This window comes from Streptosporangium sp. NPDC020072 (genome assembly GCF_040631445.1).
In the GTDB taxonomy this organism is placed as follows: Bacteria; Actinomycetota; Actinomycetes; order Streptosporangiales; family Streptosporangiaceae; genus Streptosporangium.
This window is the reverse complement of the sequence record NZ_JBEYAB010000004.1, coordinates 77375-191049: the sequence shown is the minus strand read 5'-3', so window position 1 is coordinate 191049 and position 113675 is coordinate 77375. Positions and strand designations below refer to the sequence as shown.

The following is a 113675-nucleotide window of genomic DNA, read 5'->3' as shown; positions in this document are numbered from 1 at the left end:
GGCCGTCGGCGCCTCAAGCCGTACGGCGATCGCGGACGAGAGCCCGTACACCAGTCCGGACGTGAGGCCGAACAGAAGGCCGATGGCGAGCCCGAACAGCGCCGTGGCCAGGATCGGGGCACCGGAGGCGGAGCCGTATCCGAGCCCGACGGCCACCCCGAGCACGAATCCGACCGCGGCCCCTCTGAACGTCCCGCCCCTGCGGCGCCCGCCGCGAGGCCGGGTCCCGCCGGACAGGGAGCCCGGTGTCTCCCGACACCATTTTTTGATCTTGAACGCGCACACGATCCCGAACAGCAACCCGAACCAGACGCCGGACAGGAACCACCCCCGGCCGTTGTAGGTCAGCCAGTTCGGCTCCCCGGACGCGACGCCGTAGACCAACCGGCCGAGGAACCCGATCACCACCCAGGCGACCGTCGAGGTCACGACCCCGGCCAGGAAGCCCGTACGGAGCCGTCCGGCGCCGGTGTGCCGGGCGAGCTGCCACCAGGCCAGGTCACGGGTGTCGGCGGCGGTCATCAACCGGGCCAGGTAGGCCAGGTGGGCGCGCATCCGTTCGGCCTCCCAGGCCCTGCGGGGACGGAAGTGCTCGGCCGGGTCGCGACTGGTCAGCCGGGAGGCGACGGCGGCGGGGATCAGCCGGTCCAGCAGGTGCGCCCGCAGGCGGTCGGGGTCCTGGGCGAGGTCGCCGGTGAGCGGAGCGGGGTCGGCGGCGGGGGCGACGTAGCCCGCGCGGACCAGCCACAGGCCGAGCGCGGTCGAGGCGACCTCCGTCAGGCCCGGCGCCGTGCCCTCGGCCAGCGCGGTGAAGACCGGGGACCAGCTGTGCCGGGGACGCGGCGGCAGACAGGCGCGTAGGTACCCGGCGACGACGGAGGGGGAGAGCGGCAGGGGAGCGATGACGGCCGCGGCGGTGAGCACGTCCCCGGCCTCCGCCACGGCCTCGGCCAGCTCGTCGGCCCGGCTGGTCAGCACGAACCCGTCCCGGTCGGCCAGTGAGGCGTTCAACGCCCTGATCACCGCGCCCCGGTGCTCCCCGGTCAGCTCGTCCAGACCGTCCAGGACGGGCAGCACGTGTCCCTGTCCGGCCAGCGCCCCGGTGACGCCGCCGCCGAACGCCGAGGTCAGCGTGGGGTAGTCCCGTGCCAGCCGTACGGCGAGCCAGTCATGCAGCCGGGGACGCTCGGCGGGGTCCCAGCCGGTGAGGGTCACCAGCACCGGCACCGGCTCCCCGGGAGCGGCGGAGTCGAGCAGCTCCAGCAGCAGCCGCACGGCCAGGGTGGTCTTGCCGCTGCCCGGCCCGCCGGTGATGACCAGCCGCCGCCGGTGCAGTTTCCTGAAGGCCTGGGCCAGATCGGCCCCCTGACCGCTGGAGACGGTGAACCTCAGCGGCTCCGGCCCGACCAGGTGCGGATGGTCCATCAACCCGGCGTCCTCGGTCAGCCGCCAGCGGACGGGGATCGGGTGCGGGTCGCTCAGCGAGCGGACCCGTGACTCCTCGCGCCACTGCTCGGCGACCAGCAGCCCGAGCGCCTCCCTGGCCGCCCGGACGGTCTCCCCGGTGACCAGCGAGGACGCCGGGGTACGGCGGTCGCGGAGCGTTCCGTGGACCGTCAGGGCGAGACCGGCCACGGCGACGAACAGACCGAGCACGCTGGCCCGCTGGTCGGCCGTCTCCAGGTCGGTCCGCCAGAAGTAGAGGAGCATGCCCGCCATGGCGCCGACGAACAGGGCGAGGCCCGCCTGGGTGAGGACGCGTCTCCGCATGCCCTCATCGTCATGCCCCGGCAGGATCGACGAGAGGAAGTTCGGCGAGTCTGTGACCTGCGGATGTAACCCTTCTTCTCGATTCTCACCAAGCAGGGACGAATCGACGAAGGGAGCATGACCGGTGCTTCGCAAACAGGCGAAGATCGCCACAGATCCTGTGGCGTTCGACGCCTTCTATCGGCGACATGTCGATGCGGTCACCCGCTTCCTCGCCCGTCGCGTCGACGACCCGCACACCGTGGCCGATCTCGTGGCCGAGGTGTTCGTGGCCGTCCTCGACTCGGCCCACACCTACCGGGCCGACCTGGGTTCCGAGATCGCCTGGCTGTACGGGGTGGCCCGCAAGACGATCTCAGCCGAACGACGCCGGGCGTACAGGCAGCACCAGCTGACGGACCGGGTCGGCGGACGTCGTCATCTGGACACCGACGACGTCGCCGCGCTGGAGGAGCGCATAGACGCCGAGCGGGAGGCCAGGCGGATGTTCACGGCCATGGCCGAGTTGCCGAAGGGGGAGCGCGCGGTACTGGAACTGGTCGTCGTCGACCAGCTCACGGTCACGGAGGCCGCGCTCGCCCTCGGCATCCGGCAGAGCACCGCCAAGGTGCGCCTGCACCGAGCCCGCCGGACACTGCGGAACCTGCCCTTCGTCATGAGTGGAGCATCAGGATGAGATACGAGGAGCAGCTGCTTATGGACCTCAAGGCCGAGATCATGGACCGCGCCGAACGGCGCCGCCGCCTCACCCGCCGGTTGTTCGCCGGTGGCGCGGCGGTTCTCGTCGCCGGAGCGGCGGCGGTCGCGATCCCCGTGCTGACCGGGACGGGAACACCCGCCTACGCCGTGAACAAGAAGGCCGACGGCACGGTCAACGTGCAGATCCACGAGTTCAAGGACGTCGACCAGCTGGAGCGGGACCTGAACGAGGCCGGTGTCCGGGCCGACGTCAGCTACCTGCCCCCGGGCAAGCAGTGCGAGAAGGGCAGGGGCAAGGTCGGCGGCAAGGCCATGGGGCCGGGTGCCGACGCGGCCGCCCGCATCGTCAAGGGCGGCCTGGACATCAACCCCCTGCTCATCGGCCAGGGCCAGACCCTGGTGCTGGAGTTCACCGGCGACCAGGAGGAGACGGCCGAGACGAAGAAGTACGAGATGCTGTGGCGCCTGACCGCGTCCCTGATCACCGGCCAGGTCGGACCGTGCGTCCCGGTCGACGACCCCACCTGGAAGGGTCGCGTCGCGAACTGACGCACCCGCGATCGTCAGGCCGTCGCGGATCCCTGTACGGCGAGGCGGGTCGTGAGGCTGTCCCATGCTCTGACCGGTTCACGCTTCGCGGTGGTCCGTATCCGATCCGTGTTCTTCGGGTACGGACCACCGTTGACCCACCCCGGCGCCACGTGGTCATCGAATACGAACCACCGGCCCACCACGACGCGAGCAGTCAGCCGTGCGGCGTCGGCGGCCCGTGGTCATCGGATGCTGACCACCCCGTCGGCCCGCTGACCGGCAGGCGTTAGAGTCACCGTCATGTACTTGATCGTCTCCCCGCCGCCCGCCCACTAGCGGGCGGCGTCTCCACACCCGGCTGATCACACCCGGGTGTCTCTTCGCTGTCCGCGACCGAGGATTCCGTCGAGACAGCGATCCCTGGAGATGATCGTGCTTCACTCAGGTCCTCTGCCGATCGGCAGAGCCGTGTTCTACATCGCCGTGGCGGCCGTCGCGTGGGGAACGGGCGGCGTCGTCGCCGCCGTGCTCCACTCGACCAGCGGGCTCGACCCGCTGACGGTGTCGTTCTGGCGCTTCTTCGGCGGCACCGCCGCGCTCGCCCTGGCCTGGCCGCTGACGCGCCCCCCGGGTGTCCCCTCCCTCGTCGGCCGGTTGAGGTCAGGCCTGTGGCGGTTCGCCGTGACCGGCACCGGAATGGCCGTCTACCAGACGGCCTACTTCGCCTCCGTGAACTTCGCCGGTGTCGCCGTCGCCACCGTGGTGACCCTGGGATTCGGACCGGTTCTCGTCGCCCTGGGCGCCCGGCTGTGGCTGGCCGAGCGCCTCGGCGGCCGAAAGGTCCTGGTCATCGCCGTGGCGCTGGCCGGCCTGACGGCGCTGGTGTTCGGAGGGGATCCGGCCACCGGCTCGACCGCCCGCGCCCCTCTCCTCGGCGTGGGGCTGGCACTGCTGTCCGCCGTCGGATACGCGGGCACCACACTGCTCAGCCAGGTGATCGGATCCGAGGAGGGCGGCGACGACCCTGTAGGTAACGCGCTGATCGGATTCGCCATCGGGTCGGTGTGCCTGCTGCCCTTCGCGCTGGCCCTGGGGATCCTGCCCGAGCGGGGCGCGCCCATGACGGTCGGCGCCCTCCTGGCCTACCTGGGACTGTTCCCCAGCGCCCTGGCGTACGGGTTGTTCTTCACGGGGCTGCGGACGGTGCCCGCGACCACGGCCTCGATCGTCACGCTTGTGGAGCCGCTGGCGGCGGCCGTCATCGCGGTGTGCCTCCTCGGCGAGCGCCTCACGGCCCTGGCCCTGCTCGGCGGGGCCGTACTGCTCTCGACGGTGGTCGTCCTGGCCGTCACGAGACAGGATCGTCCCGACGAGGCAGGACCCCGGCGGACCCCCTGACAGGGACCTGAACCGACAGGTGACCATCGCTCACACGGGATGACTCCAACCCTCCGAACCTGGAGTTTTCGTGCTGCTACGAGGACATCGACCGGTTCGTCCTCCGACTGACCGCCGGCGGAATCCGGCTCACGGCGAGGGCCGGGACGCCGAATCTTCTTCGAGAGGTTCAGGATTTCCGGTCCTTCCGCGGTCACCGCTGTCGCGGTAGGTCCACATCTCGACGAGCTTGCCGTCGTGCGTCCGGACAAGCCAGATCAGCCCGGGTGCGACCCCGTCGACGCCTCCAACGGCGGCGACGAGGTCGCCCTCGCCGAGAACGGCGTCGATCTGGAACCTCAGGTCGGGCTGTGCCGTGCGGATCCGCTCGATCGCCTCGCGCACTCCCTGGACGCCGACCACCTCCGGATGGGCGTGGTCGATCCAGTCGGGGCTCAGGATCTCGGCGGCCATCGAGGAATCACCGGTGTTCCACATCTCGAAGTATCGGCTCACGGCCTGTCGGGCCCGCATGGTGACGTCGCTGTTCAAAGGTGCTCTCTTTCTTCCTGGCCAACAGGCCTTGGTGGTCAGTCCGTGACAAGGGGTGGACGATGCCCGATCGTGGCTCGCATCCGTACCCGAGGCGCCTGCCTCAGTGCTCGCGCCAGAGGCGGTGGTTTTCGAGTCCGTCGAAGAGCTCCTGGAGCACTTTCGGCGAGCCGGTGGCGAAGAACGCGCGTTCCATGATCGCCGCAGGTGTCGGCCCGGTGATCCAGTCGGTCAGGAGCGTGTACCACTCGGCGTCGTGGCCGACGCTGCTGTTGAGGCCATGCATGAGCCACGCCATGTGGCGGGCCGCGGCCTCGGTGCTGTCTGACTCCCACTCGGCCAGGTACGGAGCCAGGTCCAATCCCAGATGATAGGCGATGATTTCGATCATCGTCGTGACGTCGACGCCGCGCGGATAGTGGTTCAGGGTGTGACGCCACCATGCGTCGCAGACGGCGACGATCGCCTCCCGCTCCGGCCGCTTCCAGCTTTTCCACGCGTTGCCGATTCTCATCATCGTGATGTCCGCGTACAGGAAGCCGTTGAGTTCTTCCATGATGAGCAACTCAAGGAGCCGAGGGAGGAAGTGCTTGAACTCGCCTTCCTCACCCAGGTGGACATGGCGTTGTTGGCGTACGGTCCCAACCTGCTCGGCTACGACCCGGGCACGGTCCACCGCTGGATCGACCGGTTCAATCGCCGCAGTGTGGCGAGCCTGGCCGACCTGCCTCGCTCGGGTCGCCCGCGCCCGGGCAGCCGACGGCTGACCGGCCGCATCACGGCTCTGCCGGCACACCCGGGACCGTGGACGATCCCGCGGCTGTGGCGGTTGCTGAACCGGCCCCGCATTAGCAGGCGCACCCTGTAGATGAAAAGGCTCACTCCGAGCGGGACCGTACCATTTGGGGTTTGTGTCCAGGTTAGAAGTCGCTGTACTGGCTAACCGAGAGGCTGGGCGCCGACCAGAACTGGATGCGGAACTCCTCCAAACCCTCCGGGTAACCACCGTCGTCATCATCCTCGTCGTCATACGTTTCATCCGATGAGGAGTAGACAACGACCTGGCTCGCCTTCTTGATCCGCTGGGCGCGGACCGACCACAGGGCTGCCGGCTCTCCTAGGTCAAGGACCGGACCTCCGTTGCCCACGGAGTTGCCCGCCCGAACCTGGCCTGAACTGCTGCGCATCGGCTCAGCGGCGGTCTCGGCCTGACCCTCCGGGTCGGCAGGCGGTTCGCCGTCCCACAGTTCGAGCGCGACATCCGCTATGTGGTGGTAACCCTGAAGGCTGCGCACGATTGCCATGTTCTCCGTGACAGCGAACCAGGGGTTGCCCTGCCTCACCAGCTCGTACAGCTCTTCCGGGGCGAGTGCGGCGGTTGAGAAGGAGAGCCCGTCGACGTCCATGACGGTGAATGAGCCGTACATCACCAGGAATGGACCCGCGACGCGGGCGATGAGCTTTGACATGGTTCTCCGTTACCCCACCCCGGGCGTAAGCGGCTCGATGACCGCAAGGCGCTGTGCGGGATTTTGTTCGTGCTCTACACCGCGATCCCATGGGAATTCCTGCCCCAGGAGCTCGGGTTCGGTTCGGGCATGACGTGCTGGCGCCGGTTACGCGACTGGCAGCAGGCCGGGGTCTGGCCGACCCTTCCATCCCTCTGATCTCGCAGCCGGTCGCGACGCGGGCGCCGGAGACTCACCTGTGCGGCCACAGGCCGGCGAGGCGGGCGATGCGGAGGCCGGCGTGCAGTTCCAGGCGGGTCGCCCCGTCCGTGATGTCGCAGCCGATGATCTCGCGGATGCGGTCAAGCCGGTAGTAGAGCGTGCTGCGGTGGATGCGCAGACGCCGCGCCGTACCCTGGATCTCGCCGCCGCTGTCGAGGTAGCCCTCCAGGATCGTCGCGAGTTCGGCACCCTGGGGCGCGCCCAGCAGGCGTCGCACTCCGGCGGGGAGCTGGCTCGCTGTCAGCCGGTCGAGCGGCAGTTGCAGGAACAGACGGTCGATGCCGAGGTCCTCCCAGAAGACTCGCCTGCCGTAACGACGCCTGTCCAGCCGGGAGGCGCGGAGGGCGAGCCGGGCCTCGTGGTAGGAGTCGACCGCCTCCGGCAACGACGGTTTCACGCTGCCCACACCTGCCACGACCTCCTCCAGATCGTGGTCGGCGAGGGCGCGTTCGAGCCTGTCGTGGTTGACCGGACGCGGAAAGAGAACGATTCCCTCGGCTCCGAGAACGGCACCGACGATCTTCACGGTCGTCGATCTCATGGTGAATTCGAGGGTCGCCTCGACGGCAAGTCTCGTCACCGACCTTGAGGACGACTCAGGGGCCTGGAGGACGAGAACCGAGTAATTCTCGACGTCATCGATGAGGTTTTCCCGCACGAGGGTCTCCGCCGCCGCCGAACGGGCCTCCGGCGATTCTCCGAGCAATGCCGCAAGCAGGTTCTTCGAATTCTCCTTGTCGTGCCTCCGCTCGGAGATCCGCAGTGAGAGCAGCGCCCCCATTTCCGGCGCGGCGGATTCCAGTACTTCGAGATCGTCGACGCGCGGCGCCTCCCGATCCTCGACGTAGTAGACGTAGCCGAGCAGCTGCTGCTCATGACGCAGCGGAAGGACGACCAGTTCCCCGTCGGCCTGAGGCACCCGCACACCGTGCTTCACGTAGCGTAGCCGATGCCCTTCCACCAGCGAATTCGTCACCGGCGCCGTCGAGCCCGCGAGCAACCGGGCGAGCCGGGCCAGCCGGGCGTCGGTGTCGTGGACGCTGAACGCCGCGATCTTCAGGTCGTGGTCGAGCACCACCAGCGCCACGCCGAGACGGTCAGCCAGGTCCTGGACGGCGTCATCAAGGCTCACAGGGGTTGCTCCTCTCCTGCGACACAACGTCGGATCAACACCGACAACTAACGACACATCGTACGAAGCGCATCAACGTGGTGTCTGTCTACGGTGGTGCGACAACGCACAAGCTAGCAATACCAGGGGCGAAAGAGGCAAGTCCCGCCGTCGCCTGGCAGGCCCGATCCCGGCCGTTCACCGATCAACGCACCATCCTGAGCAATGCCCGTGCGTGACAGGAAGGAGCCCATTCCAGTGACCGAGCGCACCGTCGAAACCAATGGCTATTCCACTTTCTTCTTGGAAAGCGGGGAGGAGAGCCACGAGACCGTAATTCTTCTGCACGGCGGCGGCCCCGGCGCCAACGCGGGGTCGAACTGGAGCAGCTTCATCCCCGCGCTGAGCGACGACTATCACGTGGTCGCCCCCGACCTCGTCGGCTACGGCCGCACCGACCACCCCGAGGACATGCCGGGCAGCCTGACCGGATGGATGCGCATGCGGGTCGAGCAGGTGCTCGCCCTGATGGACGTCCTCGGTGTCGAGCGGGCGCACCTGGTCGGCAACTCGATGGGCGGCGCCCTCGCCATGCACCTGGTGATGACGGCACCGGACCGTTTCGCCCGGATCTCCCTGATGGGCAGCGCGGGCGGGCACTCGCAGCCGACGCCTGAGGTCATGCGGATGGTGTCCTTCTACAAGGACCCGACGATCAGCGCGCTGGAGAACCTCACCAGGTGGTTCGTCTACGACGAGGACGCCCTGGGCACGTCGATCTCGGAGATCACCGAGACGCGTTACAAGGAGGTCATGCGGCCCGAGGTGCGGCGTTCCTTCGAGCGCTTCTTCTCCTCCTCCCCCGCCGAGATGGCCGTACCGCCGTCCGCGCTGCGCCGGATGCCGCATCCGTTCCTCATCGTGCACGGCCGTGAGGACCGCTTCGTCACCCCCGACTCCAGCGTCTTCCTGCAGCAGCACCTGCCCAACGCGCAGCTGCACGTCTTCCCGAAGTGCGGTCACTGGGTGCAGATCGAGCGCACCGCCCAGTACGCGGCGCTGCTGCGCGGCTTCCTCACCGACGCGTTCTGACCCCGTACGACTAGGAGAGCACAGCATGGACATCAAGCAGCTCGGCTACCTTGGCCTGTCCGCGCGTGAGCCGGACGCCTTCACCACCTACGCCACCGACATCCTCGGCATGCAACGGGTCGAGGGAGAGGACGGCGCCACCCACTTCCGCATCGACGACATGCACCACCGCATCACCGTCGAGGCCGGAGAGCAGGACGGCGGCGCCTACTACGGCTGGGAGGTCGCCGACGGCGACGCGTTGAGCGCCGCGCTCAACGAGCTGAGCGACCACGGCGTCGTGGCCCACGAGGCGACGCAGCGGGAGCTGGAGATCCGGCGCGTGGCCGGTATGGCGCACTTCCTCGACCCCGCGGGCAACCGGGTCGAGCTGTTCCACGGGGCCTCGCTGGGCGAGGGGCGGTTCACCTCGGCACGGGACATCGAACGGTTCGTCACGGGTGACCTCGGCCTGGGCCATGTCGTACTCGCCAGCCCGGACGTGGCGGCCCAGCAGCGGTTCTACACCGACGTCCTGGGCTTCAAGATCAGCGACACGATGCGGGTGCCGTTCCAGGCGACGTTCCTGCACACGAACCCGCGCCACCACAGCATCGCCTTCGTGGACGGCCCGTTCTTCGGCATCGACCACCCGTTCCTGCACCACTTCATGCTTGAGGTCCCCGACATGGACCAGGTGGGCCGGACCTACGACCTCGTGCTCGACCGCGACGTCCCGGTCACCATGACGCTCGGACGGCACAGCAACGACCAGATGTTCTCCTTCTACGCCGAGTCCCCCGTCGGTGTGCACACCGAGTTCGGCAGCGGCGGCGTCCTCATCGACGACGAGACCTGGCAGGTCACCGAGATCCCCGGCCCCGACCTCTGGGGCCACCGGCACTGACCGCACCTTTTTGGAGCCATGACATGGATACCCTCACCCCCGTCGTGGAGACGGACGTACTGATCGTCGGGTCCGGTCCGGCGGGAGCCACCGCCGCGGCGCTGCTCTCGACGTACGGCATCCCCAACGTGGTGCTCAACAAGTACCCCGGGGTCTCGAACACGCCCCGCGCGCACATCACCAACCAGCGCGGCGTCGAGGTGCTGCGTGACCTCGGGCTGGAAGGGGAGGTGGTCAAGAACGCGACTCCGCAGCACCTGATGGGCGAGCACGTGTACGCCACGAGCCTCGCCGGGCGGGAGCTCGGCCGTCTGCGCACGTGGTACACCCATCCCCACTTCAAGGCCGAGCACGACCTCGCCAGCCCGTGCTCCGTGTGCGACCTGCCACAGCACGTGCTGGAGCCCATCCTGGTCAACGCCGCCGCCTCCCGGGGGTCGTCCGTCCGCTTCAACACCGAGCTGCTGACGTTCACACAGGACGACGAAGGCGTGACCGCCCTGGTCAGGGACAGGCTGACCGGCCAGGAGTACGGCATCCGCAGCAAGTACCTGATCGGCGCGGACGGCGGCAACTCGACGGTCGCCGCGCAGGCGGGCCTGCCCCTGGTCGGCAAGATGGGGCTCGGAGGCTCGATCAACGTGGTGTTCGAGGCGGACCTCACCCGCTTCGTCGAGCACCGTCCGGGTGACATGTACTGGTTCGTTCAGCCGGGTGTCGGCCACGACGGCAACGGCATCGGCGTGCTGCGCATGGTGCGCCCGTGGACCAAGTGGATCGGCGTGTGGGGTTACGACGTCAACGCCGGGCACCCCTCGCTCACCGAGGAGGACGGCGTCCGCATCGCGCACCAGCTGATCGGCGACGACCAGGTGCCGGTGAAGATCGAGTCGATCTCCACCTGGGCGGTCAACGACGTCTACGCGACCGACAACATGGCCGGCCGGGTCATCTGCGTCGGCGACGCCGTACACCGGCACTCGCCCATGAACGGCCTCGGTTCGAACACCTCCATCCAGGACAGCTACAACCTGTGCTGGAAGCTCGCGATGGTGTTGCGCGGCGAAGCCGCACCCACGCTGCTCGACAGTTACCGGGACGAGCGGCTGCCGGTCGCCAAGCAGATCGTCCAGCGCGCCAAGCGCAGCGACGGGCTGATGCCGCAGATCTTCATGGCGCTGCGTCTGCCGCCCGCCTCCGGCGCGCAGGAACTGCACGACGCCCTCGACGCCCTGCTGCAGCCGACGGCCGAGGGCGGCCGACTGCGGCAGGAGTTCGACACCGCGCTGCAGAACACGATCATGGGCTTCAACACGCACGGCGTCGAGACCAACCAGCACTACGCGTCCGCCGCGATCGTGCCCGACGGCACCCCCGAACAGCCCGCGCCGCGTGACGAGGAGATCTACTACTTCGCCTCGACCCGTCCGGGACGCCACCTGCCGCACGTGTGGCTGACCAGGGACCAGCGGCGCGTCTCCACCTTCGACCTGTGCGGCCGGGGACGGTTCACCCTGCTCACCGGCATCAACGGCGCCGCCTGGCGGGAGGCGGCCGAGCGCGTCGCCAAGCGCCTGGGGGTGCCCATCCGGGTCTGGTCGATCGGCCGCGGCTGCGACTACGAGGACGGCTACGGCGACTACCGCACCCTTTCCGGGGTCGCGGAGGACGGGGTTCTCCTGGTCCGCCCGGACCACATGGTCGCCTGGCGGTCCGCCTCCGCGGTGGACGATCCGGAGGCGGCGCTGGGCGCCGTGTTCGGCCAGATCCTCGGCCGCACGACCAAGGAGTAGAGGGCCATGCGCATCGCGGTGGTCGGCGGCGGCCCCGGCGGGTTGTTCTTCGCCGCACTGATCCGGCAGGCGGACCCGTCGTACGAGGTGACCGTTTTCGAGCGCAACCGCGCCGACGACACCTTCGGCTTCGGGGTGGTCTTCTCCGACCGGACCCTGGAGGCGATCCACGAGGCGGACCCCGTGCTGCGCGAGGCCCTGGCCGAGCACGGCAGGCACTGGGAGGACATCGAGGTCCGGCTGAAGGGCGAGCGGATCAGGTGCGGCGGCAACGGCATGGCCGCGGTCGTCCGGCGCACGCTGCTCCTGATCCTGCAGGAACGCGCCCGCTCCGTCCGGGCAGACCTCCGCTTCTCCACCGAGGTGACGTTGGACGACCTGGCGGGCTACGACCTGGTGGTCGCCGCCGACGGAGCCTCCTCGCGGATCCGCGAAGCGCTCGGTCCCGGCCTCGGCTCACAGGTGGAGACCGCCTCGGCCAAGTTCATCTGGTTCGGCACCGACCACCTCTTCGACGGGCTCACCTTCGTCCACGAACGCGGCCCTGACGGCGTCTTCGCGGTGCACGGATATCCCATCTCCGACACCATGTCGACGTTCATCGTGGAGACCGACGAGGCCTCCTGGCGGCGTGCCGGTCTCGACGCGTTCGACGTGAACCAACCCCCCGGGGCGAGCGACCTGCGCTCCAAGGAGTATCTGGAGAAACTGTTCGCCGAGCAGATCGAGGGCGGACGGCTGCTCACCAACAACTCCCGATGGGGCAACTTCCGCACGCGCCGTACCCGCCACTGGTACGCGCTGGCCCCACGGCCCGTCGTCCTGCTCGGCGACGCCGTACACACCGCGCACTTCTCCGTGGGTTCCGGCACCAAGATGGCCATGGAGGACGCCGTCGCGCTCTCGCGGGCGCTGGTCGGGAACCCGGGCGACCTCGCGGCCGCCCTCGCGAGCTACGAACGGACGGCCAAGCCACCGGTTCTGCGCATCCAGGACTCGGCGCGGCCAAGTCTCGCCTGGTGGGAGAACTTCGGCGACTACCACGACGCCCTTGAGCCGTGGCAGTTCGCCTACCACTTCATGTCCCGCAGCATCTCCGACGCACGGCTGGCCAGGCGTGCGCCGCGGTTCACCGACTCGGCCCACCGCCGGTGGCGGGACCTGCACGGCGCCGACCCGCTGGAGACGCGCTTCGAGGTGACCGGCTGGTCGACGTCCGGCCGGCTGCTCGACGTCGTGGCCGGAGCGGACGGTGCCCCCACGGCCGTCCGGGGGGAGAGTGATCTGCCGCTCTCCGCGGTTCCGCTGCCCGGCGCGTGGGGCGCCCTGCTGGAGGCGCCGGACGACGAGGCCGACCTGCCCCACCTGTCCGGCCTCACCACCGGCGCGGTGCTGGTCGCCGTACACGGTGGCACGGCTCTGACCCGCACCCGGCTGTGCGAGGAGGTACGGATGCGCACAGGACTTCCCGCGCTGCTGATCGAGCGGGATCACGACCGGGACCGGGCACTGACCACGGTGCTCTCCGGCCGCGCTGACCTGGTCGGAGTGCTCACGTGAACGATTCCGGCCCGCTGGGCCCGCTGTTCGCCCCCCGGGGCATCGCGGTCGTCGGCGCCTCCCGCGACCCGGGCAAACTCGGCGCCGCCATGGCTCGTTCGCTGTCCGGCTTCGACGGATTCCTGGCACGGGTGAACGCGCGCGACGACACCATGTACCCGTCCGTCGGCGCCGCCGCCGCAGCGGGACCCGTCGACCTCGCCCTGCTCTGTGTCCCCGCCGCGGCCTGCGCCGACGTGCTCGCGGAGGCGGCCGCCGCGGGCGTGCGAGCCGCCGTCGTGTGCGGCGGGGGGTTCGCCGAGGCGGGCGGCGCCGGAGTCGGGCACCAGCGACGGCTCGGCGCCATCGCCCGGGACTCGGGCCTCCGGCTCCTCGGCCCGAACACCAGCGGCTTCCTCGCTCCCCACGCGCGGGTGACCGCCAGCTTCGTCCCCGGCGCCCACCGGGTGGCACCTGGCGCCGTCGCCGTCGTCGCCGCCAGCGGGGGTGTCAACCACGCCCTGGCGTTCGCGCTGACCGAGGCGGGGCACGGCGTCAGCCTCGCCGTCGGCCTCGGGAACGGGGCCGACGTCACGGCTCCCGACGTCCTCGACCACCTCGCCGACGATCCCCGCACCGCCGCCGTCGCACTGCACGTGGAGTCGGTGGCGGACGGTCCCCGGCTGGTCGCGAGCGTGCGCCGCCTCACCGCGACCCGGCCGGTCGTCGCCCTGGTCGTCGGCCGTCACGACGTCGGGGCCTTCGCCGAGTCCCACACCGGGGCGCTCGCGACCTCGTGGCGCACGACGCGCGCGGCCCTGGCCCAGGCGGGCGCGGTCCTCGTCGACGACGAACGCGAACTCGTCGACGCCGTCGGCGCACTCGCGGTGACCCGGGGCCGTCCCCACGCCGCCCCGGGGGTCGGCGTCGTCACCGCCCAGGCGGGTCCCGGCCTGCTGCTCCTCGACGACCTGCGAGGACGCGGGATCCGGGTGCCCGAGCTCACCCCCGGCACCCGCGAGACCCTGGCCGGACTGCTGCCGCCGCTGACCTTCCAGCGCAACCCGGTCGACACCGGCCGTCCCGGACCCGAGCTGGGAGCGGTGTTCGCCGCCGTCGGCGCCGATCCCGGCGTCGACGTCCTCGCGGGCTACGTCCTGCACGAACCGGACGCGGTCGACGTCGTCGCCGCGCTCACCAACGGCATGACCGCGGACGTCCCCGTCGTCCTCGGCCTGGCGGGTGTGGGCGAGGAGGTCGTCCGCGACCGCCGAGCCCTGCGCGAGTCGGGCGTCGCCGTGGTCGACGACGCCCGTGGCGTCGCCGCGGCCACCGCCGCGCTGCTGGCCGACGCCCGAGCGCGTACGGCCCGCCCCGCCGTCTCCACCCCGTGGGCGGCGCCGACCGGCCTGGCCGCCCGATATGACGAAAACACGGGCAAGGACCTGCTCGAACAGCTGGGTGTGGCGACCATGCCACGCCACGCCTGCGCCGACCGGGCCGCGGCCCACGCCGCGTTCGACCTCGTCGGGGCTCCGGTGGCCGTGAAACTGCTGGACGCGGACGTCCTGCACAAGACCGAGATCGGAGGCGTACACCTGGGCGTGTCCTCCCACGCCGACCTGGACGCCGCACTCGACGAGTTGGACGCGGCGGGCGCGCGGCGCTACCTGGTCGAGGCCATGGCGCCCGCCGGGATCGACCTGATGGTCGGCGCCCGACGCGACGTCGTCTTCGGACCCGTGGTGCTCGTGGGGCTGGGCGGCACCGTGGCCGAAGCCCTGGCCGACGTCGCCATCAGGCTCGCCCCGGTCTCCCCCGGCGAGGCAGCCGGCATGCCGTCCGAACTGGCCGGGTGGGCCCTGCTCTCCGGGTGGCGCGGCGGCCCCGTCCTCGACTCCGACGCCCTCGGCACGATCGTCTCCAGGCTCGGCGACCTGCTCGTCGCCAATCCGCTCATGGAGGAGATCGAGGTCAATCCGCTACGGCTCACGCCACAAGGTCTCATCGCGCTTGACGCCGTCATCCTCACCAGGAAGGCCGACGATGCCCACACCGATCACTGAGCACACCGTGCCCTGGCCCGAGGCCGACGTCACCCGCTTCACCGAGGAGGGCCTCTGGGCCGGGGTCGCGATCGGCACCCTGCTGCGGGAGGTCGCCGACCGCGCCCCGGACGCCACGGCGCTGACCGACGGCACCGGGCTCCGCCTCACCTACGGCGAGCTGGCCGACCGCGCCGACGCCGCCGCCGTACGCCTGCGTGGCCTCGGCATCGCCCGGGGCGAGCGGATCGTCATGCAGCTGGGCAACTCGTGGGAGTTCGTCGTCCTCCTCCTGGCATGCCTGCGCGCGGGCGTCGTGCCCGTGATGGCGCTGCCCGCCCACCGCCGGGCCGAACTCACCTATCTGGCCGTCCATTCCGAGGCCGTGGCGATCGCCGTCCCCGACCGGACCAAGGACTTCGACAACCAACGGCTCGCCCACGACCTCGCGGCCGACGTACGCGCCGCCACCAGGGCCGGATGGCGGGTGCTGGTCGCCGGGGACGACATCGAACCCGGAAGTGTGGACCTGCGGAGCCTGTGCGGCCCGCCGACCGACCGGACCGGCTTCGACATGCCCTCTCCCTCCTCCCGGGACGTGGCCCTCTTCCTCCTTTCCGGGGGCACGACCGGCATGCCCAAGCTCATCGCCCGCACCCACGACGACTACGCCTACAACGCCCGGGCCAGCGCCGAGGTCGCCGGGGTCACCTCGGAGTCGGTCTACCTGGTCAGCCTGCCCGCCGGGCACAACTTCCCGCTCGCCTGCCCGGGGATCCTGGGTGTACTGCTCGCCGGAGGGCGGGTGGTCATGCTGCCCTCGCCCGAGCCGGTACGGGCCTTCGCCACGATCGCGGCGGAAGGCGTCACGCACACCGCGGTGGTGCCCGCGGTCGCCGGCCGCTGGCTGGAGCGGGCGGCCGAACACGGTGCCGGACAACTCGCCAGTCTGCGGGTCATCCAGGTGGGCGGCGCCCGCCTCGCGGACGAGCTGGCGTACAAGGTGAAGCCCGTGCTCGGGGCGACGCTGCAGCAGGTGTTCGGCATGGCGGAGGGGCTGCTCAACTTCACCCGCCTTGACGACCCCGTCGAGACGGTGTGCACCACGCAGGGCCGTCCCCTGTCGCCTTTTGACGAGATCAGGATCGTGGACGAGCAGGACCGGGACCTGCCGGACGGTCAGGCCGGGCTCCTGCTCACCCGCGGGCCGTACACGCCTCGCGGGTACTACCGGGCGGCGGAGCACAACGCCCGCTCCTTCACCGACGACGGCTGGTTCCGTACGGGTGACATCTGCCTGCGCACGCCCGAGGGCGACCTCGTGGTGGCCGGCCGCGACAAGGACATGATCAACCGTGGCGGGGAGAAGATCTCCGCCGAGGAGATCGAGAACCTCGTGTACCAGCTCCCCTCGGTGAGCCAGGTCGCCGCCGTGGCCATGCCTGACCCCCTGCTGGGGGAACGCGTGTGCCTGTACGTCGTGCCGCGGGCCGGGGAGACGGTCACTCTGGAGGAGATCCGCGGGCAGATGGAGAGCGCGGAGGTTGCCCGCTTCAAGTTTCCGGAACGGCTCGTCGTCGTCGAGGAACTCGCCTGGACCAAGGTCGGGAAGATCGACAAGAAGGCCCTGAGAGCCGACATCGCCGACCGCCTCAAGGCGGAGCTTCCGGGCGGCTTCTGAGCGTCGGCCGCCTCCGGGGCTTCTCCGTAACCCCTGAGCGTCCGGCCGCCTCCGGAGCTACTCCGTAACCTCTGAGCGTCCGGCCATCTCCGGAGCTTCTCCGCAACCCCTGAGCGTCCGGCCGTCTCCGGAGTGCGGAACCCGGTCCGTGACGACGCGGTCCGAGGCCGGTTCGGCTTGTCAGGCGCGGTCGTGGAGGGTGACGTGGTAACCGTCGGGGTCCGCGAAGGTGAACGTCCGGCCGAAGGGGCCGTCGATCGGCGCGGAGACGACGGTGTGACCGTCGGCGACGAGAGCGTCGTGGATGGCCTGGACGTCGGTGGCGTGGAGCCAGATCGCGGCGCCGATGCCGGGCCGGGCGACGGACGCGAGATCGGTGCCGGGAACGACGTCGCGGAGCGCGAACGCGATCGGCTTCGTCTCGAAGACGACGGCGTGCGGCGGCCCGGCCTGCGAGCGGACGAGGCCGAGGTACCGCTCGTAGAACGCCCGTGAAGCGTCGAGGTCGCGCGCCTGGAGCGAGATGAAGTCGGGGCCGGTGACGGGCATGGTGGTACTCCTTCTCTCCGTGTCAGATTCCTGACACGGAGCAATGTATGTCAGAATTCTGACATGAGTCAAAACGGCCCCGGCGTTGACCTGGACAAATCACTGGGCTACCTGCTGAAAGAGGCTTCGAGCGCCCTGCGCGTGGCCATGGAGGAGGTGCTGCGGCCACTCGGGATGAGCGTGACGCACTACTCCTGCCTCGAACTGCTGGCCCAACGGCCGGGCCTGTCGAACTCCGAGCTCGCGCGGGGCGCGTTCGTGACACGGCAGTCGATGAACGTGCTACTCCAGGCCCTGGAACGGGACGGCTACGTGACCAGGCCCGCGGAGGCTCCCGTCGGGAAGGTCCTTCCCACACGGCTCACCCCTCGCGGCCGGCGGAGCCTGGAGAAGGCGACCGTGGCGGTCCGGGCCGTCGAGGTCAGAATGCTGGCCGGCCTGACCGAGACCGAGCAGTCAGCCGCGTTCCTGATCCTGCGGAGCATGATCCACTCCCTACGCGACGGCGACGTAGGTTGCGCCGACGGACGTGGTGCATGAGTTTCCCCGGCCAGATGACATGGCGCCGCGAATGAGGACGGCCATCGCATGATCCTTCGGGATGGCGCGCCTCGATGTGAGCGCACGCCGGGAAGGGGTCGGCTCGCGGGCGGGTTCTCCTTCACCACATGAACGGACGGGCGACACGGCACGGAGGCGTCGACGTCAGTCGCTCCTTCCCGGCCCCGGCCTCGTTGATCATTCTCGACCGAGGCCGGGCCGCGCCCCCCTCAGGAGCAGAAGGCGGAGTCGATCATCTTGCTGAAGGCGGCCATGTCGGCCGGGGACTGCTTCTGGTTGACGGAGAGGGCCATCTTCGTGCGGCCGTCCAGGGTGGTGAAGGCGCTCGTGAGATAGCCCGGAATGCCTCCGTTGTGACCGATGATCTTCTGCCCGCACGAGGTGGACATGGAGATCAGGCCGAGGCCGTACTCCCCCGGCTGGATCTTGATGGGAACGGTCTTCCTCATCTCGGTGAACTGGGCGGGCTTGAGGAGCTTGCCGGTGACCAGGCCGTTGAGGAAGGTCGTCAGGTCCGCCGTGGTCGTGATCATCGCTCCCCCGGCGCCGGCGATGCTCGGGTTGAGCCGGGTCACGTCCACGTACTCGCCGTCGCTCTTGTTGAGGTATCCGTGGGCGTGTGGCCCGGGGATGGTCGTGGAGTACGTCGGCGCCGAGGTGCCGCGCAGCCCCAGCGGCTTGATGACGCGCTCGGTGACCTCACTCTGCCAGCTGTGGCCGGTCACCGCCTTGATCAGCATCCCGACCACCACATAGCCGGTGTTGGAGTAGGAGAACTTCGTGCCGGGCTCGAAGTCCAGCGGCCTGGTCAGCGCGGTCCTCACGATGCCCTCGTCGGTGAACCGGTTGAAGCGCAGCTTCAGGTAGGCGTCACCCGACGTCGGGAACTCCTTCATGCTGGTGTAGTCGGGTATCCCGGCGGTGTGCTGGAGGACCATCCGTACGGTGATGTCGTTCTCACGCGGCAACAGGCCGGGCAGATACTTGCCGATGGGGTCGTCCAGTCCGATCCGGCCTTCGCCGACCAGCTGCAGCACGGTCACCGAGGCGAAGGCCTTGGTGACGCTGCCCATACGGAACGACCCGTTGGTCGGTACGGGACTCCCGCCGGCGACCGTGGCCGTTCCCGAGCGCAGGGCCCTCTGCCGGTCTCCCTCGCTGAGCCTGGCCTGCACTCCGACCGCGGTACCGGTACGCACCATCGCGTCCATCGACCTCTGGAGCGAGGCCGTGGTGCTCGGGGCGGGCTTCTGCCCGGCGTGCGCCGGGACGGAGAAGAGAGCCAGACCCGTGGTGGCGAGGGCGAGAGCGGCGGCGGCTTTGGACGGGGTGGTGCGCATGAGGAGGTTCTCCCGGTAGGTTCTCGCGCCACGTCGGCGCTGGTCACAACGCTAGGAGGGCAGACCTCGGCGAACGATCCCGCCAGGGAGACAGTAAGGGGGGAGGCGGACCGGCGGAGCCAGCGCGCCCCGCGGACCGGCAGGGGTGGGGCGGCCTTCTCACCGCCGCGTTCGCCGACCAGACCGCCCACGCCTCGTACGAGATCGCTCAGTGCGCGGTGCCGTACACCCATGGCCATCACTGTGGCGGCATCTCTGTCGATCCCAGTAAGGCGAGGCCCTCGCTTTCTCCTGTCCTTGGGCTGGTCACTCCGGTTTCCGCCGATGGCTGAGTCATCGGCGTCGGCCGTACGGACTCCGAGGATCCAATCTTCACGGTCCCGGCCAGTCCGGTGCGCCGGGAGATGCTGCGACTGCCGCGCGATGAGGGACCCAGCCGGTCCAGCGACTCGCCGGCCGGTCCGACATGGCCCGGCCCGGCTTCTCGGAGATCGCCCTCAGGCCGTTCCAGACGGTTCAACGCAGGTCAGATGGCATGTGTGGTCCCCTGAACGGCTCTGAACACCCTGTACTGCGATCCGAAATACTGGTGACCATTGATTCCCTGATGCAGCGTGAAGATCAGCGGATGCGTGTCGAACGCCGACCGAGGATTGTGCTCCGGCCGGCGAAAAGGATGACGTCAGAGGTCACCGGATATTCAACGGCGATGGGTGAAATCTCGCTTGCCGGGATCTGCGAGGCGGGAGACGCTGCGGCATGCATCCCTACGAGCAGGACGATGAGCTCGACCAGGCCGTCGAGGAGTTGAGCGTCCGCGTCTACACGGCGTTGCGCGACGGTGGTCTCGACGCCGGGCCTCTCGTCGAGCTGGCCCGCCTGGTGGAGGAGTGGGACGTGCCCACTTCCGTCACCCGGGAGCTCCTCGAACGTCCCGCCACCAAGCTGACGGACGCCGACCTGGCTCGGCTGGGCAAGGCTTTCCTCGACGACATCGGCTTCGCGCCGACCTTCGCCCTGGAACCGGACCTGCTGGTGCCGCTGGAGGAGGCGCTGAAGGTCGTGGAGCGCGACGTCCGCGCCGCGGGGATCACCGGGACGCTTCGGATGGTCGTTCCCGACCGGGACGCCATGGGTCTGGCACGGGTGGAGTTCCGGGGCATCTGCCATGGCAGCGGCCTCGGGCCCGGCGGGGACGCCCAACAGGTGCTCCAGTCTGTGGCCGACGCCACCCAGGACGTGGTCGTGGAGGCGACGTGGAAGATGTGGCCCGCCTGCCCGGTGCACGATCGATGCCTGCTCGCCGAGTTGGAGAACGAGATCGCCGTGTGGCGCTGCACGAGCGGCGGAACGCACACCGCCGCACCGGTGGGCGAACTACCGCCCCAACGCCGTTGACGGCCCGCTGATTCGCTGGCTTTTCCCAACAAAGCATCCCCGTCATCGCTTGCGGCCGTCGGCGTCGTGAGAGCAGACTGGTGGCTCAGCAGCCTGAGAGGGCTCGCAGTCAACCACCCCTCGCAGCCCGGCCCCTATTCTCATCACCCCTGAGGGTTCGTGACATGTCGACCGGGGACAGCAGCACCAGTGTTGCGTTGAGGTCCTTATCACCCTTACGAGGGTTCGCAACTAGGCGAACGCAAGCATCTACGCCACCGGGTTGCGTCCTCATCGCCCCAGAAAGGGGCCGCAACCCGGCAGGCGGGGCACCGCCCAGACAGACCCGCCGAGGCCTCATCACCCTGCGAGGGGTCGCAACCTGGTGCGACCACGATGCCGCTCGCCGCCGACGTCTCCATCAAGGTCATCCCCGATGATCCTCGGCCACGCGACCGCAGCCTTCACGAGCGATGTCCACCCCTCAGCGGCCGAGAAACGCAGGAACAGGCGACGAGGGCGAACGCTGCGTTCGTGCCATCAATGTGGCCGGAGGCCAGTGGTGATCTCTGAAATGACGAAGGGAGTCCGTGATCTCTCACGAACTCCCTTGTCACAGCGGAGGCTCGGGGATTTGAACCCCGGATGGGCGGTAAACTCAAACCGCATTAGCAGCTCTGATCTTGGCCGTTCATATCGGTTCAGCCTGGACCAACGGGCGCGACCGGTCCGCCCGGAACGGCATGGGACGACGTTGGATTGCAACTAGAACTGCAACTAAGGGCGGGATCAGTGCTCTAACCGCGTCTGTGGGCACGCTCACGCAACAGGGACATGATGAAGCTCCAAGGTCTGAGGAAGGGCATGTGGTTCACCCACCAGTGGCGGACGCGCTGGCCGAACCCCCTCGGCGTCTTATGCTGAAGCAAGACAACCTCCGCCCGGCCCGCCTCCTCGATCAACTCCTCTCCTACGCGGCGGAGCCACCAGCGCCGGTGGTACCAATTCAAGAACACAGCAGCGGGCGCCATGACGATTGCAAGCGCCAACCCGACCGTTATCCAGATCCACATTCTGTCGCCAGCACGGGAGATCATTATCTTGAGAGACCAGCCAAAGGCGGGTAAATCGACGATGAGTGTCCCAAGTGCGATCATGCGAATCAAACTGCCATCGGGCCACCCGCACATGGGCAGCGTCGCAGATCGCTGCATGAGGCGTTCACCCACTCGCCGCGCCCGTCGACTGTAGGTGAGTGCCACCTGAAGGTCGAGAACCTCGCTGGGCCGACCAACATAGTGACTAAGCTTGCACCGCATCCGATCGATTCCGCTCACATCGTTCGCAACTCGCCGCAGCATTGCCCGTCCGCCGATGGCACTTGCGACTAGAGACGCGATCATAAAAACAATGCCAAATGAGGCATCTAAATCCGGACCAGGCTCTTTCCACTCCGTGTATAGGTTAACGCCGACCCCCGCCACCATGGCCATCGATCCCGACAACAGAGGGGCGTACACTAGAGGAACGACCGCCTGTGGGTGCACTCGGCCGATGTCACGAGTCCACCGGTACAAGGGACCGGCTACCATTCTCAGGATGAGCCCACCGGCAAAGCTCATATACATCAGCACTGTTATTGACCACACGAGAATAATTAGAGCGTTAATGATCGAGTCGATGATCGGACCTCCTAGCGCCAGACCTTGCCCTACCATCGATTAAACGTTTGATATCTCACGTGGTATCCCGGTTCGCGAAGAACCGGGCCATCTCATCATGTGCATACTTACGCCACCATCAGTTGAGCAACAACTAGCCGGGGAGCCATCACCCAAGCGGGACCTTCTGGTCCGTAGGTCCCCAAGCGTGCTCCAAGGCTTCAGACCCGTTCGCGGCGCAGATCAGGGAAGGACCTTCCGTTCAGATCAATCCGGCTCGGTTCAGAGTCGTCTGAGCTGGCGGCTCCCCAGGTAGCTCCTAGAGTGGGAGGGTCGACGGTTTTACAACCCGTGACCGTTTCGCTGGTGGTACCGCCCCTGACCTGGCGCGCAGCACGTTCACGGCTCCTCCGCCGCCATGATCATTGCACACATATTGCACGTCACGGCAGACGTGGCCGGAGATCCATCCAGCGATCGACCTGTGCCCTCACTGGCCCATCCGCCAGCCGATCAATGATCAGTTCCGTAGAGGCGAGGATGTTCCTGCAGATGCGCAGGGCCAGGTCTCATCGCGAGGATGAACCATCAATCCTCCACCCAGCCGACCGCCTGCTCGAAGCTCAACGGCAAGGTCTCCAAGACATCCAAAGCCAGCTGAGCTGGATTCCACTACCGGCCACCACAGAAACCAAGATCGATGATCAGTGAGGTCCGCAGCTTGAAGCGGTTCGCGTCTGCGTCTCGCACAGAGTAACCGACCTGCTCGGCACCGTCGAGAACCGAACACTTGATATAGCGGGCATAGCTCTGCCCATGCAGCAATACTCAGCAATTCTGGTGAGCCCCAGATTCACCCCTAAATAGCCTAAACGGCTCACAATTTTTCCATAACTATAGAGATTGCATTAGACAATGAATAATCTCAGCTATTCAGTGGCCTTTCACAGCAGCGCTTATATTTCCTATTCGACCCACAGGGACAAGAGGAGTTGCGCCCAATGTCGCCATGCAGGAGTCGCCGCTTGTTCTTAAGTATGTGATCACGCAACTCAAAACTTTCAAGTGTGTCGGGGTGGTTCTCGCCTAGCACCTTGATCTGTCCATCTAGAGCGCGCACTATTTCCAGCTCCGCTGAGTCTATATGCCCCAGCCGACACATTATCAAAGAGAGATTTGAGCGCGCCTTCAAAGTTAGCGGAGAGATTTCACCCAATGTATTTGAGAGTTCTGCGCATACTTCTATAAGTTCGCGCTCAGCTTCCTCAAACATTCCACGCCTGGCAAGCATGACAGCATGGTTATTTCTGCTCCTCAACGTATCAGGGTGCATAGCCCCTAACGCTGCTGATTTAATCCTTATTGTCTCTTCAATCTCTGCTATAGCTTCAGCGATTCTCCCTGTTTCCTCTAGCAGATTAGCTAGATTACTACGACTCGTGAGAGTTTCAGAATGCTCCTCACCTAAAGAAATCGCCGTAAGAGCTATAGCCTTGCGACAATTTCTCTCTGCTTCCTCATACTCGCCCAGCTCACGTAGAACACTAGCAAGATTACTTAAAGTGGTTAAAGTGTCAGAATGCGATTCTCCGAGCACTTCAATACGTAGTTTTAAGATTTTTCTAAATTCTTCCTTTGCTTCTAGCGTTAAACCTTTAATCAGCAACATGCTAGCTAGGGTGTCGCGAACTTTTAGTGTTCTTGGATGTTCTTCTCCGAAAATTTTAGAAGTCTGTTCGTAGGTCTTTCGTAACTCATCTTCGGCTTCTTCATATTTACCTAGATCATGCAGGATGGTCGCTGCGTTATTGCGGCCATACAAGATATCTGGATGCTCTTCTCCTAAGACTTCCGCGAACCCAGAATTGGCGCGCTTAATTTCGTCAGCAGCCTCTCTGAGTCGACCTAGGCCTTGCAGTACAGTTGCAAGGTTTACGCGTGACGCTAGCGTGCCTGGGTGTCTATCACCAAATAGCCGAGACGACTTTTCAACTATCTTTCTAAGCTCTGCTTCCGCTTCGGCTAAACGCCCCATAGAGGCTAAGACTTGTGCCACGTTATTACTTATAGTGAGAAAATCTTCGCTGTCCTCTTCTAGGGTTTGCTCAGCTACTCTTAGGGCATCCTTAGCTTCTAAAAGAGATTCCTTGTATTGCCCTAAATCATTTAGAACTGCTGCGTAGTTAGTACGAACAGGAAGTATCGCCCTATGGCTGTCTCCATATTGGGCTGTCACTATATCTAAGGCTTCAGAGAGCAGCATTTTGGCGCTTTGGAAGTTTCCTTGCGTGCGTTCAAAAACTCCGAAAGTATTAAATGTATCGGCAACTTCCTCTTCTGCTAACCCCCATGGTTTTTGTGCAGCGATCTGCTTAACATGGGGAAGTAGTGAACGAAGGAGCGGCCAAGCTTCGACCTCGGATATAGGATCAAACGGTATTACTCTTTTTATTAATCGCAGAGCAACTACAGTAAGAGATTCGGCTATTTCGCTTCCATCTACATTATGGAAAAGCACAGACCGCAAAACTCGATGCATGCTTACATATTCGCCCCTCAAATTTATGAGGCTATATGAAGATAACACCCCTAACGCCTTGTCGAAATCTAAACGGCTAGTTTCGGGCTGCAGGATAATTCTAGGTATCCGATCTGGGGCATACCAGGACAACACATATAGTAGATTGAGTGCAAAACGATTCTGTTGACTAAGTGTATCTAGCGTTATATCCCAAAGTCGACCAATAGTCTCATGTGAATCTCGCTCCTCGCCATGAGCGTTATATGTTTGATCAGGCTGTTCTTGAAGCAAGCTTAGATATTGATCGGGAGGAATTTGTGTCTGGCTAATGAACGCTGCAGCCTGATCTAATGCAAGCGGGAGGTAACCTAATTCGTTTGCTATCTGCGCCAACGCATCTAGTTCCTCCGGCGCCTCCGACGAAATGGCCTCCGCAAGCATGATCTGAGCATCTTTCGGCTCAAATACGTCCAGCTTAATGATGCCATCAGATACAGGCCATCGAATATTTCGACGAGAGGTTATGAGAATATGCCCGACAGATAGTTGGCCCAGGATAGATTTGATGTGGGACAACTTTTCAACGTTATCTAATATAATGAGCCAATTGGTATTGCATTGCAGCCATCCGATAGCCCAGTCAGACGCTTGATCCATGGTGGTCGTCAAAGCAACCGAAGGGTGCAGCCGACACGCTAACTGCGCAAATCCTGACCGGATCTGATCTTCGCTATCTGCGACTATCCACCATATGAGTGAGTATTCCGTGATCCGAGTAGTCGCATAGCGTAGGGCCAACTCGGACTTACCGACTCCTCCCAGGCCGCATATAACCTGAGCAACTAAACGAGTGTGGCGATCACCAGTTGGCTTGGCAATAACCTGCAGCTCTGCTCTACGTGCGATGAACTTACCCGTGGGCATACGAGGTAAATTATTTATTCTCTGAACATTGGAGACTTGAGAAGGATCAACTAAAACGCTTCCATCTACCAATAAATTGGTACTATTGTCTCCAGTCGAGACGATTCCGGAGATGGTGTGAGCAGTTACTGCTCTTTCTCCAGCAGAGATAAACTCAAATGGCCCTGGTGGCGTATTTGTGCTCACGCAAATTCACCTGTATACATTATTTTTGTCGCCCGTAACTACTATCCCAGAAATAGTGTGAGCCCCGACAGAGCGTTCTCCAGCTGCCACTACTCTTGCCCCTGAAGTTGTTGCTTGCTGCAATAATCTACGAATATCTTCAGCCAATATTGCGTCGGCCATCAATGCTTGAGCAATTCGAACACGAAGTACAGCCTGCAGATCTTGATTACCCGGGTCTACAGCAAGATCCTGAACCGCTTCCGGGACGGCTTCACCTAGCTCTCTTGTTCCGGAAATCCGTTGAATTAATCTTCGCCCCCATTCGATAGTACTGTCGGCTGCACCTTCCTGCACCCGCGATAAAACTGCCCCACCGTATGCACTCACAGCCGCGACGACGTAAGGAGATACCTGTGCAGCTAGAGCCGTAAGTTCTCCGGTCATACCAGTGCCCCTGACTCTCAAACTTGATCTTGGAAAGCGACATCTTCTGGTCGTAAAATCTAGCCCACTTGCCTAGCCGAGGTCTGGAAGTTGCTTAATCCTGCCCAGACGCATCGTGCCCTTTCAGCAGCAGCTAATCACAGAGACAAGCCTTTAAGGAGGAGGCCAGGTTGGCTCTAGCAACTTGGTGAGCTGCTACGTCGCAGGCCAGAGTCAGTTTCACCTTAACCATGACTCCTTAGGGTTCCCGCCCCTTGCCCCGTCTTGCTCATACATGGAGGCACGGCCCAGGGCGGCCACAGGTGTCGACGCTACTCGGTGGGCTGGGGCTGAGGTACGAAGTCCCAGACCTTCGATCGCCCCCGACCACCCACGAAGATCGGCCACCGTCAGGCGATCGTCAGGGCGGCGCCGGTCCACCGCCGAATCTATGGTTCGCTGACACCGACCGAGACCGATGGCTTGATGGCCATCAAGGTAGTTTGCAGCAGGCCTCCGAGGTTTTCCGCACTACCGGAGGTTCATTGCAGATTCCCACTGGAACGCCTCAGCGGGAAGGCCCTTGAGCTGCGACTTTAATCTTGGGTCCTCATCGCCTTTGTAGAGGGAACGCAACGCGGGCCTGATGATGGGATGGCCGAGGATCGTGCTGTCTTCATGGCCCTTGTGAGTGGCGGCGGTGTGGCCCCAGTGCGGCGGCTGGTGGTCGCGTACGGCGCGTGGGCGGTGCGGCGGGCGGCCCGTGGTCCCGCCGCCGGCCGAGACCGGCGCCCACGCCGCACGCTCGGGCGGCGTTCGGGCGGCGGGCCGTGGGGGGGGGGGGGGGGGGGGGGCCCCCCCCACGGGGGGGGACAAATAGAAAAGGTTGTCATGAGTGTGGGGTGCGATGGGGGTTTGGTGTGGGTGGGGGGAGGGCTGGGGGTCGGGGGGCCGTGCGGCGGCGCGCCGCGCCGCCGCACTTGATACCCATGAGAACAATTCGGCAGTGTTGCAGCGTGATCGGGAACGCTTCGGATTGTGCAGAGGTTCGGGTCACTGTCAGCGGCCGTGAGGAGGCGTCGCGGATTTGTTCGGCAGTGGTGGAGGAGCGGTTGGCCGCTGCGGCTCAGGTCGTCGCGCCGATCGAGTCCGTCTACTGGTGGGCCGGGAAGATCCGGCGCTCGGATGAGTGGCTGGTGGTCATGATGACGACCATCGGCCGGTTCGAGGCTCTGGCGGCGCGGGTGCGGGAGTTGCACTCCTATGAGGTGCCGCAGATCGTCGCCGTTCCCCTGGTGGCCGGGACGGCTGACTATCTGGAGTGGATCAGGCGGGAGACGTCCCCAGAGCCCGGCGGGTGGAAGTGATGTCTGCCAGGAGTTCCCGGGCAGCCTGGTCCTTCTGCCCGGCAAGGGTCTTTTCGACGGTGGCGAGATGCTGCAGTCCCCAGGTGGATTCACTGCGCCGGGCGGATTCCAGGGCGCGGCGGGCGTAGGTGACACCTTCGGTGACGTCGCCGATCTGGAGTTGGGCCTGGGCGATGTCGGCGTAGACGACGGCGACCTTCTTGTGGTCGGTGTCTTGGGCGACGGCCGACAGCGCGGCCTGGCCTGCCTCGATCACCTGGTGGTCGTCGCCGAGCCGTACGTAGGTGGACAGTTGGAAGGCGGCCATCCGGCCGACGTCCAGGAAGCGGGTCCAGGCGCGTTCGCGGTGTGGGCGGGCACGGCTGTAGGCGTCTTCGGCCTGGTGCAGGAGGCTGACGGCATGTCGGTCTCCGAGGGCGGCGAGTTCTTCGGCCTGACGGCTGAGCAGCCAGGCCCGGGTGGCGTCGTCACCGTGGGCGGGCAGGAACTGCTGGGCGTGGCGTACGGCCTCGTGAGCGGCACGGCCTTCGACGGCGTACGACTTGTAGGCATGGGTGCACGCCTGGATGATCTGGTGCCCGCTTTCCTTGGCGGCCAGGGTCGAGACGCGGTCGAAGGACAGGGACTGGCCGGGCTGCTTGAGGTCCCAGGCGATCCAGGAGGCGAGAGTGGCGGCCTCGCCTGCGGTGGCGGCCAGACGTCGGCGGAACCTCTCGGGCGGGCCGCTTTGGAGCAGGTTGCTCAGTTCGGTGATGTGGGTGGTGAGGCCCTGGTAGATGGCTCGGGCGGGAAGCACGTACTCCAGGCGGTGAAAGCCGACGGTGCGGGCTTCGAGACGTTCGACGGTGTCCTCGTCGAGTGCTTGAGGGCCGGTGAGTGCCCGGGACAGGCGCTCCCAGGGGTCAGCGATACTGGCCGCGGCTTCGGCCGTCATCCCGGTGGCAAGTAGGAGCATCGTTCGGCGGTCCACGTGAGCGTCCAGCCTTCCCACGATCCAGGCCAGTGTCAGAACATCGGCGTCCCAGGGGACGGCGCTGTGATTCTGGCCGACAGTGACAGGGCTTTCCACGCTAAGCAGGCCGCTTGTCGACGTTCCATCCCGAGGCGGGATAACCGGGGCGGGATGTGAGGCGGTGTCGATCACCTGCGGTGTGGTGGAGCGGGCGGGGGCGAGACCGAGAGCCAGGCGGGCGCTGTCGGGCATCTGGAGCCCTTGGGCGACCCGTTCGATCACCTCAAACGAGGTGACCTGCACGGTTCCTTTCATGATCTCGCTGGGCGAGGCCTGAGCCTTCGTTGTGCCCCCGTTGCAACTAGAACTACAACTAGAAGCCCCTCATAGATCAAAAAGGCCCTCTCCCTGAGATCGGGAGAGGGCCTCTGACCTGCGGAGGCTCGGGGATTTGAACCCCGGATGGGCGGTAAACCCAAACCGCATTAGCAGTGCGGCGCCATAGACCTGACTAGGCGAAGCCTCCTGGTTGCCGAGTGGCTCAGCATAGAGTACCGGCCATCAGGCGAGGCAGCAAAGCGGTTCCCGCAGACGCCGTGTCGGGGAGGCGTGTACCGGTTATCCACTCCTGTGGATAACTTTGTGCACACCTGTGGACGATCAGCGATTCTCGCAGGCAGACACGGCTGTGGGTCTGGGGATTCCCGCCAGACGAGACGTCCGGTACCACCTGACGGAATATCAACTTCCCAGGAAAGCCGGGGGGTACTGCCCCGACCACACTGGCGGGCGCCGGACCCCAAGCCCAGCCGTGCCCAAAGACCACATGAGTGATCTCACCGGAAAATCCACAGGCTCCCTCCCGAACACCGGAAAGGAGCCTGTGGACAACGAATCCCGAACGCCGGGAGGGAACCTGTGGACGACGACTATCGGGCGACGAAGGTCACGACGCCGGGCAGGCGGCGAGGACCACGACGCCACGCGGGCCAATCGACCCTCCCATGACGATCGTCAGGCGGCGGGGTTGGCCTCGCCCTCGATCTCGATCTTGATCTTCTTGCCGACCAGGACGCCACCGGTCTCCAGCGTCTGGTTCCAGGTCAGGCCGAACTCCTCGCGGTCGATCTCGGTCGTGATGGAGAAGCCCCACACGGACTGGCCCCAGGGGTTGGTGCCCGCGCCGCCGTACTCGACGGTGAGCTCGACCGGCTTGGTGACGTCGCGGATGGTGAGGTCACCGAGGACGGTGAACTCGTCGCCGGAGTGGCCGACCACGCGCGTGCTGCGGAAGGTGATCTCGGGGAACTTCTCGGCGGCGAGGAAGTCGTCGCCACGCAGGTGGCCGTCGCGGTCGGCGACGCCGGTGCTGATGCTCTCGGCCTTGATCGTCAGCTCGGCGGAGGACTCAAGGGGGTTCTCGGCGACGGTGACGCTTCCGGCGAACTGGTCGAAGTGACCGCGGACCTTGCTCACCATCATGTGCTTGACCATGAAGCCGATCCGGGTGTGGGCGGCGTCGAGGTTGAAGGTACCTGCGGCGGGGAGCTGAAGGTTCTCCCAGGTCCGAGTGGTCATGGCTACTCCTGAAGAGGTGCTTGCAGTGCGGATGTTTGCGTCAACAGATTTCTACATGAGGAATATTCCCCACGTCAACCATCATCGGTTAAAGTGGAACGGTGACCTCCTTTGACGACTCCCGGTTAACGGCCATGGGCCTGTTCGCGGAAGCCTTCGGCGGCCTGCTGGCGAAGACCCACACCTCCTTCGCCGAGGCGGGGCTCTCGGACATCGACTTCGAGACCCTCATCCGGTTGGCACGTTCCCCGGGCAGGCGCCTGCGCATGAGCGACCTGGCCGCGCAGACCAGCCTGTCCACCAGTGGGGTGACCCGGGTCGTGGACAGGCTGGAACGTGAGGGACTGGTCGCACGGCAGGCGTGCGCGACCGACCGCAGGGCCTCCTACGCCGTGATCACCCAGGCGGGCACGGACCGGCTCACCGCGGTGCTCCCCCGGCACCTGGCGGACATCGAGGAGTGGTTCACCGGCCTGCTCCCCCCCGAGCAGCTCGATGTCTTCCTCGACATGCTGCGGACGATCCGCGACGCCGTACGGCCGTGCGCGACGGCCGGGGCGGAGTCCGGGGAGTCTAGCGCTGGGGCTGCGGCTGTCGCTGCTCAGGAACCGTGAGATCGCCGCGTAGCCGCGCCATCGCCCTGGAGACCGTGCTCTTGACGGTGCCGACGCTGATGCCCAGCGCCCTGGCGATCTCCGGCTCGGTCATGTCCTCGTAGTAGCGCAGCACGACGGCGGTCCGCATCCTGGTCGGCAGCCGGTCGAGGGCCTGTTCGACCTGCTCGGGCAGATGGCCCGAGCCGCTGACGAGGACGGGCTCGGGGATCTCCTCGGCGGGATACTCCTCCAGCTTGCGCCGCCGCCACCAGGAGATGTTGATGTTGACCATCGCCCGGCGCACGTAGGCGTCGAGCGCCGCGCGGTCGTGGATGCGGCCCCAGGCCAGATAGGTCTTGAACAGGGCGGCCTGGAGCAGGTCCTCGGCGTCACTGGGATGCCCGGTGAGCTGACGGGCCGCGCGCAGCAGTGTCGGACCGCGAGCAACGACGTACTCGCGGAACTCCTCATGGATTCCGCCGCTCACCGCGATCACCAGCCTGTGGTCAGGTGTGCCTCGTGGCCAGAATCGCAGCCAGAGCCCCTAAACCGGCTGAACCGGAACCTATATTTCGTCCCGTCAACAGCAAAGAACGCCTCCCCCAGGCAGAGGTGTCCCAAGTCGGAGTCAGGTACTGGTTTGCCCTAGAACGGGGAATGACGCGTTCCACCGGGAGGGGGAATTTTGCTACCCCGCCACCCCACCGACAGGATTATTGGCCGAAGCGAACGGCGAGACTCCCGTGAGCGTGTGACGCTGACCGGGAGACCTTCGCGAAACATGGGAGTGACGATGCCGTATCGCAGCGCCGACCGCCGCCGCGTGCTGGCCGCCGCCGTGCTTGGCAGATCCCTCGACTCCCCCGGCTCCCCCGACGAGCGGGAGCCGGACCCCGAGGCCGACTCGGAGGAGGGGGAGCCCCTGCGTTCGATCACCGGCGAGATCCTGGACGTGAGCCCGCACCTGATCGTCGTGGAGACCCCCGAGGGGGAGGAGGAGCGGCTCGTCATCGCGCCGTGGGCGACCGCATGGCGCGGTGAGAACGTCTCCCCCGCCGACCTGCCGGTCGGTGCCCACGTGATCGTCAGGGCCCTGCAGGGCGGCCGGGTCGTCGACCGGATCTGGGCCGACATCACCCGCATCACCGGCGTGATCCAGTCCGTCGGCAGCGGCCGCAGGGACCTCACGGTCGAGCTGTACTGCGGGCCCCACCGGGGGCGGCGCACGATCGTCATCCCCTACGGCGCCTCGGGACGCCTGCGGGTACGGCACCCGCAGTTCGAGCCCGGCTACCTGTTCGACGCCATCGGAATCCGCGAGGACGGTGTCGCCCACGCCCGTCTGCCCGCGACCTCCCAGCCGCCCTACCGGTGGACCTCCGTGCCGAAACCGCCTCCCGGGTACGGCGCGCAGGCCCGCATCTCGGGCACCTCGACCTGGTCCGACACCTTCGACTGGGGTGAGCGGGGCGTGGCCTATCCCATGCTGGAACACGCCGACAGCGACTGCCAGGACGCCGGCGTGTCCTGTACGGCGCTGCCGTACCTCGCGCTGGGTTCCGCGCTCAGCGTGCGCAACGTGTGCGCCGGGCGGACCTCGGTGCTTCCGATCGTGGCCTGCGGCTGCCTGGCGGGCCGGTTCTGCGACCGCTGCCTGGAATGCGGCACCTCTCCCCGTGGCCGGATCGTGGAACTGTCGCCGGTCTCCTTCGTGGAGCTCGGCGGGGAGCTGACCAAGGGGTGCTTCAACGCCCGGGTCGGATTGGGGTGACACAGATGCTGACGATGATCGCCGCCGCGCAGCTTCCGGTGCTGAGTGCGCTGCTCGTCGCGGGAGCGCTCGCCAAGGTGTGGACGGCCAGAGGCGAGGCGGAGCCGGGCGTGCTGAGCAGGCTCGGTCCCGCGGTGCTGGTGGCCGACCGCTGGCGCGCGCCCGCCATGCTCGGCTGCGCGGCCGGTGAGGTGGTCCTGGTCGCCGGGCTGGTGACGACGGGTCATCCGGTGTTCCGCTGGGGTACGGCCGCGTTCTTCGCCGTGTCGACCTACGTGCTGTGGGAGCTGCGACGGCGCCGTCCGGACGTGGGGTGTGGCTGTTTCGGCGAGGTCAGCGCGGTGCCGGTCGGGCTGCGCTCGCTGGGGCGCACCATGGTGCTGACCGCCATGTCCCTCGGGCTGGTCTGGACGCCGCGGATTCCGGGCTGGGCGCTGTTGTCCGGTATGAACTGGACGCAGGCGGTCGCCGCCCTGGGCGGGCTGCTGGTGCTCGCCGTACTCTCGCCGGAGATCGAGGAGGCGGCGGCGCGGCTGCGGTATCGCGCGCCGTGTGAGCAGCGCCCGCTCGACCCCGCGCACGCCCTCGGCCGACTGCGGGCGAGCGCGACCTGGCGCTCACACGTGAAGCTGCTGTCGAGCACCGAGCCCGTGGACAGCTGGCGTGAGCTGTGCTGGCGGTTCTTCGTCTACGAGGGGCGCGGTCACACGGGTGAGCCGGTCGAGGTGGTCTTCGCGGTCTATCTGAGCGGGCGGCACCCGGCGGTGCGGGTGGCGATGGTCGGCTTCGACGGTCAGCCGGTCGAGGAGATGTCTCTGCTGGAATCTATGCCCGTATCGGCTGGACGCTAGAGAGCCCTAGATCTTTCTAGCGGTTCCATACAGCTCTATACGGCTCTCTAGCTTCCCCACTAGAGAGCCGTATAGAGGGCTAGGGCCCCGTGTAGACCGTGACATCACTATATCGAACATGTGTTCAAACGGGCTGGGAACGCAGGAACTTTCCGAAGTGTGGCACCGTGAACGCGATGAACCCGCGCTCGGCGCTGTAGATCAGACCCTTCTTGATCAGGCTGTCACGGGCCGGGGAGAGGCTTGAGGGCTTACGGCCCAGCCCCTCGGCGACCTCCGCGGTGGCCACCGGCTCGTCCCCGATGGCGGCCATCGCGTGCATGTAGTCACGCTCGGCGGGTGTCGCCCGCTCGTATCGGCTGCCGAAGAAGCCGACCGCCAGTTCTTCCTCCGCCTCGGGCGCGGAGACCTTGATGTCGTCGGCGGTGATCGGGCTGCTCAGCGCCAGGTCCCAGGCCACCTTGCCGTAGGCCTGGACGAAGTAGGGGTAGCCGTCGGCCGCCTCGTAGAGGGCGTCGAGGGCCTCCTGGGTGAACTCGACCCCCTCGCTCTCGGCCGGGGCGATGAGCGCCAGGTCTGCCGCCTCTCGGTCGAGCCGGTCGATCCTGGCGTAGCGGAACAGCCGTTCGGAGTAGCTCTTGCTGGCCGACAGCACACCGGGCAGGTGCGGCAGGCCCGCGCCGACCACGATCAGCGGGCCGCCGCTCTGGGACAGCTCGTGGCAGGCGGCGCAGAGCGCGGAGACGTCCGGCGCCTGCACGTCCTGCATCTCGTCGATGAACAGGGCGATGCCGACCCCCAGGTCGGTGGCGACCCCGGCGGCGTCGACGAACAGCTCGGTGAGGTCGATCTCCAGGTCGCCCGAGTCGGCGCGGCCCCGGCTCGCGGGCACGTCGATGCCCGGCGACCAGTGCGAGGTGCCCTTGGCCGCGCTCGGGTCGCGCATCGCGAAGGCCTTGAGCACGCCGAGGAACTCCTCGATGCGCTCCGGCGCGCGGTGCCGGGGGGCGAGCTCACGGATGGCCAGGTGCAGCGCGGCGGCGACCGGGCGCCGGATCGACTGGTCGGGCCTGGCCTCGATCTTTCCCGTGCCCCACAGCCGCTGCATGGCCATGGACTTGAAGGTGTTCAGCAGGACGGTCTTGCCGACGCCGCGCAGGCCGGTGATGACCATGCTGCGCTCGGGACGACCGCGGGCCACCCGCTCCAGGACGATCTCGAACTGCTGCAGCTCTCGGTCACGCCCGGCGAGCTCGGGAGGGCGCTGCCCCGCGCCGGGGGCGTACGGGTTGCGCACGGGGTCCACGGTCTCGGACTTTATGACGGGATATAGCGGCCGAGGTAGATTTCCGTAGAAAGGGCTACGGCGTGTCGCACGAGGCCGTGCGCAGGGGTGCGTCGCGGGGATATGGGGTGTCTCGGGCACCGCGAGCATCGCCATGACACACCCCCATCTGGGCAGACACCGCCCGAACCCGTGTTCGATCCGGTGCGACCGACTGTAGCGCCCCTTCGAACACCTGCGCGGGATTTTCGCCAAAAACCTCGGCCAAGGAACGTCAGGGCGCGGGCGACCGTACGGGGCGGTGGGGCGCGGCGGCTACCCTTTGTCACGTCAGGTGGCCGGACGACTACCACGGTCCGCCCGGCGTGCGGCGACGACAAGTGAGAGGCTCACGACTCGTGATGCGTAGTATCCAGGCGACGCTCGCGGTGGCCACCGCCTGTCTCACGACCGGTCTCGCGACGGCGTGCGGCACGACCACCGCCCAGCGGCCCGCCTCCGGTTCCCCCGTCTCCCAGACCTCCGCGGCCGACGAGACGGCCCAGAAGACGGTCCAGGAGACGGCACCCCCGGCTCCGGGCTCGACTCCGAGCCGTACGGCCCCGCCGAAGTTCTCGGCCACGGTCTCCAAGGTCACCCGTGAGCAGGTCAAACACTCCTGGCGGCCGGGTTGCCCCGTCCCCCTCGACGGCCTGCGGATGATCACGATGACCTACTGGGGCTTCGACGACAAACCCCACACCGGCAAGCTGGTCGTGAACAAGGACGCGACCGAGGCCATCACCAAGGTCTTCGGCCGTCTGTACGACTGGCGCTGGCCCATCTACAAGATGGAGCCCGTCGACGCCTACAAGGGCGACGACTTCGACTCCATCGACGCGAACAACACCTCGGCGTTCAACTGCCGCGCGGCGACCGGGTCGAGTCACTGGTCCCAGCACGCCTACGGCAGGGCCGTGGACATCAACCCCCGCGAGAACCCCTACGTCTCGGCCGACGGCTCGGTTGCGCACAAGAACGCCAGGAAGTTCGCCAAGCGCCCGGTGGACGCCCCCGGCGTGGTCAACCCCGGCGACCGGGTCGTCAAGGCCTTCGCCCGGGTCGGCTGGGGCTGGGGCGGCGACTGGTCGGGCATCAAGGACTACCAGCACTTCTCCGCGGGCGGAAACTGAGCGCCCGCCCCGCGATCAGAACCGGCCGGAAGAGGCGGTGCGATGATGGGGGCATGGCGGCCAAGGACGGGGACGGGTGGGTCGAGTGCGCGCTCGGCCATCGGCACTGGGGGGTGTACGGCGCGGCCGGACTGCTGGCCGTGCATCATGACGACGCCGGCACCCCGCGTGTGCTGATGCAGGAACGTGCCGGGTGGAGCCATCACGGCGGCACGTGGGGCCTGCCCGGCGGCGCGCTCGACAGTCACGAGAACCCCGTGGCGGGCGCGTTCAGGGAGGCGGGCGAGGAGGCCGGGCTGGACGGCGACGACCTGCGGATCCAGGGCGTCTACGTCGACGATCACGGCGGCTGGTCCTTCCACACGGTGATCGCCGCGAGTCCCCGGCTGCTGGACGCCCTGCCGGCCAACGACGAGAGCGTCGACCTGCGCTGGCTCACCCCCGACGAGATCCCCGACAGGCCGCTGCATCCCGGTTTCGCGGGAAGCTGGCCGGTGATCGGGCGGGCGCTCGGTCCCGTGCTGGTCGTGCTCGACGCCGCGAACATCGTCGGCGCCCGTGCCGAACACGGCTGGTGGCGTGACCGCGCGGGGGCCACCGCCAAGCTGGTCTCCGAGGTCGGCGCCCTGGCGGCCAGCGGCGTGCGCGCGCTGCCCGCCAGGACACCCACGCTGACCAGGTGGTTCCCCAGGTTCGCCGTGGTGGTCGAGGGGGCGGCCCGTGACGTCCCCGGGGTTCCCGGGGTCACGATGATCTCCGCGCCCGGCAGCGGTGACGACGCCGTGGTGCGGGCCGTACGGCAGGCGCCGGGGTGGGAGCACGTCCTGGTCGTCACCGCGGACCGGGGGCTGCGTGAGCGGGTCGTCGCGCTGGGCGCGGACGTGACCGGTCCCAGGTGGCTGTTGTCCCAGCTGTGATGGACCGTAGGGATCTGACACGATATGGATCATGTTTGGGTCCCGGAGTGGCTGGGATGACGAGGGGGTTCTGCCGCCTGACTCGTGGGGGCGGGGCACGTCGCGACTGCCGTGGGGGTTCGCGTTCGTCGTCGTCCTGTTGGTCGTGGGCAGGCTCACCCTCACTCCCCACCTGACCTCGCCCGCCCTGCGGACCTGGGCGACGGTGTTCGTCGCCGTGTGCGTGCAGGCGCTGCCGTTCCTGGTCTTCGGGGTGGCGCTGTCCGCGGCGATCACCGCGTTCGTCCCGGCGTCCTTCTGGACCAGGGCGCTGCCGAGGCGTCCTGCCGCCGCGGTGCCGGTCGCGGGCCTGGCGGGCGCGGTGCTGCCGGGGTGCGAGTGCGCCTCGGTGCCGGTGGCGTCCGGCCTGATGGCGCGGGGGGTGACGCCCGCCGCCGCGCTGGCCTTCCTGCTCGCCTCCCCGGCGATCAACCCGGTGGTGCTGGTCTCCACGGCCGTCGCCTTCCCCGGGCAGCCGATGATGGTCCTGTGCCGGTTCGGCGCGTCGCTGGCCGTCGCGGTGCTGACCGGCTGGCTCTGGTTGCGGTACGGCCGTCACGAGTGGCTGCGCGTTCCCTCCCATCCACACGGTGCGGGCGGCAGGCTCGCGAGGTACGGCGAGGCGATGCGGCACGACCTGCTGCACGCGGGCGGATTCCTTGTCGTGGGAGCCCTGGCCGCGGCCACGCTCAACGTCGCCGTCCCCCGGGAGTGGCTGGACGCGGTCGGTGGGGTGCCGTGGCTGGCCGTACCGGTGATGGCCGTGCTCGCGGTGCTGCTGTCGATCTGCTCGGAGGCGGACGCGTTCGTCGCGGCCTCGATGACCGCGTTCCCCGCGACCGCGAAGCTGGCCTTCCTGGTGGTCGGGCCGATGGTCGACCTGAAGCTGATCGCCCTGCAGGCGGGCACGTTCGGCAGGGCGTTCGCGGTCAGGTTCGTCCCGGTGACGTTCGCGCTCGCCGTACTGGTGAGCGCCCTGTTCGGAGAGGTGCTGCTGTGAGCCGCGTGACCCAGAGCCTCGTCCTGGCGCTGCTCGGCGGCGTCGTGTTGTGGATCTCGGGGTTCTCCACGAGCTATCTGAACTACGTCAAACCGGGCTTCCGGCCGTTCCTGGTCGGGGCGGGGGTCGTGCTGGTGGTTCTGGGCGTCGCGGGGCTGTTCACCAAGCGCAAACATGACCATGATCACGGACACGGGCACGGGGTCGCGTGGTTGTTGTGCCTGCCGGTCTTCGCGATCCTCCTGGTGGCGCCGCCCGCGCTCGGCTCCTTCGCCGCGGCCAGGTCGCAGGCGCCCGCGCTGCCCAAGCGGGATCCCGGCGCCTTCGCTCCGCTGGCCGGGGGCGGTCCCGTGGACATGCCGATCGGCGAGTTCATCGGCAGGGCGTGGGACGACGACAAGAAGTCCCTCACCGGCCGTGCCGTCCGGCTGACCGGCTTCGTCGTCCCGGCCAGGCGCGGGGGCGAGTGGTACGTCACCCGGATGCAGATCGCCTGCTGCGCGGCGGACGCCTTCGCGCTGAAGGTCCTGGTCAAGGGGATCAAGGCACCGCCGAGGGACACCTGGGTCGAGGTCACCGGGACGTGGGTCCCGCACACGTTCGGCAAGATGCCCAACGGGTTGATCTACCCCGAGTTGGCGGGGACCGGGCTGGCGAGGGTACCGGCGCCCGCAGAGCCGTACGAGTAGGGCCTCCTAGGCCGAGGACGGTGCCGTCTCCGACAGCGTGGCCTTCTCCAGGTCGCGGGTCGCCCGATGGAACAGCCAGTAGCTCACCGCGGCGACCACCGGGAAGAAGAGCTTGACGCCGCCGGGCAGGTCGAGGATGAGCAGGCCGTCGTTGAGCGAGTGGAGTACGGCCGCCGCCGCGAAGGCCGCGGTGACCGCGCTGGTCAGCACGACCCGTCTTCTGGTCTGCCACACCCCGAAGGCGACCGCGCAGACCAGGCCGGTCCAGGCCAGGTGGCTGAACGGGGTGGTGAGCCCCCGCATGAACAGCACCATCCCCGCCTCAACGGCGCTGTCGTGCCTGATGCTCTTCCAGGCGTACGACATCGACTCCATGATGGCGAAGCCGGTCGCGCAGGACAGGCCGAGCGCGACGCCCGCGGGCTTGGTCAGGTGCGCCCCGGTCAGCGCGACCGCGAGCAGGGGGACGAACTTGGCCGCCTCCTCGATCCAGCCGACGCGCAGGATCGTGGGGTTGTCCTTCTCCGAGATGAGCAGGGCGTCGAAGTAGCCGCCGAGCAGCAGGGCGACACCCCCGCCGAACAGGAACATCCCCACCAGCGTGGTGCCCGGCACGCTGTCGCCGATGCGGGTGCGGTCGTGGATGGCGAGGAGGAGAGCGGTCGGACCCGCGGCGGCGCCGTAGAAGAAAGCCGCGGGCATCACGGCGCGGTTGCCGACCATTTCCATCATGAAGATCAGGGAGGCGGACAGCGCCATCATTGCGATCCACACTTTGAACCATCTATGGCGATAGAACCGTAAATGTCCTCGCATGTGGAACTATTCCCCATTCGAGGCCGTGCAAATTCGGACGAATGGTGCATTATTCGCTAAAGAGCGTGCCCGCCAGGATGGTCACGCCGATCACCATGAAGATCACGGGAACGAGCCACCGCCCCCACCGGTCGACCAGGTCGATGACCCTTCCGTGGGAGCCGAGCCAGGAGGCCGTGACACACCAGAGCGCCACGAGCACCGCGAAGACCGCGACCGTGACGAGGCTCGCCGCGGTGCCGGCCGTACGGAACAGCGGGGTGTAGACCGAGATGTTGTCGGCGCCGTTGGCGATGGTCACCCCGGCGATCGAGACCACCCCGGAGGCGACCGGCCGCTCGTCGTCCGCCTTCGCCAGGAGTCCCCGCACCCCCAGGCCGAACGGCACCAGCCCCAGCAGCCCGACCCACCGGTCCGGAACCACGGTCAGTCCGAGCGCCGCGACGGGGACACGGCCACCAGCGCCGCGATGCCGGTGTACTGCCCCGCGACGATCTTCCACGGCCTGGGAGTGGCCTTCGCTCTCGCCGCCAGGAACAGTACGGTCAGGATGACGATGTCGTCCACGTTCGTCCCGGCGAAGACGACGGCCGCCGTACCGATCGTTTGCCACACGTGGGCATTATGTCGGCTGGGGTGGCTCCGGATTCGGGGGTTAAGATCGATTTAGTCGCGACTGTGCCGTACCGCCCGTTCCATACCGGTCCCATCGGCCCCCCGGAGGTTTCGCGTGGCCCACCCGCCGCCGCAGTACGGCAGGCCACAGCGGGGCGAGACGGGCCGGGGCGTCGCGGCCATCCTGACCATGGTCATCGGCGTGCTCATCGCGGCGACCATCGCGCTGGTGATGGTGCTCAACCCCGTCTCGACGCCGAAGGACACCTTCCCCACCCAGGAGGCCGAACGCTCCGAGTCGTCGGCACGACAGGCCGCCCAGCTCGCGCTCGACACCTACTCAAGCGGGTCCTACGGCGACTTCTGGGACCTGTGGAGCACCCAGTCGCAGACGGTGATCAAACGGGAGGACTACGTCAGGCTGTTCCAGCTCTGCCCGCCCCTCGTCCAGGACGGCCAGTTCACCATCTCCAGCGTCGCGGTCGAGGGCGACCACGCCACGGTGCAGGCGACCGGACCCGGGGACCAGAGCGAGTTCAGCTTCGTCTTCGAGGGCGGCGAGTGGCGGTACACACCTCCCGCGCAGCAGGAGACCGACTACCGGACCAAGACCGTGGACCAGCTGGCCCAGGAACGACGGACCGCCGGCGGCTGCGGCAGGGCCTCGGACCCCTCCGCCGCCCCTTCTGCGACCCCTTCGTCCAGCCCCTCCTACGGCGCCCCGACTGATCCGTCCGCGACCCCTTCGTACGGTTCCCCTGCCGATCCGTCCGCCGTTCCCTCGTACGTCCCCTCGACGGCCCCGGACCCCAGCTCCGTGCCGACGTCGTTCCTCATGCAGGGCTGACCGTTCCGCATGGGATCCGCTCTCCTCTTCCCGGCTTTCGCTCTTAAACCCAGAAAAGCCCAGGAAAAGCACCGTAAAGGCTTTCACAGCCTGGGTGGAAAATGGGCAACCATCCCGATAAATCACTGAAGACGGCCTGGCGCACCCCCATCTCGCAAATCATCAGTCAACTCTGTGGTATCACCGGTATGTCGCGAATATCGTGAGATCGTATGCCTTGCCACGCAGCCGATTCTCATGCCGACGACCAGTGACGGAGGCCGGGCCCGATGAATGTGCACACCGGGATCGCGACGCTGTTCGCCTTCGCGACCGGAGCGCTCGGGCTGTACGTGCTGGCGACCAACCGGCTCCCCCGCTGGATCCGCAGCCGCGACGAGGGCCAGGCCTCCGCGTACGGCTGGGCGAAGCTGCTGATGGCCGTGTTCATCATCATGATCGTCGTCCCGCAGGCGATCGGCCTGCCGTACGGGCTGGTGGTCGGGTCGATCCTGCTGGGCCTGGTGGCCGCGGCGGCTTCCTGGTGGCTGACGCTGCGGCGAATCCGCTGACCGGCCGCTTTCCTGCCGGGCATTCCCCGAAATAGCCGTCTCCATGGCAGAGTTTCAATGCGTGACACAAGTCTCGTTACCATAGAAATACGAAACGGACACACTTTCGTGTTTTCCGCCCGGCCTGTCCCGGGGAAAGCCGTCCACGGGCTGATCAGCCCGGCGAGAAAGGTCACAAAAAATCATCACGCATATGTCAGATGCGGCCGGTTCGATATATTGACGATGTGTCGCCCAGCGAACGTCCTCTGTCCGCCGATGAGCGGGCCGTGATCCTGGCCCTTCTCGCCCGGGACTTCCCCGGTGCGGAAGACCTCAGGAGACAGGTGCCCTCGGTGGTCGTGACCAGAAACTGCGGGTGCGGATGCGCGACGATCGACTTCCGCACCGAGGACGAGCCTCCCACCCTGGGCAAGGAGCTGGTCTCCTCCGCCTACGTGCGTGGGCGCGACGACGGCGTTCTCCTCTTCGTCAGGCACGGGCGCCTGTCCCACCTGGAGGTCTACTCCAGCGACGGCGACCCGGCCCCGCTGCCACGCGTCGAGGACCTGGTCATCGACCCGCCCGACACCTGGGAGTGAGGACTCCGTACTCCCGCAATGTGAAGGCTTGACCATGTCCTGACACGGGAAAAACCAACTCCGTGATCAAACTGTGCCCGAAGGACTACAAAGAGGCCCTCCACGTCGGCCACTACTTCCGCACCGGCAACCCCGTGGTGATGGACCTCACCGGGCTGCCGGACAGCGAGGCCAGGCAGTTCGTGGACTTCGCGGCGGGTCTGGTCTTCGGCAGGGGCGGCGCCCTGGACCGCCTGTCGCACAAGGTCTTCCTCCTGATGCCCCGGGGCATGACCAGGACCCCACCCCCGGAAGGCGCCTGACCCCACGGAAAACCAGCTGAACCTCGCTCCGTGAACCACGACAATCCTTGATCATGGCCACACATCAGGCAGTCGAAGGTCTACGGCGCGCGCTGGAATCCGGCAAACCTGTGCGGATCATTCGCGACATCGACGGCGCCGACCGGCTCGACGCCTACGTGGTCGGGCTCGGACGCAAGTGGGTACTGCTCCACACCATCTCCGCCGGGTTCCACCTCGACGGCCACTCGGTCGTACGGCTCCGCGACGTCGAGCACGCGACACGTTCCAACTGGAAGGCCGCGCGGGTCGCCCACCGGGCCCTCCGGCTGCGTGAGGAGCGTCCCCGGACGCCGCCGGGCATCGACCTCGACACGACGACCGGTCTGATCGACACGCTGACCAGGGCGTTTCCCCTGGTGAGCGTATACACCGAGAAGATCGACCCGGACGTCTGTTATATCGGCCGCGCCCACGGGGTCACGAAACAGAAGAACCTGCGGCTCCAGGAGATCAGCCCCCGGGCGGTCTGGGGGTACGACTGTTGCAAGTACCGGACCACGGACATCACCAGGTTCGACGTCGGGGACGGCTACATCGACGCCCTGCACGCGGTCGGCGGGAATCCACCGGACCTCTGAACAGGACGTTCACCCCCGGGAGCCGGTCCGGGGGCCGCTGTACTCGGTGTCGCTGACGTGTTCGCGCCAGGAGACGTCGTCGTCCTCCCACAGCGCGAGATGGGACATGAACCGGTCCGGAGCCGCGCCGTGCCAGTGTTCCTCACCCGGCGGGGTGTGGACGACGTCGCCGGGACGGGCCTCGATGATCCCGCCCTTGCGTGCCTGGATCAGCGCGACCCCCTCGACGATGAGCAGAGTCTGGCCCAGGCCGTGCGAGTGCCACGCCGTACGGGCTCCCGGGGCGAAGCGGACCATGTTGGCCCGCATGTGATCGCCCCGGTAGACCACGTCCGCCCAGGCGTCGCCGGTGAAACACGCGGCGGGCAGCTTCGTGGTCGGTGGTCGCCTCAGGATCTCCATCAGACACCCCCTTGCGCTCTCGGGGGTATGTTCCCCGGTCACGGGGGTTCAGAGCAGGCCGTACCGCTCCAGCTCACCACGCAGGGCCGCGGCGTCGGTGAAGAGGATCGCGCCCATGCCGACGGCTTCGGCGCCCCTGATGTTCGCCGGGCTGTCGTCGACGAACAGCGCCCGCTCGGGAGAGAGGCCGAAACGATCGAGCGCGTACCGGTAGATCTCCGGATCCGGCTTGATCATCTTCAGCTCTCCTGAGACGACGATGTCCCTGAAGACCTTCAGGACCGGATAGCGGTCCACGGCCAGCGGGTACGTCTCGGCCGACCAGTTCGTGATCGCGTACATCGCCGTCCCCGCCCGCTGGACCTCGGCCAGGATCTCCGACGTGCCCGGGACGAGGCCGTCGAGCATCTCCGGCCACCTGCTCCAGTAGGCCTCGATCAACTCCCGGTGGTCGGGATGGCGTTCCACGGCCTCCCTGACGCCTTCGGCGAAGGGACGGCCGCGATCCTGCTCGGCGTTCCACGGGCCGTGGCAGACCTCGGTGAGGAACCACTCCATCCGGTCCTGGTCCTCGATGAGCTTGCGGTAGAGATGCCGGGGGTTCCAGTCGACGACCACCCCGCCGAGATCGAACACGACCGCCTCGTAGCGCTGCCCCATCGTTCCCCCTGTCGTGGTCAAACGTCGTGGTCAAACCAGGATCACCTCGACCCCGGCGGCTTCGATCTTCCCGATCTCTCCCGGCGGGGCGCCGTCGTCCGTGACGACCGCGTCCAGCTCGCCGATCGGGCAGACATGGCCGAGCCCGGTCATGCCGAACTTCGAGGCGTCGCACACCGCGATCTTCCGCTGCGCCGCGGCGATCGCGGCCTGCTTGACCGGCACCTCGGCCAGGTCGTGGGCCGTCAGCCCGTGCCCTGCGGAAAGCCCGCACACCCCGAGGATCACGGTGTCCACCCGCAGGGCGCGCAGCGACATCTCGGTCAGGTGGCCGGTGAACGACGACGTCCTGGGCAGGACCTGCCCGCCGGGCACCAGCAGTCTCACCTCGGCCGCGCCGCTCAGCGCGTTCACCGAGTGGAGGTCGAGGGGCATCGCGGTGATCCTCCGGCCGGCCAGCGTGCGGGCGACGCGCAGCACGGTCGTCCCGCTGTCCAGCACGACGGACTCCCCGTCGGCAACCAGCTCGTCGATCTTGGCGGCGATCCGCCGCTTGACGTCCACGGCCTCGCGCTCACGCACCGCGAACGGCGGTGCCTCCCCGCGCAGCATCAGGCTCACCGCGCCGCCGCGCACCCGGCGCAACACTCCCTGCTCGGCGAGCTGGTCGAGGTCGCGGCGGATGGTCATCTCCGAACAGCCGGTCCGCTCGGCCAGCTCGCCGACCGTGACCCGCTCCGCCGTACGCAACCAGGAGATGATCTCCAGCAGCCGATTCGAACTCTCCACATGTGCTAATAAACGTGAATGATGTGCGAAAGTCAACCTTCCGCTCGTTCAGCCCGGCTCCTCACCGACGATGACCATGCCGAAGGAGTCGTGGACCGGCGCCGTGTACTCCCTCATCGCGGCCCATGTGATCGTCTGGGGACTACTGGATGGTCAGGCGGTGACCGTGGTCCACGGACCGGGGGCACAGGAAGATGGTCAGGGGTGGTGTGGTGTCGCATGGGCGGTTCCGCGAGCACATCGACGAGATCGTCGCTTCGACGCCAGACCAGTAGTGGGGCGGGTCCAACGATGTCTTCCATGTCGTGGTCATTGGGACACCACAGCACCTGGAGCAGGTCTTTGCCCTCCGGAAAAGGGATCTCGGGAATGTCACGCGCGTAGAACTGCGCGACCCCGACCATGGGCACCGGGCTCTCCGGAAGGTGATCGCGCCGATCCAGCCAACCGGGCTGCCCAAAGGGTGCGACCTGTATTTGGACGACCCGGTCGCAGGCGGGCCACGGTTCGGCGACCGGCCAGATCAATGGCCCTCCGATGTGACTGTCATGGATGGTCGGCTTTCCCGGGCGTGGATGAAGCCGGACGGCCGTCCTGGCGTAGGCGTTCATCCAGGGGAACCTTTCGACGAGATCGATCGGAGGGTCAGGGGTCGTGAAGGTCATGGCCGGGAAGCTTAGGCAACGGAACCGACAGACCGCCTCCCAGAAAAGAATGACCGGTTAATCCGGCAAATGAGGAAAAGTCGGTTTTTGGAGGAAGTTAAGCATTGACCGTAAACGGTGGTATGCGTACGTTCCGGGAGGGTCGTCGCTGTGGCGCCCGGAGCCGAGAGGGGCGCCATGGCCGCCGATTCCATCCCGAACGACATTCCGAACGACATCTCGAACGACATCGTCCCCGGGCCGCTGGGCACCCCGTCACCCGAGTACGCGCGACGCCACGAGGAGGGGCCGCTCGATCCGGCCGTCATGCCGAGCGGGGACATGGTGCCGGTCGCCGTCAGATACGAGGACGTCCGGACCCTGCTCGGCTCGGCGGCCTCAAGCCGTAACCTGCGCCTTCCCGGCCTGCCCCGGCTGGTGAGCGGCGTGGGCATCGACGACGACCCCGACGCGCTGATCAACCAGGACCCGCCGGAGCACACCCGCTACCGGCGGATCATGTACGGAGCGTTCACGCCCCGCCGTACCGAATCGTGGCGGCCGTGGGTCGCGGCGATCGCCGGTGAGCTGCTCGACGGGGTCGGCGAGGAGTTCGACCTGGTCGAGGCGTTCGCGGTGCGGTTGCCCGGCCGGGTCATCTGCCGGTTGCTGGGTGTCCCCTATGACGACTACGACCGGTTCGTGGCCTGGACGGACATGTTCCTCACCACCTCGACCGCCACCGAACAGGCCCGGTACCAGGGCTACACCGAGTTCATGGCCTACGCCCGGGAGCTGGTGGCCCGCCACCGCGCCGAACCCGGTGACGACCTCATCGACCTGCTCGTGCAGGCCCGTGACGAGGAGGACCGGCTGAGCGAGGGTGAGCTGGTCAACACCGTGTTCGCGCTGATCACGGCGGGGCACGAGACCACCGCCTCGATGGTGTCCAAGGGGGTCTTCCGTCTCATGCTCCATCGTGGGCAGTGGGACGAGCTGGTCGCCCGGCCGGAGCTCGCGGCGACCGCGGCCGAGGAGATCCTGCGTTACGACGGGCCGCCCGCCAGCGCGTTCATGCGCCGGCTGACCGAGGACGTCGAACTCTCCTGCGGCGTGCTGAAGGCGGGGAGCGTCGTGATGCCCGACCTCAACGCCGCCAACCACGACCCCCGTGCCTTTCCCGAACCGGGACGGTTCGACATCCACCGCTTCGAAACGCAGCCGCCGCATCCGCACCTGGCCTTCGGGTACGGCCCGCACCGCTGCCTGGCCGCCGCGCTGGCAAGGGTCGAACTCACCGAGGCCCTCAGGGCGCTGGTGACCCGGCGGCCGGGGTTGCGCCTGGCCGTACCGGCCGAACAGGTCGAGTGGAGTGAGGGGCTGACCCGTCGTCCCGTCGCGCTACCGGTGACGGGGGCCGCGGCCCGCCGTGACAACCGGACAGACCGGGTGGAGTGACCACCCGGTCTGTCGGCTCGCGACGCTGCCAGAGGCGCACGCGTCCTGTCCCCACCCCCGCGAGGACAGGACGCGTCCCCTGATATCCCCTGGCCGCGGCGCCGTCACGGACTCCGTCTCACGACGGAGACACGCCCTACTTCTCCTCGTACGGCGCGGGCGGGGCCAGCGGGGCGCACTTCTTCTGGGCCTTCTCCCAGGCGTCCGACTTGGGCTTGACCTCCTGGAAGTCTGCGGGCTTCTGCTCGTCCGTTTCGATGGGCTGCCAGACGCCGTTCTCCCGCAGGCACTTGGCCCACGTGGCGAACTTGGCGTCCTCCTCGGGGGTCGTCGGCCCGCCGCCGAGGATCACCCAGTCCCACTCCTTGCACGCCTTCATGGCGGCGGTGAGCTGGGCCTGGGTGCTGTCGGTCACGGCGCTGGTGTCGAGGTCCTGACCCTTGACCGGGTCCGGGATCTTGATCTTGTTCTCGCGCATGCATCCGGCGAACTTCACCGCGGCCTCGTGCCAGCTCAACGTGGCCGGAGCGGCGGAGGGAGCCGTGGCGGGCTCGGCGGAGGTGGCGGCCTTCGCACCGGAGTTCGCCGTGCTGGCGAAGCTCTGTACCCCGCACGCCGTACTCAGCGCCAGTGTGGGAAGGACGGCCAGTACGGCGAGACGCCGTTTGGTGATCAACACGGTTCTCTCCAATGGGTCGGTTGACTGCCCATCACCTTGGCCCGTCCATATGAGCGACCTGTCCACACCATGTCATGAACGTGTAATAGCTTCCGAGACCGGACAAATCGCAAGTCATGGCCGTCGATACTGGAACGCATGGCACGCGTGTTGCTGGTCGAGGATGACCCGAGCGTCAGAAACGCCCTGACGATCGCCCTCAAGGGCAGGGACCACGAGGTCGAGTCGGCGGCGTCCGGGGAGGAAGGACTGGCGCTGCTGGCGCACTTCGCCGCCGACGTGGTGGTGCTCGACCTCATGCTGCCCGGTATCGATGGGTTCGAGGTCTGCCGCCGCATCCGCGCGACCACCTCGACCTCCATCATCATGCTCAGCGCGCGGGGCGACGACTTCGACGTGGTCGGCGGTCTTGAGGCCGGGGCGGACGACTACGTGATCAAACCGGTGAGACCCCAGGTGCTTGAGGCCCGGATCAGGGCGGTGCTGCGCCGTACGGAGAGTGTGCCCTCTCCGGTCGAGACCTACGACACGCTGCGCATCGACCGCGCCTCCCTGACCGTGAACAGGGACGGGCGGCGAATCGCGCTGCCGCCGATGGAGCTGCGCCTGCTGCTGCACCTGTCGGCCGTGCCCGGGCAGGTCTTCAGCAGGCAACAGCTGCTTGAGTCGGTGTGGGACCACGACTACCTGGGCGACTCACGGCTGGTCGACGCGTGTGTGCAACGGCTGCGTTCCAAGATCGAGGACGTGCCGGGCGAGCCGAGATACGTGCAGACCGTGCGCGGGTTCGGGTACCGCTTCGGGCCGGTATGACCTGGCTGCGAGGACTACGGGCCCGGCTGGTCATCACGTTCGTGCTGGTCGGCGGGCTGAGCGCGGTCGGGGCCGCCGGGCTGACCTACTACAAGGCGCAGAACAACCTGCTGGCCGGAGCGCAGAACCGGCTGCTGAAGGACTTCAGGTACCGGGTGCTGCTGCTCTCGCGTGACGTCGCACTGCCCGCGAACGACGAGGTCCTCGACCAGCTGGCCGAGGACCTGGAGGTCGGCAACCGCGACGTGTACGTGGTCAGGGACGGCGAGGTCCCCTCCGACAACCGCATCACCGGTGAACTGCGTGCGAGAGTCCTGCGGCGGGACGAACTGGTCTGGCAGCGGGTGGTGGACGAAGGCGTGCCGTACCTCGTGGGCGGCAGCAGGGTCATGTTCGGCGCGGGCGGCGAACCATCGGGTATCACCGTCTATCTCGTCGAATCGCTCTCGCAGACCGCCACCGACGAGACGGCCGTACTGCGCGCCGCCCAGACCGCCACGCTGCCCGCCGTACTGCTGGCGGTGCTGGCCGGACTGCTGGCCGCGCGTGGCGTGCTGCGCCCGGTCGCCGACCTGGACCGCGCGGCCCGCCGGCTGGGTGAGGGGCGGCTTGAGACCCGCCTGCCGGTACGGGGCGGCGACGAGCTGGCCCGGCTGGCCGGGCAGTTCAACGCGACCGCCGCCGCGCTGGAGCACTCCGTCGGCGAGCTGCGTGAGATGGAGGCCAGGTCACGGCGGTTCGTCGCCGACGTCTCCCACGAACTGCGCACCCCGCTGGCCGCCGCGACCGCCGTCACCGACGTCCTGGAGGCCGGAGCCGACCGGCTCGACCCCAACGCCGGAACCGCCGCCCGGCTGGTGAGCGCCGAGATCTTCCGGCTCACCAGGCTCGTCGACGACCTGATGGAGATCTCCCGCTTCGACGCGGGCGCCGCCGTCCTCAACCTCAACGACGTGGACGTCGGCGCCGCCGTGGCCGCCTGCCTGCGCTCACGCGGCTGGGGCTCCGAGGTCGTCGTGGACCTGCCGCCGGACATCGTCGTCCCCCTCGACCCACGCCGTGTGGACGTCATCATCGCCAACCTCGTCGGCAACGCGCTGCGGCACGGCGAACCGCCCGTCACCGTCCGGGTGCGCGCGACCGACGACATCGCGACGGTCGAGGTCTCCGACCATGGCCCCGGCCTTTCCGCCGACGTCCTTCCGTACGTCTTCGAACGCTTCTACAAGGCCGACGCCGCCCGTGCCCGCTCGGAGGGCAGCGGCCTCGGCCTGGCCATCGCCCGCGAGAACGCCCTCCTGCACGGCGGCGACCTGACCGTCGCCCCCGGCCCTGGCGCCGTCTTCACCCTCACCCTGCCGAGGAAACGCACATGAGAGCCCCCCTTCTCACGATCTGCGCGGCACTTCTCATGGCCTGTACGGCCTGCGGCATCGGTCCCAGCGAAGTGATCGGCGCCGGGGAACCCGCCCGTGGTTTCATCCAGGGCACTCCCCTGTACTTCGTGCGGGACGGCGATCTCATCCTGGTCAGCCGTCCCAACGCTCCGTTCGGGGCCTCCGAGGCCGTCGAACTGCTGCTCGGAGGGCCGACCGATCGGGAGCGGGAACTCTCCCTCGGCACCCGGCTGCCCGATGGCCTGGCCGTCAAGGTGAGCGACCACGGGTTCACGCTGGACACGAGCGGTTCGAAGATGAGGAAACGCCTGACGCCGACGATCCAGCCACGGAGCAAGGGCGTTCCGGCGATACCGGACCGCCGGTTGTCGACCCTCGACCTCGACCTGGTGGAAAAGCCGGAGGACCGGGCCGGTCTGGAGCCGCAGTCGTTTCCGACGGTCGGCCACCTCTCGCGGCTGGCCACGGGACAGCTCGTCTGCACGATCGCCACCGCCACGGCCACCAGGAACCACATGAAGGTGAACGACGTGCGGGTGACCGTACCGGGTGGAAAACAGACACGCTGCAAGGACTTCATGTGACGTCCGGCCCGCACCGGCCGGTCGTCGAACGGAAAGCGCTTCCGAAAACCCCGTCCACGGCGAATTCCGAAGCGCCTCTCGAACGCGCCGCCTCGGTCCTCCCGAGCACGGTGGGAGATCAGTCCCAGGGGGTGTCGACCAGGGAAACCGACGGAAGAGGGCCGGCGCAGGCGGCGGTCGCGGCATAAAGCAGGGTGGCGGCGGTGACGATGGTGGTGATGACCAATTTCCTGACCGGCATGGTTACGGCCTTTCGCCTCGGTTGAACTCGCTGACTGCGACAGCAGGAACGTAGAGAGAAAGTCCTTTGCGGCCCTATCCCGCGCCTTACTCGCCCGGACGAGTAACCCGCGATAGAACGGCGATAGAGCCATGACAGCCGCCTGCTCATCATGGAACCTGAAAGGGTTGCCACCGGCAGGAGGCGAGACATGGTGCGAGAGGCGGGCGGTCGGTCAGCGGAGCGGACACGCGCGAGGACGAGCCGGTCCACCGGCAGGGCGACGCGCTTCGGCTTCCTGGGAGCCGTGGCGTTGTGGAAGGAGGACGGGGAGGTCAGGCTCTCCACAAGACGGGCGAGGACGGTCATGGCCCGGCTGCTTCTCTCCCCGGGCCAGTTGGTGAGCATGGACGCCCTGGTGGACGGGCTCTACGGCGAGCGTCCTGTCAAGAGCGCGCGCAACCAGATCCACCGAGGGGTCGGGGAACTCCGGCAACAGGGCGTCCTCATCGTCGAGCAGGACGGTTCCTACCTGCTCAGCACCCCCACCGAGGTGATCGACGCGTGGCGGTTCAAGAGCCTGACCGAGTCCGCCAGGACCGCGGCGCACCCCCGGGACAAGGTCAGGCTCCTGCAGGAGGCGCTGAAGGTCTGGCGTGGCCCGGCTCTGGCCGGGTTGGACAGCCAGGTGTTCAGGGCAGCGGCTGAGGAGTGGGAGGAGCGGCGGCTGACGGCGATCCAGGAGCGCTTCGGAGCCGACCTGGCCCTCGGCAACCACAACGACCTGATCCCCGAGATCCGGCGCCTGACCAGCGAACACCCGATGCGTGAGCACTTCTCCTGGCAGCTCATGACGGCCTGTTACCGGGCCGGTAGGACCGGGGAGGCCATCGCCGCCTTCACCAGGCTCCGTGAGGAGCTCGCCGAACAGCTGGGCATCGACCCCTCTCCCGAGTTGCGGCACCTGTACGAGCAGATCCTCCGCCAGGAACCCGTACCGACAGAGGACGCGCCGGTTCCCCGGCAGCTCCCGCCCCGCCCTCTGAAGATCACCGGCCGGTCCTGGGAGTTGGAGCGGATCCGGACGGCGCTGGAACGGGGCAGCCGTACGGTGGCGATCACCGGAGCCAGTGGCTCGGGCAAGACGACGCTGGCCCTGGAGGCGGCCCACGGTTCGGCGGAGCTCTTTCCCGACGGGCAGCTCTACAACACCGAGCCGGACGACGTGCTGCCCGGCATGCTGCGCGCGCTGGGCGACACGAGGGTGCCGAAACGGCAGGACGAACAGAACGGCCGCCTGCGCACTCTCCTGGCCAGTCGGCGCATCCTCATCGTGGTGGAGAACGTGGCCGGCGCGGCGCAGGTCCGCTCGTTCCTTCCGGCCTGCCGGGAGTGCGCGCTCATCGTCACCAGCCGTTCGTCCCTCTCCTCGCTGCGTGAAGCCGTACAGATCACGCTGGGCGGTCTGTCCGTCGATGACGCGTGGGCGCTTCTCGCCGACGGTGTGGGGGCCCATCGCCTGGCGGCCGAGCCCGAGGCCACCCATCGGGTGATCGAACTGTGTGACGGCCTGCCTCTGGCCGTGGACATCATCGCCGCGAAACTGGCCGCCAGACCGCACTGGGACATCGCCACCCTGGCCGCCCGCCTGGAGGACCCCGGCAGAATCCTGTCCGAGCTGCGCCATGACGACCTCGACATCCGCGCCGCCCTCGACAGCGGTTACCTCTCGCTGTCCCCTGAGGCCAGGACGCTGCTCAGGAAGATCGGCTACTCCGGAAAACAGGATGTCTCGGTCCAGGACGCCTCGTGTTTGGAGAAGATCTCACCGGCCGAGGCGGAATGGCGGATCGAGGCCCTCGTCGATGCGCGGATGCTCACGGTCTCCGGAATGGAAAGCGGTGGGCGGTTCACGTATCACTGCCCTCCGATGGTGCTGGCGCACTCAAGGGAACGGGCCCTGACCGAAGATCAGATCACCGAACTCGACGCGGCCGTCAGCCGCGTTCTCACCGGGATGGAAGACTCGACAGGTCGCCATTGATCTCCAAACCACAGGGGGGCAGAGTGCAGAACTGTGCGGCGTAGGCGTTTCGGCGGATCCCGGACCGCGGACTGCCTGGTCATCCTGTTCGCCTGGATACTGTCCTCCTCCGGCGCGAGCGGGACCGCTCTCATCGTTCAGGCGCTCATCGGCGGTCTGGCCTCGGTCGCCCTGTTCCGGCGACGGACACAACCCGTCCCGGTCCTGGTCGTCAACCTCGTGTGCGCCCTGGCGACACAGCTCCTGGTGTCGCATCCGGTGCTGCCCGGGGCGCTGGCGGTGGCCCTGTACGCCGTCGGCAGGCACGCTCCGCCCCGCGTCTCCTGGACGGCGGCGGTGATCGCCGGTCTGGTCTACGGCGGCACGCTCGTTGTCCTGCACGCCCTTGGCTCCCCGATCCTCAACCGGGACGCGGACGGACAGCTGTCCGTGGCCTTCCTCGTCGCCGCGCTGCTGCTGTGTCCGCTTTTCCTGCTGGTCGCCTTCGGGTGTCTGGTGCGGCTACGCCACGAGCTGAGAGAACGTGAACGGTCCGAACTGGAGGCGACGGCCGTACGGGCCGAGCGGGCGCGTATCGCGCGGGAGCTCCACGACGTGGTGGCCCACCACATCAGTACGGTGAACGTCCTGCTCGGCGCGGCACGGACGATCCTGCGCAAGGACCCCGACCGGGCGGAGACGGCGCTGGCCACGGCTGAGCGGAACGGTCGCGACGCCATAGCGGAGCTGCGGCACCTGTTACACGTGCTGCGCGCCGAGCAGACGCACAGACCCGAGAGTGAGGACCACGCGACGGGGGTCGCCCTTCTGCCCTCTCTCGTGGAGCGGGCACGGGGCGCCGGGCAGCGGGTCCGGCTTGAGGTGACCGGAGATTCGTTCCCGCTGGGGGCCACCGTGGACAACGCGGTCTACCGGATCGTCCAGGAGGCGCTGACCAACTCCCGCAAACACGCCGCCGGAGCCGCGGCCACCGTCACGGTGGCCTACCTTCCCGGGGCTGTCGAGGTGGAGGTGAGCGACGACGGCCCGGCCGTACAGCACACGTCGGAGACGAACGGCTTCGGCCTGCGTGGAATCACCGAGCGTGTCACCCTTTGTGGCGGGGAACTGCAGATCGGGTCCGTTCCAGAGGGAGGTTTCCGTGTCCGTGCACGCATCCCGGCCGATCAGGGTGCTGATCGTCGATGACCAGGCGCTGATCCGGGCGGGTTTCGGGATGATCCTTGAGGCCCAGGAGGACATCGTCGTGGTGGGCGAGGCCGAGGACGGCGACGCGGCGTGCCGGATGTGCGCGCGGTCGGCTCCGGACGTGGTGCTGATGGACGTCCACATGCCCAAGGGCGTCGACGGCATCACCGCCACCAGGCGCATCACCGCCGAGCATCCCGGCGTCCGGGTGGTCGTGATCAGCACCTTCGACCTCGACGAACATGTCATGGAGGCGCTGTACGCCGGGGCGTCCGGTTTCGTGTCCAAGGAGATCCCCCCCGAGGAGCTGGTGCGAGCGGTACGGATCGCTCACGAGGGCGAGTCCGTGGTGGCCCCCCGGCTGCTGACCAGGCTGATCGAGAACTTCGTCCGCTCACCGCCGCCACGCCACCGTCCCAGGCTGACGGGCGTCACCGACCGCGAGCAGGACGTGCTGGTGTTGATCGCCCGCGGCCACTCGAACGCCGAGATCTCCGCCGCTCTCAAGGTCACCAGATCGACCGTCAAGAACCACGTGACCAGCCTCTTCGCCAAAACCGGGGTACGCGACCGGGCCCAGGCAGTGATTCTGGCCTACGAGGCCGGACTCGTGAAGCCGGGGGACCAGGCCCCCAGAGCGGCCGGCTCGTAGGACTCGGGTCCCAGGGCGAGGACCCTCTTGGAGGGGGAGGAAACCCCGCAGGTCAGCGGCGATCCTGAAGAAGTCCGCAGAACACGGCTTCTTCATGGAGAGCACCATGAAACTGCTGGCCGCCGGTTTCCTCATGACCGCGACGACCCTGTACACGGTGACACCCGCCTCCGCGGCTCCCATGATCGACTGGAGGCCCTGCCCGAACGACGTGGCCGCGCAGTGCGCGAGTCTGCGGGTTCCCGTGGACTGGGCGCGTCCAGAGGGCCGGACGATCGCACTGCGGCTCATGAAGCTGCCGGCCCTCGCGCCGGACAGGCGCATCGGCACCCTGTTCGACATCCCCGGCGGGCCGGGGGAAAGCGGCACGGAGGCGCTGAAGCGCCCCTCTGAGCTGCACAAAGCGCTGCGTCAGCGGTTCGACGTCGTCGGCTACGACCCGCGTACCACCGTGGCCCTGTCGGCTCTTCCCGCCTCGTGCACCCGGACCTGGTCCACGCTCACCGACCCGCGCGACCATGCCGCCTACGCCGAACAGGTCAGGGCCCTGAGCAGAGGGGTCGCCGCCTGCAGGCGCGACGATCGCACCGGCCTGCTCACCCACCTCGACTCGATCTCCACGGCCAGGGACATGGAGGCGGTCCGCCGAGCCCTCGGCGAGACCCGGCTCACCTTCACCGTCAGGTCGTACGGCGGGGTGCCGATGACGGCCTACGCCCGCCTGTTCCCCGAGCGCGTCCGCGCCGCCTACCTCGACGGGGTTCCCGACCACGTTGACGCGTGGACCGGCAGAGGCAGGGAGTGGCTCACCGGCACCGAGCAGGCCTTCGACCGTTTCGTCTCCTGGTGCGCCGCCACCACCGCGTGCGAACTGCACGGCAGGAACGTCAGGTCGCTTTGGCGCCGGCTGGTCCGCCGGGCCGACGCGTTCCCCGTCCCCGTGCTGAAGGGGGCCTTCGCCGGGCGCAAGCTCACCGGCTGGCACCTCAGGATCTCCGCTCCCGTCCTCCTGCTGCCCGGTGTCGCCGGAGACAGCTCCTGGCGTGCCTTCGCGGCGTCCGTACGGGGAGCCCTGCGGGGGGACGCCTCGGGGTTCGCGATGCCGAGTCTCGGAAACCTGCGGCACTGGACCAGGCCGGTGGTTCTCGCCCTGCAGTGCCCGGACGGCCTCTGGGGCAGGACCGGTTACCCGGCCCTCCGCGGAAACCGTGGGCTTCTCGAACGGCTCTCCCCCGACTTCGGTGCCCTGTCCTATCCCAACCTGGCGTGTACCGGTTGGACCGTCCCCCTTGCCAATCCGCCCCGGCCACTGCCCGCGAGGAGGCTTCCCCCCTTCCTCGGAGCGGGAACCCACCCGGGCGACTACACGCCGACCCGCCGCCTGCTCAGGCACATCCCGGGCTCGGCGACCGTGCGCTACGACGGCCCGGGTCACGTCATCTACCTGGGCGGAATGCCGGGCGCCCACTGCGTGGTCGAGCACGCGGTGCGCTACCTGACCGACCTCACCCTGCCCTCGGGTGCCGTCTGCCGGGCGAAGAAGTGACGAGGAAGCGTGCGGGAAACGGGGCCTGCGAGAGTTTCACATGTCAGCAAGGACGGGGCGAAACAAAAAACGCCCCGGCCATTAAAACTAAAAAACACGCGAAACGCGTTTTCGAAAGGAAGAAACATGAACGAGAAGACCTTCGTCTACGAGGTTCCGGCTCTGGTCGAGGTTGGCGACTTCTCCGAGCTCACCCAGCTCACCAACCGCGGCAAGTGGGCCGACAGCATCTGGGGCTACTACTTCGACTAATTCGAAGAGTAACTAGCCGCGACGGTGTCCGGCGGCGGCGCCGCCGGACACCGTCTCCAACACGGAAAAGGAGGCCGGGATGAAATTCATCATTTTTCCCGACAATCCGGAAGCGGACAGGATCAGGAGTATCCTTCCCACCGCGCTCGGCGAGAAAGTGTTGACGCATCGTTCCGGCCGACCGTGGCTTCTGGGCCAGTGGCCCGACTTCGACATCGTCCAGGCTGAGTCGGCACACGCCAGGGTCGCCCTTCTGGGAACGGTGGACATCACCGAGACCGCCCTGGCCGAACGGCTCCGCCGGGTCCGCTCCATACGTGACCTCGACGCCCTGGCGAGCTCGATCGCGGGGTCGTTCCACCTGATCGGCTCCGTGAACGGCACGGTGAGGGCACAGGGCAGCATCTCGACCGCCCGGCAGATCTTCTACGGCACCGTCATGGGCGTCACCGTCGCCGCGGATCGCCCGCAGAGTCTGGCCGAGCTCACGGGGGCCGGGATCGACGAGGAACGTCTGGCGCTGCACCTGCTCACCCCGTTCGGAGCGCCGTGGCCGTTGAACGAGGTGAGCATGTGGAAGGGCGTCCGCGCCCTGACCCCGGGGTGCTACCTGGAGATCTCCGCCAACGGCGCCGATCGCCAGGTGCCCTGGTGGACGCCTCCCGAGCCCACGGTCCCGCTGGCCGAGGGAGCGGTGAAGGTCCGCGAGGCCCTGGACGCCGCGGTCACGGCCAGAAGCCGGGGAACCGGCGTCCTCAGCTCGGACTTCTCCGGCGGAGTGGACTCCACCAGCCTGTGTTTCCTCGCCGCCGGGAAGAGCAGCGAGTTGGTCACCGTCCACTACGAGGCCTCGGGCAGCCTGAACGACGACAAGCACTGGACCGACCTCTGCAGAACCGACCTGCCGCACGCCCGGCATCTGACCGTACCGCGCGGCACAGGCCCCGCCCTGTACTCCCCTTTGGCCGAGGCCCGGCTCGACCTTGAGGGGCCTGCTCCTCTGGCCCGCCCCCGCGCGCGCATCGAGCACGTGCTGCGGCTGGCCGCCGAAACCGGTGCCACCCGACACATGCAGGGAACGGGGGGCGACGAGCTGTTCTTCGCCACCACCACCTGCCTGCACTCTCTGTCACGCCAACAACCGCGACGGTCCATGCAACACATCAGGGCCGCCGCGTCACGATATCGCTGGAGCCTGGCCACCACGGTGCGCCAGATGTCCGCCATCAAGCCCTACGCCCGCTGGCTGGCCAGGAGCACCGACCAGCTCACCGACCAGCGGGTCTGGGGATACGAGACCGGGTGGGAACCGTCCCTCCGCATGCCACCCTGGGCGACCGAGGAGGCCGTGCTGACCGCGCGCAGGTTGATCCGCGAGGCGGCGGCCGCGGGCCCCGAACCGTTCTCCCCCCTGCCGGTCCAGCACGAGATGATCCGCGCCGTACAGGCGAACGGCTGGATCATCCGCGGAGTCTCCCGGATCGCGGAGCAGTTCGGCATCCTGCTGGAGGCTCCGTACACCGATGACCGTGTCCTTGAGGCTGCGCTCTCCATCCGCCTTGAGGACCGGATCTCGCCCACCCACATGAAACCCGTCCTCGCCACCGCGATGCGAGGGCTGGTCCCCCATGTCCTCGACCGCCAGACCAAGGCCGACGGAAGCACCGACTTCTACGAGGGGTTGCGCCGGCACCGGCACGAGCTCTGGGCCATGTGCGAGGACTCACACCTGGCCAGGATGGGTCTCATCGACCCTGAGGCGATCCGCCCGGTCCTCTTCGGAGAGCACGCGGACGCACGGCCGTTCATGCCGTTCGACTCCACGCTGGGTGTCGAACTCTGGCTTCGATCCACAGCCGACCGTGAAGGAGCACCGTGATGGCCTGGCGTCTGCCCGCGCATGTGACGTTCACCGAAACCGACACCGGGGCGGTCCTTCTGGACAACCGCCGCGGCAGATACTGGCAGACCAACGACACCGCGGCGATCGTGCTGAAGTGCCTCATGGCCGAGGGGGACCTCGAATCGGCGGTCGCGGTGCTGCGTGAACGGTACCCGGACGCGGCGGACCGGGCCGCCGACGACGTCCAGCAGATGATCGAGAAGCTGGCCGCGGCCAAGCTGGTGACCCGGTGAGTCCCAAGATGGTGGCGCTTCAGCAGGCCACCGCGCCCCCCTGGCGGCTACGCCCCGTCGTGCTGGCCGCCATCCTCCTGGCCTGGCCGTTGGCCCGTTGCGCCCCCTACCGGTTGCACGCCGTACTCCGCTCCCTGAGCAAAGGGGCCAGGGCGGCGACCGCGGAGGAGGCGGAGCGGGCCAGAAACGCGATCGTGGGCCTGAGCCTCAGGCACGGTGGCCCGCGCTGCCTCGAACGATCCATCGCGATCGCCCTCATGTGCCGGGCGGCGGGCAGCTGGCCGGACTGGTGCGCGGGTGTGAGCACCCACCCCTTCGAGGCCCACGCGTGGGTCGAGGCGGAGGGGGAGCCCATCGGTGAGAACCCCGACGAGATCATTCATTTCTTCATCACCATGAAAGTGTCGGTCCGCTCATGACTGTGCAGAAGACCTCCGTGGAACAGCGGCTCTCATCCGCCGTGGGTCTGGAGCAGGTGAGTCACGTCTACGGCGCGAACGAGACCACCGTCACCGCGCTGAAGAACGTGACGTGGTCCTTCACGCCGGGCTCCTTCACCGCGGTGATGGGGCCCTCGGGCTCCGGCAAGACGACCTTGCTGCAGTGCGTGGCGGGACTGCTCGAACCCACCGACGGCTCGGTTCTCCTCGGCGAGCACCGCCTCAACGGGATGTCGGAGAAGAAGCTGGCGACCATCCGCCGTGACCTGATCGGCTTCGTCTTCCAGGCCTTCAACCTGATCCCGGCGCTCACCGCCGCCGAGAACATCACGCTCCCCCTCCGGCTGGCGCACCGTGCCACGGACCAGGCCTGGATGAACGAACTCGCCAGTCGCGCCGGCATCGCCAACCGCCTGAGCCACCGGCCGCACGAGCTGTCCGGCGGGCAGCAGCAGCGGGTGGCCATCTGCCGGGCGTTGATCACCAAGCCACGCGTCCTCTGCGCCGACGAACCGACCGGTGCCCTGGACAAGGCCTCAAGCAAGGCGGTGCTGTCGGTGCTGCGCGACGCCGTCACCGAACTCGCCCAGACCGTGATCATGGTGACCCACGATCCGGTCGCCGCCGCCCACGCCGACCAGGTGCTCTTCCTCGTGGACGGAAGGATCGTCGACGTCATGACGGCGCCCACCCCCGAGCGGGTGGCCGCCACCATGACGCGTCTGGCAGGTGAGGACTGATGCTGTCCATCGCATGGAGCACGCTGCGGCGTCAGCCGGGCGTGCTGCTCGGGGCGTTCCTGATGATCGCCATCGGGTCCGGCCTGATCAACGCGTTCGCCGTCATCCAGTACTCGGCGACGCACGCGGAGGCACCGGTCGAACGGTACTCGGCCGTCCCCGTCGTGGCGGGAGGGGGCACGGGGCTGTTCACCCAGGAAGCGGTCAAGCGGGTCCGGGGGCTTTCCTCCGTCCGCGAGGTCGTGCCGGAGCTGACGTTCACCGCGATCGTGCTGGACAGGCGCGGGCAGCCGGTGCTTCCGCTCACGAGAATCGCGCAGTTCGGTCACGCCGCGGCGAGCGCGAAACTCACCCCCTTCGCTCTCCGTGAGGGCCGGTGGCCCGCCGGCCCCGACGAGGTGGTGCTGGACCGGGAGCTGGCCGAGGCGGCCGGGGTGTCTCTCGGACAGCCGGTGCCGGTGCTCGTGGCCGGCGCGAGCCGTACCTACCGGCTGGCCGGGACGGCGGAGCCCGGATCCTCAACAGGGCCGCTGCCCTACCAGCGCACGCTCTTCTTCGCCGACGAGCGCGCCGCCGAGCTGGCCGGACGCGGCGCCGGACGGGTGGACGCGCTGGGGATCTCCGTCAACTCCGGGTTCAGCCCCGCGACGGTCGCGGCGGAGGTCGAATCCCTGCTGAGCCAGACGGTCCGGGGTGACGCCCCGGGACCGGCGGGGCTGCCGACCCTGCGCGTGGCCGCGGGAGCCGACCGCGGCGTACTGGAGGGAAGCCTGCCCGACGACCGGGCGACCGGGCAGACCATGAGCATGCTGACCGCGATCGTCGCCCTCATGGCCATCACCGTGATCAGCGGCGCGCTGATCACGTCGATCCGCCGCCGTTCCCGGCAGCTCGCCCTGCTCAGGGCGGTCGGCGCCACCCCGGGACAGGTCAGGTCCCTCTGCCACGCGGAGGCACTGATCCTCACGCTGGTCGGCGGAGTCGTCGGAGGTGTCCTGGGGCTGGGGATGGCCGAACTGCTCGTCGTCGCCCTGCGTTCCAGGGAGATCTTCAACCCGGCGTTCCGGGTGAGCTACAGCGCGCAGCCGATGGTCCTGGCCCTCGTCGCCACCATCCTGGCCGGCCAGGTGGCCGCCTGGCTGACGGCACGCACCGCGTTGAGAATCAGGCCCGCGGAGGCTCTTGCCGACTCCGTCGCGGTGACCGAGCAGACCGGGAAGAGCACTCTCAAGATCGTGGTGGGTGTCCTGGCGCTGGCCGGCGCGGGCACCGTCCAGGTCCTTGGCATGACCGGTCTGATGCCGCCCGCCCTGCGTGGCGTCTACGGCGTGCTGGCGAGCGGGCTGGTCATGGTCGGCATCGGGTTCATCGGTTCCTGGGTGGTCTACGGACTGGCCCGGGCCAGCCGTGCCCCCATCACCGCGCTCTCCTCGGTCAGCGGCTATCTGGCCGCCGCGAACGTACGGTTCCAGCACCGCCGGTACGCGGGGGTCGTGGCACCGCTCGCTGTGGGAGTGGCGATCGCGGGGTGGGCCCTGAGCAGCCTCCCGCTCTACACGCTCAGCACGACGGAGGAGGCGGCGGAGCGGATCAGCGCGGACTACATCCTCAGGACGCCGCTGATCCGCGACGCCTACATCGGGCTCAGTGAGAAGACCCGGCAGGAGGTGGCGGGCATCGCCGGTGTCACGGCCACCGTCGGCCTGTGGGACGCCTGGGCTCAGGCCACGCCCGTACGCACGGGATCGGCCGGGGGGATCCAGGACACCGCCGCCACCTACGCGACCGTGACCACCGGCAAGGTCGACGGGCTGCTCGACCTCCAGATCCAGCAGGGCAGACTCTCCGACGAGGGAGTCGCCGTGGGCCACTCCTACGCGCAGCAGCGTGGCATCTCGCTCGGAGACCGGGTGGAGGTACGCATCACGGGCGCGTCGTCCCCGGTCGTCCTGCCGGTCACGGCCGTCTTCGGCCTGGACAAGGGCGGCCAGGAGGGTCTGCTGCTGCCCGGCCGTGCCCTCTCGGGCCATGTGGCCACGCCCGCCTACAACCGGATCCTGGTCCAGGCCGAACCCGCCGCGCAGTCGCGACTCCACGACGTCGCCGGAGGGAGCGGACTGGTCAAGGTGGAGTCGACGGGGGAGTTCCGTCAGCGGTACGTGGCGGAGCGCGCGGCCGGCACCTCCAGCATCGGCATCCTCGCCGTGGTTCTGGTGGGCGGCTTCCTCCTGTTGGCCGCGGTCAGCGCGCTGGTGCTGAGCGCGGTGGACCGCGCCGGGGAGTTCAACTCCTTCCGCCAGATCAGCGCGGCCCCGCGGCAGATCATCGTGATGGTCGTCTACGAGATGGTGCTGACGGTCGTCCCCGCCTGGTTGCTGGGGGTGATGGCGACCGCGTGGATGGCCTTCCTCATGGCGGGCGGAGACGTCGCGGCGGCCGTACGGGCGATGCCCGTGGGCACCCTCGCCACCTTCGGGCTGGTCGGGCTGGTCACCGCCGTCGCCGGATGCCTGGTGGCCTCGCGTACGGCGATGAGAAGCCTCAACCGATTCGAGATGGGCTGATGAACGCCACGACGGGAGACATCCGGACACGCCTGCCCGCCTGGCGGCTCCTGGCGAGCCACAGCCTTCCACACCGCGGACCGCTCCTGGCGGGCGGTGCCCTGAACCTCGTGGGAACCGCGGCCGGACTCGCCCAGCCACTGGTCGCCAAGCAGGTCATCGATGCGATCGGCGTGGGAGGGACGTCGTGGAGCCCGGTGCTGGCACTCGTCGGGCTCGTCGTCCTCAGTGCGCTCTGCGCCGCATGGGGCACCTACCTGCTGGAACGGGTGGCGGCGTCCGTCGTGTGCCGCGCCCGTGGCAACCTCATCACGAGGATCATGCGTTTACGGGTCGACGCGCTGGACCGCCCCGGCGACCTGATCTCACGGGTGACCTCCGACACGACGCTTCTGAGCGGCGCCGCCTCGCAAGCCCTGGTTGAGCCGCTCAGCGGCGCCCTCATGCTCGTCGGCGGCATCACGCTGATGGCCCTGCTCGACCTTCCGCTGCTCGCCGTCACCGCGGGCATCCTGATCCTCATTCTGGGAGTGGTCGGCCTGGCCATGCCCAGGATCTCGCGCGCCCAGCAGGGTGTGCAGCAGTCGGTCGGAGAGATCACGACGGCTCTGGAACGGGCGCTCGGCGCCTTCCGCACCGTGAAGGCGAGCGGTATGGAGAGCGCCGAGATATCCCGGCTGGGAACCGCCGTCGACCAGGCGTGGCGGCATACCGTCGGCGCGGCGAAGTGGGCCGCGCTCGCCCGGGTCTCCTCGGGGCTCGCCATCCAGGTGGCCTTCCTCACCGTGCTCGGGGCCGGGGCCGCCCGGGTCGCGTCCGGTGATCTCTCCGTGTCCTCGCTGGTGGCGTTTCTGCTGTACCTGTTCAACCTGGGCCAGCCGATCGCGACCCTCGTGCAGGGCGCCACGGAGATGCAGGTGGGCCTAGCCGCCGTACGTCGCATGCGCGAAGTGGAGGACCTGCCGGTCGAGGCGGAGGGGCGGCCCACGGCCACGGTGGACAAGCCCGTCTACCGGCAGGCCACGGCCGCCTTCCAGAAGGTCTCCTTCGGCTACGGCGAGGAGCCCGTCCTGCGCGAGGTCAGCTTCACCGTCGCCAGCGGCGAGGTCACGGCGGTCGTGGGCGCGTCCGGCGCCGGAAAGACCACCCTCTTCTCCCTGCTGGAGCGCTTCTACGAGCCGTCGTCGGGGATCGTCACGCTCGACGGCAAGGACGTGCGGCAGTGGCCGCTGGCCGAACTGCGTCAGCAGATCGGTTACGTCGAGCAGGACGCCCCCGTTCTGGCCGGCACGCTCAGGGAAAACCTGTGTTACGCCACGCAGGAGGTCTCCGAACAGGAGCTGGAACACGCGCTGGCCAGGACGAGGCTCACCGAGTTCGTCGCGAACCTGCCCGACGGTCTCGAAACGCGGATCGGCCACCGGGGCACGACGCTCTCCGGTGGACAGCGTCAGCGGATAGCCATCGCACGTGCCCTGCTGCGTCGTCCGCGGATCCTGCTGATGGACGAGGCGACCTCCCAGCTCGACGCGGCCAACGAGCTCGCGCTGCGGGAGACGATGACCGCCGTGGCGAAGACGACCACGGTCGTCATGATCGCCCATCGGCTCTCCACCGTGGTGGGGGCCGACCGCATCGTGGTGTTGGAGGGCGGGCGGGTGCGTGCCAGCGGAACCCACGAGGAACTGCTGGCGGCGGACGGCTTCTATCGGGAACTCGTCGGCAGCCAGCTCCTTTCCGGCCGGCGCGCCTGAGGAATGCCGTGATCGACGAGATACGCTCACGCCCCGCCGGCCCTGTCCGGGTGAAGGTCCCGGTGAGGCTCTACGGAACCCGTTACGACCAGGTCCCTTTCGGCGGGCTGGTGGAAAGGTTCGCCGACCGTCACCGAAGCCTCCTGAGAGCGAAGGCCGCGGCCTTCGAGGACGTCCTCACCGAGGACGCCTGGGACTCCCTGACGGCGAACCTGATCGACGGCCTGGTCTCCGTCAGCCACCAGACTCTGATCTTCGAGCTCAACGAGTCACGGACCGGCGGGCTGCTCACCGGAGAGACTCCCGAGGACAGATATCGCCATTACAACGACCACCTGCTGGGTGACCCGTCCTACCTCGCCGCTCTTTCCGGCAGGTACCCCGGGCTCGGCCGGGCTCTGCTGAGCCATGCAGAGAACTGGCTGACGAACTCCCTGGAGCTGCTCTCCCGGCTCACCACCGATCTTCCTCTGCTTCGGCGGCATGGATGGATATCGGAGGGCACGACGACGGTCGACGCGCTCCGCTGCGGCCTCGGGGATCCGCACAACGGCGGCCGATCCGTCACAGAGGTGGCCTTCCACGGCGGAGTCCGGGTCATCTACAAGCCCCGGCCACTCGACGCCGAGGAGCTGTACGGCCAGGCCGTCACGTTGCTCAACGACCTGAACGGTCTCGGCGACCACGGCGACAGGGCCGAACTACGGGCGATGCGGGTCATCAACCGGGGCCGGTACGGCTGGTGCGAGTTCATCGGTCACAGTCCCGCCTCCGGTCGCGAGGCAATCAGCAGGTTCTACCGCCGGATCGGCTCCTGCACCGCGCTGCTGACCTGTCTGGCCGCCACCGACATCCACATGGAGAACCTCAGGGCGGCGGGCGAGTTCCCCGTTCCGATCGATCTCGAAACCGTTCTCCAGCCCTCGCCCTCCTCCTCGGCCGTCGCGGACTCCGCCGCGGACAGGGCCTTCGCGTCGCTCTCCCGAAGCGTCCTGGCCACCGCGATGGTCCCCGGACGGCAGCTCCCCCTGGAAACCAGTGCGATAGGCGGTGGACTGGGCGGTCCGAGGTCGCTGAGAAGGCTCGCCCTGGTCGCGCCGTTCACCGACGTGATGCGGACAGGGCTGATACCCGCGACCCTGGAGAAGACCGGGAACCTTCCCTTCCTGAACCACGGGCGGGTTCAGCCCGCGGCCCACGTCCCCGATGTCGTCCGGGGATTCCTGGACGCCTACGACGCCATCGCGGCGAACAAGCCCGCCTTCCTCGCGCTGGTCCGCCGGTTCCGCGACGCCGAGATCCGCTATCTGCCCCGGCCGACCCAGGTCTACGGCGTGCTGTTGGGCGAGCTCCATCATCCTCGTCGTTTTCGAGAGCCCCTGGAGACGGGGGAGCTCTGGCCCGAACCGGCCGAGGGGGAGCGGGACCGGTTGCTGGCCGAGGCGGAGCGAGGCCAGTTGCTGGCCGGGGACGTTCCCCGCTTCTTCACCAGCGCCTCGTCGACCTCGCTCCGTTTCGGGGAGGACGGCGAGATCGACGGCTTCTTCCACGAGACGGGCTGTGAGGCGGTCGAGCGCAGGCTGCGGATGTTCGGCGCCGAGGACCGTGCCGCCCAGCTGGACATCCTGACCTCCGCTCTCAGCACCCTGCCGCACTCCTCGCCCCCCTCCGTCCTCGCCTCCTCCCGCCCGGCTTCCGGGCGGAGGAGCCTGCGGGACAGCACCCGTGAGGCCGTCGACGCGCTGGCCGACGAGGCGATCCTCGGAAGAACGGACTGTACCTGGATCGGTCTGGCCGGAGACAGCGCGAGCGACGAGCCACGCACCTATGGGGCACTTCCCACAAGGCTGTACGACGGGCTGTCCGGTATGGCCCTCATGTTTGGCTACGCGGCGAAGGTGTACGGGGATGATCGTTATCTTGGGCTGGCGTCACGGAGCATGCGTCCGGTTCTCGCCGAACTGCGGAACGAACGGCTGGTCGGCGCGTACACGGGAATGGCGGGTACGTTCTACGTCCTGGCGCACCTGGCGGTGCTGACCGCCGACGAGACCCACCTCGACGTCATCGACCGCTGGACCCCGCTCTTCATCAGGAACATCGGTGAGCGGTGGGAACCCGGCCTGGTCTCGGGGCTGGCCGGGGCGGCCGTGGTGGCCTGCGACCTCTACGAACGACATGGCCTCTCCGGGCTGAAGCCGGCGATCGCCCTCTGCGTCGAGCGGCTGACGGGCTCTCCGTGGGATGACGTGGACGACGGCTTCGCCAACGGGAGGGCCGGAATCGGCTGGGCGCTGCTCAGGTCCGGCCGGGCCCTGAAGGATGCCGGAGCAGAGGAGGCGGGACTCCAAGCCCTGGCCTCCGGCCGGGGCATGACGGCCTCTGAGCCTCACTGGTGCAGTGGCGCCGCGGGAACGGGAGTCTCCCGGCTGCTCGCCCACCGCCTGCGGCCCTCCCCGGCGTTCGTCGAAGAGGTGGCCGGAGCCCTGCCCGTGGTCACGAGGAAAAACCCGCCCGCCGACCACGGTCTCTGCCACGGGGGGCTTGGTGGTCTGGAGTTCCTCCAGCTCACAGCCGAACGCCTCCCCCGGCTGGGGCGAGAGCCGTACCGGCGGATGAGGCGGGATCTCGTGGCGAGCGGCGCCGTCGTCGCACACGCGCACGGCGGCCGTTTTCCCGGGCTGCTCACCGGAAGGGCCGGAGCCTGCCTGTCCCTGTTGCGGCTGGTGGCCCCGGAAGAGGTGCCTTCTGTGCTCTCCCTAGAAGGGGCAAAAAAGACATGAGGGATTTTTCATTATGAATACTGACAATCGCGTACGGCGTCGCGAGCTTTTCAACAAGGACGCGGACGGCTACCGTTCATCGCGGCCCGGCTACCCCACCCGCGCCTACCGGCTTCTTGAGGAGGCCGGCGCACTGCGCCCCGGCGCCAAGGTCCTGGAGATCGGCGCGGGCAGCGGACAGGCCACCCGGGAACTGCTGGACCGGGGCGCCGATGTCTGCGCCGTGGAACTGGGGGCCGACTTCGCGGCCCGGCTCCGTGCCGAGTTCCACGACCGGCCGCTCACCGTGATCGAAGGTGACTTCGACGCGCTCCCCGACCTCAGCGGGGGCTTCGACCTTGTGGTGTGCGCCTCAAGCCTGCACTGGCTGGACAGGTCCACCGCTCTGCGGAGGATCGCGTGCCTGCTTCGTCCCGGCGGCTGGATCGCGGCGTGGTGGACCGTCTACGGAAACCCGGCAAGGCCCACTCCTTTCCGCAGCGCGCTCAACGCCGTTCTTCGCCACCACCGCCCTGCGGGAGTCCTGGATGTTGTCGGACCGTTCGACCGTGATGTCTGGATCGAAGCGTTGGGCACCGCCTCCTTCGAGGGCATCCGGACGGAGGTGATCCAGTGGCCGATGACGATGTCGGCCCAGGAGCTCTCCCGGCTGTACGCCACCTTCGCCGCAGTCCGGGAACTCTCCGAACCGGTCAGGGACGCCCTTCTGCGGGACATCGAGGCCACCGCGGAGGCACTCGGCGGCCGGGTGACGGAACACTGCGTCACCGTCGCCTACCTGGCCCGGCGAAACCTGCTGGGCTGACCCTCGTGCCGCACGACGAACAGCCCCCTGGAAGCGTCCGTAGCGCCCACCTGGCGACCATGGCCGCCGACCACGCCCAGCTGAGCTACGAGTATCTCAATTCCGGTGACATCGACGCCTACACCTCTCTCTTCGAGAAGGACGCCGTGTTGCACCGCCCGGAGCTGACCATCTACGGAAGAGAGGAACTGGAACGCTACCACCAGCGGCACGCCGGTCTCCGCCGTTACTCGGTGAGCAGGATCATGGTCTCGGCCTGCGGAGAGCACGTCGTCGTCATCGGCAGCACGACGGAGGCGACCGCCGGCGAACAGACGGGTTTCGCCGACGTGTTCACCGTTTCTGGCTGCGGCCTGTTCATCTCTCAGCGAGCCTTCCACTTCGCTCTCGGACGACGAGATCCGCGATGATCCTCCCGGCCTCCCTTGTCCACTGCGTCACCTCCCGTTCCTGGAACAGCGCCTGAGCCTTCTCCGCCAGCTCCCGCGCCTGGACGACGTCTCCCTGGACGGCCAGGACCCGAGCCAGGTCGAGCCGTATCTGAGCCGCGCCGAGATCGTCCATGACGCTTTCCCGGATCTCAGCCGCGTGACGCAGGGCCCGCTCGCTCAGATCGAACTTCCGGCGATGACCGTAGACGACGCCGAGACTGTGCAGGGCGTAGCTCTCGCCGATGATGTCGCTGTTCTCCCGCACCATTCGCAGAACGGCGCTCCCCACCTCTTCGGCCTGCTTGTAGTTCGCGCTCAGAAGATGCGCCTTGCCGAGCTTGTGCATCACCTGGGCCTCCACCCGGAGACTGCCCGTCTGCCTGGCGATGTTCAGCGCATGGCCCAGCTGCGCCTCCGCCTCCGCGTACCGTCGCCCGTCGAGTTCGATCTGGGCGAGCTTGGCCAGGACGTGGGCCTCCCCGACCAGGTCGCCGACCTGCTGGAAACCGGTGAGCGCCTGCCTGTACAGGTGTTCGGCCCTGTCCGGTGAGCCCTGGCGGTATTCGAGCATCGCGAGGTTCCGCAACGCCAGCGCCATTCCGTGCGTCTCCCCGAGCTCCTGGAACCGGGTGAAGGCCAGCTCCAGCAGGGGCCGTGCCAGGGCCGGCCTCTGCTGGTTGAGGTGCATCGAGCCGAGTGAACACATGAGCGCCGCCATGCCTCGCTCGTTACCGGCCAGCCGAGCGGCGCTGAGGGCGCTCTCGTGAGTGTCCTGCCAGTCCTCGAAGTAGCTGCGTGTCTCGAAGAGGGTGACCAAGGTGACCGTCAGGTCCCAGCACACCTCGACCAGACCGTGTTCTCCGGCCAGGACCACCGCCGCGCAGAGATTGGCCCGTTCCTGCTCCAGCCAGTCGAGGGGACGCGTCAGGAGGCGGTCGAGCTGGTCCTCGGGCAACCTCCAGCGCGGCGCGTCCCCGTGCAGCAGGGTGTAGTCACCGCCGTACAGCCGCCGATGCGCCTCCTCCGCGAGGTGCATCCAGCAGCCCAGCACGCGTTCGAGAGCGGCCGTCTTGCCCATGTCGTCCTCGTGCTCGTCCAACCTCTCCCGTGAGAAGGCGCGGATGAGGCCGTGGAACTTGTAGCGCGGGTAACCACCGCCGTCGATGCCCGCCACGTCCAGCAGCCGGGCGTCGACGAGCTCCTCAAGGCGGTCCATGGCCCGATACGTCTCGCCGTCGAGTACGGCCGCGGCGAACCAGTAGGGAATCGTCTCGCCTTCCGCCAGGCCGAGCAGGTCCAGCAGCCGACGGGCCGTCTCACCCATCCCGTCGTAGGTGAGTGACAGGCTCTTCCTGACGACCATCTCACCATGGGCCAGTTCGTCGAGGCGATACCGTTCGTCGGTCAGCCTTCGCACCATCGAGGCCAGCGACCAGTGGGGGCGGGCGGCCAGCCGGGCCGCCACGATCCGCAGGGCGAGCGGCAACCCTCCGGTCATGTGGGTCAGGGCGGAGGCGGCGTTCGGCTCGGCCGCCACCCGGTCGGCTCCGATGACCTTGGCGATGAGCGCCAGGGAGCTGGCCTCCTCCATGACGTCCACCTCAAGCTGCAGCGCGCCGGGCAGGCCGGTCAGGCGGGCCCGGCTGGTGATGATGACGGCGCAGCCGCCGCTGCCGGGAAGCAGCGGCATCACCTGGGTCTCGCTGACCACGTCCTCAAGGACCACCAGCATCCGCTTGTCGGCCAGCAGACTGCGGTACATGGCGATCCGCTCCTCCACGCTCCCGGGTACGGCGGGGCCGTGGATCCCCAGCGAGCGCAGGAAGGTGCCGAGCACGTCCGCCACGGGCGCGTTCTGCTGCTGACTGCCTCGCATGTCCCGGTAGAGCTGGCCCTCGGGGAAGACCTTCGCGAGACGGTGCGCGACGTGTACGGCCAGGCAGCTCTTTCCGGCACCGGCCTTGCCGGTGATCACCACGACCGGCGTCGCGGTGTTGCCACTGACGCGCAGGAACTCCTCGGCCGCGTCCACCAGGTCGTCGTGGCCGGTGAAGTCCTGGATGTCGGCGGGCAGTTGGTGCGGGGGAATCCGCAGGGAGGGCGCCGGCTGATCCGGTGTGAGCGTGACGGCCTCCCTTCCCGAATCGGCGAGCAGCAGCGAGTCGTCGCCCTGGAGGATGGCCGCCTCCAGCCGCTGCAGCTTCTCCCCCGGTTCCAGGCCGAGTTCGCCCACCAGCAGGGCTCGCCCCATGCGGTAGACCTCCAGCGCGTCGGCCTGCCGTCCCGACCTGTGCAGGGCGAGCATGAGCTGACCGCGCAGCCGTTCACGCAGCGGGGTGTGCTCCACCAGATCGGTCAGCTCACCGACCAGTTCACGATGCCTGCCCAGGCTCAGCTCGATGTCTATGCAGCACTCCAGCGCGGCCTGCCGGGCCTCGTCCAGCCGCAGCGCCTTGCCCTCCAGCAGGCGGCTGACGGCACCGCCGAGAGCGGGGCCGCGCCACAGGGAGAGCGCCTGCCGTAATGTGGCCGCCGCCTCGGCGGCATCCACCTGCGCCAGGTGGTCGGCCTCCCTCACCATCGTTTCGAAACGGTAGGAGTCCAGGTCTTCCAGCGATATCTGCAGACAGTATCCGGGCGAACGCCGAATGATTTCTCCCTTGGCCGGGATGAGGGCCAGCAGCCGCCTCAGTGCTGAAATGCAGATCTGTACCTGGCCGCGCGCGCTCGGCGGGGGGTCCTCACCCCAGACGGCGTCGATGAGGTGCTCGGTACTGACGATGTGATTGGCCTGCAGCAGCAAAGCACCGAGGATGATCGGTTGCCTGCCGGGTGAAATGGAAATAGGCACTTCACCGTCGTGCAGATCGATAGGGCCGAGGATACGGAATGGAGCCGTCGCGCCTGTTGCCATAGCTCACCTTTGCATTGCAGCAAACAACCCAAATGGATTAGGAAACTTTGCGCATCCCCAGAACCTCATAGGCTCTCCAGCCGATTACATCAATGTATATCGAGATATAGCGAAGGTCGAGAGAATTCCCCCGGTCACACCGTTTCCCTCACATCCCGGCCACCCGGACAGGGAGTCGGGCACGAGAACCCCCGACCACCTCGTCCGCACATCAGATCCACCGGAAGGCACACGGAACCGGTACGACGTTCACCGCATCATCGGCAGCGACCGGGCCGACCGTCGGCGGGCCATGCGACCGACACCGTCCCGAGAGATTTCTCCCGCGTTCCCCTGCCCGCGGAACCGATCAATGTCGTCACCGGTTGTCCCCCACCGCCCCCTCCGAGGAAATACGCATCTCCAGCATCGCCTCACAGAGCCGGCAACCGTTCCGGGAGAACCGGAGCCACCCCCAAGATCCACCTTCAAGTCCGTCCGAAGAAAAACGCGGCAACGGTGAGGCGGCCGCCCTGGATCACACACGTCCGCACCCCCTAAAAAACGCCCCTGCGGAGAAACGCCCCATCCGACATGTAGACGACCGGGCACGCAGCGTACATGTGCGGGAACAGTCGCGTTTGGTCGATGAAGCGGTCACGGCATCCCACCGAACAATCCCCTCGCCCCGATCTCGTTCGGCCGGACGACGGATCCCCCGATCACAGCCGCCAGGGGGCAGCACGCCGGCCTGAATCAGCAAGCTTCCGGGATGCAGGAACGAACAGCCACGCACCCCAACACGTCAGTTATGCCAATAAATTTCCATATCTGGCACGTTATGAACGTATCGAAAGTTTGCACGGCGGTACATTCGGTGTCAAGCTTGCGTGAGGCATCCGAGGGGGACATCACTTTCCAGTGCTACGAGAAGCCTCACTCTCAAGTACTACGACCGGAGGGAGCCATGTCTGCGAGGGCCTATCGCCAGCCACTGGCGGAGCTAGTTGACCACCTGTTTCTGACCGTCCTTCAGCAAGACGGGACCTCTTACAGCTACGAACAGGTGGCCAGGGAGATCACAGAGCGAGGCACCCCGATCTCACACACGACACTCTGGCGGATACGGACCGGCAAGACCGACGACCTTTCGGTCTCCCATCTGGCCGGTATCGCCGATTTCTTCGGCGTCGACTTGGCGTACTTCTTCGACGAAGCCTATGCCGCCAAAGTCGACGCCGAGTTGGAGCTGCGAATCGCGATGCAGAACGTAGGTATACGCAAGGTCGCGATGCGAGCCGTGGGGCTGTCGTCGATGGGGGTGGAGAGTCTCACCAAGATCGTCAATGTGATCCGTGAGATGGAAGGCCTGCCGCCGTTCGACTCCGAGGCCGAACCCGATGCCCAACCGTAGTCAGCGACACATCCCGTTGTCACAGCAGAAGGCCGTCGCGCCTTCCGCATGGTCGTTGACGGTTGCACCAGGGTTCCGACGGTAAACCGCCGGGAGCGACACCACCACCCACAGCCATCACGCGATCTTCGGATGCCCCCGGGAACTCCGAACGGTCACGTGGTGGCCGTCCACCCGTGGCCCCGGCCGGCGAAGCGCGGTTCAGACCTCCACCGCGGGATCGAACGCCGTCTCCCCCGTTCCCTCGGCGGGTTCGAGGCGGAAGACAGCGGTACGCACGGTATGAGGAACGATCGTCTCCAGACTGTCGCCCGCGCCGAACGGAAACGCCTCGGTCGCGAAGGGAAGGTCCAGAACGGACAGATACGTTCTGATGACCCGAGCCGCCTCCTCGCCTTCGACAAGAAGAGTTCGCGACGGCCCCCTCTCCTCACCGTGAACGTGACACTCACCAGAGGCGAGGAGATTTTTCACCCACTGTCGTTGCCTGTTCGGCGCGACCAGGTAATGTTCACCGGAAAGCTGGACAACGGCGATAGGCGTCCGGCGGGGCTGCCCGGTGTGACGACCTCGCGTCTGGATGACACGCAACGCGTATGCCGCTTCACGATAAGGCTGAAGGGGCATGTGCAAGATCTTCTCGATCATCGTGGCATTGATGTCACGCGGGTCCGTACTCGGACTGTTCATAATTCCCCGTTTACCTGTGGTCAGCAGCGATTCCCGGACCGGATCTTGGAGGAGTCTAGTGGCTTCCTCCCACACTGTGTAGTTCTGCGTCAATGAGGAAGGCGCCGAGGTCCGCATCCAGCGGAATGACCTGGCCCCTGGATCGGCACGGACAAGACCCATGCGAAAAGCAGCGGCCCGCGCCTGCGTGGCTTCGTGAGCTCCCGGCCGCCGGAACATTGCAACGGGCCGGGACCGGTGGTTCGCCTTGCCGCCACCGCTTGCGGGAAACCAGGAATCCTCACCCTATGACGACGACGCCTGCCATGGCGTTGAACGGGGCGGCGGACGGGTCGGTCACAGGACTCACCTGACCATCGGGATTCGCCGCCGGCGTCAGATGCTCGGCAAAAATTCTCAGGAGCAGTTGAACAACGAAATCCACCGCCGAACCGATGTCATGGGAGTATTCCCCAACGGGGAGATGACGGGGAGATGATCGTGCGGCTGGTCGGTGCCGTTCCAGCCGAGGCGTGGGAGAGGCCGGGCATTGCTCTCGATCCGAGTTTCGGAAAGGAAAAAATCTGCCTTTCGGACGGTGCCACTCACACCACGGGTGCCCGCGACAATCACCATGGCCGGGAAAGGCCCGGCTTCGTCACCAGGACGCCCGCCGGTGGACACAGGCAGGAGACCACCGGTACGCGGACCAGGTTCGGGCGGGAGAATCCGCCCCGGCCCCGAACCTCCCGCCCTGGTCAGGGGCTTCGGGAAAACATCTCCGCACTCTCGTGGAAGCCGTCGGAGAACCAACATCAGAACCTACGAGAACGGCACCTCTTATTGGTCACGGGAAACAGGGTGGACACGGGGAGCGATATGCGGGAAAGCACAGTGCGACGAAGATGCCGCGAACTGCTCCGACAGCTCGACATCCGCCCTCCGCTTGACGTCGCCGACCTGTGCAGAAGATTCGGCGAATGGCGCAACCGACCGGTCAGGCTCGTGCCCCACCCTTTCGAGGTACCTGGCCCCTCGGGGTTGTGGGTACAGACCGAATCAGCCGACTACATCTTCTACCAGGAGAGGACCTCCGCACCCCACCAGGACCATATTATTCTGCACGAACTGGGCCACATCTTCGCCGACCACCCAAGCGACGAGCTGAACATCGCCGGCCAGGAACCGCAGACGTCGAGCTCGTTTCCCCCCGCCACGCGAGTACTACGGCGGACGTGCTACGACACGGACCACGAAAGGGAAGCCGAACTCATCGCCACCATCATCCTTGAATGGGCCAGCGTCCTCAAAGCCACGCACTCTCTCCTTCTGGACGAGAACGCCCCTCAGGGAGAACAACTGAACACGTCGTTGGTCAACCATCAGGGATGGCTGTGAGCATCTCCTTCGTACTCTCCGTCATCACCCTCGTCGTCTTCGCGATCCTGACCATCAAGGTCATCCAGGTACGCCGCGCCCCGGAGGACCTTCCGCTGCGCGCCGTCACAGCCGGGGTGGGCTGCCTCTTCCTTTCCGTCTTCGTGAACCTCCCCGGCGTCCGGACGGCTCTCGACGGCGTACAGCTCGGGGCTCCGAAGCTGTTCGTCAACCTCATCACACTTCTGGGCACATATTTTGTGCTCGCATTTTTCTTCTATTCGATATACGGGCAGAACGCCATTCGCCGTATGCGCCGTGAACGCGTTCTTCTGCTACTGACGTGCGGCGTACTCGTGACCACCTGGTTCATCGCCTCACCTACAGTGCGTGAGGCCCCCGCGGATCTCCGGAACGGTTACGACCTCCAGGCCAGAATCTTTCTCATCACCGCTCTGGCCTACATGACGTACACCCTCACGAGGTCGCTGGAGCTGGTGAGGAAGTACACTCGTGCGGCGGCCGGCCGCCACGTGCGCCTCGGGATGAGAATCTTCCACGCCTCGCTCCACCTTCTTATCGCCGGAGCGTTCCTCAAAATCGCCGTCCTGCTGCTTCAGGGCTTGGGAACGACGGTTGACTCGCCTCTGCTGCAGATCCCGAACACCGGTTATCTACTGCTGGTCGGAATCGGAATCGCCGGCTTCGCACTGGGGCTCGGCTACCCCCTGGCCGCAGGAATGATCCTGGAGATACCCGTCCGGGCCCGGCACAGAGGCCTGTACCGACAGCTGGAACCCTTGTGGCTCGTTCTCCACGAGGAGTTCCCCGATCTCTCCCTGACCGCGAGCAAGACGTCACGGTGGCGCGAGGTGCTGCGATGGCAGAGCGTTCATCGCAGCTACTACCGCCGTGTCATCGAAATCCGCGACGGTCTCGTCCTTCTCGCCCCCTACTACGACCACGAGGTCGCGCGGCAGGCGCAGACGGCCGGAGCAGGGAAGGGGCTCTCCGGGTCTGAGCTGGAAAGCTTCGTGCAGGCCAACCTCATCGTGCACGCCCTGAAGGCCAAGGCGTCCGGAAGCCAGTCGAGGGACTCCGACCTGATCTCGCTGGACGGCGGTCACAACCTGGATTCGGACTCGGAGTGGCTGGCCGGACTGTCCGGGTGGGTCCAGCGGCTGACGAGAGAATCCACATCCTGACCGGCCCCGTTCACCGGGTCCCCACCATGACCGGCCCTGGAACCGCGCGGCGTCCGTCCGACCGCCCGCCAGGGTTGACCTCAACTCAAGTCGAGGTTGGAGACTGCTCCGCACCGAGCCGAGTGCGGGGAGAGTGGTCGACATGCGGGTTGTACGGGTGACACGTTTCGGAGGTCCCGAGGCATTGGTCCCGGGTGAGGCGCCGGACCCGGTCGCCGGCCCCGGCCAGGTGGTGGTCGAGGTGTCCGTCGTGGGCGTGACCTTCGTCGAGACCCAGATCCGGCGCGGTGTCGACAGGTGGCACAACAGGCCCGCACTGCCGTACGTGCCGGGAGGTACGGTCGCCGGACGGGTGAGCTCGGTCGGAGAAGGCGTGGATCCGAGCTGGTCCGGGCGGCGTGTCATCTCCGACCTCGGGATGACCGGGGGCTTCGCCGAACGCGCGGTGGCCGACGTGGGGAACCTGATCCCGGTGCCCGAGGAGTTGGGGTTGCCCGAGGCCACCGCCCTGCACACCGACGGCAGCACCGCGTTCGGACTGGTCGAGGGGGCCGGGATCCTCCCCGGGGAGTGGGTGCTCGTCGAGGCGGCGGGCGGCGGTGTCGGCACCCTGCTGACCCAGCTGGCCCGGGCGGCCGGTGCCAGAGTCGTCGGGGCGGCGCGCGGCGCACGGAAACTGGACCTGGTTCGCGAGCTGGGCGCGGACGCCGTGGTCGACTACTCCGTCCCCGGCTGGGCGGAACAGGTGCGCGAGGTGACCGGTGGTGCGGGCCCCGACCTGGTGTTCGACGGGGTCGGCGGGGAGATCGGCCGGACCGCGTTCGAGCTGACGGCGGACGGTGGCCGTTTCTCCATCCACGGCGCCGCCAGCGGCGAGGTCACGGCCATCGACTCCGCCCAGGCGCGACAGCGCGGGATCAAGGTGATCGGCGTCGAGCAGCTCTTCGGCTTCGGCCCGAAGATGCGAGGCTGGGCCCAGCAGGTGATGTCGGCCGCGGTCACGGGCCGGATCAGACCCGTCATCGGCCAGACCTTCCCCCTGGAGCACGCCGCGGACGCACACGCCGCGATCGAGTCCCGCGACGCCCTGGGCAAAACCCTGCTCCTGACCTGACGGCGCGCCTGCGCCGTCACGGCGTCGTTCCAGCCCGTGGCCCCACTTCTGTGAGATGGCACAGGAGGCGAATCCGTCTCCCACCCGTAGATCGTGCGCCCTTGATGTCCCCGCCGGTTCAGGGAGACTGTCCTCGTGATCCTTGAGACAGTTCGTCCCCTCACCTACGACGACGTCCGCCACGTGGGCCGGTACTTCCGTGACGGCATTCCCGTCGTGATGGACCTCACCGCGGTCGCCGACGACGAGGCGGAACAGTTCGTGGACTTCGCCGCAGGCCTCATCTACGGACGCCGCGGCGACATGGAACGCCTCAGCCCCAAGATCTTCCTGCTGGTCCCCTCGGTCCTGGCCACACCCGGCACCGTGACGAGCGTCGTCAAGAAGGTGCGTCCACGCGACTACGGCGAGGCACTGTACGTGGGGCACTACTTTCGCAAGGGCATTCCGGTCGTGATGGACCTCACCGCGGTGACGGATGACCAGGCGAAACAGTTCGTGGACTTCGCCGCGGGCCTCATCTACGGACGCCGCGGCGACATGGAACGCCTCAGCCCCAAGGTCTTCCTGCTGACCCCTGCCGGGACAGCGGTCACGGCTCCCCGCTGAGGCGGTGCCGCCGGATCACAGCCAGTCCAGCGGCGTCTTCCACAGGCCGTACGCGGCGGGAAACAACCCGATCACGACGAACGGACCGAGCAACAGGGCCACCGAGGCCGACCAGTACGGCTTCGCGGGCAATCTCGAAAGTGCCCGGACCGCGAGATTGAGCGCCGCCCACAGGGCGATGAAAATCCCCACACCGCCGAGCAGGATCAGGTGCGGCAGGATTCCGTCATTGTCGGTGGGGTCCCGTTCGGTCAGGCCCAGGGCGGCCAACGGGTAGTTGGCCAGGAAGTACCAGACGAGCCCCAGCGGAAGAGGCGCCAGGTAGCCGAACAGGGCGTTGACAACGAACGGGACCAGCCACACGATCCGCTTCGGAGGTGCGCTGGTGTCGGCCATGGCCTCTTCTATAGCAGCGCGCCGTACCGGACGCACATCGTGAACCACCAGGCGCCCTCGATCGGTCGGCGCTCGGACCACACCGCCGGACGGTACGGCTTCGCGCCTTCCGGTGGCAGCGGTTCCAACACCACCGATAAAACGCACCTGGAGACCCGGCTTCGCCAAGCAGGCCGTACCGAGCCGCTGGACTTCACACACCATCCGCTGTTCCGCCCCTTCGGCGGCCGCCTTGGCCAACCGAGGAATTTCAGCAAGAAACGTCGAGGGGCACCCTCATTGTCCGCCATGGGTTTTCGTCGCCTCGAAGTCGATGGATGGACCCTGACCATCAGGATCTGGCGTGACGCGCCATGAGGGCATGTTCGGGTCGTACGAAGCACATGCGGTTGATTCGCCACCGCCCTACCACCGGCGGGCCGGCATGGATTAATGCCTTTTGGAGGGCATCACCACTTCTATACAGTTTGGCACTGTGCATATCCCCCGTATCCTCCTGCTGGCCGGGGCTCTGGCCGGCTTACTGCTTACCGGTACCGCCCATGCTGGTACCGGCGCCGCCAGCGTGCCTGTCCCCACCAGCACCGAAGCGCTGACCCGCAACCCGCTGTACCGCAGCGGCAAGCTGACGGTGCCCTGTGGTACCCAACCGGAGGACTCCGGCAGCTTCACCGCCACCAAAAAGCACCTGACCGCGATGCTGAACTGCCTGAACGCCTCATGGTCCGCGCAGCTGAAGAAGGTCGGATTACCGTTCAGGAATCCAAAAATCCGGTTCATAGCAAAACCCACTCGTGCGTGCGGGTCAGCTTGGGGCGAGAACGTCACCGGCCGCTACTGCGACGACAAGCGACAGTTGGTGGTCCTGATCGGTGAATACGCCATCGAGGATCCGGCCGACCCGGTGGCGCTGCACCTCATCGCACATGAATATGCCCATCACGTTCAGAATCTCACCGGCATGTCGGCCTCTTATTGGAACATGCCGGCCCGCACCAAAGCTCAAGCGCTGGCGCAGAGCCGTCGTTTCGAACTGCAGGCCGACTGTCTGGGAGCGGCGTTCATGCGCAGTATCTGGGCCTCGCAGGAGTACCAGGACGAGGACTGGCAGGAGGTTGTGGACCTTTACCGGGAAAGCGGCGACGAGGCGTTCGACAAGGAGCGCAGCCACGGCAACGGGAAGAATCGGGTCGCCTGGCTGCGGAAGGGGTTCGCCGCCGCCTCCCCGGCCGCGTGCAACACCTGGACCGCGCCGGCAGCCCGCGTTTCCTGATCGCCGCCGAAGTGGAAGGCCCGGTTCCGGGACACGGAACCGGGTCTCCTGACCACCGGCGGAGAAACCGGAGATCACAGCGAGTCGAGCGTGAGGCCTGTCGCGGCGACGACTCCGTTGGGCGGGGTCGGGACGGTACACCGTGGGCTTGAGCCGACTTCTGATCAGATGGACGAGCCGGCCGATGTCCCCGACGGTGACCGGTATGGTGCGCCCAGCTGCCGGCAAGGCCGCCACCAGGGAAAACCGACTCGGGAGAGCCGACGACGCACGCCCGTATTTCCTGGTCGGGAGAAGACAGATCGTTGGGCGTACCGCCAACCGTCGGTTCTCTCCCCTGGATAGGGGTGTCGGGATGCACGGACCGGTTTCGGCGCAGGCGAACCGTGGACATGTCGCTGAAGACGACGCCGACCTTCGCTCTCGCGCCCGAGGAGTTCGTCTCTCCGCCAGCAGCCCTGCCGGATGACCTGCGGCACGCGGCCGTGTCGCTCCGGCTCAACGGGCCGAACGGGCGGAGCATGGGATGGATGTGCTGCTCAAGCATGCATGCCCTGGTGCGCCGGCGAAACGGCAAACGCAGCGATCAGGAGCTCTACTTCAGCCACTCGAACACGAAGTTATGCTCCGCGCGTTCATTCCCGGACCGAAGCCCTTGTCCGCGTTTGAAAAACCGACGACACAGGGCGAAAAGAACGAGGATAAGCGCGGCGGTGAAACCAACGCTGAAGACGACGAGGACAACGCCCGCGAGCAGGCCGAATATCGCCTCGTAGGAGATACCGAAGAGGATGACCAGCTCGTTGGAGGACACAGCAGCTCCTCGCCATGTGAGATATGCCGAAGATACAGCATCAGGGAGCAATCCGCCTGATCCTATTCGGTGACATGACTCGCATGCGGCGAGTCGAATGGACACGTCAGGACGTGCTGCGAGGCGTGGAAGGTGGCCCGGCTCCTGGCTCCGCCCCCCGAAGCAACAGGTGGCGCCACCGGTACCTGGAGTCCGCGATCCGCGGCGCTGTTGAACGGGTAGCGCACCCCGCCGCCATATGAGCAGCGGGGCGTTCACCGCCCGGAAGAGCCTCAGACCTCAGGCTCAGAAGTCCCATGACCTGTTCGAGGCCCGAGTGATCTCCTGTTCATGTTCATCGGCGTCGTCGTAGCCGACATGAGCGTCGTCCCACCACTGATTGAGCAGCTTGTTGTTCGCCTCCACATGGGAGACGGGAAACTCGGCGTGGGCACCGCAAGTACGGCAATCAACCTTGACCATTTCTCCATTGCACAGCAATCAAGACAAAGATTACAAACAATATACCAACTACCTTATCTGTGATTCAGATCACATTTTTGCGTGCGAAAACCGCACCCCACCGAGGGAAAAGCGGACGGCCGAACCACGCATCACCGATTCGCCGCCGAAGCCGAACGCGGCACCCTGACCGAGCTCGCCGCGGACTGCCCGAAATCGTCCATCCCAGCCAGACCGACGACACCAACCACTGGCGTCGGCACCAGCGCCCCCGCCCTGACTTCCGTTCCAGCGGTCGTCGCAACAGGGTGCGATGGACTTCGAGATCCGCGAGAACCGGCTGAGGGGGCGGCCTGCCGTCCGCTCACCGGTCGGGCGGGGGCGGGCGGACAGCACATTCACGCCGGATTTCCCGACACCCAGAACCGCCGTTCCACATTGCCTCTGGTGAGGCGAGTCTTCCCAACGTCCATGGCGCCGGTGAGACACCTCTTGACGCCGATCTCCGGACAAGTATCTTCTGTTTAGGAAGCTTTCCTAAACGAGGTTTGTGCGAACGACTTTCGAGAATACCGGAGGAAGTGCACGTGAAATCCAGGAAACGAGCGGCAGCCTTCTCCACCACCGCCCTTCTCTCCGTCGGCCTGCTGCTGACCACCGCCACACCGGCCCACGCCATTCCCGACAGCTGCACCGTGAACACATGGGGCGGCTACGGTGCCAGCACCTGCACCACCGGTACCGGAGAACAGCGCATCAACATCGCCTACATCGACCGCCAGAACCAGCGACAGGTGGTGGTGGGCAACTGGGTGCCGGTGGGTGGCACATCCTCCGCCTACTTCAATGGGTCCCTCCACCTCTGGTGGTTGGACAAGCGCGGCTAAGCAATGAGTTGAGACGGCGCCAGAAGATCGAGCGCAACCGAGGCCGATGAGTTCCTCGTGGATGCCGTCGCGAACTTCCCAGCGAACAATACGCCGTCCTGTGTCGTTCGCTGGAAAGTCGGCGGCCGGGAGAATTCCAAGACCCTGCACACCAAGGCGCTCGCCGAGAGCTTTCTGTGAACCTGCGGAAGGAGACCAAGCGGGGCCAGGAATTCAACATGGAGGCCGGGCCCCGCTTTCTCTCCTGACTACCAAAACGTGGTTTGACTTCGCCCTCGCCTACAGTGGACCTGGGCGGCCTTCGAACTGGCTCCTGAAATCGCCGCGACGTACAGTGTCAGCCCGTTCACTTTGACGCACGGGAGCCGGGTGCGGGGAACGGGAGTACTCGCCTTGACACCGGACCCCGTCGGCGGGGCCATGGCACGAGTGACCCCGCGCCAACGGGACAGCAGCCCACAGCCTTGTGGCCACGGACTGTGATCATTTCTCCCCTTTGGATGAGACGAAAAGTCAGGACCTTTGGCCACAAGGGCAGAGCCATACCGCCGACCGGCTTTGGTTCTGCCATTGCTTCCCCCGGATCAGCCGAATGCCTCGCTCCAGCCCTTGTTGAGTCGGGCCAGCAGTTCCGCGGCGGGACGATGTCCACCGTCTCCTGTCCGATCGTCGGCGACACGACGGAGTATGTCCGTGGCGTCACGGACGTGGCTCATGATCCCTTCAACCAGGCCGACCGATCCGGACAGCGGATTCTCATAGGTCTCGAACCCCGGCTCGGGGAGGCATCCCCACCAGTCCAGTAACGCGTTCAGCGCTTCCTGCCGGGGTGCTCCCGGCCGTTCGTCGATCGCCCGCAGAAGCACGCCCGTCGCGGGAACGGCGGCCGGATAGAGGGTTCCGGCGTGGTCGTTCGTGACCGCGTACCGAAGATCGGCCAACGCACGGGCGGCCTGTTGAGCGGACGAGGATCGGCCCAGCGCCTCCACGGCGGCTCGCGCGCTCTCGGGGCGGTACCAGCGCGGCCCTGGTATCCGGCTCCAGTCCACCTGCTCCACCGCTGTCCTCCTACTGCTCCCGGCACGGAATTCTCGCGCGTGACCTGGGGAAACGTGACCGACATCATTCCATGTGTATTCGACGGCCACCGGCCGAGAACCGCTCTCGATGTCGTACGGCTGCGCAGCCCGGAAACGACCAACGGCGCCCCACCAAGCCAAAAGACCTGGCCAGGCGTCGTTCTCCAGCGCAGAAAAGAGCGTGGGATTCGAACCCACTCTGAGCTCGCCGCCCCGATCGGTTCCACCTGGATCAACGACTGAAACTGTCCGTGTGCGGGCGGAGCGAGGTGGTGCACAGCCTCCCGAAAGGGCTCCCGTTTTACTTCTCGGTCACCCCGGCGACCGTTCGTTCGATCATTTCAGGAGAAGGCCACGAATTCCTGCCGCCGGACTCCTCAGCCTCGACGGTTTCACAGACCCCGCGCCTGCGACGCTCTGCCCGGCCCGAATAAGCCTGAAGCCATGGGAATAGCCATCATATGGCACCTCACGCAGGAAAGTCCTCCGACTTTTCTGCCCCACGAACTTGGCGCACCGGTGCCAGATCTGGCCCTTCTTCTCCTCTCCGTGCTGGACGCGCCGCTTTCCGATGAGTGGTGGTCGAACGCGACGCCCGCTCCTCCTGAAGGGGAAAAGCGGGCGTCGTCGTATCGCCCGGTTTCGCGTCAGTCGTACAAGGTGACGCCTCGGTACTGCACGGTGCCCGGGAAGTTGACCGACGATATCTCACCCACCCCCACCCGAGGGCCGTCCATAGAATATGGGCCCCATACCGGGTTCACGTGCAGGCCGCTCGCGTGAACCGCCTGCGTGCCTGTGCCGCCCGTGCACTTGCTGTAGACCATGTACCCCACCTGCCAGGTGGTGCAGCCCGTCGGGGCGGCGTGGGCGGGGGACGCGGAGCCCACCAGCAGTGACGCGGTGAGCAGGGCGGTGGCGGACACAGCCGCGGCTCGGCTTTTTCTCATGTGCGCTTCCTCCGATTCCGAAGGTAAATGGCGCTTCCATTAAGAAACTTTCCTAAAAGGAAGATACGCTCTGGGTGACGCGAGTCAAGAACATCCCGCTCCCCATCTGCGTCCGATCACCATCCCGCTGCCGCCGCGCCAAGGGTCAACGAAGGTGATCGAAGACGACTCGGTCGGTGATGTTGAGCGGGACCGTCATTCGCCAATAGCACCGACCACACGACCTTGCCGTTAACCACGTGTTGATGCCGCCTCTTCGGCCTTCCAGCCGGGACATACGAGAAGAGCGCCTCTTCCCTCATATCGTGGAGGCCTGACCAAGGGGCATGGGGGGAGACCAGAGGCGGCTTCGATCCAGAGTTTCGTGCCGGTGCGGCAGGCACCCCGAGAAATCGATCGTCAAGGATCTGGGGATGAACTCAGGCACACCGGCCAACTGGATGCGACAGCCGTGGGACACCATGGTCCTGTGGAATCGATCACCTTGCGACGCTTCACCGACGGCGATTCCGTGGAAGAACTGACCAGGCTCCTGCATCGCGCGTACGCCGACCACGCGGCGGCCGGACTCGTCTTCTTCGCCTCCTACCAGACCCCCGAGGACACGCGGCGCCGTCTGGGCAAGGGCGAGTGCTGGATCGCCCTGGAGCAAGGAGCGATCGTCGGCAGTGTCACGGTGACGGGGACATACGACACCCCGCCGGGATACCCGGCTCCCACCGCCGCGGGCTCGTTCTGGCAACTCGCGGTGGCCCCGTCCAGGCGAGGCACAGGTCTGGGGAGTCGTCTCCTGACCCTGGCCGAAACCCGCATCGCCGATCTGGGCTCGTCGAGGGTGGTGATCGACACCTCCTCCCAGGCCGCCGATCTCCTCGCCTGGTACGGGCGGCACGGCTACTCCCCGATCGGGACATGGAAGTGGGACGTCACCAACTACGACAGCGTCGTCCTGGCCAAGAGCCTTCTCCCCTGAGCTCGGCCCGCGGCCGCCCTTCAGCGGGAAACGAGCCTTCCTGCGGCAATGACATGGGAAAACGCGACCAACATCATTCCGCGACCACCGGCCGAAGGCCGCTCACGACGGCGTACGGCTGCGCGCCCCGAAACGACCAACGGCGCCCCACCAAGCCGTCAGACCTGGTCAGGCGCCGTTTCTCAAGCAAAGCGGAGAGCGTGGGATTCGAACCCACGAGGACTGTCACCAGCCCTAGCGGTTTTCAAGACCGCCGCCATCGTCCACTAGGCGAGCTCTCCTGGGTGACGCGCGTCAGAACGCGTCAGATTGCACTTTAGTCTCTCACTGGTCCGGGCGTGCCCACGACCGGCGCCCCGACTGGAATCACCCGCCGAAAGACCACGGTGAAACCACAGCGAGAAGTCCAGGCCCGGCTGAGGAAGCCGGGTCTGGGCAAAACCGCGTCAGGCCTGTTGAGGAATGGCGAAGCCGTCTCCCACCGAGGCCGCCAGGCGGAGGTAGGCGTCGCGGGTTGCGGGTTGGAGCCTGTCCAGTTCGATCTCGGCCCCCTCCTCCAGGTGGGGGTCGTAGGGGACACGGATCACCGCCCGGCAACGGGCCGCGAAGTGGGCCTCAAGGCGGTCGAGGTCCACGGTCGACTTCGACCTGGGACGGACGCTGCACAGCACGACCGTGGCCGACCGGACCAGTTCCTCGTAGTGGTGGGCCTCAAGCCAGTCGAGGGTCGCCGAGGCGGCGCGGGCGCCGTCCACCGACGGGGAGCTCACCAGGACGAGTTGGTCGGCCAGGCCGAGGACACCGGACATGGCCGAGTGGAGCAGGCCCGTACCGCAGTCGGTGATGCAGATCGAGTAGAAGTTCTCCAGGACCTGCGCCACCGCCTGGTAGTCGGAGGCGCTGAACGCCTCGGACACCGACGGGTCACGGTCGGAGGCGAGGATCTCCAGCCGGGACGGCGCCTGCGAGGTGAAGGCCCTGACGTCCACGTAGCGCTTGATCTGCTTCCGTTCGTTGAGCAGGTCACGGACGGTGGCGGCGGTCTCAAGCTTCACCTTGTCCGACAGGGTCCCGCGGTCGGGGTTGGCGTCGACCGCGATGACCCTGTCGCCGCGTGACTGGGCGAGGGTGGCGCCGAGGCCGACCGTGGTCGTGGTCTTGCCGACACCGCCCTTCAGGCTCAGTACGGCGACGCGGTGATGGCCGGTGGCCACGGGGGTGCGGGCACGGGTGGCGAGTTCGCGACGACGACGGACCTCGGGCGACTCCCCGGGTTTGATCAGCCCGGCCGACGCCGTGTAGATCAGCCTGCGCCAGCCGCCGGAGGGCGCGTTACGGCGTCCTCTGAGCAGCGAGTCAGGGTCGAGGCTGTCGGCCGACGGCCTCGATCCGGACGTCTGCCTGGACGGCACGCTGAAAGCCGGCGGTGGCGCCGAGTGACGGCGTTTCGCCTGGTACGGCTCCCGCACCGGTTCGGCAGCATCCTTTCCAGGTGCGCCGAGATCACGTTCAGGGACGGCCGAAACCCCCCGAGGCGTCACCGTTTCCCTGGCCGACGTCTCCCGGGACGGGACCTCCTGCACGACCGGAGGCTCCGGATCCGCGGGCTGAGGAGCCGCGGGCCGGGAAGGAGCCGCAGGCTGAGAGGAAGCCGCAGATTGGGGGAAGGGCAGGTCCTTGAGGGTCGGCTCCCCCTGGGCGAACAGCGCCTCCCGGGAGAACGACACGTCCCGGAACGACGCCCCCTCCCGAGCCGGTGGCTCCTCAAGGAAGGAGGAGGACCCCTGGGGAGGCGTCTCGGCGGAGGCGGCGTCAGAGCTGAACGCCCTGCCCCAGTCACGGGCGAAAGCACTGCTCTGGTGGGACTGCCCCAGCGCGCCTCCCCCGGCCGCCTGCCGCAACGCGTCGCTCACCGTGGCCTGAGGTGACCTGTCGTCCTCGGGTGCCTCGTCGGCGGAGTCGGGTACGGCCCGCTCCTCGCTCGCGTGTGGCGGCTCCGCGACAGGGAGCGGCTCGCGGTTGACGCCCTCCGAGGAGGAGAGGTCCCCTGAGAGGGGGCCTGAGAGAGGGAAGGCGTCCTGTCTGCCGGCCGAGGGCGTGAAGGGCTGGAGCCCCCCGGGTTCCGAGTCGTCCAGCGGACCGTGACCGACCGGCGGGAAGCCCTGCTCGAACGCGTCCTCCGACGGCTCGGTGGACCCGAAGGAGGCCTGGTCGGGTGAAGAACCTTCGAGTTCTTCCGGGCCGGCCTGCGGGTCATCGGCTTCCGCCGGCGGCAGGTGATCACCCTGATCGGCGGAGAGGTCGACGGAGAGGTCGGCGGCGACCGGCTCGTGATCCGCGGGGGCCGCGAGGAAACCCGGGCCGTCGGAGGGCGCCTCCTGAACGGCCTCTGGGCCGTCGGGCGCGTCCTGGCGGGGCAGCGGTTTCAGGGGCGCGAGGAAGGCCTCGTCGTCACGGTTCGGGGACGGCGAGGGCGGGGGCACGCTGAAGGCGCCCGCCTCCATCCACTCGGCCGCGTCCGCGTCCTCGACGGGAGCGGGCGCGGCGGTCGCGGAGAGGCTGTTCACCAGGTGGTTCGAGGGGTCGGCGACCATACGGAACAGCGACGAGGACGCCGTGTCCGGCTCGGCGGGAACCGCGCTCCAGGGGTCTTTGGGGTAGGGCGAGATGACGGTGTCGTCCACCACGCCGCTCTTCACCGTGACGGGGGGCGCCTCCTCCTGTTCCTTGATAGCGTCGAGCCAGGCAAGCTGTTCCTCGAGAGATTCCTCACGATCGTGCCTTGCCACCGTGTTCCCCCTCGGGATGGGTGTAAAGAGGGCAGCAAACACATAGCAGGTTAACGCCCTGTGTTCTTGTCAATGCGGGCAACCACCAAGTTGATCCCCAGCGGATAGCGTTGGAACTATGCACGCCATCGTGATCGACAAACCTGGTGGGCCCGAGGAGCTTGTGTGGCGGGAGGTCCCCGATCCCCGGCTCGGCCCGGACGACGTCCTGGTCGACGTGGCCGCCTCCGCGGTCAACCGGGCCGACATCCTCCAGCGAAAAGGACAGTACTCCCCGCCTCCCGGAGCCTCGCCGTACCCCGGGCTGGAGTGTTCCGGGGTGGTCGCCGAGGTCGGGTCCAACGTCGAGGGGTTCAGGCCCGGTGACCGGGTGTGCGCCCTGCTGAGCGGGGGCGGTTACGCCGAGCGGGTGGCGGTGCCGTGGCAGCAGGTGATGCGGGTGCCCGAGGGGGTCGACCTGGTCGAGGCCGCGGCGCTTCCCGAGGTCGCGTGCACGGTGTGGTCGAACGTGTTCATGACCGCGCGGCTGCGCAGGGGCGAGACGCTTCTCGTCCACGGCGGCGCCAGCGGGATCGGCACGCTGGCCGTACAGCTCGCCAAGGCGTTCGGGTCGCGGGTCGTGGTCACCGCGGGGTCGGCGGAGAAGATCGCCCGCTGCCTCGAACTCGGCGCCGACGAGGGGATCGACTACCACGAGGGCGACTTCTCGGAGAAGGTCCAGGCGGACGTCATCCTCGACATCGTCGGCGGACCGTATCTCGCCAAGAACGTCAGGGCACTCAAGACCGGCGGCAGGCTGGTTGTGATAGGGATGCAGGGGGGCTCCAGAGGTGAGCTTGACCTGGGGGCGCTTCTCACCAAGCGAGCCGCGGTGCACGGCACCACGCTACGCGCACGGCCCGTCGACGAGAAGGGCATCATCGTGCGTGGCGTCGTGGAAAACGTCTGGCCCCTGGTTGACGCGGGGGTCGTCCGTCCGGTCGTCCACTCCCGCGTGCCGATGAGCGAGGCCGCCGAGGCTCACCGGCTCCTCGAATCTGGAGAACACGTCGGGAAAATCCTGCTAGTAGGTTGAGAGCTATGAACGCTGAGGAGAGCACTCCCCATGTAGTGGTCGTGGGCCCGCAGGGGCTCCAGACCGAGGAGGAAGGCGAAGGTCGCTCTGTCGCCGATCTGGTCGAGCAGCCCGCGAAGGTGATGCGCATCGGCAGCATGATCCGGCAGCTCCTCGAAGAGGTCAGGGCGGCTCCGCTCGACGAGGCCAGCCGTAAGCGGCTCAAGGAGATCCACCAGAGCTCCATCAAGGAGCTTGAGGACGGTCTGGCGCCCGAACTGGTCGACGAGCTCGAACGGCTGTCGCTTCCCTTCACCGACGACGGCAACGGCACCCCGCCGAGCGAGGCCGAGCTGCGGGTGGCGCACGCGCAGCTGGTCGGCTGGCTCGAAGGCCTGTTCCACGGCATCCAGACCACGCTCTTCGCCCAGCAGATGGCGGCCCGCGCCCAGCTGGAGAACATGCGCAGGGCACTGCCCGGCGGGGTCTCCATGGGGCAGCAGGACAACCACCAGCAGAGCAGCTCCGGCCCCTACCTGTAGGTCCCCCCGTAGAGGTTCTCAAGGATTTCGGCCACTCCGTCGTCGTCGTTGGCCGCGGTCACGTGATCGACCGCGGCCAGCACCTCCGTGTGGGCGTTCGCCACGGCGTACGACCTGCCCGCCCAGCGCAGCATCGGCAGGTCGTTCGGCATGTCCCCGAAGGCGACGACCTCGGCGGCGGTGATGGCGCGTCCCTCGGCGAGGGCGGCCAGGGCGGAGGCCTTCGTCACACCGTGGGCGCTCATCTCGATCATGGCGCGGCCACTGGAATGGGTCGGGGTGACCAGGTGGCCGACCAGTTCGCAGACGGTCTCCTGGAGGGCGTCCGGGTTCATGTCCTGGTGCAGTGCCAGAAGTTTCGCGCAGGGCGTGGTGGTGAGCGTGTCGGTCTCCGCGCCGTTCAGTCCCGCCACCCGGTCCAGGCTGTCGAGAAGGAAGCCGGATTCACGTGCGAACCCGCCTTCGTATTCCACCGAGAACGTGAGCCCGGGAACCTTCTCCCTCAGGCGGCTCACCACCTCTTGAAGGACATCCGGGTCGATAAGGTGAGATTTCACAATCTGTTCGGCGTGGAGGTCGTAGACGAGCGCGCCGTTGGCGCATATGGCCAGCCCGCGATGCCGTACGGCGGCGGCGATCGGGCGCATCCACCTGGGCGGACGCCCCGTCACGAGGACCAGTGTGGCCCCGGCCCTCTCGACGAGGGCGAAGGCCGCTGCGGTGCGGGCTGAGACGGTGCCGTCGGAGCGCAGAGCGGTGCCGTCTAGGTCTGTTGCGACGAGCCTGGGACTTCCCATAACAGGCTCCAGTCTGCACCGTCCTCCGAAGGGCGCCGCCCCCGGGATGCGCCCGCGAGGAATCTTCCTCGTGGCGGGAACACGGGCGCGCCGGATAGTGTTAGATGTGATGGCGTTGTATTAGCTGAATCCCGTTGTGAAAGCCAGTTTGACTGAACCACCCCGGGGCCCGCTGTACGACACAGGGGGTTCATGAGGTGTGAATCCCAAAGTTTCAAATCCTGAGGGAGAGCTTTAATGGCTCAGGGAACCGTCAAGTGGTTCAACGCTGAAAAGGGCTTCGGCTTCATCGCACCGGACGGCGGTGCACCGGACGTGTTCGTGCACTTCTCCGAGATCCAGGGCAGCGGCTACCGCAGCCTTGAGGACGGCCAGCGAGTCGAGTTCGAGATCACGCAGGGCCAGAAGGGTCCGCAGGCCTCGCAGGTCCGCGCCGTCTGACCATAGACCTCTGTAAGGAGGTAAGGCGGAGTTCGCTTAACGCGAACTCCGCCTTTCTCCTTTTCCGGACCTTCCGCCTTTCCCATCACCGTCCGTCAAGGCGCCGTGGGAAGCCCTGAAGGCCCTCCAGAGGCCACGGAAGACCCCGCCCAGGGATCAATGAAGGCCCCCCGCACAAAGACAGCGAGAGGCCTTCCTGACGACTCCGGTCCGGGTGACTACTTGACCGGTTCGAGGACGTCGAGTCCGACGAAGGGACGCAGCGCCTTGGGAACCTCGACCGACCCGTCGGCCCGCTGGTGGTTCTCCAGGATGGCGACGATCCACCGGGTGGTGGCCAGGGTGCCGTTCAGCGTGGCCACGTGCTGGGGCTTGCCGTCCTTGTCACGGAACCGTACGGCCAGGCGGCGGGCCTGGAACTCGGTGCAGTTGGAGGTCGAGGTGAGCTCGCGGTAGCGGCCCTGGCTCGGCACCCACGCCTCGCAGTCGAACTTGCGCGCCGCGCTCGCCCCGAGGTCGCCCGCCGCGGTGTCGATGATGCGGTAGGGCACCTCGATCTTGGCGAGCATCTCCTTCTCCCAGGCCAGCAGGCGCTGGTGCTCCGCCGCGGCCTCCTCGGGACGGCAGTAGGAGAACATCTCTACCTTGTCGAACTGGTGGACGCGGATGATGCCCCTGGTGTCCTTGCCGTAGGAGCCCGCCTCCCTGCGGAAGCAGGACGACCACCCGGCGTAGCGGTAGGGCAGCTCGGCGCCGTCGAGGATCTCGTCGGCGTGGTAGGCCGCCATCGGCACCTCGCTGGTGCCGACCAGGAACAGGTCCTCCTCCGGCAGGTGGTAGACCTCGCTCGCGTGGGCGCCGAGGAAGCCGGTGCCCTGCATCGACTCGGGCTTGACCAGCACCGGCGGGATCATCGGGACGAATCCCGCCTCGATCGCCTGCTGCATGGCCATGTTGAGCAGGCCGAGTTGCAGGCGGGCGCCGACGCCCTTCAGGAAGAAGAACCTCGACCCCGAGACCTTCGCTCCGCGCTCCATGTCGATCGCGCCGAGCAGTTCGCCCAGTTCGAGGTGGTCACGCGGCTCGAAGTCGAAGACCGGCTTGTCGCCGACCTCCTCAAGCACCACGTAGTCGTCCTCGCCGCCGTGGGGAGCGCCCTCTTCGACGATGTTGGGCACCGTCTGGAGCAACTGGTCGAGCTCGGCCGCGAGTTTCTCCGCCTCGCTCTCCGCTGACTTGACCTGCGTGGCGAGCTCCTTGGCCCGGTCGAGCAGCGCGGCCTTCTCCTCGCCGGAGGCGCGGGAGACCGACTTGCCGATGCTCTTCTGCTCGGCGCGCAGCGACTCGAAGCGACTCAGCGCGCCGCGCCTGCGCTCGTCCAGGTCGAGCAGCGTCTGGACGACGGTGTCGTCCTCACCGCGGGCACGCTGCGACGCCCGTAGCCGGTCGGGTTCCTCACGAAGGGTACGCAGGTCAATCACAGCACAAGGCTACCGACGTCATGCCACGGCCTGTGCGCCTATTAAGCCCGTCTTAGGGCTGTCTTAGACCTGTCCCGCCCTGACGCGGGCCAGCCAGTCGGCGGCCTCGGTGAAGTCGGAGTCGGAGGTGCCCCTCTTGACCTGGGGCGTCAGGCCGTCCGCGCGGGGGTAGCTGCCCAGGAAGCGCACGTCGGAGCTGACCCGGTGCAGCCCGGAGACCGCCTCGCCGACCCTGGCGTCGGTCACGTGGCCTTCGAGGTCGAAGTGGAAGAAGTAACGGCCGATGCCGTCACCGGTCGGCCGTGACTCGATGCGGCTCAGGTTGACCCCCCGCACGGAGAACTCGGTGAGCATCTCCAGCAGCGCGCCGGGGTGGTCGTCGGAGAGGAAGGCCACCAGGGAGGTGCGGTCCGCGCCGGTCGGCGCGGGCAGCGCCCCGGGGCGTGTCACCTGGATGAACCTGGTCACCGTGTCGGACCGGTCACCCACGTTGGCGACCAGCTCGACCAGGCCGTAGTTGTCGCCCGCGATACGCGCCGCGATGGCCGCGTCGTACGGCGAGCCGGGCAGCGCGACCTCCTGGGCGGCAGCGGCCGTCGAGGGGGCGGCGACCACCACGGCCTCGGGCAGCTCGCGGGCGGTGAAGCCACGGCACTGGGTGATCGCCGCCGGGTGGGTGAAGATCCGCTTGATGTCACGCATGCGGGTGCCCGGCCGTACCAGGAGGGAGAACTCGACGGGCAGCAGCAGCTCGGCGACGATGAGCAGCGGCTCGCCCCAGGCCAGTTCGTCCAGGGTGGTGGCGATGCCGCCTTCGATGGAGTTCTCCAGGGGGACGACGGCACCGTCGGCCTCACCCTGGCGGGCCGCGTCGAGCGCGGCGCTGACGTTGGCGCAGGGCAGTCGCTCGGCGTCCGGAGCCAGGGTCCGCAGGGCCTCTTCGGTGAAGGTGCCCTCCGGTCCCAGGTAGGCGAGTCTGGGCATGACCACAGGTTATCCGCCGCCCACCGGGAAACGTGCCTGGAATCAGGCTTTCAGGCGGGCCACATCGCCCGGGAGGGCCGCCCTGCGGCGGGGCAGCCACACCCCGAGCAGCCAGACCAGGACGAGCGCGCCGAGGCCGAAACCGTTCTGCACGATCTTGCCGACCACGGGGCTGAGGACCGGGATCTCCGCCGCCTTGATCGTCACCCCCCACCAGGGGACGGGCAGCACGTAGTACAGCCAGACCCCGGCGGCGACGCGGACGCGCACCGGGTCGCGGCCGTCGCCCGCCAGCGCGCCGAGGACCACGACGACCCAGGCCAGGTGGTGGATCCAGGCGACCGGCGAAAGCAGTACGGCCATCAGGCCGACCAGGGCGACCGCCGTCGTCGGGTGCCCGTCGAGCAGGGCCCTGCGGGCGTGGCGGAAGCCGTACCAGGCGATCACCGCGACCAGCGCGAGCCAGAGCAGGGAGGTGAGCTGGTCGGGCAGGTAGAGCCGGATGAGCATGCCGCGCACGGACTGGTTGGTGGTCGCGGCGTTCGCGCCGAGCCGTTCCGGGTCGAGCAGCGCGCCGAACCAGAAGTCGGCGGCGTCGGACGGGATGACCAGGAACGGCAGCACCGTCAGCAGCGTGGCGGTGAAGGTGGCCATGAGGAAGGCGTCACGCTGCTCCTTCCTGGCACCGGGGCCGAAGCCGGTCAGCAGGAGATAGATCAGGAAGACGCCCGGGGTGAGCTTGACCGCGGTCGCCAGGCCGATCAGCAGGCCGCGCGGCCACGGCGGTCTGGGGGCGACACAGTCGGCCAGGCAGAGCGCGACGAGCAGGATGTCCACCTGGCCGAAGCGGAACTGGTCCCTGATCGGCATCAGGTAGGCGCAGGCGACCGTCAGCAGCGCCAGGAGCAGCGGCAGCCGCCACCCGCCCTGCCGTTCGAAAGCCGGCCGTTCCAGGGCCGGGCGTTCCAGGGCCGGGCGTTCCAGGGCCGGGCGGAAGGCGTAGCGGACGGTGACGGCGAGCGTCAGGAGGATCAGCCCGGTCCACACCCACTGCGCCACCGGCCAGGACATCATCGCCAGCGGCGTGGCCAGCATCGCCGCGATCGGCGGATAGGTGAACGGCAGCAGCTGCGGCGCGGGCGTCATGAAGTCGTAGACCGGACGTCCCTCAAGCAGCTCCCGGCCGCCGGTACGGTAGACGTCCAGGTCGACCAGGCGCTGGTCGTCGACGTTGCCCAGCCAGGGAAGCACCAGCGGGGCGAGCGCGACCAGCACGACCAGCAGCGCGGGCAGCGGTGCGAGCAGCCGTGCCCACGGCGCCCGCCCTGTCACGGTCGAGCCATTCCTCACGAGCCATTCCTCACGACCAGGCAGGCTACCGTGGGCGTGGCGGACCGTGGACAGGGTCGCCGACGGGGTGTGGACAACGAGGGAGACGTATGGGTTCCGGTGCTGGGCACGTCCGCGCCGCGCTGGCCGTCCTGTTGACGTTGCCGATACTCGCCGAGTTCCTGTTCACCGGTACGGCCGCCGCCCACGCCGAGGCGGGGCCCGCCAGGGTCGTGGTGGTCGGGGTTCCCGGCCTCCAGTGGGGCGATCTCGACCGGACGCGGACGCCGAACCTGTGGCGTCTCGTCGAGCGGGGCGCCTCGGCCTCGATGTCGACCAGGGCTGTTCCGCCGCCCTCACGGAGCCTCACCTGCCCGGTCGCGGGCTGGCTGACGATCTCGGCGGGGCAGCGGGCGGGCGCCCCGGGAGGCTCCTGCGCTCCGCCCGCCCAGCCGGTGGCCGACCAGGACGGCGGGGCGAGTGTGCCCGGCTGGCAGGAGCTGGTGACGTTCAACGCCACCGAGACCTCCTACCGGCCGATCCTGGGGCTGCTGGGGCAGCGGGTCGTCGACGCCGGGGGAAAGGTCGCGGCGGCCGGGCCGGGAGCCGCCCTGGCCGCCGCCAACAAGTCCGGAAAAATCGGTAAATATGCGCCAGACGTCGCGGGGCTTGGTGACCTGACGCCGTACCGGCTGGTCGTGGTGGAGATCCCCGACCTCACCACGGCGTGGCTCGCCCGCCCGGTGGACGCCGACGGGGTTCCCTCCGCGCTGTCCGACCAGGCCAGGCGGGAGGCCGTCGCGGCCGCCGACCGAGGGGTGGGCGCGCTGCTGACCGGGCTTCCCCAGGGCGGCACGGTCCTGCTCGGCGGCCTGTCGGACGCCGCGGTCTCGGCGCACCTGCACGTCGCGATCGCCGACGGTCCCTCGCCGGGCGGCGGGCCGTACGGTCCCGGCTATCTGGGGGCCTCCTCGACCAGGCAGGAGGGGCTGGTCACCAACACCGACCTGACCGCGACCGCGCTCACCCTGCTCGGCCTCGGCGTGCCCGACGGCGCCGTCGGGCGTCCCTGGACGAGCGCGACGCAGGGCGCTCGGACCACGGGAGAAGCCGCCGGGGAGGTCGTGCGGAGCCTGGCGGAGGCCGACCTGGCCAGCCAGGTGCTACGCCGGGTGCAGGGGCCGTTCTTCGCGGTCTTCGTCAGCGCCCAGCTGCTGTTCTACCTGCTGGCCGCCTTCGCCGTACGGCGGGGCTGGGGCGGCTCGCGGGCGCTGGCCGCCACCGGGGTCGTCGCGACGGTCGGCGGATCCATCCCGGTCGCGACCTTCCTGGCGCAGCTCGTGCCCTGGTGGACGTTCTCCGCCCCGATGGCGGCGGTCATCGTGACCATCCTCGGCATCGCGGGCGCCCTGGCCGGGGTCGCCCTGACCGGGCCGTGGCGCAGGAGCGTCCTGGGGCCGCTGACCGTGGTCGCCTCGGTCACCTCGCTGACCCTGCTCGGCGACGTGATGACCGGATCGTCCCTGCAGGTGAACGCGGTCACCGGCTACGAACCGGTCACCGGCGGGCGGTTCTACGGCTTCGGCAACATCGCCTTCGCGGTCTACTCGGCCGGGACGATCCTGGCCATGGCGGGCATCGCCCACTGGTTGATCTCCCGGGGACGGCGCCCGCCGGCGTTCGCGTTCTGCCTGCTCTACGGCGCGCTGGCGGTGTTCGCCGACGGCTGGCCCGCGTGGGGCGCCGACTTCGGCGGGGTGCCCGCCTTCCTCATCGGGGTGGCCGTCTTCCTGATCCTGCTGGTCGGAAGCCGGGTCTCACCGCTCAAGCTCGTCCTGGTTGGCCTGGCCGGCGCCCTGCTGATCGGGGCCATCGCGGTCGTCGACTGGCTCAAGCCCGCCGAACGCCGTACCCACCTGGGCACCTTCGTGCAGCAGGTGCTGGACGGCGAGGCCTGGACGGTCGTCAGCCGCAAGTTCGGGGCCATGATCGGGGTGACGGTCGGCAACTGGTCGCTGTCCCTGCTGTCGCTGGTCGCGCTGGCGTTCCTGTTCCTGGTGCTCGACCGCCCCTCCCGGTGGGGTGCCTCGGCGCTGGCCCGCGCCTACGCGGCGGCGCCGCCGCTGCGCGCCGGGTTGATCGGCGCGCTGGCGTGCGCGCTGGTCGGGTTCCTGATGAACGACTCGGGCATCGCGATCCCGGCGATGGCCCTCACGGTCGCGGTGCCGTTGACGTTGACCGCCTGCGTGCGCGCGCTGCGGACCGCGCCGCCCACCACGCCAGCGCGACCGTCAGAGCCAGCAGGGACCACGGCACCACCTGCTGCCTGACGACGGTCCGCAGCCAGAGCATGTCCTCCGGGCGCAACGCCTCCCTCGCGGGCAGATATCCCAGCGACAGGATGACGACCCTGGCCACCAGGAAGCCCTCAAGGGCGGGCCAGGCGACCATGGCCAGCAGGGCGAAGGCCAGCCCGTCGTACCACGGCAGCGCGTAGGTTGCGGCGAACAGCCAGGCGACCACGATCGCGACGGCGACCCCGGGCGCCGAGTGGTCCGGCGCGGCCCGCAGGAGCAGCCAGGCCAGCAGGACGAGCAGCGCCAGCGAGCCCGCCTGGGTCCAGGCCGAGTAGGCACCGGGCCCGAACGCCTCCTGGAGCCCCGTCTTGACCAGCTGCCACGGCGTGGCCAGGGAGACCTTCCTGCTGGCCGCGCCGACCTGGTCGAGCACGTGCGGCCCCGCCACCGCGTAGATCGCCAGCACGGTCGCCGTCGCGGTGCCCGCGACGACGGCGAGCCTGCCGGGACGGCGGCGCAACTCCCAGGCGGGGCCGAGGGCGACGAGCCCGGCGTTCAGCTTCACCCCGATCCCCACCCCGAGCAGCAGCCCGGAGCCCGCCCCCCTGGCCATCAGGGCGGCGACCATGCAGGCCACGGCCAGGGTGTCCACGTGCGTCCCGGCGCCCAGGTGGTAGATCATCAGCGGGTTCGCCGCCCACAGCAACGCCGCCCTGGCCCGCAGGGCCGGGTCGTCCCGGGTGAAACGGTCGAGCAGCGACGCCGTACCCGCGAAGGCCATGGCGTTGACCAGCGCCATCACGAAGACGGTCAGCCGGACCGACTCTCCCCCCACCAGGCTCGCCAACGCCTGTACGGCCGTCGCCACCGGCCCGTAGACGCTGGTCACGCCCGTCCACTCCTCGACCGCGCCGAGCACCGGATCGGCGGGCAGCGCAGAGGGAGCCGTCTCGTAAGGGTTGTGGCCGAGCGTGGCCAACCGGCCGTAGGCGGCGTAGTTGAGATGGTCGGCCGACCCGGAGGGCGGCAGAAAGGCCAGCAACGCGACGACGGCGCAGCCAAGCCCGGCCAGCAGGCGCGGATCAGGCCGCCACCCGGCCCGCAGGGCGCCCGCGAGACCGACGCCCCCGAGCAGGATCGCCGCCGCCGCCAGACCGATCACCAGGTGGGCCTCAGGCCGCACCCCCAGCGAGTACGGCGGCTGCCAGGCGGGCCCGGCCAGTTCGGGGACCATGACGGAGGGACCGAGCAGCCCGATCAGGACCGTCAGCCCGGCCGAGAGTCCGAGCGCGACGAACGCGGCGACGTCGAGCGCCCGCGGCGCGCCCCGCGCGGCAACCCGCGTGTCGCCGGCCACGGTCACGTCCTGGGTCACCCGCAAATTCCAGCACACCCGGGGTGGTGCCCAGGCCGGGAGGCTATCCCCGGACCAGAAGCGCCCAGGCGACGTCGCGGAACTGCTTCGCCCGGTGGAGCTGCGCCTTCCAGTCGGTGCCGGTGGCCCGGTGCGACATCTCGACCTCGACCTCCCGCACCCGGAAGCCCTTGCGGACCAGGTCGATCGTCAGCGCCGTCTCGACGCCGAACCCCCCGGCCAGTGGGCGGGCGGCCTCGAAGGCGGCCCTGGTCAGGCAGCGCTGCCCGTTGAGCGGCTGGGTCGGCGTCCAACCGGTCGCGCGCTCGATGCCCCGCCGCGCCAGGTTCACCACGAACCCGTGGCCGCCGAGCTTCACCCGGGTGACGAAGACGGCGATGGTCATGTCCGCCTCGCCCGCCGTGACCGGTTTGATCAGCGGTTCGGCCTCGCGGGCCGTCTCCCCCAGGTCCGCGTCGAGGAAGAGCAGGTGGCGGGGGGACTCACCGTCGAGCAGTCGTACGGCCTCCGCTCCGCTCTCCATGGCGGCGGCCTTGCCGCGGTTTCGGCTGTGCCGGATGACCCGGGCTCCTGCGGCCTTCGCCACCCGGCCTGTCTGGTCGGCCGAGCCGTCGTCCACGACCATGACGAGGTCGACACCGGCCAGTTCCAGGGCCGCGGTCACGGTCGCGCCGATCCGGTCGGCCTCGTCCTTGGCCGGGATGATCACCGCTGTCCCGGTCATGCTTGTCGCTTCGCCGAAAGCAGCTTCTCGGGCATCGCCTCGTACACGGTGAAGACCGAGTCGAGGCCGGTGACCTGGAGGATCTTACGGACGGCCGGACGCGGCGCGGCCAGTTCCAGGGTGCCGCCGCGTTCGCGCAGCCGTTTGAGCGCCGACAGCAGCACGTTCATCCCGGTGGAGTCGCAGAACTCCACACCCGACATGTCGATGACCACGTGGGTGGCCGGGCTCTCCTGGAGCAGCCGAGTGAACTCGGCCTGCAGGCCAGGCGCGGTATACAGGTCGATTTCGCCGATTATGGCCATGACGGTGTGCCCGTCATGTGATCGAGTTGAGACTTTTAGCTCCACAGCGGGCACACTAGCGGCGCGAAGGCCACCGGTCACGTTTCCGCCACGCGTCCCGAGTCGTCGGCCCTTTGTCCCCCGTTTAGGCCTCACGAAAACTCTGGGTGCGCAAAACTTGACGCACAGCTACACCGGCTTGGCCGGAAAGAAGGAGAGACCCGAGAGCCTCCAGACCGTCCCGCGCTACGTCAGTGGCGGCCGTTGAGTAGAAACGGGCCCGAAAGCATCGATGAACACCGACCTTTCTGAAGATCCGCAACGGCAACGCCTCCGCGAGCACCTGGAGGCCATGGTCACCCGCACCGAGAAGGCGACCTCGTGGCACGACGCCGCCCACTCTCTGCGTGTCCTGGTGAACCGTGAGGGATACGTCCCGATCAGAACCCGTCTGGCGAGCGCGGACCTCGACTTCCTCGAAGGCGCACGTGAGGAGCTGCTCGGCTTCGCGACGCTGGGCATCAGGCTGCTCGACCTGCACCAGCCACGCGACGCGGGCGGCATCACCAGCGACGCCGCCAATCCGATCCTGCGTTGCCGCAGCTGTATGTGGCGGTGGCCGTGTCCCACCTTCCGCGCCATCGCCGAGTCCTTCGACAGCCCGAGGACGCCGGTCTCCTACCAGCGTGTCGAGCCCGACCGCCGAGGCCTGCTGCCGATCGAGCTCGACCCGGACGACGCGCCCCCGGGAGGCGTCCATCCCTACGCCGCGGACTGACCGCACCGAGGATCACTACGGGGCGGACGGCTCGTAGCGGTAGCCGACCCCCCAGACCGTGACGATGCGCCGCGGCGCGGTCGGGTCCTCCTCCACCTTCTCCCTGAGTCTGCGCACGTGCACGGTCACCGTCGAGGAGTCGCCGAAGGACCACCCCCAGACCTGGTCGAGCAGGGCCGAACGGCTGAAGGCCTGGCGGGGGTGACGCATCAGATGGGTCAGAAGGTCGAACTCGCGGGTGGTCAGTGTGATCTCCCGGCCGCCGCGCCGTACCTCGCGGGTGCCGACGTCCGCCGTCAGGTCGCCGTCCCCGAGCACGCCGGTGCCCGAGGGGGCGGTGGCGCCACGGGCCCGGCCCAGCACGGAGCGCACCCGCAGGGCCAGTTCCCTCGGGCTGAAGGGCTTGGTGACGTAGTCGTCGGCGCCGATCTCAAGGCCGACGACCCGGTCGATCTCCTCACCGAGCGCGGTCAGCATGATCACGGGAACGGGCCGGCGTTCCCTGAGCCTCCTGCACACCTGGAGGCCGTCCGTCCCGGATGGTGCCAGGTCGAGAACGAGCAGGTCGGGCGGGTCGGCCAGGGCGAGTCTCAGCGCCTCGGCGCCGTCGTCGACGCACTCGACCCGGTGGCCGTCGCGTTCCAGGTAGCGGGCCACGACCTCGGCGATCGCCGGGTCGTCCTCGACCACCAGAATCCGCGCGCTCATGGTTACACCGTAGGCCCGTTCCTCATGATCGACACCCTCCGTCACCGCCCTGTAAGAACGAGATCGTTATGGTTTCCCACGCCCGCCAGGCCGTCGTGGAACATACGGTTGCTGGCATGGTTCGTACCGTCCTGGGCGTCGTGGGCGCCCTTCTCGCGATCTACGTGGTCCTCGGGATCGTCATTCCCGCCGTGTTCGGACTGCTCAAGTTCGTCTTCGTGCTCGGCGTCGTGGCCCTCATCGTGGTCGCCGCGGTCACGATCGTGAGCAAGATGTCCAAGTGACCCTCCTGCTCGCCTGGCTTCTCGACGGTGGCGGCGGCTCCGTGACGGCGGCCGCCGTCATCGGCCTGGGCGTGCTCCTGCTCGCCTGGGCCCTGCGCGGGGTGCCCACCGCCGCCAAGACAGGCGGGCACTTCGCCCTCTCCGCGCGGGAGAGGGCGGGACGACTCGTGTTCGTCCGCCAGCGTGACCCCGACCGGGCCGGACGATCCCGGCCAAGAGCACCGTCAGCGGGCCCGGCGCCCGCGTAACACAACAGACGTCCCGAAGCGCGGGCGCCTTCTGTGCTGTCTTCCATCCCTGTCAAAGGGCAGTCAGAAGGGCTCTGTTCATGTTCGACTCCGTCATCGGGTTCACCGCCGACCTCATCACCCTCCTCGCCCAGCCGCTGGGCTCGGCCGCCCTGGCCATCGTCGTCTTCACCGTCTGTGTGAGGCTGTTGCTCCTGCCGTTCGGCGTCATGCAGGCCAGGGGTGCCCGGGCCCAGGCCGCGCTGGCGCCGAAGCTCGCCAAGCTGCGGGAACGGCACGCGAAGGACCCGGCACGGCTGTACCGGGAGACGACCGCCCTGTACGCCGAGGAGGGGGTGTCACCGTTCGGCGGCTTCCTTCCCGGGCTGGCGCAGCTGCCGGTCCTCATGGTCGTCTACCGGGTCTTCATCTCCTCCACGATCGCGGGCCACGCGAACGCGCTGCTCACCCACGGGCTGTTCGGCGTGCAGCTCGGGCAGCACTTCGCGGGCGTGGTCTCCGGGTTCGGGCTGATCAGCGGGCCGACGCTGGTGTTCGCCTGCCTCTTCCTGCTGTTGCTGGCCGTCGCCGCGGTCACCTCACGGCGAATGAGGTCGGCGACGGTACCGCAGGGTCCCGGCTCCGGGGTGCTGCGCCGGGTGCTGCCGCTGCTGCCGTTCCTGACGGTCCTGGGCGCGGCCGTGCTCCCGCTCGCGGCGGGGATCTATCTACTGGTCACGACCGCGTGGGCCGCCGCCGAGCGGGCGGTGCTGTACCGCTCCGTGCCCGCGGGGGTGTGATCCGTCAGCCGTCACAGAGTGTGACGAGGAGGGCCGGGTGCCGTCGAGGTCGGCGCCGACGGCAAAGGAATGGCCGGTCGTGCCCCGCCTCATTGTTCCGGTGAGGCGGGACGCGCCCTACCCGCATTCACGCAACGCGGGCTGGGGGACGGAGACCTTTTCGTTACCCACGGTGTCGGCGGCGGTGACGACCGCCCAGACCGTGGTGATCTCCCCTTCGTGCCTGACCCCCCAGCTGGTGGCCAGATATTCGACGATGCCGAGCCCCCGGCCCCCCAGAGAGGAGAGTGTCGGACGCCCCGCCCGCGGCTCCGTGGCGGCCCCTCCGTCACTCACCGCTACCTCCACGTGCTCGTCGGCCCAGCGCCATGCCACTCTGATCTGACCGGACGGCAACGGATGAGCATGCCTGAGCGCGTTGCTCAGCAGCTCGCTGACCACGAGGACCGCGTCATCTATAGCGGTCTCGTAGACCCCCCATTCCTGCAGGTCAGAGCAGAGGCGTTGGCGTGCGACAGCGACGCTGGACGGTGCATACGGCAACAGAACGACGCTCGACGCACTCACCTCCCCGTATCCCTGTTCCCCCTGAGGAACCACACCCCAGTACGACCGAAATGCCCCGTTAGATGGTCTTAGAAACCGGGAGGCAATTACAGCTTGTACACATTCGACAATAGATCAGCTCATCCGTTACCGGCTTGTTACCGGAACGGCGTGTCGGTCAGGTAAGGGCGCTGGGCGTGTCGGCAATGCGAAGCGCCAGCCGCATCCGGGTGCCCCCTCCCGGCCTGGAGTGGGCGGAGACCTCTCCTCCCTGGGCGCGGGCGAGACTGCGGACGATGTACAGCCCGAGGCCGACCCCGCCGAACCGGCGACGGTCTCCCGTGTCTCCCTGGACGAAGCGATCGAAGATCCGCTCCCGGCTCGTGGGCGTTATGCCCACACCCTCGTCGTCCACTACCACCACCACCCAGTCACCGTCGGCCCAAGCCTCGACCCTGATCAGGCCACCGTCCGGTGAATATTTGAACGCGTTCTCCAACAGCTGGCCCAGCACGATATCGGTGGCGATGGCGTCCCCGGACACCGGGGGCAGGTTTTCTTGGACAATCACCTCAACCCTATGCACATCAGACAGATCAGGCAGACCGAGTGTCGCCGCCACGATCAGTCTGCCGAGGTCGATTCCCTCGATCTTCAGGGGCAGTTCGCCCGCCCCCGCCCGCGAGCCGAGCAGCAGGTTGTCCATCAGCTTGCCGAGGGAACGCGCCCGCTCGGCGATGATGCGCACCGCGGAACGGCGCTCCTCGTCGGTCATGCCGTCCCAGCGGGCGGCGAGGGTCCCGGCGAAGCCCTGCACCACGGTGATCGGGGTACGCAGCTCGTGGCTGGTCGTGGCCAGGAAGAGATCCTTGGCCTCCTCAAGCTCCTTGGCCCTGGTGACGTCGCGGAAGTCGACCACGACCTCCCCCGTCTCGACGATCTCCGCGCTGAGCACGTCAAGCCAGATGCCCGAGGGAAGCTGGAGAGTGAGCTTGTCCCCCGGCCCCGGCAGCTCGAACGGCGGCGGCCCCCCGAGCACGTCCAGCGCGTCGAACCCGGTCAGCTCGGCCGCCGCAGGGTTCCACTGGACGATCTTTCCCTGCCCGTCGAGTACGGCGATGCCGTCGGCGCTGGCGTCGAACACCGCCCGCTGGTGGGCGCGCTGCCGTACGGCCTCCTGGTAGGCCATCGCGTTGCCGACGGCGATGCCCGCGTGCCCGGCCAGCAGTTCGAGCAGCTCCAGCTCGACGTGCCCCGCCTTGTGCTTGGCGAACAGGGCGTACAGCGCGCCGTACGGCCTGCCGCCCGCCATGGCCAGGCCGAGGGCGATCGTGTGCAGACCGGGCAGCTGCGACCAGATCAGCTCGTCGAGGCGGCCCTGGTCGCCCGTCTCCAGCATCACGGTCCTGCCGGTGCGCAGCAGCTTGCCGACCAGGCTGGTGCGCATGTGCGCGGTCGAGTCACGCAGCGACTCGGGCAGCCGGTGGCTGGCCACCAGCCGGAGCCTGTCGCCCTCGATGAGCACGAACCCGCCCGCGTCGGCCCCGGTCAGCTCGGTGAGACTGGCCGCGATCCGGTCGAGTACGGCGGGCAGCTCCCGCTCGGCGTTGATGTCGGCGACCACGTCGGTGAGCCTGCGCACGAGCCTGGCCCTGCGGACCGCCCGTTCCTGGGCGCTCTCGTCGTCCTGGACCAGGTGGTAGACGCTGACGTACCCCAGCAACGCGCCCGCCTCGGAGCGCAGCGCGCTGATGTCGAGCCGTAGGTCGAGCAGGCTGCCGTCCCTGCGGAAGCGCTTGGTGCGCAGCGAGACCTGGCCGCCGGTGCGCACCCGTTCGAGCACCGCGTTGTGCTCGGCCGTCAGCTCCCCCGGCACCAGCGGGGGCCTGCGTCCGAGGACCTCTCCGGCCGGCCAGCCGAAGAGACGTTCCGCGGCCGGATTCCACGCCAGGACCGTCTGGTCGCGGTCCAGAACGACTATCGCATTCGGGGCACTGGCGACGATCGCGCGGCCGACGCCCTCGTCGCTTTCGGCCCTGTCGTCACCCACAGAACCATAGTGCCGCGTCAACTGGCCTGATCTTGGCACTTCGTCCGCATGTGCTGACACTCGTTGCGACGATCCGTCCGATACGCTGCGGTGACCACACGCCTGGACACGGAAGGGTGGGGCCATGGCATCCGGGTCAGCCAGCGATCTCGACGCCCTGCTGCGGGTGACCTCGTCCACCTATGTGGGCGCCACCCACCCGGACATCGCGTTCGGCACCATCGAGGTCCCCGTAGGACGGCTGACGCTCGCGGCGACACATCGGGGCGTCGTCGCATGCAGCTACGAGGACGAGAACGTCGTCTTCGAACGTGTCAGCAGGGAGGTCGGCTCCTTCATCGGCCCCGATCCCCGCAGGCTCGACCCGGTCCGCAGAGAGCTCGACGCCTACTTCTCCGGCAGGCTCCGCGCCTTCACGGTCACCGTGGACCTCCAGCTCGCGACCTCCTTCGCCAGGACCGTGCTGCAGATGATGCTGGCCGTGCCGTACGGGACGGTGACGACCTACCGGGAGATCGCCGAGCGGATCGGCAGGCCGAGGGCGCTGCGCGCGGTCGGCAACGCGCTGGGCAGCAACCCGGTCTGCGTGATCGTGCCGTGCCACCGGGTCGTCGAGAGCGAGGCCGTCCTCGGCGGCTACGCCGGAGGCGCGACCGCCAAGGAACGACTCCTACGGGTGGAGAGCACCGCCCGCCTCTAGGCCCTCCGGGCACGAAAGGGCGGATCAGGTACGGCGGCGCCGCCTCAGGGCGAGAAGGCGCGGCGCCCCGATCGCCAGGGTGATCAGTCCGGAGACCAGGAAGGCGCCGAGGGCGGCGCTCATCCAGGGCTGGGGGGTGAACCCGACCGCCCGCTTGGCACCGTCCCAGATCGCCGCCCACCAGGAGACCTGCGAGGGCGCCGCGAGCATCCACCACGTGACGAAGCCCAGCACCCACGGCAGGACCATGACCAGGCGGGAGGGCGCGTTCTCTGAGATGTCCCAGTTCCTGCCCCTGCCGAGCAGGAAGTAGTCGACCGCCAGCACACCGAACATCGGCACGAACACCGCGCCGATGATGCTCAGGAAGGCGCCGTAGGAGTTGACGTCCACGACCAGGGCGATGGCCGTGGTCAGCACGCCGACGGCCACGGAGAAGACGCGGCGGTCGATCCTCGGCATCAGGTTCTGCAGCGACATCGCCGTCGAGTAGACGTTCGCGAACGACTGGTCGGTCTCACGCAGCACGAGGATGCCGAAGAACAGCGCGCCCAGCGGGGCCGCGACGAACGGCCCGAACACCGCAGTCTGGTTCTCCTGGACCACGGCGTGCCCGGCGAGCGCGACCGCGTAGACGCCGACGGCCAGACACGCGACCTGGGCGACGGTGTAACCGCCGACGATGCCGGTGAAGGCGGCCCGGCTCGACCGTGAGTGCCTGGCGTAGTCCGCCGCGACCGGCACCCAGGAGACCGAGAGGGCGACCACGAAGTCGACCGCGGCGGCGAAGGCGTCCCAGGAACCGCCGCTCTGCGCGGGAGTCTCACGCAGGAAGACCACCGCGAACCAGACGACCGAGACGACCACACCGATCGTGACGAACCGCCTGAGCAGCCTGATGGCTCCCAACGGGTAGATGGTCAGCGCCATCGTCAGCGCCCCTGCTGCGACCACCCAGACCGCGTAGGGGACCGAAGGCCCGAAGATCGCCTGGGCGCCCATCGCGACGACCCACAGCTCGAACGCCCCCCAGCCGATCATCTGGACGACGTTGAGCACGGTCGGCACGTAGGAGAGCCGTACTCCGAACAGCCCACGCAGCAGCACCATCGCGGGCTGCCCCGTCTGCACCCCGGGAACCGCGGCCAGGCCGACCATCGCGGTGCCGATGAGGCTGCCGACCAGGGCCGCCAGCAGCGCGGCGCCGAAGGTGAGCGGGTTGTCGCCGCCCAACGGGTTGATCAGGACGAGCGCGAAGGAGAAGCCGAGCAGGCTGACGCCCAGGTTGGCCCAGAACGCTCCCTGGTCGAGCATGCCGAGAGTCTTCGGAGGTGCCTGGTCGAGGGTGAGGGGGGCCTCGGCATGCTTGGAATTGATGACGTCAGACGTCATGACGCGCTCCCTACGCCGGCATTACCCGGACAGGTTCATGCGGTCGGCGACAGCCGTAGTCGCCCTCTCAGCCTGGTTGCCCCAAGCTCCCGCGTTGACTTACCTACCGAACCGGGATCAGCCCAGTTCGCGCCCCCATGATGCACCATTAGTCCACTTCCGGCTACTTCCCCCCTGGGGAGGGAACCGGCACGGGGTGCGTTCGCGGGCGTCCGCGAGAGTACAGCCACGTTCGATGCGATAGCCGTACCGCACGGTCAACGACCTGCCGAAACGTACGGCCGGCCTCGCACGCCGAGCCAGCCGACCGAAGGATGGCGAAGACCATCCCCGCGTGCGCGGGGAGCACTGAACGTAGACGGACGAGAGACCATCCCGCACGGGACCATCCCCGCGTGCGCGGGGAGCACATCGCTGGCCCGTGCCGAGGAATCCTGCCGTGGGGACCATCCCCGCGGGCGCGCGTTACCCGGGAAACAATGCCGCGTCAGGCGTCAGGCACCCCCTACGGCGGCTTCTCCGGCCCCTTCGGAGGGACTTGCGGGGAGAATCTGGGGCCGCTTCGTGCGAACAGCAGAAACGGCAGGCCCGTGAACGGGCTGAGGCGCTGGCCGGCGAACGCCGTGAACGCCAGGTCCTGCACACGGGCAACGGCGGCGTGAACGTCCCGGTGAACAGCCGGAAGCCCTTGGCCGGTGGGTTGGCCCCTCAGCAGCTGTACGGCTTGAAGAGGTAGCCGTACCCGGATGGCTTCATTCGGCCAGGCGCGCCCCGAAAACACCGTCACTCGCAGACTCGGCCGTCGTCTGGACTCCGGACCGCAGGACCGGCAGCCCGGCTTGCAGCCGGTTCAGGAACTCGTCGACGTCCAGGCAGCGGTCCTCCGCGTCGACGACCTCGGGCACGAACGCCTCGACGATGCTGTCCCCGACGGCGAAGTCGGCGTCCTCGTCATCGTCGTAATTGTTCACCCAGCGCCCGCCTGGGGCGTACACGTCCATGGCGTGGTCGTAGTCGATCACCCAAGGGGTGTCGACGGTCCCGGTCCGCAAAGAGCCGTGGTTGTACCAGCCGTAGACCAGGTGGGTGAAGGCGCCGTCGTGGATGTAGATCTCCGCTTCGCCGCCCTCCAGGGTCTCGGCCTGGGTGTGACCGCCGACGTACAGGCCGGGCCGGTCCTCATAGAGTGCGATCGGGCCGTTGACCTTCAGATCGCCGGTGACCACGATCAACTCGACGTCGCCGCCGTGCAGTTCGTTGACGGCGTTCAGGAAATCCCCGTCGAGGGTGAGGTCGCCGTCGAAGAACAGCACCTCGTCGTAGCCGGGCGACGCTCCCGCACCCTCGAACACGGCGGACAACGCGCCGCCCAGGCGGGCATCGGCATCGGCGTAGGACAGGGAGGCGGGGATCGCGGATATCGGCACGGGGAAGATCGTAGGTCCGTGTACTGACAGTCCGACACGCGCGACAGGCTTCTGGAACACGGCTGGTACGCCCTCTTGCCCAACTGTGCAGCTGCCTGGCGATTCGCCCAAGGTCGGCCAGCGCCCTTGTACTGGGAAACGGGTGTCGGCTCGACCCCTGGCCGCATGTGCGATCGGTAGAGCGGTCCGAAGAGATGGTCGATCCCATGGCAGATGAGTCGAGCTGTCGGCCCCTCGATTCCCCGATGATCGACCTCGATGCGGAGTGGACGCGCACCATGCCCCGGACATCGAAGCAGTTCAAGCAGCCTTCGTGCCGCTCACCAGTCTCGGCCTCGTGCGTCCCCTCCTGGTCGCCCCGAGCTCCGGCGTTTGCTTACGCGCCGAACCGGGATCACCCCAGTTCGCGCCCCCATGATGCGTCTTTGCCCGCTTTCGGCTATTTCCCCCTGGTGGGTGGCATGCCGGTGGAGTTCACCGGCGGCCGTACCGCACAGCCGACGATCTGCCGGAACACCTCGTTCGCGCGCACGCTTCTGAGGCGCTCAGCGCGCCCCTGGTTCGGCCGGCAGGCGCACGACGGCGACCCCGGCCTGGGACTCACCGAACCCCCAGCCCGCGACGAGGGAGCAGTCGGCCGCTTCCAGGACATCGGTCCACGGCCAGTGGTCGGTGCCGTAGTAGAAGCCGCCCCTGCTGCGCGCGTCACGCTCGGAGAGACAGAGCATACGGAGATGGTCGCGAAGCGCGGGGTGCGTGACCGCGCTCAGTCTCTCCTCCCAGGGCTCCTCGGCGGACATGTCGTGGATCGGCACCAGGTGCTCGGGGCCGCGTTCGGTGAACGTGGCGGCCCTCATCGCGTCGGGGAGAGTGCCGTCGGTGGCGACGCGCAGCAGCACGGTCAGCCAGCCGTTCAGCCTCTCGGACTCCTCGCCGGTCAGGTCGACGCCGTGACGGCCCAGGAGCGGTCCCAATTCCGCGCCGTACACCAGCGCCTCACCGGCCTCGTCGATCGACGAGACGGTCCGCAGGTCGGCGACGAAGGCGTCGTCGAACGGCCGGGAGCCCTTGTACCCGTCGGCACCCCACGGCCCCGTCCCCGCCAGGAGGTCGGCGTCGAAGCGAAACAGCGACTGACTCAGGTCGAACCGCCATGTCCAGGGGGAGAAGGGATACTCGCCGTCCGAATCAGGAAGGTACCTCGGCTCCCGGCCCGACAACCCCTCAGGGGTGGCCCAGGGACTGGGGAACAGGAACTCGTCGAGGGAGTCCGAGGCGTAGTACACCCCGTATCCGGCGGCGGGGTCGACGGTCGGCTCCCCGCCGAGCAGTATCTCGAAGGCCCCGGTCAGCGCGGCACTCCACCCGTTGGGGTCGGTCTCGGATGTCACGGTGCATACTCCTCTGGACTTCGCGGGACGCCGTTGCCGGGTTAAACCAGTTGCTTCGTGGCGCGATGGGTTGTTTCACTGGCTCCGAGCAGATTAGGGGGGATGTTAATGCCCGCGGGCACCGAGGACGCCGTCGCGCGCCCTCGATCGGGTCGACGTCCCCACCGGAGGCTCCGGCGGGGGTGAGCCCGCGTGGGTCACGACGGCACAGTCAGCCGACTCGTCACCCATTTTCGTCTGGAGCTCCTCCATTGCCACGCCATCGCGCCCGCATCACCTCCTTCCGTTGCGTCAACTGCCGCCTCGACGTGCCCACCGACGCGCCGGGAACCGCGCACCGCAACCACTGCCCCACCTGCCTGTGGTCCAGGCACCTGGACAACAACCCGGGCGACAGGGCCGCCGACTGCGCCTCGGGCATGGCCCCGATCGCCATCCACGCACGCCAGGACGGCGAGTGGGCGATCATCCACCGCTGTACGGCGTGCGGCACGCTCAACGCCAACCGCGTCGCCGGTGACGACAACCCGCTCACCCTGATGAGACTGGCCGTCGCCCCACTGGCCCGCCCGCCCTTCCCGCTGGACTACTTCGCCCAGCTCTGAGGCAGCCCGGAACGGGCGCGGACCACCGAAAACCCCCGGCCCGCGCCCGTCACGGAGCCTCATGCCTTCGAAAGGCCCACGGAGAAACCGAGGTCAGAGGTAGTGGAACTCGGGATGGGGGTGCATCAGGAAGTCGTGGTGGGAGATGTTCCAGGCGTAGGCGCCGGCCATGGCGAACTCCACCACGTCCCCTGGCTCCAGGGTGATCGGCACGTTCTCGGCCAGTTGGTCCTTGGGGGTGCACAGCTGGCCGGAGATCGTGATCGGTTCGCCGGGAGTGCCCGGGATGACGGGCTGGCTGTGTCCCTTGGTCGCCGGGGTGCGGATGTGGTGGGTACCGCCCGCGACGACGGCGAACAGGCGGCCGTGGACCCGCTTGACGTCGATGACCCGGGTGACGTACCGCCCGCAGTACACCGAGACCGACCGGCCGGGCTCGATCCTGAGCGTCTCACCGGAGCGACGCAGACCGGCCAGGCCCTTGCCGTAGGCGGCCCAGTCGAAGCGGTCATGGGGATCGGCGTAGGAGACGGCCATGCCGCCCCCGAGGTTGATCTCGGTCACGCCCAGGGAGCGGGCGTGGTCGAGGACCCGCTCGTTGACCTGGAGCATGCGGTCGGCGTCCAGGCCGCTGGCCAGGTGGGCGTGGACACCGCGAAGCCGTACCGCCTCCTGCCGGTCGAGCAGTTCCAGGCAGGCGGTGACGCCGTCGGGGTCCATGCCGAAGGGGGTCGCGCCGCCGCCCATGGCCAAGGCCACGTCGCCGAGTGAGACGGCGAGGTTGACCCGGAGCATGATGTCGGCCTCCCGGCCGGTGGCGATCAGACGGCGCAGTTCGCCGGGCCCCTCAACGTGCAGCCGGGCCACTCCGGCGTCCAGGGCGGCGGCCAGTTCGGCGTCGGTCTTGCCGGGCCCGCCGAAGGCGATCGGGACCTCGGGGAGGACGCCGAGCACGTGCGCCAGCTCACCGCCCGAGGCGACCTCGACGCCGTCCACGTGCCGGGCCAGCACCCGCAGCAGTTCGGGGTCGGGGTTCGCCTTGGCCGCGTAGTACAGCTCGACGTCACCCAGCGCGTCCCGGATGGCCGCGGCGTGCTCGTCCAGCGCGGCCAGGTCGTAGACGAAGGCGGGCAGCCGCCCGGCTTCCGCGAGTTCGTGAGCCCGTACGGTCACGGCGTCCATGGGGTCTCCGATCGGCCCGTCGGCGGCGATGTCGTCGTTGACCGAAGCGTAGGACCGTACGGCCGACGGCACGATCGGACGAGGGCGGAAGGGTTGCGCGGGGGGCGGGCCCGCGCCGGGAGAGGGTCGCGCTGACGATCACCTGAGAGGTCCTGAGGATGCTCGGTGACGTTCGGAAAGCGCTTTCGAGAAGGGGCCGTGGAGGGTTTTCAGCGCGGCCTTCGCTGTTTCTCGGTCAGGCGACGAACGGGTCGGCGCCGCTTTCGCTGATCATGGGACGGCCGGCGAAGCTCCAGGACTGCATCCCACCGCCGACGTTGATCGCCTCCCTGCCGATGTGGTTGAGCCAGGCCGCCGCGTGCGCCGAACGGCCGCCGACCCTGCACACCACGTAGACGGGCGCGTCGTGTGGAACCTCCTCAACCCTGGCCTGCAACTCACCCAGCGGGATGTGGACGGCCGTCGGGGCGTGCCCCGCCTGCCACTCGTCAAGCTCACGCACGTCAAGCAGGAACGCGTCATCCGGCACGGCCTGCGCCTCGATCTCAGGAACACTCATGCACCCATTGTTCCAAGTCCTCCGACCGATGTGGCGCAAAGTGCCCCAGCAGCCCCCGAGTCGTCCACAAGCGGCCACCATTCGACTGCATAGCGCTACCGTTGACGAACTAGACAACCTGGTTTACCTTCTATCCAAGAAAAGACAACGAGGTTTACCAATGGAGGAACCATGACCGTCGCGACCCTGGCCGACGCCCCCGCCTTCGCCAACGGAGACACCACCACGCGCTCGCTGGCCGTACCCTCACGAGGCTCGTCCGAGCTGGCCGTCTGGGCCTTCGACATGAATCCCGGCGCCTCGGGGCCCGAGCACACCGTCGACCGCGAGGAGGTGTTCGTCGTCCACTCGGGACGGGTCGTGGGCGTTCTCGGCGGCATCGAGCACGTGGCCGAGGCGGGAGACGCGCTGATCGTCTCCCCGAACACCCCGTTCGCGCTGCGCAACGCCTCTCAGACCGAGCGGGCGACCGGCACCGTGTGCACCTCGGCCGGGATCACCGCCTCCCTCAACGGGCAGACCATCCTGCCCCCGTGGGCCCAGTGATCACTTGAGCAGGCGTGACATCCGGCGGTCGGCCAGCGGTTTGCCGCCCGTCTGACAGGTCGGGCAGTACTGCAGGGAGGAGTCGGCGAAGGAGACCTCCCGGATCGTGTCGCCGCACTCCGCACAGGGCTCACCGGTCCTGCCGTGGACCCGCAGGCCGGACTTCTTCTCGGCCTTGAGGTCCTTGGCCGCCAGGCCCCTGGCCCGGTCGAGCGCGGTGCGCAGGGTCGTGACGATGGCCTCGTGGAGAGCGGTGACCTGCTCCTCCGTCAGGCTCCCCGCGACCTTGAAGGGAGAGGTCCGCGCCGCGTGCAGGACCTCGTCGGAGTAGGCGTTGCCGATGCCCGCGATCACCTTCTGGTCGCGGAGCAGGCCCTTGATCTGGGCGCGGCTGCCGTTCAGGATGCCGCCGAGGACCTCGGCGGTGAAACCGTCGGACAGCGGGTCGGGACCCAGCGCGGCGATCCCCGGCACCTCGCCGGGGTCGCGCACGACGTAGACGGCCAGCCGCTTCTGCGTGCCGGCCTCGGTCAGCTCGAAGCCCGGCTCCGGCTCCCCCGGTTCGTACGGCGCCAGCCGTACCCGCAGCGCCAGAGGGCCCTTGCCCGGCCTGACCGCCTTCGCCCGGGAGAGGTCGTCCTGCCATCGCAGCCAGCCCGCGCGGGCCAGATGCGTGACGAGGTGGAGACCGTCACAGTCGAGGTCGATGAACTTGCCGTGTCTGGCCACGGCGGTCACCGTGCGCCCGGCCAGGGCGGTGACGGGGGGATCGACGGTCTTGAGGGCCTGGAAGCCGAAGACCTCGACGGTCCCGATCTTCCTGCCGACCGCGTGCCCGCGCAGGAACTCGGCGAGCGACTCCACCTCGGGAAGCTCTGGCATACCCCACAGACTAGAACCCGTCGGCGGTGAAGCGTTTTGGTTCAGGGTTAGCGACGCCAGCAATGAAGAGTTTCGGCTTGGGCGCGTCGGTGTCTGGACTGAGGAGTGAGGGAGCGCAGCGGACGAACGACGAGGGAAGACACCGACTCAGGGCACCCGAACCCGCGACGCCGCAGGCGGCGCAAAGGGACACAACTACGGCACGTCCCAGAAGGCGATCTCGTGGCGCATGCCCTCGGTGAAGAACCGCGCCGCCCTGGCGGAGTCGGTGACGGCCTCGTCGATCATCGTGGCGACGCGCCCGGCGAGTTCGGCGAAGCCGGGGTCGGCGTAGGTGTCGATCCAGGGCCGGTAGCGGGACTCGGCGGGGGCCTCGGCGACCAGCGCCCGCCCGAGTGTCGAGTAGCCCCACATGCAGGGGTAGAGCGCGGCCAGCCCGTCGGCGTAGTCGGCGGCCGACTCCAGCAGGAACGCGGTGTAGGCCGAGCAGGCGGGCCCCTTCCGCACCCCGCCCAGGTCGGCGCCGAAGCCCGCCGACAACGAGCGGTGCAGGTCGAGCTCCTCGTGGAGGGTGGCGTGGGCCAGGTCGACCAGGACGCCCAGGTGGTCGTCGGGGGCCTGCCAGGCCAGCCGGGAGAAGACCCGCACGTAGTCGAGCAGGAACAGGTAGTCCTGTTCGAGCCACGACCGGAACACCGGCTCGGGCAGGTCTCCCCTGCCGATCCCCACCACCGTCGGATGGGCGAGCTGGACGTCCACGAGAGGGCGGCCGATGACGTGCAGTTCCTCGGAAACGCTCATAAGCCAAGCATTGTCCCAGATCACCCCACACCACCCGGTACGGCCCCGCGTCGGTGGAACGTACGCGACATAGGGTTTCGGGCATGACGACCATCGCTGAGGAGATCCTGCTGCTCGCCTACGACGAGGCGGAGGGCAGACTCCTGACCAGCTCGATCGAGCTCGACGCGGCCCTCGGCGGTTCCCTCCTGGCGGAACTGGCCGTCAACGGCCGCATCGACCTCGCGGACAGGAAGGTCACCGTCCTGGACCCCACACCGCTCGGCGAGCGGGAACTCGACGCGACGCTGGCCCTGATCGCCGCCGAGACCAGGCGGCGCAAGGCCGACTGGTGGGTGCGCAAGCTGTACTCCTCCGGGGTGCGCAAGCGGCTGCTGTCCGGCCTGGCCGAGCGGGGCGTGCTCGACGAGCGGCGGCACAAGGTCCTGGGCCTCTTCCCCAGCACGCGCTACCCGGAGCGCGACCCACGGATCGAGCGTGAGATCAGGCAGCGGATCGGCGACGTGCTGACCGGGGCCGAACCGGACGAGCGCTCCGCGGTGCTGATCGCCGTGCTGCACGCCGCGAAGATCGACCGCAAGGCGTTCCCCGGTGCGGACAAGGCGCGGATCAAGGAGATCACCGAAGGCCGTTGGGCCGCCGACGCGGTCGCCAGGAGCATCGCGGCCGTCAACGCCGCCGTGGTCGGCGCGGGGGTGGGGGGGGGGGGGGGGCGGAGAGGCCGGACCCCCCGGGCGAGCGCGGGA

Annotated in this window: 111 protein-coding genes, 2 tRNA genes, 3 pseudogenes and 1 riboswitch (1 of these 117 cut by a window edge); of the genes and pseudogenes, 66 read left to right on the top strand and 50 right to left on the bottom strand. The window is 67.9% G+C overall.

The window, feature by feature from the left end; all coding sequences use genetic code 11:
- Window positions 1–1770, bottom strand: partial view of an NACHT domain-containing protein gene (locus tag ABZ470_RS10420; protein ID WP_362911120.1) — the 5' portion only. Its footprint begins 414 nt before the window's first position; the window shows 1770 of its 2184 coding nt (coding positions 1–1770); its start codon is at window positions 1768–1770; its stop codon lies beyond the left edge, outside the window.
- A 124-nt stretch (window positions 1771–1894) separates the two neighbouring features.
- Here ABZ470_RS10420 and ABZ470_RS10415 point away from each other — a divergent pair, with 124 nt between their 5' ends.
- From ABZ470_RS10415 to ABZ470_RS10405, 3 genes are all read left to right on the top strand, one after another.
- Window positions 1895–2446 (top strand): sigma-70 family RNA polymerase sigma factor, encoded by a 552-nt coding sequence (locus ABZ470_RS10415; RefSeq protein ID WP_352014815.1) that lies wholly within the window; start codon window positions 1895–1897, stop codon window positions 2444–2446.
- A complete protein-coding gene (locus ABZ470_RS10410) occupies window positions 2443–3018 on the top strand; it encodes a hypothetical protein (protein ID WP_362911119.1) in 576 nt (191 codons plus the stop codon). The genes ABZ470_RS10415 and ABZ470_RS10410 overlap by 4 nt, the downstream gene beginning before the upstream one ends.
- A 414-nt stretch (window positions 3019–3432) precedes the next feature.
- Entirely contained in the window at window positions 3433–4398 is a 966-nt protein-coding gene (locus ABZ470_RS10405; protein WP_362911118.1) for an EamA family transporter, read from the top strand.
- Window positions 4399–4527: 129 nt separating this feature from the next.
- Here the strand turns inward: ABZ470_RS10405 and ABZ470_RS10400 are convergent, their stop codons facing one another.
- Together ABZ470_RS10400 and ABZ470_RS10395 are read right to left on the bottom strand one after the other, a co-directional pair.
- Entirely contained in the window at window positions 4528–4929 is a 402-nt protein-coding gene (locus ABZ470_RS10400) for a nuclear transport factor 2 family protein (protein ID WP_362911117.1), read from the bottom strand.
- A gap of 103 nt (window positions 4930–5032) precedes the next feature.
- Window positions 5033–5485 carry a hypothetical protein gene (locus ABZ470_RS10395; RefSeq protein ID WP_362911116.1) on the bottom strand — a complete coding sequence of 151 codons (453 nt, stop codon included), beginning with the start codon at window positions 5483–5485 and terminating at the stop codon, window positions 5033–5035.
- Between the two features lie 87 nt (window positions 5486–5572).
- Here ABZ470_RS10395 and ABZ470_RS10390 point away from each other — a divergent pair.
- A pseudogene (locus ABZ470_RS10390) lies at window positions 5573–5794 on the top strand (helix-turn-helix domain-containing protein); the annotation flags it as partial.
- A gap of 55 nt (window positions 5795–5849) precedes the next feature.
- On the opposite strand, the gene ABZ470_RS10385 reads toward ABZ470_RS10390, so the two are convergent.
- The gene (locus ABZ470_RS10385) at window positions 5850–6398 is read right to left on the bottom strand and encodes a hypothetical protein (RefSeq protein WP_362911115.1); all 549 of its coding nucleotides are present in this window, start codon (window positions 6396–6398) and stop codon (window positions 5850–5852) included.
- 21 nt (window positions 6399–6419) lie between these two features.
- On the opposite strand from ABZ470_RS10385, the pseudogene ABZ470_RS10380 reads away from it, so the two are divergent.
- Window positions 6420–6575, top strand: a pseudogene (locus ABZ470_RS10380) (transposase); the annotation flags it as partial.
- 55 nt (window positions 6576–6630) lie between these two features.
- Here ABZ470_RS10380 and ABZ470_RS10375 read toward each other — a convergent pair.
- Window positions 6631–7791, bottom strand: a complete 1161-nt coding sequence (locus ABZ470_RS10375) for a helix-turn-helix domain-containing protein (RefSeq protein ID WP_362911114.1) — start codon at window positions 7789–7791, stop codon at window positions 6631–6633.
- A 282-nt stretch (window positions 7792–8073) separates the two neighbouring features.
- On the opposite strand from ABZ470_RS10375, the gene ABZ470_RS10370 reads away from it, so the two are divergent.
- From ABZ470_RS10370 to ABZ470_RS10345, 6 genes are read left to right on the top strand one after another with little or no spacing between them, the layout of a single operon-like run.
- On the top strand, window positions 8074–8862 hold the full coding sequence (locus tag ABZ470_RS10370; protein ID WP_352014824.1) for an alpha/beta hydrolase: 789 nt from the start codon (window positions 8074–8076) through the stop codon (window positions 8860–8862).
- A gap of 25 nt (window positions 8863–8887) precedes the next feature.
- On the top strand, window positions 8888–9748 hold the full coding sequence (locus tag ABZ470_RS10365) for a VOC family protein (protein WP_352014825.1): 861 nt from the start codon (window positions 8888–8890) through the stop codon (window positions 9746–9748).
- A 23-nt stretch (window positions 9749–9771) separates the two neighbouring features.
- The gene (locus ABZ470_RS10360; protein WP_362911113.1) at window positions 9772–11541 is read left to right on the top strand and encodes an FAD-dependent monooxygenase; all 1770 of its coding nucleotides are present in this window, start codon (window positions 9772–9774) and stop codon (window positions 11539–11541) included.
- Between the two features lie 6 nt (window positions 11542–11547).
- Complete coding sequence (locus tag ABZ470_RS10355; RefSeq protein ID WP_362911112.1) at window positions 11548–13101, top strand: FAD-dependent monooxygenase; 1554 nt, start codon at window positions 11548–11550, stop codon at window positions 13099–13101.
- Complete coding sequence (locus ABZ470_RS10350; RefSeq protein ID WP_362911111.1) at window positions 13098–15146, top strand: acetate--CoA ligase family protein; 2049 nt, start codon at window positions 13098–13100, stop codon at window positions 15144–15146. The genes ABZ470_RS10355 and ABZ470_RS10350 overlap by 4 nt, the downstream gene beginning before the upstream one ends.
- Window positions 15127–16806 (top strand): AMP-binding protein, encoded by a 1680-nt coding sequence (locus ABZ470_RS10345; RefSeq protein WP_362911110.1) that lies wholly within the window; start codon window positions 15127–15129, stop codon window positions 16804–16806. The genes ABZ470_RS10350 and ABZ470_RS10345 overlap by 20 nt, the downstream gene beginning before the upstream one ends.
- Before the next feature lie 180 nt (window positions 16807–16986).
- Here ABZ470_RS10345 and ABZ470_RS10340 read toward each other — a convergent pair whose 3' ends face one another.
- Window positions 16987–17355, bottom strand: coding sequence for a VOC family protein (locus ABZ470_RS10340; RefSeq protein ID WP_352014830.1), 369 nt, complete (start codon window positions 17353–17355; stop codon window positions 16987–16989).
- 63 nt (window positions 17356–17418) lie between these two features.
- Here ABZ470_RS10340 and ABZ470_RS10335 point away from each other — a divergent pair, with 63 nt between their 5' ends.
- Window positions 17419–17895, top strand: coding sequence for a MarR family transcriptional regulator (locus ABZ470_RS10335; protein WP_362911109.1), 477 nt, complete (start codon window positions 17419–17421; stop codon window positions 17893–17895).
- 230 nt (window positions 17896–18125) lie between these two features.
- Here the strand turns inward: ABZ470_RS10335 and ABZ470_RS10330 are convergent, their stop codons facing one another.
- Window positions 18126–19256: a serine hydrolase domain-containing protein gene (locus ABZ470_RS10330; protein WP_362911108.1), complete on the bottom strand. Its 1131-nt coding sequence runs from the start codon at window positions 19254–19256 to the stop codon at window positions 18126–18128.
- 759 nt (window positions 19257–20015) lie between these two features.
- Between ABZ470_RS10330 and ABZ470_RS10325 the strand changes: the two genes are divergently transcribed.
- On the top strand, window positions 20016–20654 hold the full coding sequence (locus ABZ470_RS10325; protein WP_362911107.1) for a hypothetical protein: 639 nt from the start codon (window positions 20016–20018) through the stop codon (window positions 20652–20654).
- A 776-nt stretch (window positions 20655–21430) separates the two neighbouring features.
- Here ABZ470_RS10325 and ABZ470_RS10320 read toward each other — a convergent pair.
- The 3 genes from ABZ470_RS10320 to ABZ470_RS10310 all read right to left on the bottom strand — a co-directional run bounded on the left by ABZ470_RS10320 (window position 21431) and on the right by ABZ470_RS10310 (window position 26351).
- Window positions 21431–21790: a hypothetical protein gene (locus ABZ470_RS10320; protein ID WP_362911106.1), complete on the bottom strand. Its 360-nt coding sequence runs from the start codon at window positions 21788–21790 to the stop codon at window positions 21431–21433.
- A gap of 1429 nt (window positions 21791–23219) precedes the next feature.
- Window positions 23220–25925 carry a tetratricopeptide repeat protein gene (locus ABZ470_RS10315; RefSeq protein WP_362911105.1) on the bottom strand — a complete coding sequence of 902 codons (2706 nt, stop codon included), beginning with the start codon at window positions 25923–25925 and terminating at the stop codon, window positions 23220–23222.
- A gap of 6 nt (window positions 25926–25931) precedes the next feature.
- Entirely contained in the window at window positions 25932–26351 is a 420-nt protein-coding gene (locus tag ABZ470_RS10310) for a hypothetical protein (RefSeq protein ID WP_362911104.1), read from the bottom strand.
- Between the two features lie 968 nt (window positions 26352–27319).
- Here ABZ470_RS10310 and cutA point away from each other — a divergent pair.
- Window positions 27320–27697 (top strand): divalent-cation tolerance protein CutA, encoded by a 378-nt coding sequence (gene cutA, locus ABZ470_RS10305; RefSeq protein WP_362911103.1) that lies wholly within the window; start codon window positions 27320–27322, stop codon window positions 27695–27697.
- Here cutA and ABZ470_RS10300 read toward each other — a convergent pair.
- The 3 genes from ABZ470_RS10300 to ABZ470_RS10290 form a co-directional block, all read right to left on the bottom strand.
- Complete coding sequence (locus ABZ470_RS10300; RefSeq protein WP_362911102.1) at window positions 27657–28652, bottom strand: XRE family transcriptional regulator; 996 nt, start codon at window positions 28650–28652, stop codon at window positions 27657–27659. The two genes, cutA and ABZ470_RS10300, sit on opposite strands and share 41 nt — an antisense overlap.
- 433 nt (window positions 28653–29085) lie before the next feature.
- Window positions 29086–29175 (bottom strand) — tRNA-Ser (locus ABZ470_RS10295).
- A gap of 488 nt (window positions 29176–29663) precedes the next feature.
- Window positions 29664–30227: a YceI family protein gene (locus ABZ470_RS10290; protein ID WP_352014836.1), complete on the bottom strand. Its 564-nt coding sequence runs from the start codon at window positions 30225–30227 to the stop codon at window positions 29664–29666.
- 101 nt (window positions 30228–30328) lie between these two features.
- On the opposite strand from ABZ470_RS10290, the gene ABZ470_RS10285 reads away from it, so the two are divergent.
- Window positions 30329–30841, top strand: coding sequence for a MarR family transcriptional regulator (locus ABZ470_RS10285; RefSeq protein ID WP_352014837.1), 513 nt, complete (start codon window positions 30329–30331; stop codon window positions 30839–30841).
- Here the strand turns inward: ABZ470_RS10285 and ABZ470_RS10280 are convergent.
- The gene (locus ABZ470_RS10280; RefSeq protein WP_352014838.1) at window positions 30801–31310 is read right to left on the bottom strand and encodes a SigE family RNA polymerase sigma factor; all 510 of its coding nucleotides are present in this window, start codon (window positions 31308–31310) and stop codon (window positions 30801–30803) included. The genes ABZ470_RS10285 and ABZ470_RS10280 overlap by 41 nt on opposite strands.
- 306 nt (window positions 31311–31616) lie before the next feature.
- Between ABZ470_RS10280 and ABZ470_RS10275 the strand changes: the two genes are divergently transcribed.
- Together ABZ470_RS10275 and ABZ470_RS10270 are read left to right on the top strand one after the other, a co-directional pair.
- A complete protein-coding gene (locus tag ABZ470_RS10275; RefSeq protein ID WP_352014839.1) occupies window positions 31617–32594 on the top strand; it encodes a hypothetical protein in 978 nt (325 codons plus the stop codon).
- 5 nt (window positions 32595–32599) lie between these two features.
- Entirely contained in the window at window positions 32600–33445 is an 846-nt protein-coding gene (locus ABZ470_RS10270; protein ID WP_352014840.1) for a MauE/DoxX family redox-associated membrane protein, read from the top strand.
- A gap of 124 nt (window positions 33446–33569) precedes the next feature.
- Here the strand turns inward: ABZ470_RS10270 and ABZ470_RS10265 are convergent, their stop codons facing one another.
- The gene (locus ABZ470_RS10265) at window positions 33570–34751 is read right to left on the bottom strand and encodes an ATP-binding protein (RefSeq protein WP_352014841.1); all 1182 of its coding nucleotides are present in this window, start codon (window positions 34749–34751) and stop codon (window positions 33570–33572) included.
- Window positions 34752–35131: 380 nt separating this feature from the next.
- On the opposite strand from ABZ470_RS10265, the gene ABZ470_RS10260 reads away from it, so the two are divergent.
- The 4 genes from ABZ470_RS10260 to ABZ470_RS10245 are packed head-to-tail and all read left to right on the top strand — an operon-like array spanning window position 35132 to window position 38547.
- Entirely contained in the window at window positions 35132–35902 is a 771-nt protein-coding gene (locus tag ABZ470_RS10260; RefSeq protein ID WP_352014924.1) for a M15 family metallopeptidase, read from the top strand.
- Between the two features lie 53 nt (window positions 35903–35955).
- Window positions 35956–36819, top strand: a complete 864-nt coding sequence (locus tag ABZ470_RS10255) for an NUDIX hydrolase (protein ID WP_362911101.1) — start codon at window positions 35956–35958, stop codon at window positions 36817–36819.
- A gap of 31 nt (window positions 36820–36850) precedes the next feature.
- Window positions 36851–37858: a permease gene (locus tag ABZ470_RS10250; RefSeq protein WP_362911100.1), complete on the top strand. Its 1008-nt coding sequence runs from the start codon at window positions 36851–36853 to the stop codon at window positions 37856–37858.
- Window positions 37855–38547 (top strand): TIGR03943 family protein, encoded by a 693-nt coding sequence (locus ABZ470_RS10245; RefSeq protein WP_362911099.1) that lies wholly within the window; start codon window positions 37855–37857, stop codon window positions 38545–38547. The genes ABZ470_RS10250 and ABZ470_RS10245 overlap by 4 nt, the downstream gene beginning before the upstream one ends.
- Before the next feature lie 6 nt (window positions 38548–38553).
- Here the strand turns inward: ABZ470_RS10245 and ABZ470_RS10240 are convergent, their stop codons facing one another.
- The 3 genes from ABZ470_RS10240 to ABZ470_RS10230 form a co-directional block, all read right to left on the bottom strand.
- Entirely contained in the window at window positions 38554–39321 is a 768-nt protein-coding gene (locus ABZ470_RS10240; RefSeq protein WP_362911098.1) for a PrsW family glutamic-type intramembrane protease, read from the bottom strand.
- 91 nt (window positions 39322–39412) lie between these two features.
- Window positions 39413–39787 carry a cadmium resistance transporter gene (locus ABZ470_RS10235; RefSeq protein WP_362911097.1) on the bottom strand — a complete coding sequence of 125 codons (375 nt, stop codon included), beginning with the start codon at window positions 39785–39787 and terminating at the stop codon, window positions 39413–39415.
- 2 nt (window positions 39788–39789) lie between these two features.
- The gene (locus ABZ470_RS10230; RefSeq protein WP_362911096.1) at window positions 39790–39978 is read right to left on the bottom strand and encodes a hypothetical protein; all 189 of its coding nucleotides are present in this window, start codon (window positions 39976–39978) and stop codon (window positions 39790–39792) included.
- Window positions 39979–40093: 115 nt separating this feature from the next.
- Between ABZ470_RS10230 and ABZ470_RS10225 the strand changes: the two genes are divergently transcribed.
- From ABZ470_RS10225 to ABZ470_RS10205, 5 genes are all read left to right on the top strand, one after another.
- Entirely contained in the window at window positions 40094–40825 is a 732-nt protein-coding gene (locus ABZ470_RS10225) for a hypothetical protein (RefSeq protein ID WP_362911095.1), read from the top strand.
- Window positions 40826–41094: 269 nt separating this feature from the next.
- Window positions 41095–41376: a hypothetical protein gene (locus tag ABZ470_RS10220; RefSeq protein WP_352014848.1), complete on the top strand. Its 282-nt coding sequence runs from the start codon at window positions 41095–41097 to the stop codon at window positions 41374–41376.
- A gap of 227 nt (window positions 41377–41603) precedes the next feature.
- Window positions 41604–41957 (top strand): hypothetical protein, encoded by a 354-nt coding sequence (locus ABZ470_RS10215; RefSeq protein WP_352014849.1) that lies wholly within the window; start codon window positions 41604–41606, stop codon window positions 41955–41957.
- Window positions 41958–42019: 62 nt separating this feature from the next.
- A complete protein-coding gene (locus tag ABZ470_RS10210) occupies window positions 42020–42259 on the top strand; it encodes a cell division protein SepF (protein ID WP_352014850.1) in 240 nt (79 codons plus the stop codon).
- Between the two features lie 53 nt (window positions 42260–42312).
- Complete coding sequence (locus tag ABZ470_RS10205) at window positions 42313–42879, top strand: hypothetical protein (RefSeq protein WP_352014851.1); 567 nt, start codon at window positions 42313–42315, stop codon at window positions 42877–42879.
- A gap of 9 nt (window positions 42880–42888) precedes the next feature.
- Here ABZ470_RS10205 and ABZ470_RS10200 read toward each other — a convergent pair whose 3' ends face one another.
- Genes ABZ470_RS10200 through ABZ470_RS10190 form a run of 3 tightly spaced genes read right to left on the bottom strand, consistent with a single transcriptional unit; the run spans window position 42889 to window position 44730 of the window.
- On the bottom strand, window positions 42889–43281 hold the full coding sequence (locus tag ABZ470_RS10200) for a cupin domain-containing protein (RefSeq protein WP_362911094.1): 393 nt from the start codon (window positions 43279–43281) through the stop codon (window positions 42889–42891).
- A 48-nt stretch (window positions 43282–43329) separates the two neighbouring features.
- Window positions 43330–43941: an HAD family phosphatase gene (locus tag ABZ470_RS10195; RefSeq protein WP_362911093.1), complete on the bottom strand. Its 612-nt coding sequence runs from the start codon at window positions 43939–43941 to the stop codon at window positions 43330–43332.
- Between the two features lie 30 nt (window positions 43942–43971).
- Window positions 43972–44730 carry a DeoR/GlpR family DNA-binding transcription regulator gene (locus tag ABZ470_RS10190; RefSeq protein WP_362911092.1) on the bottom strand — a complete coding sequence of 253 codons (759 nt, stop codon included), beginning with the start codon at window positions 44728–44730 and terminating at the stop codon, window positions 43972–43974.
- An 842-nt stretch (window positions 44731–45572) separates the two neighbouring features.
- Here ABZ470_RS10190 and ABZ470_RS10185 point away from each other — a divergent pair.
- On the top strand, window positions 45573–46832 hold the full coding sequence (locus ABZ470_RS10185) for a cytochrome P450 (RefSeq protein WP_362911091.1): 1260 nt from the start codon (window positions 45573–45575) through the stop codon (window positions 46830–46832).
- Between the two features lie 136 nt (window positions 46833–46968).
- Here the strand turns inward: ABZ470_RS10185 and ABZ470_RS10180 are convergent, their stop codons facing one another.
- Window positions 46969–47511 carry a hypothetical protein gene (locus ABZ470_RS10180; RefSeq protein WP_362911090.1) on the bottom strand — a complete coding sequence of 181 codons (543 nt, stop codon included), beginning with the start codon at window positions 47509–47511 and terminating at the stop codon, window positions 46969–46971.
- Window positions 47512–47649: 138 nt separating this feature from the next.
- Between ABZ470_RS10180 and ABZ470_RS10175 the strand changes: the two genes are divergently transcribed.
- Genes ABZ470_RS10175 through ABZ470_RS10165 form a run of 3 tightly spaced genes read left to right on the top strand, consistent with a single transcriptional unit; the run spans window position 47650 to window position 50305 of the window.
- Complete coding sequence (locus ABZ470_RS10175) at window positions 47650–48324, top strand: response regulator transcription factor (RefSeq protein ID WP_352014858.1); 675 nt, start codon at window positions 47650–47652, stop codon at window positions 48322–48324.
- Window positions 48321–49700: a HAMP domain-containing sensor histidine kinase gene (locus ABZ470_RS10170; protein ID WP_352014859.1), complete on the top strand. Its 1380-nt coding sequence runs from the start codon at window positions 48321–48323 to the stop codon at window positions 49698–49700. Before ABZ470_RS10175 ends, ABZ470_RS10170 begins: the two co-directional genes overlap by 4 nt.
- Complete coding sequence (locus ABZ470_RS10165; protein ID WP_362911089.1) at window positions 49697–50305, top strand: hypothetical protein; 609 nt, start codon at window positions 49697–49699, stop codon at window positions 50303–50305. Before ABZ470_RS10170 ends, ABZ470_RS10165 begins: the two co-directional genes overlap by 4 nt.
- A gap of 118 nt (window positions 50306–50423) precedes the next feature.
- Here the strand turns inward: ABZ470_RS10165 and ABZ470_RS10160 are convergent, their stop codons facing one another.
- A complete protein-coding gene (locus ABZ470_RS10160; protein ID WP_362783966.1) occupies window positions 50424–50546 on the bottom strand; it encodes a hypothetical protein in 123 nt (40 codons plus the stop codon).
- Window positions 50547–50736: 190 nt separating this feature from the next.
- Here ABZ470_RS10160 and ABZ470_RS10155 point away from each other — a divergent pair, with 190 nt between their 5' ends.
- From ABZ470_RS10155 to ABZ470_RS10090, 14 genes are all read left to right on the top strand, one after another.
- Window positions 50737–52569 (top strand): BTAD domain-containing putative transcriptional regulator, encoded by a 1833-nt coding sequence (locus tag ABZ470_RS10155; protein WP_362783964.1) that lies wholly within the window; start codon window positions 50737–50739, stop codon window positions 52567–52569.
- A gap of 33 nt (window positions 52570–52602) precedes the next feature.
- The gene (locus tag ABZ470_RS10150) at window positions 52603–53757 is read left to right on the top strand and encodes a sensor histidine kinase (protein WP_352014862.1); all 1155 of its coding nucleotides are present in this window, start codon (window positions 52603–52605) and stop codon (window positions 53755–53757) included.
- A complete protein-coding gene (locus ABZ470_RS10145) occupies window positions 53711–54409 on the top strand; it encodes a response regulator transcription factor (protein ID WP_352014863.1) in 699 nt (232 codons plus the stop codon). Before ABZ470_RS10150 ends, ABZ470_RS10145 begins: the two co-directional genes overlap by 47 nt.
- 106 nt (window positions 54410–54515) lie before the next feature.
- Entirely contained in the window at window positions 54516–55955 is a 1440-nt protein-coding gene (locus ABZ470_RS10140; protein WP_362911088.1) for an alpha/beta fold hydrolase, read from the top strand.
- Between the two features lie 126 nt (window positions 55956–56081).
- Window positions 56082–56207 (top strand): lasso RiPP family leader peptide-containing protein, encoded by a 126-nt coding sequence (locus ABZ470_RS10135; RefSeq protein ID WP_352002374.1) that lies wholly within the window; start codon window positions 56082–56084, stop codon window positions 56205–56207.
- Window positions 56208–56286: 79 nt separating this feature from the next.
- Window positions 56287–58086 carry an asparagine synthase-related protein gene (locus tag ABZ470_RS10130; protein ID WP_352014865.1) on the top strand — a complete coding sequence of 600 codons (1800 nt, stop codon included), beginning with the start codon at window positions 56287–56289 and terminating at the stop codon, window positions 58084–58086.
- The gene (locus ABZ470_RS10125; RefSeq protein ID WP_352014866.1) at window positions 58086–58343 is read left to right on the top strand and encodes a lasso peptide biosynthesis PqqD family chaperone; all 258 of its coding nucleotides are present in this window, start codon (window positions 58086–58088) and stop codon (window positions 58341–58343) included. The genes ABZ470_RS10130 and ABZ470_RS10125 overlap by 1 nt, the downstream gene beginning before the upstream one ends.
- Window positions 58340–58762, top strand: coding sequence for a lasso peptide biosynthesis B2 protein (locus tag ABZ470_RS10120; protein ID WP_352014867.1), 423 nt, complete (start codon window positions 58340–58342; stop codon window positions 58760–58762). Before ABZ470_RS10125 ends, ABZ470_RS10120 begins: the two co-directional genes overlap by 4 nt.
- Window positions 58759–59523 (top strand): ABC transporter ATP-binding protein, encoded by a 765-nt coding sequence (locus ABZ470_RS10115; protein WP_352014868.1) that lies wholly within the window; start codon window positions 58759–58761, stop codon window positions 59521–59523. The genes ABZ470_RS10120 and ABZ470_RS10115 overlap by 4 nt, the downstream gene beginning before the upstream one ends.
- Window positions 59523–62087, top strand: coding sequence for an ABC transporter permease (locus tag ABZ470_RS10110; RefSeq protein ID WP_362911087.1), 2565 nt, complete (start codon window positions 59523–59525; stop codon window positions 62085–62087). The genes ABZ470_RS10115 and ABZ470_RS10110 overlap by 1 nt, the downstream gene beginning before the upstream one ends.
- Complete coding sequence (locus ABZ470_RS10105) at window positions 62087–63841, top strand: ABC transporter ATP-binding protein (RefSeq protein WP_362911086.1); 1755 nt, start codon at window positions 62087–62089, stop codon at window positions 63839–63841. Before ABZ470_RS10110 ends, ABZ470_RS10105 begins: the two co-directional genes overlap by 1 nt.
- A gap of 62 nt (window positions 63842–63903) precedes the next feature.
- Window positions 63904–66624: a type 2 lanthipeptide synthetase LanM gene (lanM, locus tag ABZ470_RS10100; RefSeq protein WP_362911085.1), complete on the top strand. Its 2721-nt coding sequence runs from the start codon at window positions 63904–63906 to the stop codon at window positions 66622–66624.
- Window positions 66625–66637: 13 nt separating this feature from the next.
- Window positions 66638–67429 (top strand): methyltransferase domain-containing protein, encoded by a 792-nt coding sequence (locus tag ABZ470_RS10095; RefSeq protein ID WP_362911084.1) that lies wholly within the window; start codon window positions 66638–66640, stop codon window positions 67427–67429.
- Between the two features lie 5 nt (window positions 67430–67434).
- Complete coding sequence (locus ABZ470_RS10090; protein ID WP_362911083.1) at window positions 67435–67839, top strand: nuclear transport factor 2 family protein; 405 nt, start codon at window positions 67435–67437, stop codon at window positions 67837–67839.
- Here ABZ470_RS10090 and ABZ470_RS10085 read toward each other — a convergent pair.
- Window positions 67787–70663: a BTAD domain-containing putative transcriptional regulator gene (locus tag ABZ470_RS10085; protein WP_362911082.1), complete on the bottom strand. Its 2877-nt coding sequence runs from the start codon at window positions 70661–70663 to the stop codon at window positions 67787–67789. The genes ABZ470_RS10090 and ABZ470_RS10085 overlap by 53 nt on opposite strands.
- 1057 nt (window positions 70664–71720) lie before the next feature.
- On the opposite strand from ABZ470_RS10085, the gene ABZ470_RS10080 reads away from it, so the two are divergent.
- Window positions 71721–72167 carry a helix-turn-helix domain-containing protein gene (locus ABZ470_RS10080; protein WP_352014875.1) on the top strand — a complete coding sequence of 149 codons (447 nt, stop codon included), beginning with the start codon at window positions 71721–71723 and terminating at the stop codon, window positions 72165–72167.
- 201 nt (window positions 72168–72368) lie between these two features.
- Here the strand turns inward: ABZ470_RS10080 and ABZ470_RS10075 are convergent, their stop codons facing one another.
- Entirely contained in the window at window positions 72369–72815 is a 447-nt protein-coding gene (locus ABZ470_RS10075; protein ID WP_352014876.1) for a nitroreductase/quinone reductase family protein, read from the bottom strand.
- 322 nt (window positions 72816–73137) lie between these two features.
- On the bottom strand, window positions 73138–73281 hold the full coding sequence (locus ABZ470_RS10070) for a hypothetical protein (RefSeq protein ID WP_362911407.1): 144 nt from the start codon (window positions 73279–73281) through the stop codon (window positions 73138–73140).
- On the opposite strand from ABZ470_RS10070, the pseudogene ABZ470_RS10065 reads away from it, so the two are divergent.
- The 4 genes and pseudogenes from ABZ470_RS10065 to ABZ470_RS10050 all read left to right on the top strand — a co-directional run.
- Window positions 73231–73367: pseudogene (locus ABZ470_RS10065) on the top strand (transposase); the annotation flags it as partial. The gene ABZ470_RS10070 and the pseudogene ABZ470_RS10065 overlap by 51 nt on opposite strands.
- Before the next feature lie 863 nt (window positions 73368–74230).
- Window positions 74231–75418: an MAB_1171c family putative transporter gene (locus ABZ470_RS10060; RefSeq protein ID WP_362911081.1), complete on the top strand. Its 1188-nt coding sequence runs from the start codon at window positions 74231–74233 to the stop codon at window positions 75416–75418.
- Window positions 75419–75560: 142 nt separating this feature from the next.
- Window positions 75561–76532: a zinc-binding dehydrogenase gene (locus ABZ470_RS10055; RefSeq protein ID WP_362911080.1), complete on the top strand. Its 972-nt coding sequence runs from the start codon at window positions 75561–75563 to the stop codon at window positions 76530–76532.
- 135 nt (window positions 76533–76667) lie between these two features.
- Window positions 76668–77141 (top strand): cell division protein SepF, encoded by a 474-nt coding sequence (locus ABZ470_RS10050; RefSeq protein ID WP_362911079.1) that lies wholly within the window; start codon window positions 76668–76670, stop codon window positions 77139–77141.
- Between the two features lie 15 nt (window positions 77142–77156).
- On the opposite strand, the gene ABZ470_RS10045 is transcribed toward ABZ470_RS10050, so the two are convergent.
- Entirely contained in the window at window positions 77157–77537 is a 381-nt protein-coding gene (locus tag ABZ470_RS10045; protein WP_352014880.1) for a hypothetical protein, read from the bottom strand.
- Window positions 77538–77576: 39 nt separating this feature from the next.
- Here ABZ470_RS10045 and ABZ470_RS10040 point away from each other — a divergent pair, with 39 nt between their 5' ends.
- Window positions 77577–77894 (top strand): hypothetical protein, encoded by a 318-nt coding sequence (locus ABZ470_RS10040; protein WP_362911078.1) that lies wholly within the window; start codon window positions 77577–77579, stop codon window positions 77892–77894.
- 118 nt (window positions 77895–78012) lie between these two features.
- The gene (locus tag ABZ470_RS10035; RefSeq protein WP_362911077.1) at window positions 78013–78810 is read left to right on the top strand and encodes a neutral zinc metallopeptidase; all 798 of its coding nucleotides are present in this window, start codon (window positions 78013–78015) and stop codon (window positions 78808–78810) included.
- Between the two features lie 595 nt (window positions 78811–79405).
- Here the strand turns inward: ABZ470_RS10035 and ABZ470_RS10030 are convergent.
- Both ABZ470_RS10030 and ABZ470_RS10025 read right to left on the bottom strand, forming a co-directional pair.
- On the bottom strand, window positions 79406–79624 hold the full coding sequence (locus ABZ470_RS10030; RefSeq protein WP_362911076.1) for a hypothetical protein: 219 nt from the start codon (window positions 79622–79624) through the stop codon (window positions 79406–79408).
- A 285-nt stretch (window positions 79625–79909) separates the two neighbouring features.
- Complete coding sequence (locus ABZ470_RS10025) at window positions 79910–80086, bottom strand: hypothetical protein (RefSeq protein WP_362911075.1); 177 nt, start codon at window positions 80084–80086, stop codon at window positions 79910–79912.
- A gap of 566 nt (window positions 80087–80652) precedes the next feature.
- Here ABZ470_RS10025 and ABZ470_RS10020 point away from each other — a divergent pair.
- Window positions 80653–80952, top strand: a complete 300-nt coding sequence (locus ABZ470_RS10020) for a hypothetical protein (protein WP_362911074.1) — start codon at window positions 80653–80655, stop codon at window positions 80950–80952.
- 57 nt (window positions 80953–81009) lie between these two features.
- The gene (locus ABZ470_RS10015) at window positions 81010–81132 is read left to right on the top strand and encodes a hypothetical protein (RefSeq protein WP_362911073.1); all 123 of its coding nucleotides are present in this window, start codon (window positions 81010–81012) and stop codon (window positions 81130–81132) included.
- Between the two features lie 404 nt (window positions 81133–81536).
- Here ABZ470_RS10015 and ABZ470_RS10010 read toward each other — a convergent pair whose 3' ends face one another.
- The gene (locus tag ABZ470_RS10010; RefSeq protein ID WP_362911072.1) at window positions 81537–82010 is read right to left on the bottom strand and encodes a hypothetical protein; all 474 of its coding nucleotides are present in this window, start codon (window positions 82008–82010) and stop codon (window positions 81537–81539) included.
- A gap of 668 nt (window positions 82011–82678) precedes the next feature.
- Window positions 82679–82981, bottom strand: coding sequence for a hypothetical protein (locus ABZ470_RS10005; protein ID WP_362785027.1), 303 nt, complete (start codon window positions 82979–82981; stop codon window positions 82679–82681).
- 469 nt (window positions 82982–83450) lie between these two features.
- On the opposite strand from ABZ470_RS10005, the gene ABZ470_RS10000 reads away from it, so the two are divergent.
- Window positions 83451–83954, top strand: a complete 504-nt coding sequence (locus ABZ470_RS10000) for a GNAT family N-acetyltransferase (protein WP_362911071.1) — start codon at window positions 83451–83453, stop codon at window positions 83952–83954.
- Between the two features lie 192 nt (window positions 83955–84146).
- On the opposite strand, the gene ABZ470_RS09995 is transcribed toward ABZ470_RS10000, so the two are convergent.
- Both ABZ470_RS09995 and ABZ470_RS09990 read right to left on the bottom strand, forming a co-directional pair.
- Window positions 84147–84235, bottom strand: a tRNA-Ser gene (locus ABZ470_RS09995).
- A gap of 165 nt (window positions 84236–84400) precedes the next feature.
- Window positions 84401–86743 (bottom strand): AAA family ATPase, encoded by a 2343-nt coding sequence (locus ABZ470_RS09990; RefSeq protein WP_362911070.1) that lies wholly within the window; start codon window positions 86741–86743, stop codon window positions 84401–84403.
- Between the two features lie 118 nt (window positions 86744–86861).
- Here ABZ470_RS09990 and ABZ470_RS09985 point away from each other — a divergent pair, with 118 nt between their 5' ends.
- Window positions 86862–87818: an NAD(P)H-quinone oxidoreductase gene (locus ABZ470_RS09985; RefSeq protein ID WP_352014894.1), complete on the top strand. Its 957-nt coding sequence runs from the start codon at window positions 86862–86864 to the stop codon at window positions 87816–87818.
- A 5-nt stretch (window positions 87819–87823) separates the two neighbouring features.
- Window positions 87824–88339, top strand: coding sequence for a bacterial proteasome activator family protein (locus ABZ470_RS09980; RefSeq protein WP_352014895.1), 516 nt, complete (start codon window positions 87824–87826; stop codon window positions 88337–88339).
- Here ABZ470_RS09980 and ABZ470_RS09975 read toward each other — a convergent pair.
- On the bottom strand, window positions 88330–89136 hold the full coding sequence (locus ABZ470_RS09975) for an HAD family hydrolase (RefSeq protein WP_352014896.1): 807 nt from the start codon (window positions 89134–89136) through the stop codon (window positions 88330–88332). The two genes, ABZ470_RS09980 and ABZ470_RS09975, sit on opposite strands and share 10 nt — an antisense overlap.
- Before the next feature lie 237 nt (window positions 89137–89373).
- On the opposite strand from ABZ470_RS09975, the gene ABZ470_RS09970 reads away from it, so the two are divergent.
- Window positions 89374–89577, top strand: a complete 204-nt coding sequence (locus tag ABZ470_RS09970; protein ID WP_179821289.1) for a cold-shock protein — start codon at window positions 89374–89376, stop codon at window positions 89575–89577.
- A gap of 218 nt (window positions 89578–89795) precedes the next feature.
- Here ABZ470_RS09970 and serS read toward each other — a convergent pair whose 3' ends face one another.
- From serS to ABZ470_RS09955, 3 genes are all read right to left on the bottom strand, one after another.
- The gene (gene serS / locus ABZ470_RS09965) at window positions 89796–91058 is read right to left on the bottom strand and encodes a serine--tRNA ligase (RefSeq protein ID WP_352014897.1); all 1263 of its coding nucleotides are present in this window, start codon (window positions 91056–91058) and stop codon (window positions 89796–89798) included.
- A 63-nt stretch (window positions 91059–91121) separates the two neighbouring features.
- Entirely contained in the window at window positions 91122–92042 is a 921-nt protein-coding gene (gene pheA, locus ABZ470_RS09960) for a prephenate dehydratase (RefSeq protein WP_362785017.1), read from the bottom strand.
- Window positions 92043–92084: 42 nt separating this feature from the next.
- Window positions 92085–93392, bottom strand: a complete 1308-nt coding sequence (locus ABZ470_RS09955) for a glycosyltransferase 87 family protein (protein WP_362911069.1) — start codon at window positions 93390–93392, stop codon at window positions 92085–92087.
- Between the two features lie 89 nt (window positions 93393–93481).
- On the opposite strand from ABZ470_RS09955, the gene ABZ470_RS09950 reads away from it, so the two are divergent.
- Window positions 93482–95701, top strand: a complete 2220-nt coding sequence (locus ABZ470_RS09950; protein ID WP_362911068.1) for a hypothetical protein — start codon at window positions 93482–93484, stop codon at window positions 95699–95701.
- On the opposite strand, the gene ABZ470_RS09945 is transcribed toward ABZ470_RS09950, so the two are convergent.
- From ABZ470_RS09945 to ABZ470_RS09935, 3 genes are read right to left on the bottom strand one after another with little or no spacing between them, the layout of a single operon-like run.
- On the bottom strand, window positions 95583–97043 hold the full coding sequence (locus tag ABZ470_RS09945; RefSeq protein WP_362911067.1) for a glycosyltransferase 87 family protein: 1461 nt from the start codon (window positions 97041–97043) through the stop codon (window positions 95583–95585). The genes ABZ470_RS09950 and ABZ470_RS09945 overlap by 119 nt on opposite strands.
- A 43-nt stretch (window positions 97044–97086) precedes the next feature.
- Window positions 97087–97767: a glycosyltransferase family 2 protein gene (locus tag ABZ470_RS09940; RefSeq protein WP_352014902.1), complete on the bottom strand. Its 681-nt coding sequence runs from the start codon at window positions 97765–97767 to the stop codon at window positions 97087–97089.
- Window positions 97764–98117: an STAS domain-containing protein gene (locus tag ABZ470_RS09935; RefSeq protein ID WP_352014903.1), complete on the bottom strand. Its 354-nt coding sequence runs from the start codon at window positions 98115–98117 to the stop codon at window positions 97764–97766. The genes ABZ470_RS09940 and ABZ470_RS09935 overlap by 4 nt, the downstream gene beginning before the upstream one ends.
- Before the next feature lie 226 nt (window positions 98118–98343).
- Here ABZ470_RS09935 and ABZ470_RS09930 point away from each other — a divergent pair, with 226 nt between their 5' ends.
- Complete coding sequence (locus tag ABZ470_RS09930; RefSeq protein WP_352014904.1) at window positions 98344–98829, top strand: hypothetical protein; 486 nt, start codon at window positions 98344–98346, stop codon at window positions 98827–98829.
- Between the two features lie 15 nt (window positions 98830–98844).
- Here ABZ470_RS09930 and ABZ470_RS09925 read toward each other — a convergent pair whose 3' ends face one another.
- On the bottom strand, window positions 98845–99537 hold the full coding sequence (locus ABZ470_RS09925; protein WP_362785004.1) for a response regulator transcription factor: 693 nt from the start codon (window positions 99535–99537) through the stop codon (window positions 98845–98847).
- A 116-nt stretch (window positions 99538–99653) separates the two neighbouring features.
- On the opposite strand from ABZ470_RS09925, the gene ABZ470_RS09920 reads away from it, so the two are divergent.
- The 3 genes from ABZ470_RS09920 (at window position 99654) to yidC (ending at window position 100848) form a co-directional block, all read left to right on the top strand.
- Window positions 99654–99821, top strand: coding sequence for a hypothetical protein (locus tag ABZ470_RS09920; RefSeq protein ID WP_352014906.1), 168 nt, complete (start codon window positions 99654–99656; stop codon window positions 99819–99821).
- Window positions 99818–100069: a DUF6412 domain-containing protein gene (locus ABZ470_RS09915; RefSeq protein ID WP_352014907.1), complete on the top strand. Its 252-nt coding sequence runs from the start codon at window positions 99818–99820 to the stop codon at window positions 100067–100069. Before ABZ470_RS09920 ends, ABZ470_RS09915 begins: the two co-directional genes overlap by 4 nt.
- A gap of 80 nt (window positions 100070–100149) precedes the next feature.
- Window positions 100150–100848, top strand: a complete 699-nt coding sequence (yidC, locus tag ABZ470_RS09910) for a membrane protein insertase YidC (protein WP_352014908.1) — start codon at window positions 100150–100152, stop codon at window positions 100846–100848.
- 117 nt (window positions 100849–100965) lie between these two features.
- On the opposite strand, the gene ABZ470_RS09905 is transcribed toward yidC, so the two are convergent.
- Window positions 100966–101415 (bottom strand): ATP-binding protein, encoded by a 450-nt coding sequence (locus ABZ470_RS09905; protein WP_362911066.1) that lies wholly within the window; start codon window positions 101413–101415, stop codon window positions 100966–100968.
- A 157-nt stretch (window positions 101416–101572) separates the two neighbouring features.
- Complete coding sequence (locus tag ABZ470_RS09900) at window positions 101573–103444, bottom strand: PAS domain S-box protein (RefSeq protein ID WP_352014910.1); 1872 nt, start codon at window positions 103442–103444, stop codon at window positions 101573–101575.
- Window positions 103445–103568: 124 nt separating this feature from the next.
- On the opposite strand from ABZ470_RS09900, the gene ABZ470_RS09895 reads away from it, so the two are divergent.
- Window positions 103569–104144, top strand: coding sequence for a methylated-DNA--[protein]-cysteine S-methyltransferase (locus tag ABZ470_RS09895; RefSeq protein ID WP_352014911.1), 576 nt, complete (start codon window positions 103569–103571; stop codon window positions 104142–104144).
- A 24-nt stretch (window positions 104145–104168) separates the two neighbouring features.
- Here ABZ470_RS09895 and ABZ470_RS09890 read toward each other — a convergent pair whose 3' ends face one another.
- The 3 genes from ABZ470_RS09890 to ABZ470_RS09880 form a co-directional block, all read right to left on the bottom strand.
- Window positions 104169–105536 carry a cytosine permease gene (locus ABZ470_RS09890; RefSeq protein WP_352014912.1) on the bottom strand — a complete coding sequence of 456 codons (1368 nt, stop codon included), beginning with the start codon at window positions 105534–105536 and terminating at the stop codon, window positions 104169–104171.
- Window positions 105527–105639, bottom strand: a riboswitch (TPP riboswitch). (Overlaps the previous gene by 10 nt.)
- A 649-nt stretch (window positions 105640–106288) precedes the next feature.
- A complete protein-coding gene (locus tag ABZ470_RS09885) occupies window positions 106289–106963 on the bottom strand; it encodes a hypothetical protein (RefSeq protein ID WP_362911065.1) in 675 nt (224 codons plus the stop codon).
- Between the two features lie 545 nt (window positions 106964–107508).
- Window positions 107509–108354 (bottom strand): hypothetical protein, encoded by an 846-nt coding sequence (locus tag ABZ470_RS09880; RefSeq protein WP_362911064.1) that lies wholly within the window; start codon window positions 108352–108354, stop codon window positions 107509–107511.
- Window positions 108355–108605: 251 nt separating this feature from the next.
- Here ABZ470_RS09880 and ABZ470_RS09875 point away from each other — a divergent pair, with 251 nt between their 5' ends.
- Window positions 108606–108959 carry an RNHCP domain-containing protein gene (locus ABZ470_RS09875; RefSeq protein ID WP_352014913.1) on the top strand — a complete coding sequence of 118 codons (354 nt, stop codon included), beginning with the start codon at window positions 108606–108608 and terminating at the stop codon, window positions 108957–108959.
- Between the two features lie 93 nt (window positions 108960–109052).
- Here ABZ470_RS09875 and ABZ470_RS09870 read toward each other — a convergent pair whose 3' ends face one another.
- Both ABZ470_RS09870 and ABZ470_RS09865 read right to left on the bottom strand, forming a co-directional pair.
- Window positions 109053–110213 (bottom strand): alanine racemase, encoded by a 1161-nt coding sequence (locus tag ABZ470_RS09870; RefSeq protein WP_362911063.1) that lies wholly within the window; start codon window positions 110211–110213, stop codon window positions 109053–109055.
- A gap of 163 nt (window positions 110214–110376) precedes the next feature.
- A complete protein-coding gene (locus ABZ470_RS09865; protein ID WP_352014917.1) occupies window positions 110377–110700 on the bottom strand; it encodes a rhodanese-like domain-containing protein in 324 nt (107 codons plus the stop codon).
- A gap of 171 nt (window positions 110701–110871) precedes the next feature.
- Between ABZ470_RS09865 and ABZ470_RS09860 the strand changes: the two genes are divergently transcribed.
- The gene (locus ABZ470_RS09860; protein WP_362911062.1) at window positions 110872–111246 is read left to right on the top strand and encodes a cupin domain-containing protein; all 375 of its coding nucleotides are present in this window, start codon (window positions 110872–110874) and stop codon (window positions 111244–111246) included.
- On the opposite strand, the gene ABZ470_RS09855 is transcribed toward ABZ470_RS09860, so the two are convergent.
- Complete coding sequence (locus ABZ470_RS09855; RefSeq protein ID WP_352014919.1) at window positions 111247–112128, bottom strand: DNA-formamidopyrimidine glycosylase family protein; 882 nt, start codon at window positions 112126–112128, stop codon at window positions 111247–111249.
- A gap of 195 nt (window positions 112129–112323) precedes the next feature.
- Entirely contained in the window at window positions 112324–112929 is a 606-nt protein-coding gene (locus tag ABZ470_RS09850) for a TenA family protein (protein WP_352014920.1), read from the bottom strand.
- An 83-nt stretch (window positions 112930–113012) separates the two neighbouring features.
- Between ABZ470_RS09850 and ABZ470_RS09845 the strand changes: the two genes are divergently transcribed.
- Window positions 113013–113675, top strand: a 663-nt coding sequence (locus ABZ470_RS09845) for a GPP34 family phosphoprotein (RefSeq protein ID WP_362911061.1), incomplete at its 3' end; no start/stop codon positions are given.

Coding starts and splice junctions, on each gene's coding strand:
- ABZ470_RS10410 (WP_362911119.1), top strand. CDS start 2,443: ATGAGATACGAGGAGCAGCTGCTTATGGACCTCAAGGCCGAGATCATG.
- ABZ470_RS10395 (WP_362911116.1), bottom strand. CDS start 5,485: ATGGAAGAACTCAACGGCTTCCTGTACGCGGACATCACGATGATGAGA.
- ABZ470_RS10385 (WP_362911115.1), bottom strand. CDS start 6,398: ATGTCAAAGCTCATCGCCCGCGTCGCGGGTCCATTCCTGGTGATGTAC.
- ABZ470_RS10365 (WP_352014825.1), top strand. CDS start 8,888: ATGGACATCAAGCAGCTCGGCTACCTTGGCCTGTCCGCGCGTGAGCCG.
- ABZ470_RS10360 (WP_362911113.1), top strand. CDS start 9,772: ATGGATACCCTCACCCCCGTCGTGGAGACGGACGTACTGATCGTCGGG.
- ABZ470_RS10355 (WP_362911112.1), top strand. CDS start 11,548: ATGCGCATCGCGGTGGTCGGCGGCGGCCCCGGCGGGTTGTTCTTCGCC.
- ABZ470_RS10345 (WP_362911110.1), top strand. CDS start 15,127: ATGCCCACACCGATCACTGAGCACACCGTGCCCTGGCCCGAGGCCGAC.
- ABZ470_RS10340 (WP_352014830.1), bottom strand. CDS start 17,355: ATGCCCGTCACCGGCCCCGACTTCATCTCGCTCCAGGCGCGCGACCTC.
- ABZ470_RS10335 (WP_362911109.1), top strand. CDS start 17,419: ATGAGTCAAAACGGCCCCGGCGTTGACCTGGACAAATCACTGGGCTAC.
- ABZ470_RS10330 (WP_362911108.1), bottom strand. CDS start 19,256: ATGCGCACCACCCCGTCCAAAGCCGCCGCCGCTCTCGCCCTCGCCACC.
- ABZ470_RS10325 (WP_362911107.1), top strand. CDS start 20,016: ATGCATCCCTACGAGCAGGACGATGAGCTCGACCAGGCCGTCGAGGAG.
- ABZ470_RS10320 (WP_362911106.1), bottom strand. CDS start 21,790: ATGATCGCACTTGGGACACTCATCGTCGATTTACCCGCCTTTGGCTGG.
- ABZ470_RS10310 (WP_362911104.1), bottom strand. CDS start 26,351: ATGACCGGAGAACTTACGGCTCTAGCTGCACAGGTATCTCCTTACGTC.
- cutA (WP_362911103.1), top strand. CDS start 27,320: ATGAGAACAATTCGGCAGTGTTGCAGCGTGATCGGGAACGCTTCGGAT.
- ABZ470_RS10300 (WP_362911102.1), bottom strand. CDS start 28,652: ATGCTCCTACTTGCCACCGGGATGACGGCCGAAGCCGCGGCCAGTATC.
- ABZ470_RS10290 (WP_352014836.1), bottom strand. CDS start 30,227: ATGACCACTCGGACCTGGGAGAACCTTCAGCTCCCCGCCGCAGGTACC.
- ABZ470_RS10275 (WP_352014839.1), top strand. CDS start 31,617: ATGCCGTATCGCAGCGCCGACCGCCGCCGCGTGCTGGCCGCCGCCGTG.
- ABZ470_RS10270 (WP_352014840.1), top strand. CDS start 32,600: ATGCTGACGATGATCGCCGCCGCGCAGCTTCCGGTGCTGAGTGCGCTG.
- ABZ470_RS10260 (WP_352014924.1), top strand. CDS start 35,132: ATGCGTAGTATCCAGGCGACGCTCGCGGTGGCCACCGCCTGTCTCACG.
- ABZ470_RS10255 (WP_362911101.1), top strand. CDS start 35,956: ATGGCGGCCAAGGACGGGGACGGGTGGGTCGAGTGCGCGCTCGGCCAT.
- ABZ470_RS10250 (WP_362911100.1), top strand. CDS start 36,851: ATGTTTGGGTCCCGGAGTGGCTGGGATGACGAGGGGGTTCTGCCGCCT.
- ABZ470_RS10220 (WP_352014848.1), top strand. CDS start 41,095: ATGAATGTGCACACCGGGATCGCGACGCTGTTCGCCTTCGCGACCGGA.
- ABZ470_RS10205 (WP_352014851.1), top strand. CDS start 42,313: ATGGCCACACATCAGGCAGTCGAAGGTCTACGGCGCGCGCTGGAATCC.
- ABZ470_RS10200 (WP_362911094.1), bottom strand. CDS start 43,281: ATGGAGATCCTGAGGCGACCACCGACCACGAAGCTGCCCGCCGCGTGT.
- ABZ470_RS10195 (WP_362911093.1), bottom strand. CDS start 43,941: ATGGGGCAGCGCTACGAGGCGGTCGTGTTCGATCTCGGCGGGGTGGTC.
- ABZ470_RS10185 (WP_362911091.1), top strand. CDS start 45,573: ATGGCCGCCGATTCCATCCCGAACGACATTCCGAACGACATCTCGAAC.
- ABZ470_RS10175 (WP_352014858.1), top strand. CDS start 47,650: ATGGCACGCGTGTTGCTGGTCGAGGATGACCCGAGCGTCAGAAACGCC.
- ABZ470_RS10170 (WP_352014859.1), top strand. CDS start 48,321: ATGACCTGGCTGCGAGGACTACGGGCCCGGCTGGTCATCACGTTCGTG.
- ABZ470_RS10165 (WP_362911089.1), top strand. CDS start 49,697: ATGAGAGCCCCCCTTCTCACGATCTGCGCGGCACTTCTCATGGCCTGT.
- ABZ470_RS10160 (WP_362783966.1), bottom strand. CDS start 50,546: ATGCCGGTCAGGAAATTGGTCATCACCACCATCGTCACCGCCGCCACC.
- ABZ470_RS10155 (WP_362783964.1), top strand. CDS start 50,737: ATGGTGCGAGAGGCGGGCGGTCGGTCAGCGGAGCGGACACGCGCGAGG.
- ABZ470_RS10140 (WP_362911088.1), top strand. CDS start 54,516: ATGAAACTGCTGGCCGCCGGTTTCCTCATGACCGCGACGACCCTGTAC.
- ABZ470_RS10135 (WP_352002374.1), top strand. CDS start 56,082: ATGAACGAGAAGACCTTCGTCTACGAGGTTCCGGCTCTGGTCGAGGTT.
- ABZ470_RS10130 (WP_352014865.1), top strand. CDS start 56,287: ATGAAATTCATCATTTTTCCCGACAATCCGGAAGCGGACAGGATCAGG.
- ABZ470_RS10125 (WP_352014866.1), top strand. CDS start 58,086: ATGGCCTGGCGTCTGCCCGCGCATGTGACGTTCACCGAAACCGACACC.
- ABZ470_RS10115 (WP_352014868.1), top strand. CDS start 58,759: ATGACTGTGCAGAAGACCTCCGTGGAACAGCGGCTCTCATCCGCCGTG.
- ABZ470_RS10110 (WP_362911087.1), top strand. CDS start 59,523: ATGCTGTCCATCGCATGGAGCACGCTGCGGCGTCAGCCGGGCGTGCTG.
- ABZ470_RS10105 (WP_362911086.1), top strand. CDS start 62,087: ATGAACGCCACGACGGGAGACATCCGGACACGCCTGCCCGCCTGGCGG.
- ABZ470_RS10095 (WP_362911084.1), top strand. CDS start 66,638: ATGAATACTGACAATCGCGTACGGCGTCGCGAGCTTTTCAACAAGGAC.
- ABZ470_RS10080 (WP_352014875.1), top strand. CDS start 71,721: ATGTCTGCGAGGGCCTATCGCCAGCCACTGGCGGAGCTAGTTGACCAC.
- ABZ470_RS10075 (WP_352014876.1), bottom strand. CDS start 72,815: ATGATCGAGAAGATCTTGCACATGCCCCTTCAGCCTTATCGTGAAGCG.
- ABZ470_RS10055 (WP_362911080.1), top strand. CDS start 75,561: ATGCGGGTTGTACGGGTGACACGTTTCGGAGGTCCCGAGGCATTGGTC.
- ABZ470_RS10045 (WP_352014880.1), bottom strand. CDS start 77,537: ATGGCCGACACCAGCGCACCTCCGAAGCGGATCGTGTGGCTGGTCCCG.
- ABZ470_RS10025 (WP_362911075.1), bottom strand. CDS start 80,086: ATGGTCAAGGTTGATTGCCGTACTTGCGGTGCCCACGCCGAGTTTCCC.
- ABZ470_RS10005 (WP_362785027.1), bottom strand. CDS start 82,981: ATGAGAAAAAGCCGAGCCGCGGCTGTGTCCGCCACCGCCCTGCTCACC.
- ABZ470_RS09985 (WP_352014894.1), top strand. CDS start 86,862: ATGCACGCCATCGTGATCGACAAACCTGGTGGGCCCGAGGAGCTTGTG.
- ABZ470_RS09980 (WP_352014895.1), top strand. CDS start 87,824: ATGAACGCTGAGGAGAGCACTCCCCATGTAGTGGTCGTGGGCCCGCAG.
- ABZ470_RS09975 (WP_352014896.1), bottom strand. CDS start 89,136: ATGGGAAGTCCCAGGCTCGTCGCAACAGACCTAGACGGCACCGCTCTG.
- ABZ470_RS09970 (WP_179821289.1), top strand. CDS start 89,374: ATGGCTCAGGGAACCGTCAAGTGGTTCAACGCTGAAAAGGGCTTCGGC.
- pheA (WP_362785017.1), bottom strand. CDS start 92,042: ATGCCCAGACTCGCCTACCTGGGACCGGAGGGCACCTTCACCGAAGAG.
- ABZ470_RS09950 (WP_362911068.1), top strand. CDS start 93,482: ATGGGTTCCGGTGCTGGGCACGTCCGCGCCGCGCTGGCCGTCCTGTTG.
- ABZ470_RS09940 (WP_352014902.1), bottom strand. CDS start 97,767: ATGACCGGGACAGCGGTGATCATCCCGGCCAAGGACGAGGCCGACCGG.
- ABZ470_RS09930 (WP_352014904.1), top strand. CDS start 98,344: ATGAACACCGACCTTTCTGAAGATCCGCAACGGCAACGCCTCCGCGAG.
- ABZ470_RS09925 (WP_362785004.1), bottom strand. CDS start 99,537: ATGAGCGCGCGGATTCTGGTGGTCGAGGACGACCCGGCGATCGCCGAG.
- ABZ470_RS09920 (WP_352014906.1), top strand. CDS start 99,654: ATGGTTCGTACCGTCCTGGGCGTCGTGGGCGCCCTTCTCGCGATCTAC.
- yidC (WP_352014908.1), top strand. CDS start 100,150: ATGTTCGACTCCGTCATCGGGTTCACCGCCGACCTCATCACCCTCCTC.
- ABZ470_RS09895 (WP_352014911.1), top strand. CDS start 103,569: ATGGCATCCGGGTCAGCCAGCGATCTCGACGCCCTGCTGCGGGTGACC.
- ABZ470_RS09890 (WP_352014912.1), bottom strand. CDS start 105,536: ATGACGTCTGACGTCATCAATTCCAAGCATGCCGAGGCCCCCCTCACC.
- ABZ470_RS09865 (WP_352014917.1), bottom strand. CDS start 110,700: ATGAGTGTTCCTGAGATCGAGGCGCAGGCCGTGCCGGATGACGCGTTC.
- ABZ470_RS09860 (WP_362911062.1), top strand. CDS start 110,872: ATGACCGTCGCGACCCTGGCCGACGCCCCCGCCTTCGCCAACGGAGAC.
- ABZ470_RS09855 (WP_352014919.1), bottom strand. CDS start 112,128: ATGCCAGAGCTTCCCGAGGTGGAGTCGCTCGCCGAGTTCCTGCGCGGG.
- ABZ470_RS09850 (WP_352014920.1), bottom strand. CDS start 112,929: ATGAGCGTTTCCGAGGAACTGCACGTCATCGGCCGCCCTCTCGTGGAC.